General features: G+C 61.1%; 104 protein-coding genes, 1 tRNA gene and 2 pseudogenes (1 of these 107 cut by a window edge). 34 read left to right on the top strand and 73 right to left on the bottom strand.

The window, feature by feature from the left end; all coding sequences use genetic code 11:
* The first annotated feature begins 64 nt into the window (after positions 1-64).
* A complete protein-coding gene (locus J4E08_RS11860) occupies positions 65-508 on the top strand; it encodes a cupin domain-containing protein (RefSeq protein ID WP_349538722.1) in 444 nt (147 codons plus the stop codon).
* A gap of 76 nt (positions 509-584) precedes the next feature.
* Here J4E08_RS11860 and pgi read toward each other — a convergent pair whose 3' ends face one another.
* From pgi to zwf, 3 genes are read right to left on the bottom strand one after another with little or no spacing between them, the layout of a single operon-like run.
* Positions 585-2,162 (bottom strand): glucose-6-phosphate isomerase, encoded by a 1,578-nt coding sequence (gene pgi / locus J4E08_RS11855; protein WP_349538675.1) that lies wholly within the window; start codon positions 2,160-2,162, stop codon positions 585-587.
* A 32-nt stretch (positions 2,163-2,194) separates the two neighbouring features.
* Positions 2,195-2,872, bottom strand: coding sequence for a 6-phosphogluconolactonase (gene pgl / locus J4E08_RS11850; RefSeq protein ID WP_183967420.1), 678 nt, complete (start codon positions 2,870-2,872; stop codon positions 2,195-2,197).
* Positions 2,873-2,881: 9 nt separating this feature from the next.
* On the bottom strand, positions 2,882-4,336 hold the full coding sequence (zwf, locus tag J4E08_RS11845) for a glucose-6-phosphate dehydrogenase (RefSeq protein WP_349538674.1): 1,455 nt from the start codon (positions 4,334-4,336) through the stop codon (positions 2,882-2,884).
* A 210-nt stretch (positions 4,337-4,546) separates the two neighbouring features.
* Between zwf and J4E08_RS11840 the strand changes: the two genes are divergently transcribed.
* The 4 genes from J4E08_RS11840 (at position 4,547) to J4E08_RS11825 (ending at position 8,587) form a co-directional block, all read left to right on the top strand.
* The gene (locus J4E08_RS11840; RefSeq protein ID WP_349538673.1) at positions 4,547-5,488 is read left to right on the top strand and encodes a radical SAM protein; all 942 of its coding nucleotides are present in this window, start codon (positions 4,547-4,549) and stop codon (positions 5,486-5,488) included.
* Between the two features lie 137 nt (positions 5,489-5,625).
* A complete protein-coding gene (locus tag J4E08_RS11835; protein ID WP_349538672.1) occupies positions 5,626-6,570 on the top strand; it encodes a nucleoside hydrolase in 945 nt (314 codons plus the stop codon).
* Between the two features lie 13 nt (positions 6,571-6,583).
* A complete protein-coding gene (locus tag J4E08_RS11830; protein ID WP_349538670.1) occupies positions 6,584-7,030 on the top strand; it encodes a GNAT family N-acetyltransferase in 447 nt (148 codons plus the stop codon).
* 138 nt (positions 7,031-7,168) lie between these two features.
* Positions 7,169-8,587: a protein adenylyltransferase SelO gene (locus tag J4E08_RS11825; RefSeq protein ID WP_349538669.1), complete on the top strand. Its 1,419-nt coding sequence runs from the start codon at positions 7,169-7,171 to the stop codon at positions 8,585-8,587.
* Between the two features lie 13 nt (positions 8,588-8,600).
* Here the strand turns inward: J4E08_RS11825 and J4E08_RS11820 are convergent, their stop codons facing one another.
* Positions 8,601-9,482 carry a DMT family transporter gene (locus J4E08_RS11820; protein ID WP_349538668.1) on the bottom strand — a complete coding sequence of 294 codons (882 nt, stop codon included), beginning with the start codon at positions 9,480-9,482 and terminating at the stop codon, positions 8,601-8,603.
* A gap of 122 nt (positions 9,483-9,604) precedes the next feature.
* Here J4E08_RS11820 and J4E08_RS11815 point away from each other — a divergent pair, with 122 nt between their 5' ends.
* Positions 9,605-10,018 (top strand): Fur family transcriptional regulator, encoded by a 414-nt coding sequence (locus J4E08_RS11815; protein ID WP_349538667.1) that lies wholly within the window; start codon positions 9,605-9,607, stop codon positions 10,016-10,018.
* A gap of 58 nt (positions 10,019-10,076) precedes the next feature.
* Here J4E08_RS11815 and J4E08_RS11810 read toward each other — a convergent pair whose 3' ends face one another.
* The 6 genes from J4E08_RS11810 to J4E08_RS11785 form a co-directional block, all read right to left on the bottom strand.
* A complete protein-coding gene (locus J4E08_RS11810; RefSeq protein WP_349538666.1) occupies positions 10,077-10,802 on the bottom strand; it encodes an alanyl-tRNA editing protein in 726 nt (241 codons plus the stop codon).
* Positions 10,799-13,276, bottom strand: a complete 2,478-nt coding sequence (locus tag J4E08_RS11805) for a DUF3772 domain-containing protein (RefSeq protein WP_349538665.1) — start codon at positions 13,274-13,276, stop codon at positions 10,799-10,801. The genes J4E08_RS11810 and J4E08_RS11805 overlap by 4 nt, the downstream gene beginning before the upstream one ends.
* Complete coding sequence (locus tag J4E08_RS11800) at positions 13,273-14,301, bottom strand: cysteine synthase A (RefSeq protein ID WP_349538664.1); 1,029 nt, start codon at positions 14,299-14,301, stop codon at positions 13,273-13,275. The genes J4E08_RS11805 and J4E08_RS11800 overlap by 4 nt, the downstream gene beginning before the upstream one ends.
* A 195-nt stretch (positions 14,302-14,496) precedes the next feature.
* On the bottom strand, positions 14,497-15,612 hold the full coding sequence (locus tag J4E08_RS11795; protein WP_349538663.1) for an NUDIX domain-containing protein: 1,116 nt from the start codon (positions 15,610-15,612) through the stop codon (positions 14,497-14,499).
* Between the two features lie 2 nt (positions 15,613-15,614).
* Positions 15,615-16,055, bottom strand: coding sequence for a TrgA family protein (locus J4E08_RS11790; protein ID WP_349538662.1), 441 nt, complete (start codon positions 16,053-16,055; stop codon positions 15,615-15,617).
* A gap of 3 nt (positions 16,056-16,058) precedes the next feature.
* A complete protein-coding gene (locus J4E08_RS11785) occupies positions 16,059-17,267 on the bottom strand; it encodes an SAM-dependent methyltransferase (protein WP_183967399.1) in 1,209 nt (402 codons plus the stop codon).
* A gap of 179 nt (positions 17,268-17,446) precedes the next feature.
* On the opposite strand from J4E08_RS11785, the gene J4E08_RS11780 reads away from it, so the two are divergent.
* Positions 17,447-17,866 carry a hypothetical protein gene (locus tag J4E08_RS11780; protein WP_183967398.1) on the top strand — a complete coding sequence of 140 codons (420 nt, stop codon included), beginning with the start codon at positions 17,447-17,449 and terminating at the stop codon, positions 17,864-17,866.
* A gap of 88 nt (positions 17,867-17,954) precedes the next feature.
* On the opposite strand, the gene J4E08_RS11775 is transcribed toward J4E08_RS11780, so the two are convergent.
* From J4E08_RS11775 to iscR, 16 genes are all read right to left on the bottom strand, one after another.
* The gene (locus J4E08_RS11775; protein WP_349538661.1) at positions 17,955-19,373 is read right to left on the bottom strand and encodes a cryptochrome/photolyase family protein; all 1,419 of its coding nucleotides are present in this window, start codon (positions 19,371-19,373) and stop codon (positions 17,955-17,957) included.
* 55 nt (positions 19,374-19,428) lie between these two features.
* Positions 19,429-19,824, bottom strand: coding sequence for a hypothetical protein (locus J4E08_RS11770; RefSeq protein WP_349538660.1), 396 nt, complete (start codon positions 19,822-19,824; stop codon positions 19,429-19,431).
* A gap of 696 nt (positions 19,825-20,520) precedes the next feature.
* Positions 20,521-20,597: transfer RNA gene (locus tag J4E08_RS11765), tRNA-Arg, on the bottom strand.
* A gap of 64 nt (positions 20,598-20,661) precedes the next feature.
* Positions 20,662-21,675, bottom strand: a complete 1,014-nt coding sequence (locus J4E08_RS11760) for a methyltransferase (protein ID WP_349538659.1) — start codon at positions 21,673-21,675, stop codon at positions 20,662-20,664.
* A 107-nt stretch (positions 21,676-21,782) separates the two neighbouring features.
* Positions 21,783-23,003, bottom strand: a complete 1,221-nt coding sequence (locus J4E08_RS11755; protein ID WP_349538658.1) for a cysteine desulfurase — start codon at positions 23,001-23,003, stop codon at positions 21,783-21,785.
* Complete coding sequence (locus J4E08_RS11750; protein WP_349538657.1) at positions 22,996-23,586, bottom strand: YIP1 family protein; 591 nt, start codon at positions 23,584-23,586, stop codon at positions 22,996-22,998. Before J4E08_RS11750 ends, J4E08_RS11755 begins: the two co-directional genes overlap by 8 nt.
* Complete coding sequence (locus J4E08_RS11745) at positions 23,583-24,089, bottom strand: YIP1 family protein (protein ID WP_349538656.1); 507 nt, start codon at positions 24,087-24,089, stop codon at positions 23,583-23,585. The genes J4E08_RS11750 and J4E08_RS11745 overlap by 4 nt, the downstream gene beginning before the upstream one ends.
* A gap of 30 nt (positions 24,090-24,119) precedes the next feature.
* On the bottom strand, positions 24,120-25,397 hold the full coding sequence (locus J4E08_RS11740; protein ID WP_349538655.1) for a SufB/SufD family protein: 1,278 nt from the start codon (positions 25,395-25,397) through the stop codon (positions 24,120-24,122).
* Positions 25,398-26,153: a Fe-S cluster assembly ATPase SufC gene (gene sufC, locus J4E08_RS11735; RefSeq protein WP_183967384.1), complete on the bottom strand. Its 756-nt coding sequence runs from the start codon at positions 26,151-26,153 to the stop codon at positions 25,398-25,400.
* A gap of 32 nt (positions 26,154-26,185) precedes the next feature.
* Entirely contained in the window at positions 26,186-26,788 is a 603-nt protein-coding gene (locus J4E08_RS11730) for a hypothetical protein (protein ID WP_349538654.1), read from the bottom strand.
* A 34-nt stretch (positions 26,789-26,822) separates the two neighbouring features.
* Positions 26,823-27,044, bottom strand: coding sequence for a hypothetical protein (locus J4E08_RS11725; protein ID WP_349538653.1), 222 nt, complete (start codon positions 27,042-27,044; stop codon positions 26,823-26,825).
* Positions 27,045-27,184: 140 nt separating this feature from the next.
* Entirely contained in the window at positions 27,185-27,496 is a 312-nt protein-coding gene (locus tag J4E08_RS11720; RefSeq protein ID WP_349538652.1) for a heavy metal-binding domain-containing protein, read from the bottom strand.
* A complete protein-coding gene (locus J4E08_RS11715) occupies positions 27,493-28,290 on the bottom strand; it encodes an FkbM family methyltransferase (RefSeq protein WP_349538651.1) in 798 nt (265 codons plus the stop codon). The genes J4E08_RS11720 and J4E08_RS11715 overlap by 4 nt, the downstream gene beginning before the upstream one ends.
* Positions 28,291-28,351: 61 nt before the next feature.
* Positions 28,352-29,884, bottom strand: a complete 1,533-nt coding sequence (gene sufB, locus J4E08_RS11710; RefSeq protein WP_183967375.1) for a Fe-S cluster assembly protein SufB — start codon at positions 29,882-29,884, stop codon at positions 28,352-28,354.
* Positions 29,885-29,898: 14 nt separating this feature from the next.
* Complete coding sequence (locus J4E08_RS11705) at positions 29,899-31,077, bottom strand: cysteine desulfurase family protein (RefSeq protein WP_349538650.1); 1,179 nt, start codon at positions 31,075-31,077, stop codon at positions 29,899-29,901.
* A gap of 107 nt (positions 31,078-31,184) precedes the next feature.
* On the bottom strand, positions 31,185-31,649 hold the full coding sequence (gene iscR, locus J4E08_RS11700; protein WP_183967371.1) for a Fe-S cluster assembly transcriptional regulator IscR: 465 nt from the start codon (positions 31,647-31,649) through the stop codon (positions 31,185-31,187).
* Positions 31,650-31,893: 244 nt separating this feature from the next.
* Here iscR and J4E08_RS11695 point away from each other — a divergent pair, with 244 nt between their 5' ends.
* The 3 genes from J4E08_RS11695 to J4E08_RS11685 all read left to right on the top strand — a co-directional run bounded on the left by J4E08_RS11695 (position 31,894) and on the right by J4E08_RS11685 (position 34,076).
* Positions 31,894-32,547, top strand: a complete 654-nt coding sequence (locus J4E08_RS11695) for an alpha/beta hydrolase (protein WP_183967369.1) — start codon at positions 31,894-31,896, stop codon at positions 32,545-32,547.
* 63 nt (positions 32,548-32,610) lie between these two features.
* Positions 32,611-32,892 (top strand): hypothetical protein, encoded by a 282-nt coding sequence (locus J4E08_RS11690; protein ID WP_183967367.1) that lies wholly within the window; start codon positions 32,611-32,613, stop codon positions 32,890-32,892.
* 8 nt (positions 32,893-32,900) lie between these two features.
* Positions 32,901-34,076, top strand: a complete 1,176-nt coding sequence (locus J4E08_RS11685) for an HD domain-containing protein (RefSeq protein ID WP_349538649.1) — start codon at positions 32,901-32,903, stop codon at positions 34,074-34,076.
* Between the two features lie 8 nt (positions 34,077-34,084).
* Here the strand turns inward: J4E08_RS11685 and lpdA are convergent, their stop codons facing one another.
* The 5 genes from lpdA to J4E08_RS11660 form a co-directional block, all read right to left on the bottom strand.
* On the bottom strand, positions 34,085-35,461 hold the full coding sequence (gene lpdA, locus J4E08_RS11680; protein WP_349538648.1) for a dihydrolipoyl dehydrogenase: 1,377 nt from the start codon (positions 35,459-35,461) through the stop codon (positions 34,085-34,087).
* Positions 35,462-35,575: 114 nt separating this feature from the next.
* The gene (locus J4E08_RS11675) at positions 35,576-36,163 is read right to left on the bottom strand and encodes a DUF924 family protein (RefSeq protein WP_349538647.1); all 588 of its coding nucleotides are present in this window, start codon (positions 36,161-36,163) and stop codon (positions 35,576-35,578) included.
* 115 nt (positions 36,164-36,278) lie between these two features.
* Entirely contained in the window at positions 36,279-37,523 is a 1,245-nt protein-coding gene (locus tag J4E08_RS11670) for an MFS transporter (protein ID WP_349538646.1), read from the bottom strand.
* 139 nt (positions 37,524-37,662) lie between these two features.
* Positions 37,663-38,709 carry a tRNA preQ1(34) S-adenosylmethionine ribosyltransferase-isomerase QueA gene (gene queA / locus J4E08_RS11665; RefSeq protein ID WP_349538645.1) on the bottom strand — a complete coding sequence of 349 codons (1,047 nt, stop codon included), beginning with the start codon at positions 38,707-38,709 and terminating at the stop codon, positions 37,663-37,665.
* 36 nt (positions 38,710-38,745) lie between these two features.
* The gene (locus tag J4E08_RS11660; protein ID WP_349538644.1) at positions 38,746-42,024 is read right to left on the bottom strand and encodes a YhdP family protein; all 3,279 of its coding nucleotides are present in this window, start codon (positions 42,022-42,024) and stop codon (positions 38,746-38,748) included.
* Between the two features lie 85 nt (positions 42,025-42,109).
* Here J4E08_RS11660 and J4E08_RS11655 point away from each other — a divergent pair, with 85 nt between their 5' ends.
* The 4 genes from J4E08_RS11655 (at position 42,110) to J4E08_RS11640 (ending at position 45,443) form a co-directional block, all read left to right on the top strand.
* On the top strand, positions 42,110-42,571 hold the full coding sequence (locus J4E08_RS11655) for a peroxiredoxin (RefSeq protein WP_349538643.1): 462 nt from the start codon (positions 42,110-42,112) through the stop codon (positions 42,569-42,571).
* Between the two features lie 68 nt (positions 42,572-42,639).
* Positions 42,640-43,464 (top strand): ferritin-like domain-containing protein, encoded by an 825-nt coding sequence (locus J4E08_RS11650; RefSeq protein WP_349538642.1) that lies wholly within the window; start codon positions 42,640-42,642, stop codon positions 43,462-43,464.
* Positions 43,465-43,633: 169 nt separating this feature from the next.
* The gene (locus J4E08_RS11645) at positions 43,634-44,944 is read left to right on the top strand and encodes a DUF5930 domain-containing protein (protein WP_183967351.1); all 1,311 of its coding nucleotides are present in this window, start codon (positions 43,634-43,636) and stop codon (positions 44,942-44,944) included.
* Complete coding sequence (locus J4E08_RS11640; protein ID WP_183967349.1) at positions 44,934-45,443, top strand: bactofilin family protein; 510 nt, start codon at positions 44,934-44,936, stop codon at positions 45,441-45,443. Before J4E08_RS11645 ends, J4E08_RS11640 begins: the two co-directional genes overlap by 11 nt.
* A 293-nt stretch (positions 45,444-45,736) precedes the next feature.
* Here J4E08_RS11640 and J4E08_RS11635 read toward each other — a convergent pair whose 3' ends face one another.
* The 6 genes from J4E08_RS11635 to J4E08_RS11610 all read right to left on the bottom strand — a co-directional run bounded on the left by J4E08_RS11635 (position 45,737) and on the right by J4E08_RS11610 (position 52,960).
* Complete coding sequence (locus J4E08_RS11635) at positions 45,737-46,144, bottom strand: response regulator (RefSeq protein WP_349538641.1); 408 nt, start codon at positions 46,142-46,144, stop codon at positions 45,737-45,739.
* Between the two features lie 121 nt (positions 46,145-46,265).
* Positions 46,266-48,536, bottom strand: a complete 2,271-nt coding sequence (locus J4E08_RS11630) for a response regulator (RefSeq protein ID WP_349538640.1) — start codon at positions 48,534-48,536, stop codon at positions 46,266-46,268.
* 203 nt (positions 48,537-48,739) lie between these two features.
* The gene (locus J4E08_RS11625; protein ID WP_349538639.1) at positions 48,740-49,717 is read right to left on the bottom strand and encodes a sugar-binding transcriptional regulator; all 978 of its coding nucleotides are present in this window, start codon (positions 49,715-49,717) and stop codon (positions 48,740-48,742) included.
* A 3-nt stretch (positions 49,718-49,720) separates the two neighbouring features.
* Positions 49,721-50,386 carry a class II aldolase/adducin family protein gene (locus J4E08_RS11620; RefSeq protein ID WP_183967341.1) on the bottom strand — a complete coding sequence of 222 codons (666 nt, stop codon included), beginning with the start codon at positions 50,384-50,386 and terminating at the stop codon, positions 49,721-49,723.
* On the bottom strand, positions 50,379-51,446 hold the full coding sequence (locus J4E08_RS11615) for a zinc-binding dehydrogenase (RefSeq protein ID WP_349538638.1): 1,068 nt from the start codon (positions 51,444-51,446) through the stop codon (positions 50,379-50,381). Before J4E08_RS11615 ends, J4E08_RS11620 begins: the two co-directional genes overlap by 8 nt.
* Positions 51,443-52,960: an FGGY-family carbohydrate kinase gene (locus J4E08_RS11610; protein ID WP_349538637.1), complete on the bottom strand. Its 1,518-nt coding sequence runs from the start codon at positions 52,958-52,960 to the stop codon at positions 51,443-51,445. The genes J4E08_RS11615 and J4E08_RS11610 overlap by 4 nt, the downstream gene beginning before the upstream one ends.
* A 115-nt stretch (positions 52,961-53,075) precedes the next feature.
* Between J4E08_RS11610 and J4E08_RS11605 the strand changes: the two genes are divergently transcribed.
* From J4E08_RS11605 to J4E08_RS11590, 4 genes are all read left to right on the top strand, one after another.
* Positions 53,076-54,044 (top strand): sugar ABC transporter substrate-binding protein, encoded by a 969-nt coding sequence (locus tag J4E08_RS11605; RefSeq protein ID WP_183967335.1) that lies wholly within the window; start codon positions 53,076-53,078, stop codon positions 54,042-54,044.
* A 109-nt stretch (positions 54,045-54,153) separates the two neighbouring features.
* Positions 54,154-55,674 (top strand): sugar ABC transporter ATP-binding protein, encoded by a 1,521-nt coding sequence (locus tag J4E08_RS11600; RefSeq protein ID WP_349538636.1) that lies wholly within the window; start codon positions 54,154-54,156, stop codon positions 55,672-55,674.
* Positions 55,664-56,641: an ABC transporter permease gene (locus J4E08_RS11595; RefSeq protein WP_183967331.1), complete on the top strand. Its 978-nt coding sequence runs from the start codon at positions 55,664-55,666 to the stop codon at positions 56,639-56,641. The genes J4E08_RS11600 and J4E08_RS11595 overlap by 11 nt, the downstream gene beginning before the upstream one ends.
* Positions 56,641-57,627 carry an ABC transporter permease gene (locus J4E08_RS11590; protein ID WP_349538635.1) on the top strand — a complete coding sequence of 329 codons (987 nt, stop codon included), beginning with the start codon at positions 56,641-56,643 and terminating at the stop codon, positions 57,625-57,627. The genes J4E08_RS11595 and J4E08_RS11590 overlap by 1 nt, the downstream gene beginning before the upstream one ends.
* A gap of 14 nt (positions 57,628-57,641) precedes the next feature.
* Here J4E08_RS11590 and J4E08_RS11585 read toward each other — a convergent pair whose 3' ends face one another.
* Complete coding sequence (locus J4E08_RS11585) at positions 57,642-59,903, bottom strand: molybdopterin-dependent oxidoreductase (protein ID WP_349538634.1); 2,262 nt, start codon at positions 59,901-59,903, stop codon at positions 57,642-57,644.
* A complete protein-coding gene (locus J4E08_RS11580) occupies positions 59,900-60,967 on the bottom strand; it encodes a zinc-binding dehydrogenase (RefSeq protein ID WP_349538633.1) in 1,068 nt (355 codons plus the stop codon). The genes J4E08_RS11585 and J4E08_RS11580 overlap by 4 nt, the downstream gene beginning before the upstream one ends.
* A 94-nt stretch (positions 60,968-61,061) precedes the next feature.
* Here J4E08_RS11580 and J4E08_RS11575 point away from each other — a divergent pair, with 94 nt between their 5' ends.
* From J4E08_RS11575 to J4E08_RS24525, 3 genes and pseudogenes are all read left to right on the top strand, one after another.
* Entirely contained in the window at positions 61,062-61,985 is a 924-nt protein-coding gene (locus J4E08_RS11575; RefSeq protein ID WP_349538632.1) for a transketolase, read from the top strand.
* 13 nt (positions 61,986-61,998) lie between these two features.
* Complete coding sequence (locus J4E08_RS11570; protein WP_349538631.1) at positions 61,999-63,003, top strand: transketolase family protein; 1,005 nt, start codon at positions 61,999-62,001, stop codon at positions 63,001-63,003.
* Positions 63,004-63,118: 115 nt separating this feature from the next.
* Positions 63,119-63,494 (top strand): annotated as a pseudogene (locus J4E08_RS24525) (transposase); the annotation flags it as partial.
* 929 nt (positions 63,495-64,423) lie between these two features.
* On the opposite strand, the gene J4E08_RS11565 reads toward J4E08_RS24525, so the two are convergent.
* From J4E08_RS11565 to J4E08_RS11540, 6 genes are all read right to left on the bottom strand, one after another.
* Positions 64,424-65,260 carry an HpcH/HpaI aldolase/citrate lyase family protein gene (locus J4E08_RS11565; protein WP_349538629.1) on the bottom strand — a complete coding sequence of 279 codons (837 nt, stop codon included), beginning with the start codon at positions 65,258-65,260 and terminating at the stop codon, positions 64,424-64,426.
* Positions 65,257-66,507: a CaiB/BaiF CoA transferase family protein gene (locus tag J4E08_RS11560; RefSeq protein WP_349538628.1), complete on the bottom strand. Its 1,251-nt coding sequence runs from the start codon at positions 66,505-66,507 to the stop codon at positions 65,257-65,259. The genes J4E08_RS11565 and J4E08_RS11560 overlap by 4 nt, the downstream gene beginning before the upstream one ends.
* Before the next feature lie 85 nt (positions 66,508-66,592).
* Positions 66,593-68,107, bottom strand: a complete 1,515-nt coding sequence (locus J4E08_RS11555; protein ID WP_349538627.1) for a tripartite tricarboxylate transporter permease — start codon at positions 68,105-68,107, stop codon at positions 66,593-66,595.
* A 15-nt stretch (positions 68,108-68,122) separates the two neighbouring features.
* Positions 68,123-68,566, bottom strand: coding sequence for a tripartite tricarboxylate transporter TctB family protein (locus J4E08_RS11550; RefSeq protein WP_349538626.1), 444 nt, complete (start codon positions 68,564-68,566; stop codon positions 68,123-68,125).
* Positions 68,567-68,650: 84 nt separating this feature from the next.
* A complete protein-coding gene (locus J4E08_RS11545; RefSeq protein ID WP_349538625.1) occupies positions 68,651-69,619 on the bottom strand; it encodes a Bug family tripartite tricarboxylate transporter substrate binding protein in 969 nt (322 codons plus the stop codon).
* Between the two features lie 38 nt (positions 69,620-69,657).
* Positions 69,658-70,410, bottom strand: a complete 753-nt coding sequence (locus tag J4E08_RS11540) for an IclR family transcriptional regulator (protein ID WP_349538624.1) — start codon at positions 70,408-70,410, stop codon at positions 69,658-69,660.
* A 281-nt stretch (positions 70,411-70,691) separates the two neighbouring features.
* Between J4E08_RS11540 and J4E08_RS11535 the strand changes: the two are divergent.
* Positions 70,692-70,891 (top strand): annotated as a pseudogene (locus tag J4E08_RS11535) (transposase); the annotation flags it as partial.
* Positions 70,892-71,233: 342 nt separating this feature from the next.
* Here J4E08_RS11535 and J4E08_RS11530 read toward each other — a convergent pair.
* From J4E08_RS11530 to J4E08_RS11515, 4 genes are all read right to left on the bottom strand, one after another.
* Positions 71,234-71,752 (bottom strand): DUF421 domain-containing protein, encoded by a 519-nt coding sequence (locus tag J4E08_RS11530; RefSeq protein WP_349538721.1) that lies wholly within the window; start codon positions 71,750-71,752, stop codon positions 71,234-71,236.
* Positions 71,752-72,408, bottom strand: coding sequence for a DUF998 domain-containing protein (locus tag J4E08_RS11525; RefSeq protein WP_349538622.1), 657 nt, complete (start codon positions 72,406-72,408; stop codon positions 71,752-71,754). Before J4E08_RS11525 ends, J4E08_RS11530 begins: the two co-directional genes overlap by 1 nt.
* 315 nt (positions 72,409-72,723) lie before the next feature.
* Positions 72,724-73,152, bottom strand: coding sequence for a PACE efflux transporter (locus tag J4E08_RS11520; protein ID WP_349538621.1), 429 nt, complete (start codon positions 73,150-73,152; stop codon positions 72,724-72,726).
* A 104-nt stretch (positions 73,153-73,256) separates the two neighbouring features.
* Positions 73,257-74,375 carry an HPP family protein gene (locus J4E08_RS11515; RefSeq protein ID WP_349538620.1) on the bottom strand — a complete coding sequence of 373 codons (1,119 nt, stop codon included), beginning with the start codon at positions 74,373-74,375 and terminating at the stop codon, positions 73,257-73,259.
* Positions 74,376-74,935: 560 nt separating this feature from the next.
* Between J4E08_RS11515 and J4E08_RS11510 the strand changes: the two genes are divergently transcribed.
* Both J4E08_RS11510 and J4E08_RS11505 read left to right on the top strand, forming a co-directional pair.
* Positions 74,936-75,136, top strand: coding sequence for a hypothetical protein (locus J4E08_RS11510; RefSeq protein WP_349538619.1), 201 nt, complete (start codon positions 74,936-74,938; stop codon positions 75,134-75,136).
* A gap of 66 nt (positions 75,137-75,202) precedes the next feature.
* Positions 75,203-76,861 (top strand): GMC family oxidoreductase, encoded by a 1,659-nt coding sequence (locus J4E08_RS11505; protein ID WP_349538618.1) that lies wholly within the window; start codon positions 75,203-75,205, stop codon positions 76,859-76,861.
* Between the two features lie 405 nt (positions 76,862-77,266).
* Here J4E08_RS11505 and J4E08_RS11500 read toward each other — a convergent pair whose 3' ends face one another.
* The 6 genes from J4E08_RS11500 to J4E08_RS11475 all read right to left on the bottom strand — a co-directional run bounded on the left by J4E08_RS11500 (position 77,267) and on the right by J4E08_RS11475 (position 83,276).
* Positions 77,267-78,685 carry an aldehyde dehydrogenase family protein gene (locus J4E08_RS11500; RefSeq protein WP_349538617.1) on the bottom strand — a complete coding sequence of 473 codons (1,419 nt, stop codon included), beginning with the start codon at positions 78,683-78,685 and terminating at the stop codon, positions 77,267-77,269.
* Between the two features lie 103 nt (positions 78,686-78,788).
* A complete protein-coding gene (locus J4E08_RS11495; protein WP_349538616.1) occupies positions 78,789-79,733 on the bottom strand; it encodes a helix-turn-helix domain-containing protein in 945 nt (314 codons plus the stop codon).
* Positions 79,734-80,796: 1,063 nt separating this feature from the next.
* The gene (locus J4E08_RS11490; RefSeq protein ID WP_349538615.1) at positions 80,797-81,183 is read right to left on the bottom strand and encodes a hypothetical protein; all 387 of its coding nucleotides are present in this window, start codon (positions 81,181-81,183) and stop codon (positions 80,797-80,799) included.
* A 297-nt stretch (positions 81,184-81,480) separates the two neighbouring features.
* A complete protein-coding gene (locus J4E08_RS11485; protein WP_349538614.1) occupies positions 81,481-82,329 on the bottom strand; it encodes an aldo/keto reductase in 849 nt (282 codons plus the stop codon).
* A gap of 63 nt (positions 82,330-82,392) precedes the next feature.
* The gene (locus J4E08_RS11480) at positions 82,393-82,575 is read right to left on the bottom strand and encodes a hypothetical protein (RefSeq protein ID WP_349538613.1); all 183 of its coding nucleotides are present in this window, start codon (positions 82,573-82,575) and stop codon (positions 82,393-82,395) included.
* A gap of 74 nt (positions 82,576-82,649) precedes the next feature.
* Positions 82,650-83,276 carry an SOUL family heme-binding protein gene (locus tag J4E08_RS11475; RefSeq protein WP_349538612.1) on the bottom strand — a complete coding sequence of 209 codons (627 nt, stop codon included), beginning with the start codon at positions 83,274-83,276 and terminating at the stop codon, positions 82,650-82,652.
* Between the two features lie 169 nt (positions 83,277-83,445).
* On the opposite strand from J4E08_RS11475, the gene J4E08_RS24520 reads away from it, so the two are divergent.
* The gene (locus J4E08_RS24520) at positions 83,446-83,751 is read left to right on the top strand and encodes a transposase (RefSeq protein WP_502949266.1); all 306 of its coding nucleotides are present in this window, start codon (positions 83,446-83,448) and stop codon (positions 83,749-83,751) included.
* 209 nt (positions 83,752-83,960) lie between these two features.
* On the opposite strand, the gene J4E08_RS11465 is transcribed toward J4E08_RS24520, so the two are convergent.
* The 4 genes from J4E08_RS11465 to J4E08_RS11450 form a co-directional block, all read right to left on the bottom strand.
* Entirely contained in the window at positions 83,961-84,545 is a 585-nt protein-coding gene (locus J4E08_RS11465; RefSeq protein ID WP_349538611.1) for an HNH endonuclease, read from the bottom strand.
* Positions 84,546-84,727: 182 nt separating this feature from the next.
* On the bottom strand, positions 84,728-85,426 hold the full coding sequence (locus tag J4E08_RS11460; RefSeq protein ID WP_349538610.1) for a hypothetical protein: 699 nt from the start codon (positions 85,424-85,426) through the stop codon (positions 84,728-84,730).
* A gap of 121 nt (positions 85,427-85,547) precedes the next feature.
* On the bottom strand, positions 85,548-86,213 hold the full coding sequence (locus J4E08_RS11455; RefSeq protein ID WP_349538609.1) for an alpha/beta hydrolase: 666 nt from the start codon (positions 86,211-86,213) through the stop codon (positions 85,548-85,550).
* 86 nt (positions 86,214-86,299) lie between these two features.
* Positions 86,300-86,932: a DNA-3-methyladenine glycosylase family protein gene (locus J4E08_RS11450; protein WP_349538608.1), complete on the bottom strand. Its 633-nt coding sequence runs from the start codon at positions 86,930-86,932 to the stop codon at positions 86,300-86,302.
* 414 nt (positions 86,933-87,346) lie between these two features.
* Between J4E08_RS11450 and J4E08_RS11445 the strand changes: the two genes are divergently transcribed.
* Positions 87,347-88,570, top strand: a complete 1,224-nt coding sequence (locus J4E08_RS11445; RefSeq protein ID WP_349538607.1) for an MFS transporter — start codon at positions 87,347-87,349, stop codon at positions 88,568-88,570.
* A 32-nt stretch (positions 88,571-88,602) separates the two neighbouring features.
* On the opposite strand, the gene J4E08_RS11440 is transcribed toward J4E08_RS11445, so the two are convergent.
* From J4E08_RS11440 to cysS, 3 genes are all read right to left on the bottom strand, one after another.
* Positions 88,603-89,382 carry a squalene/phytoene synthase family protein gene (locus J4E08_RS11440; RefSeq protein ID WP_349538606.1) on the bottom strand — a complete coding sequence of 260 codons (780 nt, stop codon included), beginning with the start codon at positions 89,380-89,382 and terminating at the stop codon, positions 88,603-88,605.
* Positions 89,379-90,995 (bottom strand): citramalate synthase, encoded by a 1,617-nt coding sequence (gene cimA / locus J4E08_RS11435; RefSeq protein ID WP_349538605.1) that lies wholly within the window; start codon positions 90,993-90,995, stop codon positions 89,379-89,381. Before cimA ends, J4E08_RS11440 begins: the two co-directional genes overlap by 4 nt.
* A gap of 111 nt (positions 90,996-91,106) precedes the next feature.
* Positions 91,107-92,534, bottom strand: coding sequence for a cysteine--tRNA ligase (gene cysS, locus J4E08_RS11430; protein ID WP_349538604.1), 1,428 nt, complete (start codon positions 92,532-92,534; stop codon positions 91,107-91,109).
* Between the two features lie 187 nt (positions 92,535-92,721).
* Here cysS and J4E08_RS11425 point away from each other — a divergent pair, with 187 nt between their 5' ends.
* Positions 92,722-93,417, top strand: coding sequence for an alpha/beta fold hydrolase (locus tag J4E08_RS11425; protein WP_349538603.1), 696 nt, complete (start codon positions 92,722-92,724; stop codon positions 93,415-93,417).
* Positions 93,418-93,476: 59 nt separating this feature from the next.
* Here J4E08_RS11425 and mltG read toward each other — a convergent pair whose 3' ends face one another.
* From mltG to J4E08_RS11385, 8 genes are all read right to left on the bottom strand, one after another.
* Positions 93,477-94,634, bottom strand: coding sequence for an endolytic transglycosylase MltG (mltG, locus tag J4E08_RS11420; RefSeq protein WP_349538602.1), 1,158 nt, complete (start codon positions 94,632-94,634; stop codon positions 93,477-93,479).
* A 99-nt stretch (positions 94,635-94,733) separates the two neighbouring features.
* Positions 94,734-95,996: a beta-ketoacyl-ACP synthase II gene (fabF, locus tag J4E08_RS11415; RefSeq protein ID WP_183967273.1), complete on the bottom strand. Its 1,263-nt coding sequence runs from the start codon at positions 95,994-95,996 to the stop codon at positions 94,734-94,736.
* 194 nt (positions 95,997-96,190) lie between these two features.
* Positions 96,191-97,006 (bottom strand): glycosyl transferase, encoded by an 816-nt coding sequence (locus tag J4E08_RS11410; RefSeq protein WP_349538601.1) that lies wholly within the window; start codon positions 97,004-97,006, stop codon positions 96,191-96,193.
* A gap of 83 nt (positions 97,007-97,089) precedes the next feature.
* Positions 97,090-97,788 carry an SDR family oxidoreductase gene (locus J4E08_RS11405; protein WP_349538600.1) on the bottom strand — a complete coding sequence of 233 codons (699 nt, stop codon included), beginning with the start codon at positions 97,786-97,788 and terminating at the stop codon, positions 97,090-97,092.
* On the bottom strand, positions 97,788-98,948 hold the full coding sequence (locus J4E08_RS11400) for a M20 aminoacylase family protein (RefSeq protein ID WP_349538599.1): 1,161 nt from the start codon (positions 98,946-98,948) through the stop codon (positions 97,788-97,790). Before J4E08_RS11400 ends, J4E08_RS11405 begins: the two co-directional genes overlap by 1 nt.
* A 128-nt stretch (positions 98,949-99,076) precedes the next feature.
* Positions 99,077-100,417 carry an NAD(P)/FAD-dependent oxidoreductase gene (locus J4E08_RS11395; protein WP_349538598.1) on the bottom strand — a complete coding sequence of 447 codons (1,341 nt, stop codon included), beginning with the start codon at positions 100,415-100,417 and terminating at the stop codon, positions 99,077-99,079.
* Positions 100,414-101,574, bottom strand: a complete 1,161-nt coding sequence (gene argE, locus J4E08_RS11390) for an acetylornithine deacetylase (protein WP_349538597.1) — start codon at positions 101,572-101,574, stop codon at positions 100,414-100,416. Before argE ends, J4E08_RS11395 begins: the two co-directional genes overlap by 4 nt.
* 123 nt (positions 101,575-101,697) lie before the next feature.
* Positions 101,698-103,533, bottom strand: a complete 1,836-nt coding sequence (locus tag J4E08_RS11385; protein WP_349538596.1) for an ABC transporter ATP-binding protein — start codon at positions 103,531-103,533, stop codon at positions 101,698-101,700.
* Between the two features lie 373 nt (positions 103,534-103,906).
* Here J4E08_RS11385 and J4E08_RS11380 point away from each other — a divergent pair, with 373 nt between their 5' ends.
* The 4 genes from J4E08_RS11380 to J4E08_RS11365 all read left to right on the top strand — a co-directional run bounded on the left by J4E08_RS11380 (position 103,907) and on the right by J4E08_RS11365 (position 109,075).
* Entirely contained in the window at positions 103,907-105,607 is a 1,701-nt protein-coding gene (locus tag J4E08_RS11380) for a peptide ABC transporter substrate-binding protein (RefSeq protein WP_349538595.1), read from the top strand.
* A gap of 105 nt (positions 105,608-105,712) precedes the next feature.
* A complete protein-coding gene (locus J4E08_RS11375) occupies positions 105,713-106,738 on the top strand; it encodes an ABC transporter permease (protein ID WP_349538594.1) in 1,026 nt (341 codons plus the stop codon).
* Positions 106,731-107,732, top strand: a complete 1,002-nt coding sequence (locus J4E08_RS11370) for an ABC transporter permease (RefSeq protein ID WP_349538593.1) — start codon at positions 106,731-106,733, stop codon at positions 107,730-107,732. The genes J4E08_RS11375 and J4E08_RS11370 overlap by 8 nt, the downstream gene beginning before the upstream one ends.
* Before the next feature lie 293 nt (positions 107,733-108,025).
* Positions 108,026-109,075 (top strand): YeeE/YedE family protein, encoded by a 1,050-nt coding sequence (locus J4E08_RS11365; protein ID WP_349538592.1) that lies wholly within the window; start codon positions 108,026-108,028, stop codon positions 109,073-109,075.
* A gap of 66 nt (positions 109,076-109,141) precedes the next feature.
* Here J4E08_RS11365 and J4E08_RS11360 read toward each other — a convergent pair whose 3' ends face one another.
* Both J4E08_RS11360 and J4E08_RS11355 read right to left on the bottom strand, forming a co-directional pair.
* Positions 109,142-110,446: a DUF3422 family protein gene (locus J4E08_RS11360; protein ID WP_349538591.1), complete on the bottom strand. Its 1,305-nt coding sequence runs from the start codon at positions 110,444-110,446 to the stop codon at positions 109,142-109,144.
* A 165-nt stretch (positions 110,447-110,611) separates the two neighbouring features.
* Positions 110,612-111,013 carry a DUF6314 family protein gene (locus tag J4E08_RS11355; protein WP_349538590.1) on the bottom strand — a complete coding sequence of 134 codons (402 nt, stop codon included), beginning with the start codon at positions 111,011-111,013 and terminating at the stop codon, positions 110,612-110,614.
* 111 nt (positions 111,014-111,124) lie between these two features.
* Between J4E08_RS11355 and purB the strand changes: the two genes are divergently transcribed.
* Complete coding sequence (gene purB, locus J4E08_RS11350; protein WP_349538589.1) at positions 111,125-112,432, top strand: adenylosuccinate lyase; 1,308 nt, start codon at positions 111,125-111,127, stop codon at positions 112,430-112,432.
* Positions 112,433-112,519: 87 nt separating this feature from the next.
* On the opposite strand, the gene J4E08_RS11345 is transcribed toward purB, so the two are convergent.
* On the bottom strand, positions 112,520-113,116 hold the full coding sequence (locus tag J4E08_RS11345) for a response regulator (RefSeq protein ID WP_349538588.1): 597 nt from the start codon (positions 113,114-113,116) through the stop codon (positions 112,520-112,522).
* A gap of 177 nt (positions 113,117-113,293) precedes the next feature.
* Here J4E08_RS11345 and J4E08_RS11340 point away from each other — a divergent pair, with 177 nt between their 5' ends.
* Both J4E08_RS11340 and J4E08_RS11335 read left to right on the top strand, forming a co-directional pair.
* A complete protein-coding gene (locus tag J4E08_RS11340; RefSeq protein WP_502949265.1) occupies positions 113,294-114,364 on the top strand; it encodes a flagellar motor switch protein FliG in 1,071 nt (356 codons plus the stop codon).
* 84 nt (positions 114,365-114,448) lie between these two features.
* Positions 114,449-115,343, top strand: partial view of a lysophospholipid acyltransferase family protein gene (locus J4E08_RS11335; RefSeq protein ID WP_349538587.1) — the 5' portion only. The gene runs 23 nt beyond the window's last position; the window shows 895 of its 918 coding nt (coding positions 1-895); the start codon lies at positions 114,449-114,451; the stop codon falls past the right edge of the window.

The raw sequence follows: 115,343 nt of genomic DNA, 5'->3' as shown, positions 1-115,343 counted from the left end.
TCGATGGCCAGCAGGCTGTGCTTTTGCGGTTAACCAATCTTCACAGGAGCGCACGTTGCCCCTCATGACCCCCGCGCTCGGGACCGTTTCCCCCGACGACATCATCAATTGCCTTGGCCTTTCACCCCACCCTGAAGGCGGACACTACCGCCAAACCTGGGTGGCCGACGCACAAGACGCCGCGCGCCCCACAGGCACCGCCATCTATTTTCTGCTAAAGCCCGGCGAACGCAGCCATTGGCACCGCGTAGACGCCACCGAAATCTGGCACTGGTACGCAGGTTCGCCACTGGAGTTGTCCCAAGCACCCACCGACGCAGGTCCATGCCGGCGTGATCTGCTTGGCCCGGACATCACTGCCGGACAACAGCCGCAGCTTCTCGTGCCAGAACATCATTGGCAAGCCGCGCACGCTCTGGACGGGTGGGCGCTGGTGGGCTGCACCGTCAGCCCGGGTTTCCGCTTCGAAGGGTTCGACCTCGCCGCACCCGGTTTCGACATCCCATAACGGCAAAAGACCCAAGGCCACGCGGCCCGGGTCTTTTGTCATCTCGTCATCCAGCGCCTAGGCGGTGCGCGAAATATCAGGCCCGGGCGCGCACGTAGTTCAGCAACTGCGTCGTCGATCCGTCCTTGCCGGCGATCGGGGACTCCCCACTCACCAACGGGCCAAGCGCGGTTGCCAGCTCCTTGCCCAGTTCAACACCCCATTGATCGTAAGAGTTGATGTTCAGGATCACCCCCTCGACGAACACGCGGTGCTCGTATAGCGCCACGATCTTGCCCAGCGTTTCAGGGTCCAGCTTATCGTAAATCAATGTCGTCGAAGGACGATTGCCCGGGAACACCCGGTGGCGCGCTTGGCGCTCAAGCTCATCGCCTTCGAATTTGTCTGCAACCTTGGCACGTGCCTCTTCCAGTGAACGACCGCGCATCAGCGCTTCGGACTGGGCGAGACAATTGGCCACCAGCAATTCGTGATGATGGCGCAGATCCGGCTCATGGCCCGTCGCGGCCACCAGGAATTCACAGGGAACGACTCGCGTGCCCTGATGGATAAGCTGATAGAAGGCGTGCTGACCATTTGTTCCGGGTTCACCCCAGACGATGGGGCCGCTGTCGTAGGACAGGTCCGCTCCGTCCATGCTGACGCCCTTGCCGTTGCTCTCCATTTCCAGCTGTTGCAGGTAGGCGGGCAGCCGCATCAGGCGGTTGTCATAGGGCAGCACTGCACGGGTCGCGTGCCCCTGCCCCTGATTGTGGAAAATGCCGACCAACGCCAGCATCACCGGCAGGTTTTCCAGCGGCGCGGCCGAGCGGAAGTGCTGATCCATCGCCTGCGCCCCGCGCAGGAATGCGCGGAAATTGTCCGGACCGACGGCGATCATCACCGACAGGCCAATCGGCCCCCAGACGGAGTAGCGCCCGCCGACCCAATCCTCGAACCCGAATACGCGATCTTCGGGGATGCCGAATTGCGCCGCGCCCGCCTTGTTGGAGGACAAAGCGATGAACTTGCCTTCGTCAGACACGCCCTTCTCCGCCAACCAAGCCTTTGCAGTGCGCGCGTTGGTAATCGTTTCAATGGTGGTAAAGGTTTTGGAGGCAACAATAAAAGCCGTTCGCTTAGGGTCGCAGCCCTTCAGCGTGTCCGCAATGTCGGCGCCATCCACGTTCGACACGAAATGGCAGCGTGGGCCGTCGTGATACGGAGCCATCGCCAAAGCCGCCATAACCGGACCAAGATCGGACCCGCCGATACCGATGTTCACCACATCCGTCACATCAGAGGCGCGCAACTCTTCGGCCAGCTTTTCCATGCGCGCCAAGGTGGTGAGCACCTCCGGCATGACATCATGGCCATCGACCATGACCGGCCCGCCGTCCAGATTGCGCAGCGCCGTATGCAGCACCGCACGTCCCTCCGTCTCGTTGATTTTGGCGCCTGAAAACATGGCGTCACGCCGTTCGGCAACGCTCCCCGTCTCGACCAGCTCCAGAAGGGTTGCGCGGGCGTCCGCATCGATTAGCGTCTTGGAATAATCAAACAGCATTCCCAGCGCGTCGACACTGAACTCCGACGCTCGCCCCGCATCCGCGAATAGATCCTCGATCCGATGCCCCGCAACGCGCTGCGCCTGTGCTTTTACCTTGTCGAACATGCCCGTCCCCGTCTGTGTATGAAAGTCATGGCTCACGCCGCCCAATGCACCTTGGAATCGGAGATTACCGCGTTGATCGGTGCCTCCATCGGCGGCTTGCCACGTGCATTTTCCAGCGCCGCGCGCTTCTCGTCGCCAAAAATCAGAACATGTTTCGCCATGGCACCGTCCAACACCGGCGCGCTCAGCGTGATGCGCGGTTCCGGCGCCCCCGGCGCGCGCATCGCCAGCAATGTCGGGGCGTCAGGGGCCAGCGCCTCTTGCAGCTTGTCCGCCCCCGGAAAGATCGATGCCGTGTGCATATCCGCGCCCATCCCCAGCAGCACTACCGCCAGCGGCAGCACGTCTTCGATCGGGCGGCCCAGTTCGGCCAAACCTTCTTCGGGCGTGTCGTAGGGGGCGTAAAGCGGCAGGAAACGCGCCTTTGCTGCGCGCTCAACCAACAACCGGGTCTTTACCAGCGTGGTGTTCGACCGTGGACTGTCTTCCGGCACCCAACGTTCGTCTCCCAACAGAACATCCACTCGCGACCAATCCAGGTCGGCCGCACAAAGGTCATCAAAAATCGGGCCGGGAGAGGTCCCACCGGGCACCACCAGCGCAGCACGATCTTCGTGTTGAAGCGCGGAGCGCAAATCGCCCGCCAAACGCTGTGCCAGTTCGATGGACAGCATTTCTCGATCAGCATATTCAATGAATTCGTAGGTCATACGTTGTCCTTACGCCTTGATGTCGCGCCACTTGCGACCGTCACGATGCATCAACATCAACGCATCATCCGGGCCGCTGGATCCGGCATCATATTCCTTCGGCACTTCTCCGCGACGTTGCCAGCCTTCGATGATTGGATCGGTCCAGGTCCAGGCCGCCTCTACCTCGTCGCCGCGCATGAACAGCGTCTGGTTGCCTCGGATCACATCCATGATCAATCGCTCGTACGCATCGGGGATATCCTCTGCGTCCGGCCCCAGAGCATCCGCAAATGACATATCCAACGCAACGTCCTTCAGACGCATGCCGCCGGGCCCCGGCTCCTTGATCGTCACGCCAAGGGTCATGCCTTCATTCGGCTGCAACCGGATCACCAGCACATTGGCATGACGTCCCGCTTCGGGACCAAAGATCGAATGCGGGGCGTCCTTGAACACCACCGCAATTTCGGAGGCCTGCGACTTCAGCGCCTTGCCGGTGCGCAAATAGAACGGCGTGCCCGCCCATCGCCAGTTGGAAATGCTGATCTTCATCGCAACAAAGCTCTCGGTGGTCGACCGTGGGTCTTCCACATGCGACCTGTACCCCGGCTGCTTTTCATCCGCTATGTATTGGCCGCGCACGATATGGTGATAGTCGACCGGATCCAATGCCCTGATAACTTTCAGCTTTTCATCGCGCACAGAATCCGGCTCAAAGCGCGCGGGCGGCTCCATTGCGATCAGGCAAAGCAGCTGCATCAAGTGGTTCTGCACCATGTCCCGCATCGCACCGGATTTATCGTAATAGGCGCCGCGCCCGGACACATCGACCGTTTCTGCCACGGTGATCTGGATGTGATCGACGAATTGCGCGTTCCACAGCGGCTCGAACAGCATGTTGCCAAAGCGCACGGCCATCAGGTTCTGAACGGTTTCCTTACCTAGATAATGGTCGATGCGATAAATCTGGGTTTCATCGAAATGCTCCGCCAGCGTGCTGTTCAGCGCACGCGCCGAGGCGAGATCCTTGCCGAACGGTTTTTCCACCACAACCCGGCTGTCGTCATCCGCCAGACCGAAGCCGCGCAGCCGCTCCGCCAAGGCACCAAAGAGCGACGGCGCCACGGAAAAGTAGAACGCCCGCACCATGCCATCGCGCAGCCGCGCCTTCAGGGTTTCCCAGCCGCCCTCGCCCATGGCATCGACGTGCTCGTAGCCCACATGCGCCAGAAAGCCCTCCAGCGCTTCATCAGAGCAATCCCGACCGCCGCCGAATTTGCGAACCGCCTCGCGCACCAGATCGCGAAAGCCGTCGTCGTCCATTTCGGACCGGGCTGCGCCAATGATTCGCGCCTCCTCCGGCATCTGCCCGGCACAATAGCGCCGGAACAGGCCCGGCAGGATCTTGCGCCGCGCCAGATCGCCGGTGGCGCCGAAGATCACCAGATCAAAAGGGTCTACAGGAATGACGCGTGACACCATGACGGTTGGTCCTCTTTCTTGTCCGAGCCACGCGACCCACCCGCACGCAGATCATGTTAGCGGTAACGCAGCCTGTTGCGGCTCGTTTAATCTATGTTTGCGGGGAAGTCTAACAGCGATGTCACGCTTCACAATGGCGTGGGGAAATTTCTTGGGGCTGGCCCCCTGGTCCCGTGTGCCCTAGCTAGAAACGGCAGCAGGGAGACAGGCATGAAAGATACCGCCAACGCCGGAAAGTTTCAGGACCCGAAGGTCACCGCCGACGGTCAGGCTCGCGCTCATGTGGCGCTGAGCGACCCGCAGACCCTTTGGTTCAATACCGGAACGCTGTGTAATATCACCTGTGCCAACTGTTATATCGAAAGCTCCCCCGAAAACGACCGGTTGGTCTACATCACCAGGTCCGAGGTCGAAGACTACCTCGACCAACTGGAGGATCGAAAGTGGGGCGTGCGCGAAATCGCCTTCACCGGCGGCGAGCCTTTCATGAACCCGCAAATGATCGAGATCGCCCGCGCCAGCCTCTCGCGTGGGTACGAGGTGTTGATCCTCACCAATGCCATGCGCCCCATGATGCGGAAGCGCGTGCTGGACGGTCTGACCGCTCTGCAGGCGGACTTCGGCGACAAGCTGACATTGCGTATTTCGCTCGATCACCATGACCCGGCCTGCCACGATGCGGAGCGCGGGGCCGGTGCGTACGAAAAGACGCTTCATGGCATGCGCTGGCTGCGCGACGCGGGCGTCCGCATGGCCGTGGCGGGGCGCAGCCTTTGGCACGAAACCGACCTCGACGCCCGAGAAGGCTACGCCGCCTTGTTCAAGGCCGAAGGCTTCGACATCGACGCCCAGGATCCCGGCATCTGTGTGCTGTTTCCCGAAATGGACGAAACCGTCGAAGTCCCGGAAATCACCACCGCTTGTTGGGGCATTCTCGACAAACAGCCGACATCGGTCATGTGTTCCTCCTCCCGAATGGTGGTCAAGCGTCGTGGCGCAGAGAATCCCGCAGTGCTGGCCTGTACCCTCCTGCCCTACGATGCGCAGTTCGAGCTGGGCGAAACCCTGGCCGACGCCGAAGGTGCGGTCCCGCTCAACCATCCGCATTGCGCGAAATTCTGCGTTCTCGGCGGCGCCAGCTGCTCCGCGTGACATCGGGCACCGCTACACGTCCGTTTAACGCCTGAAAGCGCAGACGTTGGAGACCGGCGACGACCCGCCCGATCTCCAACACCGGCTTGCGCAGGCCCTCTCCCCGTGGCACCACCTCGCCAACAGGAGACACGACCATGACACAGCCCCGCAAGATCATCATCGACACCGACCCGGGGCAAGACGACGCCGTCGCCATATTGCTGGCCCTTGCCTCCCCCGAAGACCTCGACGTGATCGGCATCACCACCGTCGCCGGCAACGTGCCGCTCGATCTGACCACGCGCAACGCCCGCATCATTTGTGAGTTGGCAGGCAAGCCGCAGACCCGCATCTTTGCCGGCTGCGACCGTCCCCTCGCCCACGAGCTTGTGACGGCCGAACACGTGCACGGCAAAACCGGTCTGGATGGCCCCGTGCTGCCCGATCCCACCATGCCGGTCGAGGATCAGCACGCCGTCGATTTCCTGATCGAAACCCTGCGAAATGAGCCCGAAGGCAGCGTCAGGCTTTGCCCGCTTGGTCCGCTGACCAACATCGCCACAGCCCTTCAAAAGGCACCCGATATCGCGCCCCGGATCGCGGAAATCGTTCTGATGGGCGGGGCCTACTTCGAGGTTGGCAACATCACCCCGACCGCCGAATTCAATATCTTCGTTGACCCCCATGCCGCCGAGATCGTCTTCAAATGTGGTGCGCCGATCACAGTCTTGCCGCTGGACGTCACGCATAAAGCGCTGGTGACAAAGCAGCGAAACGACGCTTTTCGTGCGCTGAATTCCCCCGTCGGCACCGCTGTGGCGCTGATGACCGATTTCTTTGAACGGTTCGACATTGCGAAATACGGCTCCGAAGGGGCGCCGCTGCACGACCCTTGCGTCATTGGCTATCTGCTTGCGCCGCATATGTTCTCTGGCCGTCATATCAATGTCGAGATCGAGACGCAGTCGCCGCTGACCATGGGCATGACCGTCGCTGACTGGTGGGGCGTCACGGATCGTCCGCCCAACGCCAATTTCATCGGTGATCTGGAAGCTGACCAATTCTTCGACCTGCTCACCGACCGTCTGAGACGTCTCTGAGAAAGCACATCGGATGAAATCGCTCCATCTCGCCACCCAGGACGACCTGTCCAAGCTGCTGCCGCTCATCGCCGGGTTTCACGCAGAAATGGGGTATGACACCACCGCCGAACATCAGGAGGGCGCCATCGCCCCTCTGCTGGACGGCTCTCCGCATGGGGCGATCTGGCTGATCGGACTGCGACGTGCGCCGGTGGGGTACATCGCGATCACATTCGGCTGGTCCGTTGAATATGGCGGGCTGGATGCCATCGTGGATGAGCTGTACATCCGTTCCGCCGTGCGCGGGCGGGGCATGGGCCATGATGCCATCGATGGCATTGCCAAAGCCCTCAAGGACGCGGGCGTGCGCGCGCTCCATCTCGAAGTGGACCGCGACGACGAGCGCGCCAAAGAGTTCTACGCCCGCGCCCGGTTCAAGCCGCGTGACCGCTACATCTTTATGTCTCGGGTGCTCTGAGCGGTTACAAAGCGCGCTTCGATCCACGACTCGTCGAGCAGTCCCTGCGAAATGCACCACGACCGGCACAGTGCGCCTTATGCGAAAACCGTAATTGCCCCTCTGTCACGCACACGCACCACGCCCTATATTCAGCCTATGACCTTGCACATTCCCTTCGACAACAGCTTCGCCCGCCTTGAGGGCCCGTTGTTCGCCCGCCTGAACCCCTCCCCCGCAGAGGCCCCGACACTGATCGCGTTCAATCACGCGCTGGCTAGTGACCTCGGCATCACAGGCTCGGAGGATGACGCCACGCTGGCGCGCCTCTTCTCCGGACATACGCTGCCCAAAGGGGCGGAGCCCATCGCGCAGGTCTACGCCGGCCACCAGTTCGGTGGTTTCTCGCCCCAACTCGGTGACGGGCGCGCCCACCTGCTGGGAGAGGTCGCAACTCCGCAAGGCCGCTTTGACATCCAGCTCAAAGGCTCCGGTCCGACCCCCTTCTCCCGGCGGGGCGATGGCCGCGCCTGGCTCGGTCCTGTCATCCGCGAATACCTCGTGTCCGAGGCGATGCACGCCCTCGGCATCCCCACCTCCCGCGCGTTGGCGGCCGTTCGCACCGGCGAAGAGATCATCCGCGACCGCCCGCTCCCGGGCGCCGTGCTGACCCGCGTGGCCTCCAGCCATATCCGCGTCGGCAGCTTTCAGTATTTCGCGGCACGTGACGACATAGACAGCCTGCGCACCTTGTTCGACCACACCCGTGCGCGCCATGCGCCTGACGCCGAAACCCCCGCTGACCTGCTGCGCGCGACCATTGCGAAGCAGGCCAAACTGGTGACACAATGGATGTCGGTGGGCTTTATCCACGGGGTGATGAACACCGACAACTGCACCCTGTCCGGGGAAACCATCGACTATGGGCCTTGCGCTTTCATGGATGCCTATGACCCGCGCCGGGTGTATTCCTCCATCGACCGTCAGGGGCGGTATGCCTATGCCGCGCAGGCCGACATCATTGTCTGGAACATGGCGCAGCTGGCCTCCGCCCTGATCCCGCTGATGCCCGATGAGGCCGCCGCCATCGAAACCTTTCAGGCCATGATCGAAGACATGCCAGAGCTGCTGCGCCGCGAATGGCTGACCCGCTTTTCGGCGAAGATCGGCATCGCGGCACCGCGTGAAACAGACGCGGCGCTGATTGGTCGTCTGCTGGAGATGATGCACAAAGGCGGTTCGGACTTCACCAATACCTTTGCCGCGCTCACCGACGGCACCGCCCTTGACCAGATCGCCGACCGCGATGCCTACGACCTTTGGCATGCCGACTGGCGGACCCGGCTGGCAGAAGAAGACGCCCCTGAGGCCACGATGGCCGCGGCCAACCCACGCGTCATTCCGCGCAACCACCAGATCGAGGCCGCGATTCAATCTGCAACCGGCGGTGACGACGCCCCATTCCATCGCTTGCACGCGGCATTGGCGCACCCTTACGAGACCAGCGCCGACAACGAATGGCTCAAACGCGCCCCTGCCCCCGACGAAGAAGTCGCCGCCACCTTTTGCGGCACCTGATCTCGACAGGCGGTCAGCGTCGGCGCTTGTTGATAAGCACGATGCCGACCGCCACCAAAAGCAGCGCCAGACCGAATTGCACTCCGACCGGCTCGCCGAAGACCAGCCAGCCAAACAGCACCGCCAGCACCGGCGTCAGAAAGCTGAAGGACGCGATGTCCGACGCCGGATAGATGGTCATCAGCCACAGCCAGAACGTGAAGCCAATGCTGGCCGTCAGAACGCCGTAGCCCATCGCCGACCATTCCAGCAGCCCCGGATCACGCCACAGCGGCCCCATCAAGGGCGCAAGCGCAAGGAGCAACACCGCCGACACCCCAAGCTGCCAGATCAATTGACCGGAAGCAGGCAATTCCGACACGCGCGTCAGCCGCACCGTCAAAGCGATGCCCGCCCAGCACCAACTGCCGAACAGCGCCAGAAGATCCCCGCGCAGGTCCCCCTCTGCGCGGCTGTGCGGATCCGCCAAGGCCCAGCCCACGCCCAGCATAGCCAACCCAAGACCGGCGGCACGCCGGCGTGACAACTGCTCTCCCGGCAAGGCAAAATGCGCCACAAGCGCCAGCCAGATCGGCATGGAATAAAACGTGATGGACGCACGCGACACAGACGTCATATCCATCGCGGTGAACACAAAGATAAACTCGAACGTAAACAACAGGCCCAGCAGCAACCCCGGCCAAAGCGTCGCCCGAAGCGCCCCCATCCGCCCACGGCCAAAGGCGATCCACAGCCCCAGAACGACAAGCGCCAACAGCGACCGTACCCCCGCGCCGAACACCGGGCCAAAGCCGCCGTTCATCAATTTGATAACCACTTGGTTGAAGGCCAGCACAACGGCAAAGCCAACCAAACCGACGACCCCATTGAGGTCCAGAGAATCCTTGCGTTTCATAAGCCCAAGGACACGCTGGAGAGTGCCGCGTCAATCACTTCACCCGCGCACCGCTGCCCCTTGGCCTCAGCGGCCTCATTGCCTACAAGTGAGGCCACGACGACACGATGCGGCCCCAGATCATGACCGATACAATCACTGAACGCTGCGCTGCCAAGGGCCTGCGCATGACGGAGCAGCGGCGCATCATCGCCGAGGTGCTCGAAAGCGCGTCCGATCATCCCGATGTGGAGGAGCTTCACGCCCGTGCCGCCGCCCGTGATTCCCGGATCTCCATCGCCACGGTTTACCGGACGGTAAAACTGCTCGAAGAAAGCGGAATTCTCGAAAAGGTGGACTTTGGGGACGGTCGCGCCCGCTACGAAGATGCAGAACGTGAACATCACGATCATCTCATCGACTTGGCAACCGGCGAAGTCATTGAATTCGTCGACCCCGACATCGAGGCCTTGCAGGAGCGCATCGCCCAGAAGCTCGGCTATCGCCTGACCGGGCACCGCATGGAATTATACGGCGTCCCGCTGAAAAAGCGCTGAACTGCGACGCCCCCGCCGGGCCGAAGGCGTGAGCAATCACCCCGCGCCCTGACAGCGTTTAGCTCAACGAGATATTCACGCGCCGGTTCTGCTTGCCCTTGTTCTCGATCTTGCCAAGGGTCAGTGTCCCGATCTCGCCGGTGCGCGCCACATGCGTCCCGCCACAGGGCTGAAGATCAATCTGCTCTGTTCCGTTGCCAATCCGTACCAGGCGCACCTTGCCCATACCGCGCGGCGGCTTGACGGACATGGTTTTAACCAGCTCCGGACGCGCATCCAGTTCTTCTTCGGCGATCCAGCCTTCGCTGACCTCCAGATCACGATCGACCAGCGCGTTCAGCGCATCTTCGATACCCTCCCGGTCCGTGGGCGGCTCCGGCATGAGGAAATCCAACCGACCGCCCTGCGCCGCGATCTGCCCCCCAGTCACCGGCAATGCAATGATCACGCTCAGCAAATGCAGCGCGGTGTGAACCCGCATGTGTCGATGCCGACGATCCCAGTCGAGCACCTGCAACACATGCGCCCCGACAGGGGGCAAGCCCATGGGCTCAGACGGCACAAGAACCGACGCCAGCCGATCCTCTGCCTTGACGGCAGTGGCGACGGGCATGCTCTTGCCGTCCCACTCGATCCAGCCGCTGTCACCGGGCTGGCCGCCCCCCTTTGGGTAAAACAGCGGCGGGTCAACGATCACACCGCCCTCAGGCGTATGGGCGGTGACACGTCCCGGTGCTTCCCGCAGGTAAGCATCCTCATGGTAAAGAAAACGCCCATTTGTCATTTGTCTATTCCTCCATCGCCGCTCGCCTCGCCATCACCGCGCCCCTCAGGCAGATCGAGCCCGCCACCGGGAACGCGCTTGGGCTTGTCCTCGGCGTCTGGCAATGGCGTGTCCTTGGTCGGCTTATCCGCCTTCGCCTCGGGCAAAGGTTTTGCGGGCTTCGGCGACAGCGCATCCGGATTGCGCAGCCAGACATCGCGTTGCGAGAAGGGAATCTCGATGCCTTCCTTCTTGAAGGTCTCGGTGATCTGGTGGCGGATCTCTGTCCTGACGTCCAGACCCATGGTGACATCGTACAGCACCGCCCGGATCTGGAAATCGAGCGAATCCGCCCCAAATCCGATGAAATCGACACCCGGTTCCGGGTTCATCAACACGTCCTCGTGGCGCCGGACAATGGTCAACAGCAGATGCTGCACCTTCCGCGTGTCGCAGCCATAGGCGACACCAACCGGGATCACGATCCGCCCCAACATATTGCCGCGAGTGTAGTTCGAGACAGTGCCGGAAATCAGGTCGGCGTTTGGCACGATCATGTCGAACATATCAAAGGTCTCGATCCGCGTGGACCGCACCGAGATATCCTTGACGATGCCATGGGTGCCGTTGACTTCGATCCAGTCCCCTTCGGAAATCGGGCGCTCCACCAACAAGATGATGCCGGAGACAAAGTTCGACACGATGGTTTGCAGGCCGAAACCAATACCAACGGACAGCGCACCAGCGACAATGGCCAGCGACGACAGGTCGAGCCCGCCAGAGGTGATGGCGATGATCGCTGCAAGGAAGATCCCCACATAGCCAATGCCGGATGTGATTGCCGTCTGGCCGCCCTTGTCGATCTTCGTCTTGGGCAGAACCGAGGATTTCAGCGCCCCCTGCAACAGTCGCGTCAGCATGTAGCCTATGACGAAAACAATGATGACGACCAGAAAGTCGGTGGGGGAAACCCGCGTGTCACCAAAGACGAACCCCTCGCGGAACCGCGTCCAGACCTCGGACAGATCTGCCGTGCGGGCGCCCCAGATCAGCGCCAGGAACGGCAGCGCCGCCGCGCTGAGGATGAAGGCCGCAAGAACCGGGATCAATCCGTCGCCTTCTGTGCCAAAACGGTCTGAAATCAGGTCGTTCAAATCAAAGATGAAACGCTGCAACACCATGACAAAGGCCGCAAGGCCCAAGGTCGCGACAAACGGATAGATCGATGTCTCGCCGAACCGCTGATACCCCACCGATGCCATCAACACGCCGACAACCGCGACGACCATGCCCGCGCGGCCCAGCAAACGCATAAGACGGGCGCGAAAGACACTGCGGTCCTCGCCTTCCGGAACCTCGCCGTTGCTTTCCTTGCTGATGACACGACACAGCCGGAACAGCGCCAAGGCGGACAAGACCAGCAACGGGAACTCAACCACAGCGGTTGTTGCAGAGCTATAATCGTCGAGGTTTCCCTGCGCTTCCACGACCGCGCGCACGACGTACAGCCACGCAAGCGCATTCGCCAGCCGCCGCCCTTCCCACCGGGCGCGATCATTCAGCTGAACCGTGCTGCGGTCACCGATTTCATGGAAGGTCTGATTTGCCAGCCATCGCGTGCCAAGCAGCAATGCCGCCCAGATCGGAAGCTGGTTGAGCAAAAACTCCCAGCGTGTGCCGCTGAAACCGGTGGCCGAAATGGCTTCGATCAGCGCGTAAATGCCCGCGTAGGGGAGAAGGATTTCACCCAGAGAAACGAGAAAACGGAACACCCCTGTGCCGCGACGTGTGTTGCCACGCAGACGATCGACCCCCATGGTCGCCCATGTCTTGCCGCGCACGATCAACATGCCGCCAATCGCCAGAAGCAGCAGGATCAATGGCAGATTGCGCCGTGCCTCCATCTGGTAGGAGGGCGAGGTGACATTCGCCTTGACCTCCCCCCATGTCGCAATGGCAGAGCCCACCAAACCCGTGACGGCAGCGGGCCAATTGACCGGGTTCAGCGGACTTGGGCCCAGCTCCAGCAGTTCGCTTGCCTGACGATCCCGGATGATCGTGTCGATCTCGCGGATGATGCCGTCGGCACGTGTGTACGCCTCTTCGGCTCGTAGACCGGGGGCACGCAAATCCGCCAGCTGCGCATTCAATGTGCTGCGCCGCGAAGCAATATCCTCCGGCTCCTCTTCGCCCTCGGCCGGGGCCGCGCCCAAGGCATCGATCTGCGCCCGCACGGTCGAAATACGTGCCTCGTTGGTGGCTTGAGCATCGAGGAATTGCGACCGCCAGTTCACCATGCGCTCGCGAATGCGCTCCAGCTCGGTGACCGATGCGGTCCCCAGATCCAGCTTCACCTCATCGGCGCGCGCCCTCAGTTCCCATTCGCTGTAGCTGGGTTGCGTGACATCCTGCGCCAACGCGGGGGCAACCCCCCCGCCCACGACAAACGACGCCGCAAGCAGCAGCGCGCTCAGCAGCCGAGCCAAACGTGTCATGCGTCCTCGAATACGCCAGGGATGGAGGCCGGTGCGCGCGTCAGCCAAGGCGGCGTTGGCAAGCCCTTTTCCCTCAGGAAATCAGGGTTGAACAGCTTGGACTGGTAGCGCGTGCCATAGTCACAAAGAATGGTGACGATGGTGTGCCCCGGTCCCATTTCCTTGGCCATCCGGATCGCACCGGCCACGTTCACGCCCGAAGATCCGCCAAGGCACAAGCCCTCATCCTGCAACATGTCGTAGACCACCGGCAGTGCCTCCGCGTCGGACACACGCCAGCAATAATCCGGTGTGAACCCTTCGAGGTTGGCCGTGATGCGTCCCTGCCCGATGCCTTCGGTGATGGAGTTGCCGGGGTTTTCCTCGCCGGTGTAGATCTTGTACAGACCTGCGCCTTCCGGATCGGCCAGACCAATCTTCACGCCCTTGGGCTGCAACGCCATGCCAACACCCGCCAGCGTCCCGCCGGACCCGACCGCGCAGACAAAGCCGTTGACCTTGCCGCCGGTCTGCTCCCAGATTTCAGGGCCGGTGGTTTCGATATGCGCCAGACGGTTCGCCACATTGTCGAACTGGTTTGCCCAGATCACCCCCTCGGGTGTGGTTTGCGCCAGCTCCTCGGCCAGACGACCGGAATAGCGCACATAGTTATTGGGGTTGCTGTACGGCGCGGCCGGAACAAGCACCAACTCCGCCCCGGCAAGACGCAGCATGTCCTTCTTTTCCTGGCTCTGCGTCTCGGGCATGACAATCACCGTCTTGAAGCCCATGGACGCGCCAACCAGTGCCAGACCGATACCGGTGTTCCCGGCGGTTCCCTCAACAATGGTGCCGCCGGGCTTCAGCTGGCCCTTTTCGATGGCGTCCTTGATGATGTACAGCGCGGCCCGATCCTTGACCGACTGGCCCGGATTCATGAACTCTGCCTTGCCGACGATCTCGCAGCCTGTCTCTTCGGATGCGTTCTTCAGCTTGATCAGCGGGGTGTTCCCAACGGCCTGGGCGAGGTCGGCTGCAATGCGCATGTGCTGCGATCCTTTATCAACGTGTTGCTGACAGGTGTAGGGCTGCGCCCTTGGGAACTCAAGAGCCGCGCCATGCCCCAGACGCGGCTGGGCACGTTCTTGCGTTTTGGCTTTGGCCCGCCTCAGGGACGCCGGTTCTGCGTCAGTCAATGCCGCGCCAACAGGCGTCCCGCATCACATTCCCCAAAACCAATACTATTTCTTTCGCAGCTCTGCGCGCCGCGCCCCCAGCGCAAAGATCATCATCTGCAAGGGCAGAGCGTTGATCTCCCCGGTCTCGATCAGATGCAACGCCGCATCGAAGCTCAAGACATGGTTGCGGATGTCCTCATGCTCCGCGTCGAGGCCGGCCATGGACTGCGCCTCCCGCTCGGACAGGTCACACAAGCCGATGAACGTGTGGTAAAATTCGGTGCTGTATCCGGGCGAGGCATATCCGGCAGAGATCGGCAAAAGCGCCTCCAGGTCCAGCCCGGCCTCTTCCACCGTTTCGCGCCGGGCCGCCTCCTCCGGGCTTTCGCCCGCGTCGGTCATGCCCGCCACCGGCTCCAGTACCCAAGGCGCAGGATCGCCGCGATGGATTGGGCCAAAGCGCAACTGTTCCGTCAGCAGCAGCTTGTCGGTCTGGGGATCATAGGGCAGCACCAGCGCCACGTCGTAGGCCACGAAACACTCACGCCGCAATTCGTCGCCCCAAGAGCCGTCAAACCGACGATATCGCAGACGGAACGGCTGCAGGCGAAAGAACCCGTCATAGCCGTCGAGCGTCTCCAGCACCTCCACATCGTCTTTCATCGACATTGTGGTGCGCAGCTCGCGCGGCGGTTCCTTGCGGGCGATCACCTGGGACCAGGCACGGTTGCGAAAGAACGGCAACAGGGTGGCCGCGCTCTCCCCACCGGGTTTGCCAAAGCGCGCCATGACCTCGCCTGCGGCGATCCGGCTGACCTCCCCCCAGGATACTTGCCATGCGTCCAGCGACCAGAGCGCCGCCTCCGTCGCCTGCCCCTCAGGAAAATAGGCATGGGTCTCAACCGGGCCTGTTTCAGTCTGAACCGTCACCGGACGGGCGTCAAAGTCAAACCCGGACGTGTAGAAATCCAGCCGCGCATGATCGTTCGCCGTCAGCCCTTGAAGTAAAACACCCCGGGCCGTCCCCGGACCGACGCGCATGGCCGGCCACGGCTGCCCGTTGACTTCAATCACCTCGTGACCGGCCAGAGATGCATGACTGACAGGCACGTCCCGGCCAAGAACAATGGCGCGCAGCGCCGCATCGCGCAAAGTGCCGAAACAAAACAGGCTTTTCAAAACTATCTCCAGCGCTTCGCCGCGATTTCCGTAAGAATACCGCTCAAGATGCCCCCCACCAGAAGCGTGACAACGACCTGCCCGTCAAAGATCTTGACCCCGAATTCCAACGCCAATTCAGCGATCGCCACCACCGCTTCGAACGGGTCATCGTAAAATCTGCGAAACGCACGGTTGATCATCTCGTCCGTGGCATAGACGAAAAGAGCAACCAAAGTCATCGACACAACGGCTGTGGCCCCATTGGAAATACCGGCGGAAAAGCCGCGCCCGGCCCGCGAACCCAGAATCACCCAGCCGCAAAGAAGCCCAATGGCCGTGTTCCAGTAATTGAAGTTCCCGAAGGCCTGCCCCTCGGGAAACAGGGGTTTCACCGCCTCAGACGCAAACCATGCCACCACAGCCAGACAAATCGCTGCGACAAGTTTTGCGGCTGTGGGCATGGATCAAACGGGCCTTTGCATCGTGATCTGGGTCACGTCACAATTACCGCTGTGAAATGTCGCCGCGCAAGAGGAGAGATAGAAATTCCACATCCTGCGAAAGCGATCATCGAATCCCATCTGCGCAATTTCGTCCCAGCGCTCGTTGAAACTTTCGTTCCAGCGGCGCAAAGTCTGACTGTAGCTTTCGCCGAATTCGAGTGACCGCACCACCTGCAACCCGGCCTTCTCAACTTCGAGGCGCAGCACCTCGGGGCTGGGCAACATGCCACCCGGAAAGATGTATTTCTGAATGAAATCAACGCCGCGCCGGTAGATTTCGTAGCGCTTGTGCTGCACCGTGATGATCTGCAAAGTCGCGTTGGCGCCGGGCTTCAGGCGGTCCCGCACCGTGTCAAAATAGACCGGCCAGTATTTCTCGCCCACCGCCTCGAACATCTCGATGCTTGCGATACCATCGTATTGACCGCGCTCGTCACGATAATCCTGCAACTTTAATTCAACCATATCGGACAGCCCGGCGCGCTGCATCCGCTGCTGCGCGTAGACCAGTTGTTCCTTGGAAATCGTCAGGCCGGTGACACGCAAACCGCGCTCTTTGGCGGCGTATTCCGCAAACCCGCCCCAGCCGCAGCCGATTTCCAAGACGTGGTCGCCGGGTTTCGCGCCCATTTGATCCACCATGGAGGCATATTTGGCGATTTGCGCCTTTTCGGTGCTTTCCTGCCCGGTCTCGAACAGGGCGGAACTGTAGGTCATGGTTTCATCCAGCCACAGGCTGTAGAAATCATTCCCAAGATCGTAGTGGTGCGAGATATTGCGCCGCGCCTGACGCTTGGAATTCCGCTGCATCCAGAAGCGGAACTTTTCCCACATCTGCAACAGCTTCTGCCCGGGAAAGCCATCGAACAGGCTATCCTCATTGGCATGCACCAAGTCCAGAAAGGCCATCAGATCCGGCGTCGTCCACCCCTGATCCATGTAGGCCTCGCAAAACCCAAGCTCCCCCTCGCGGATCAGCCGGGCAAAAATATCGTCGCTGTGCAGATGTACCTCTGCCACCGGACCCGGCGCGGCCCCGTCGGCACGAAACATGCGGCCATCCGGCAACACGATGTCAAGACGGCCGCGCTCCATGTTCTGGGCCATCTGAAAGACCTGCGCGAAATACCGCGGCAAGTTGGTCTGGTCTTGAAGTGAGGTCAGGTGCATGTGCAGCTTTCGATTTTCATTTATTTCAACGAAGTTTATGTTGGTCTGGAAAACCGGCAAGCCTTCGGGCTTGGGAATTCCGGCAAGTTTGTGTTTTATTAAGAATTATACGCCTGGCCCGCGCGAGCGGATCAATATCTTAACGAGGCTCGGGCGATGCCGTACAGGAGTAGACAGTCGTGAAACGACAGATTTTTAGCATATGCCTCGCGGCTGCGACCGTGGCGGGCTGCGGACAAGTTAATAAAGCGGTGGCACCTCTGACCCAGCCGCAGAATCGGACTGTTTCCAGCGGTGGCCCGATCACCCTGTCCGGCACGCCGACCCTCTCCGCGCCGGCCCCCATTGAGCAAGCCGCGCCGAAGACGCAGAACTGGCGCCGCGATCTGCCGCGCAATATCGCCTATTTCAATATGGGTGACGATGCGATCGCAATTTATGACGGGTCGGACCGTACGACGTCGACCGGGCAATTGCTTCCGGGCGAAGGGGGCTTCATCCAGACCTGCGACGACGACAAACCTGTGTGCATGATGAATTTCGGCAACGGACGCAGCGGTTGGGTGGCCATGAACGCAATGGCCGGCGTCTCCCGCTAAGGTGTTTCCCCCCGGCACTGCCGGGGCGACCCGCGCGGCCTGCGGCCGCGATTTTGAGCGTATGAAAAGCAAAGGCGCCGCCAGCGCGTCAGAAGTCGCGGTTCTGGTAGGCGTCGAGCGCTTTTTGGCGGCCATCTTTCACATCGACAATCGGCTCCGGATAGCTGTCCTCCGGCGAAAGAGGCCAGCTTTCGGGGATCGCGTCGAAATAGCTCAGCGCGGTGTCGGTCGGCGCCTCATGTTCTTCGGCGATCCACCGATCAATGTATGCGCGTTTCGGATCAAATTTCTGGGCTTGGGTGACGGGGTTGAAGACGCGGAAATAGGGCGTCGCATCCGGGCCTGATCCCGCAGACCATTGCCAGCCCAAGGCGTTGGAGGCCGGGTCCCAATCAATCAGGCAGTGCTCGAACCATTTTTGACCGATACTCCAGTGGCACATCAAATGCTTGGTGAGATAGCTGGCCACGATCATGCGCACGCGATTGTGCATCCGCCCGGTTACGTAGAGTTCCCGCATCCCGGCATCGACGAAAGGAATACCGGTGCGGCCTTGTTTCCAAGCCTTTACCTCCTTGAGGCGCTCGTCCTCGTTCCATGGGAAGGCATCCCATTCAGGCCGCCAGTTTTCCGTCAGCAGACGCGGCGTGTGCCACATCAGATGATAGGCAAACTCGCGCCACACCAGTTCCTTGAGAAAGGTCCCTGCTCCGTCCTTGCCCGCGTCGCGCGCCCGCAATCCCGCGTGCCAGCACTGTGCGGGGCTGATCTCGCCCAGTGACAAGTTTTCTGACATGGCCGAGGTGCCGTCAACGGCCACGCGATCCCGCGCCTCATTGTAGTCCGCCACCTTGTCGCGCATGAATTCCCCCAAACGGGTCTGCGCGGCCTGCTCACCCAATTGCACGTAAGGTCGGACAACCTCTGCCCCGCGCCGCATTGCGGCCCCCAGGTGCCAGTCGTCCAGATGATCGCTTTGCGGCCAATTGTCCGGCGCAGGGATCGAAGACGGGCGGCTGAGCGGTTCCGGCACCTCGCGGGTTTCGACCGATTTCCAAAACGGCGTGTAAACCTTGTAAAAGCCGCCTTGTTTCGTCTCGACCGTCCAGGGTTCAAACATCACATGGCCGGTGTGGCTTTCGGCCTCGACATGTTTCGCCTTCAGCGCCTCCTTGACGCGGGTATCGCGGTCCACGCTGTCGGGATCATAGGCACGCATCCAATACACCGCGCCCGCGCCCGTCTGCTCGACCAGTTCCTCGAGCACCTCCCTCGCCGGACCGGACCGCAGGATCAAGCGGCTCCCGGCCTCCTTCAAGGCCTCCCCGTAGCACTCCAGCCCCAGCCCCAGCCGCCATTTCGGCGCCGCTCCCAGATCGTCCACAAGACCGTCACGAATTAAGACGGGGATCACCGGCCCGCCACGCGACACCGCCGCCGTAAGCGCCGCATGATCGGACAGTCGCAAATCGCGGCGCACCCAAAGAATTGTGGGGGAAGTGGTCATGTGGCCTCCTGTCATGTCGCTGGGGAACCTAGCGCGCCCCTCCGCAAGACAAGGGTTAGAGTGCGCCGGCCAGCCACATTCCGAGCAAAACGAGCACCTGCAGCAGGATCACAACGGACAGGATCATTGCGCCCCAGCGCCAGCCGCCAGCCTGGTAGGATTTTGGGGCCACGCGCAAAACGGCTTGCGTGACAACAGCCGTCCAGACGGCCTGCAAGACGAAAAACGCCAGCCGTGTCGCCCAGCCAACAGAAGGAAAGAACGCGGGCAAGAAGGCAACAAGCACCAGCCACAGCGGCATGAGGATCAACTGCATCCCAAGGAAACCGCCCCAGAAGGTCTCTCCCAGCGACAGCTCGCCGCGCGCCAGCTTTGCAATCCAAGGCCCGCGGAACATGGCGGCGCGTTCACGTTCGATCTCTTGCAATCTGGGTTGAGTTGGATCGGCCATCTGCCTTGCCTCCTGTCATCGGGCTTTGCAGACTATGTGACACGGCACGACGTGACCCACAAGCGCGCCCCACAACCAGCCATAAAGATCCTGTTGTTCAATAATTTAGTCGCCACGTTCTCATGACGGTGACGTCGCCTTGCCGGTATAACAGTCGCTTCAGCCTGCGGATCGTCCAGCCGCCCTACACCCGATCAATGGCGACCGTCGCAAACTTGGAGAAAAGGTGGCGCATTTAATCGACTGGCAGCATCGGCCCTGCGCATGAAAGGTCAACCCCTCCCTATCGTGCTCGACAGCCGCGCTTCGCCCGCTTTCTGGGCGGCTCACTGGTCGGCCTTAAGCGCGTCACTTACTGGACAGCCGACCCGGTCACGCCTGTAAAAAGCTCTCGCAAACCCGCTCTCCGCTGTCGAACGCTCCATCCATACAAGCGTTTCCACCCGGACATTCACCTTTCACCGGCTAGGCCCATTTGTGAACAGGGCCACGAGAAAAGAAATCAATCTGGCTGTCAAATCACCGCAAAAGAAGTCGGCTCAGGCGAAACTCTTCGCCGGCTGAGGCAAACACCAAACCCTTGAATCAAATTCAAATGAACCGCTTCAGATGTAATCGTTGGCACCTTGTCGCGCACACTATCGCTTGCATTTGCGCAGACGTTAGCCGGTTTCTGGCACAAATTTAGTTTGCGAATGGTGCACCCGATAGGATTCGAACCTATGGCCTCTGCCTTCGGAGGGCAGCGCTCTATCCAGCTGAGCTACGGGTGCCTGTGGACGCATCTACCCCGCCCGAAGCGCGGCTGCAAGTGCGTTTCTTCTCCCACGACGCGCATCAAACAGGTTTGCAGCCCACTGCAAGCATCGTCATCTCCGGGATCATTTCTCCGATCTCGACGGCCTCGAACCCGGCTTTTGCCAAGGCCCCCGTCAGCCAGCCCGTATCCAGCGAACGCGCCTTTGGCGTGAAGGCCGTATGCTGCAATTGCCAAAGCGCCGCAAGTTTCGGCCCGCTGCGGTCGGCCTCCACCACGAAGTCATGAATCAGCAACCGCCCGCCGGGCGCGAGCGTGTCATAAGCTCGTCTCAACAGACCCGCGTGGACATCGCCCGGCACACCGGAAAACAGGTAGGACATAAGGATAACGTCCTGATTGCCGGGCCAGTCGGCCTCCAACGCATTGCCCTCGATATAGGCGATCCGGTCCGACAGGCCCGCATCTGCCACATGTTTCCGCCCCAGCACCGCCACATTGGGGAAATCCACGATGGTGGCGCTGAGGCTCGGGTTGGCGCCACAAAGCGTGATCGCAAAGGCCCCCGTGCCGCCGCCCACATCCAGCATCTTGCGCGCCCCGGACAGGTCGATCTTACGGATCAACTGCCGCGCCGGGCCGAGCGATCCGGCGTGCTGCGATTCCGAATAGAGCTTCGCCTGCTCCGGGTCGGAAAACCAGTCGGCGTAAGAGGCCGTCGCGCCTTCTGGCAGCGTGTCCATCAGGGCGCGGTCGATCTGATCCAGCAGCCCGTACATCTGCCGCCCCACCTGCAAACGCAGATAATCGCCGAAATCATACTTCGCGCCCTTGACCAGAAACGCCTCCGCTGCAGGGGCATTGGCGTAGGTCTCCCCCTCTCGCGTCACCAGGCCAAGACCCACCAAAGCGGTCAGCAACGTCTCTGCCCGGTCCGTATCGACGGGTGTGCGGCTGGCAAGTTCGGCCGCCGTGGCCGGACCTTCCGACAGTTCGGTGAAAACCCCAACTTCGAGCGCCGCGAAAAGCGCCTTCGACCCCATGAAGCCGAAAGCGATCTCCGAGACCTGATCGGCCGTTTCCAAAACTGTCATGTGATCCCCCAAGGTGTGTCTCGATGCCACTTGAGTAGCGCACTCACGCCCACATGGCTAGAAACGACACCTTGGGGTCGCAAAAAGAACAGGCAGATGCCTGCGGATTAACCGAAAAGATCGTGCGCCAGCTCCAGCGCGTCGACCAACGCGTCCACCTCCTCGGTCGTGTTGTAGAGGCCAAAGGACGCGCGGCAGGTGGCTGATACGCCCAGATGATCCATCAGCGGCCCGGCGCAGTGATGCCCCGCACGCACCGCCACGCCCTTTTTGTCAAGGATGGTCGAGATGTCATGCGCATGCGCCGCCCCTTCCATCGTGAACGAAAAGATCGCCGCCTTGTCTGCGGTTGTGCCTTGGGTCGTGATCCAGTTCAGCCCGCCCAGCTTGCTCACCGTGTAATCGCGCAGCATGGCCTCGTGGGCAGAGATGTTCTCCATCCCCAGATCCATCATGTACTCCAGCGCGACGCCAAGGCCGATCTGCTGCACGATACCGGGCGTGCCGGCCTCGAACTTCATCGGCGGATCGTTGTAGGTGATCTCGTCCTTGTGAACCTCGCGGATCATGTCGCCCCCACCAAGGAAAGGACGCATCTCCTTCATCCGGTCGGACTTGATCCAGATCGCGCCGGAGGCCGACGGACCATAAAGCTTGTGGCCCGTGATCGCATAGAAATCGCAGCCGATCTCCTCCACGTTCACCGGCATGTGCACGGAGGCCTGAGAGCCGTCCACCAGAACCGGCACGCCCTTGGCGCGCGCGCCCTCACAGATCGCTTTGACGTCGACGACGGTGCCCAGAACATTCGACACCTGGGTGACGGCCACGAGCTTTGTCTTGGGGCCAATGGCGTCAATCACCTTTTGCGGGTCAAGCGCGCCGGTGGAATCCACATCGACCCACTTGATCACAACGCCCTGACGTTCCCGCAGAAAGTGCCACGGCACGATGTTGGCATGGTGCTCCATGACGGACAGGACGATCTCGTCGCCCGCCTCCATCCGCGGCATCGCCCAGCCATAGGCCACGAGGTTGATCCCCATGGTCGTGCCGGTGGTGTACACGATCTCGTCTTCCGACGTCGCCCCAAGGAAGCGCGCGATGGTGCCGCGCACGCCTTCGTATTTGTCGGTCGCAAGGTTCGACAAATAGTGCAGGCCCCTGTGAACGTTAGCGTATTCCTCGGCATAGCCGCGGGTCACGGCGTCAATCACCACCTGCGGTTTCTGCGCCGACGCGCCATTGTCCAGGTAGACCAGCGGCTTGCCGTTCACCTCACGCGACAGGATCGGGAAGTCCTTCCGGACTTCGTTCACGTCATACATTGCCCATCATCCCTTCCGGTGTCATCCCGGCCATTGTCAGCGCCACGGACAACACGATGCCAAGCGCAAACAGCGCCAGCACGAAGACAAAGAATGACTTGAGCATGTTGCCCAGGCCATGTGCTTCGTCGATAAAATTCAACAAGATCCAAAAGCCGATCGCGATGGCAATGACCCCCACGATGCCGGCAAGCGGCGGGATCGCCAGCATGAGCACGGTGGACGCCAGCTGCACAAGAATGTTCAGCGCCTGCACCCAGACCAGCAACAGGCCCACGTCAGTCAAACGCCCTGCCCCGCCCATCATGCGCCCGACCAGCGTGATCGACACGATCATCCCGGCTAGTGACACACATTCGACCACCGCGTATCCGATGGGCTGCGCCAGAAAGACAGGAAGCGCGCCCACAGGTGGCGCCACCACCAACCCCAGCCCGTAGACAAAGGCATTCATCGCCACCACCAGCGCAAAGGCCGTCCAGACCGCCTCGCGGCTGATATTGGCGGACAGCAGCAGACGCGCCACATCACGCGGGCTACCGATGCTTTCAACCGCCAGTTTCAGAAAGCCCTGAGCCGTCATACCGTTTCCTCGATCCGTTGCCGCCGTGCGACGCGCACTCCGGTGGCCACGAACCACATAACAGCAAGCAACCACAAGACCCCAACCACCGTCAGTTCTATCCCCTGCCCGACGAAGCCCGCCGTCAGCCCCGCCAACAACGCAATGGGCGCAGCCGACAGAAGGCCCCAGAACAGCGCGATCCGCATCTCGTAGCCAGAGACGCGCTGCCTCAGCACGCGCAGGATCACCTGCCCCAGCGCCGCAAGGGCATACAGGATCAGCGGCCAAAAGATCATGGTCGCCAACAAGGCCCCACCCAGCGCCGGTTGCAGCGCCTGCTGGTAGGCGCCGGGGTCGCCGGCCCAGCGGTCAGGATCAGACAGCGATACGCGCCGCGACACCGACGGCAACTGCGCCACAAACATGAAGGCGCAGGCCGCCATCAGATAGGCCAGCGCGCGCGGTTCGCTTTCGTCAAGAGACAGCTTCCGGCGGACCACCTCCGCCGGACGCCGATACATGGCCGCGATGTCAGAAGAGACCGCCAAAGCTCAGGTGCGCCGCCGTGCCAACCAAGCGGTGACACGCTCGTTCAGCTCGTCTTGCAGGCTCTCGTCTTCGATTTCCTGCACTGCTTCGGCGATGAAGGCCACGGTCATCATGTCCTCTGCCAGACCGCGCGGCACGCCACGCGCCCGCAGATAGAACAGGCTGTCCTCGTCAATCGCACCGGATGTGGAGCCGTGCGAACATGCCACGTCATCGGCATAGATTTCCAGCTCAGGCTTGGCGAGGAACTGGCTGTCTTCGTCCAGCAGCAGGCTTTGCGAGATCTGGTAGCCGTCGGTCTTCTGCGCGTCCGGTTTCACAAGTATCTTACCTTGGAACACACCGACCGCACCGTTGCGCAAGACTTTCTTGAACACCTGACGGCTTTCGCAATTCACCGCGTCATGGGTGACGAACACGGTGTCATCGTGATGGAACGACCCATCCCCCAGACACGCGCCCGCGATGTGCGCCTTGGCATCGTCGCCCGTGAACTCGACAATGGCCTCGTTGCGCGTCAACACACCGTTAACCGTCAGGGTAAAGGTCTTGAACGTGCTTTCCGTGCCGAGCCGCGCAAAGATATGCGTCACGGCGCGACGGTCGTGGTCGCGACCCTGCGCGCGCACGTGATGCAGCGTGCCAGTGTCCGCGATGTCCGCCTCGATCACCTTGTTAAAGCGCGCCGCTGCCGGTCCGTTCTCCAGAATTGTCAGCTGACAATCGCTTTCGACCTTGACCACATGGTGCAGGATCGCATCGCTTTGCGCGCCCTTGTGCACGTAGTTGATGTGGATCGGCTTGGGCGCTTTGCCCGTGACGTGGATCAGCAGACCATCGGTGGCAAAGGCCGTGTTGAGCGCCGCGAGGGGGCGATTCACCGGCGTCTGACCACGGGTTTCCAACACGCCGTAGACGTCCTTGGCCCAGTGAATGTCCGGCGCGTCGGCGAGACGTTCGATGGTCACACCTTCCATCGCCAGATCGTCAGAGGCCTCTGCATCAAACACACCATCGACGAACACCACCTGAAGCCGGTCACGCTCGCCAAAGATCGGGGCCTCTTGGGCCTCGATCGCAGGCGCGTCCTGAACCTCGGCAGAGACCAGCGTATCGGGCCGCGTGTATTTCCAGTATTCGTCGCGCGCATTGGGCAGGCCCATGGCCTGAACGCGAGACAGCGCGTCCTTGCGCGCGGGGTCCGCCCAGCCGCCGGTCGGCAGCGTGAGCGCGCTCAACCGCGCGTCGGTTGCATCCTGTTTTACCTTGGGAAGGGACATTTACGCCTCCTCTGCCATCAGGTCGGCATACCCGTTGTGCTCAACTTCAAGCGCCAGCTCCGGCCCGCCCGTCTTGATGATACGGCCATTGGCCATGATGTGAACCACGTCCGGTTTGATGTGGTCCAGCAAGCGCTGGTAGTGTGTGATGACGAGGAAGGACCGGCCTTCGTTGCGCAGCGCATTCACGCCCTCGGACACCAGCTTCATCGCGTCCACATCCAGACCGGAGTCGGTCTCGTCGAGGATGCACATCTTCGGCTCAAGCATGGCCATCTGCAGGATTTCGTTGCGCTTTTTCTCACCACCGGAGAAGCCGACGTTCACGGGGCGCTTCAGCATCTCGGCATCGATCTGCAGGCTCTTGGCCTTCTCGCGGATCACTTTCAGGAACTCGGCTGCGGACATCTCGTCCTCACCGCGCGCCTTGCGCTGTGCGTTTACCGCGGTGCGCAGGAAGGTCATGTTGCCCACGCCGGGAATCTCGACCGGGTACTGGAACGCAAGGAACAGGCCGGCCGCGGCGCGATCTTCGACTTCCATGTCAAGGATGTCCTCGCCCATCAGCGTGGCGGAGCCATCCGTGACCTCGTAGCCATCACGGCCCGACAGAACGTAGGACAGGGTCGATTTGCCTGACCCGTTGGGCCCCATGATCGCATGAACCTTGCCCGCTTCGACGGTCAGATCCACACCTTTGAGGATCTGCTTGTCCTCTTCTTGCAGCTTCACGTGCAGGTTTTTAATTTCCAACATATCTTGTTCGTCCTCTTTTTGTCGTTTGCCGGTCAGGGGTTCTGCATCAACCTGATGATCCACATCAGGCGATCCGGCGGGATGGGTTGCGGGGTGACATGCCAATGCGCCATGCGCCCGGTGATTTCGGGAGGGCCGAGGATGTCCTCGACCTTGTGATACTGATTGCGTTGGACATAATCATCGAAGAGCAGCTCGACAGGGGCCTTCGACATAAAAGCGCAGGCCAGCGCGCAGCCCTGGCGGAACCGTCCGTCCACCAGCACCACATCGGGCTGGCGAAAGTGGGACATGCCCCAAACGTCCAGCGGATATTGTGCAAAGCGACGCCATTCGGTGTGATCGACCGGATGGCCCCACTGCTTTGTTTCGCCAATGTCGGACCAGATGACATCCAGATCGGTGCCTTGGGCGGGCGGGTTTGCGGCGAACCAGTCGCGCATCATCTGTGCCCAGTCGCGGACGGATTCCACGCTGAAGACACATTTGCCCGGCATCCCGGCGGCCATCACGGTGGACCCGCCGGAGCCATATTCGAGGATGACCTCCGCCCGCGCATAGGCGCTGCGCACCAGCGCGGCCTCTGCGTCAGGCAAGGTCAGTTCAGGTTGTTGGAGAGTTTTCGTCGTTGTCATGCGGCCCTCCCCATGGGGAGGCGCCGCAGCACCGTCAGCTGAAGACGCCCGCGCCCAGCACGACCGTCGTTGTCACCAGCACTCCGACGCCGATGATGCCCGGCAGCCAAAGCCGCAGGCCGCGTGGTTGTGGCGCCTGTTCGTAGATCTCGGACGACAGGATGGCCGCGCGCAAGGATTTCTCCTGCGTGCGCATCGCGTTCCAGTCGGAGCTTTGCGGATATGTAGAGTCTTCTTGAGCCAATGATCCATGCATGTCGGCACCCTTTCGGAAACGCCCCCCCACGCAAGGTTTGTTTAAGCCGAAACAGTGGCAACATTGTGGCAGTCGCCCAAGTTTTTCCGAAAGATGACAAGATCACGTCCCGTTTCAGCCCAAACCCCCTAACCAAAAGATCAGCCCAAGACCACGGCTGTGCCGGAGGCCGAAACCATCAGCATGTTGTTGATCACCTCGTAATCAAGGTCTACGCCCACCACCGCGTTGGCGCCTGCGTCCCGTGCCCGCTGCTCAAGCTCGTTCAGCGCGGTCTCGCGCGCCTCGCCCAGCGATGCCTCGTAGGCCCCGGAGCGGCCGCCGATGATATCCGTGATGCCGGCGAAGAGATCGCGGAACACATTCGCGCCCAGGATCGCCTCCCCCGTGACGATGCCTTTGTATTCGGCGATCACGTGGCCTTCGACGTTTGGTGTTGTGGTCACAATCATGAGCGGGCTCCCGCAGCTTCAACAAGGAAGTTCATATTCGCCCTATAACGGCGCTGTTCGTAGCGGGTGACGTAACCATGCAGGTCGCACCAGCTTTTGAATGCCGCAATGTTCGCATCATCGACTTCGACAAAAAGCAAAGGACGGCAGCGATCGATCGTCTGCGCGAGGCCGGCCAATACGTCCATTTCCATGCCTTCCACATCGATCTTGATAAGGTCGAACGTTTCATCCGCGAAGAGAGCATCGCCGGCGTGGACTTCGAGTGTCCCGTCTTTGCCCCGTTGCATTCTGGTCCCACCGAGATTGCGGGTGCGCGTGCGCATGAACAAACCACCCTCGGATTGCGCGCCAAGGCCGACGCCCAGGGCCTCCATCCCGATCACGTCAGTCAGCTGGTTGAAGACAACATTTGCCACCAGCGGCGCGAGCGCCAAAGGGTTGGGTTCGATCACCACGATCCTTTGCGCGCCGCACTGCGTGGCAAAGAACAGCGAATGGTTCCCAACATTGGCCCCGACATCCAAGACACGCGGCGCATCGGGAAGGAGCTTTGCCACTTCGGACAGATCTTCGTGTTCGTAAAACAGACCTTTTCGGTGGGACTTTTGAATAGGATCCGCGTGGTAATTCGTGAAAAACGACAAATCGCGATCACCGATCCGCGTGCGGGTCGCTTGCATTGGGGGGAATGTCATTGCCGCACCCGACGTCAAAGCCTCCAGAGCTTCGGTCACGTCAAAGTAGTCGCTGGCCGCGCCACCGGGTTTCGGCAATTCCAAAGGTCCCCCCATAGTGATCGTCCTTCTGCTTGCTGTGTGGCAGGTCGGGCGTGTCCCCGACCTGCCAGAGGCGTCAGCCCACGGACCCTTCGAGCGAAATCGCCACAAGCTGTTGCGCTTCCATGGCGAATTCCATCGGCAGCGCTTGCAGCACTTCGCGGCAGAACCCGTTGACCACAAGCGCGACGGCCTCTTCCTCATCCATGCCGCGCTGGCGGCAGTAGAACAGCTGGTCGTCATCCACCTTGGAGGTGGTGGCCTCGTGTTCCACCCGGCTCGAGTTGTTCTTTACCTCGATGTACGGCACCGTGTGCGCCCCGCATTTGTCGCCGATCAGCAGCGAGTCACATTGGGTATAGTTGCGCGAGTCCTTGGCCTTTGGGTGCATCGACACCAGACCGCGATAGGTGTTCTGTGCCACGCCTGCGGAGATGCCCTTGGACACGATGCGCGAGCGGGTGTTCTTGCCCAGGTGAACCATCTTCGTGCCGGTGTCGGCCTGCTGGTGGTTGTTCGCGATGGCGATGGAGTAGAACTCGCCCTGGCTTTCCTCGCCGCGCAGAATACAGGAGGGATACTTCCACGTCACCGCAGAACCTGTTTCCACTTGGGTCCACATGACCTTGGCCCGGTCGCCGCGGCAATCCGCGCGCTTGGTCACAAAGTTGTAGATGCCACCCTTGCCGTTCTCGTCACCGGGATACCAGTTCTGAACGGTGGAATATTTCACCTCGGCGTCTTCTTCGACGATGATCTCGACGACGGCGGCGTGCAGCTGCGAGGTGTCGCGCTGCGGCGCGGTGCACCCTTCGAGGTAGGACACATAGCTGCCCTTGTCCGCGATGATCAGCGTCCGCTCGAACTGGCCGGTGTTTTCGGCGTTGATGCGGAAGTAGGTGGACAGCTCCATCGGGCAGCGCACACCCGGCGGCACGTAGACGAATGAGCCATCAGAGAACACCGCAGAGTTCAGCGTCGCGTAGAAGTTGTCCGACACGGGAACGACCGAGCCGAGGTATTTCTTCACAAGCTCGGGATGCTCGCGGATCGCCTCTGAGATCGAGCAGAAGATCACGCCAGCTGCGCGCAGCTCCTTCTGGAAGGTTGTCCCGACGGAGACGGAGTCGAACACCGCATCAACCGCAACGCGACGCTCGCCTTCCTTGGCCTCGGCCGGCGCAGCGTCTGCCCCTTCGACGCCTGCGAGAACCATTTGCTCCTTCAGCGGAATACCAAGTTTCTTGTAGGTTTCCAGCAGCTTGGGGTCGACGTCGTCAAGCGACTTCGGCTTCTCTGCCATGCTCTTGGGGCGGGCATAGTAATACTGGTTCTGAAAGTCGATTTTCGGATAATCGACCATGGCCCATGTGGGCTCTTCCTTCTGGAGCCAACGCTCGTAGGCTTGCAGACGCCATTCGGTCATCCACTCCGGCTCTTCATTCTTCTCAGAGATCAGACGCACGATGTCAGGGGTCAGCCCCTTCGGTGCGTATTCCATCTCGATATCGGTGTTCCAGCCGTATTTATAGGTGGAGACATCCTTGACGGCATCGACCGTTTGCTGGTCGACCCCTTCCTTGACGTTGACGTCTTCGGTCATGGACATGCGCGTTTCCTCTCTCATGCGGCTCGTTCGCGGAACCGCTGGTATTTCTTTCGCCACGCTTCGACAAAGCGCGACACATCGTCTTCAGTCGTGTCCAGCCCCAGGCTGACCCGGATGGCTGAACTGGCGATGTCATCGCCGTATCCCATGGCGCGCAACACGCGGCTGGCCCGGACCTTACCTGAAGAACAGGCCGATCCGGCGCTGACGGCAAAACCCGAAAGGTCCATTTGCATGACCTGGGTTTCGCCCTTCCATCCCCGCGTGGCAAAGCACGAGGTGTTCGGCAACCGCCGCGCGCCCTTCCCGACAAAAATAGTCTCTTTCGCCGTATCTGCAATCTCGTTTTCTAGAATGTTTCTAAGTTTCTCGGTCTGCGCCCAGCGATCTTCCGCGATATCAAGGGCGGCAGCCTCTGCCGCGGCGCCGAATCCGGCGATGCCAATGGTGTTTTCGGTGCCCGAGCGTCGGCCCATTTCCTGCCCGCCCCCCTTCAGCATCGCCTCAGGGTCGTCGGCGGTGAAATTGATCAGAGCGCCGACGCCCTTTGGTCCACCAAGCTTGTGCGCCGAGAGGATCATATAGGACGGCGTCTCTGCCTCATAAATGATCGGCACTTTGCCAGCCATTTGCGTCACATCGCACAGCACCGAATATGGCAAAGATCCGGCCGGCGAGGCGTTCACCCGACCGCTCGGCACCACGGTACCGTTCTTTGCCATGATGCCGGTTTCACTGTTTGCACCCGAAATCGCCAGCAAGGCAACACGGCCGTGATCGGCTGACCATTCCGTCGGGCCGCCTTGCATGATCCAGTTCTTGATTTCGCCAAATGCGGCCTCATCGAACTGACCATCACGGTCATGGATGGCGGGAAGCGGCGTATCGCTCCACACATGCACCGCGTCATGTTCTGTTTCCAAGGCCCCGAACCGTCCGCCATGTCGCGCCTTTTGCGCCACGGCCAAGGCCGCAGCCTCCGTCGCAGAGCCTGTAAAAATGACCTGATTGACCTTGCAGCCCACCAGCGCCGCGAGCTGCGCGCGCGCGCGCTCGACGAGTGACTTCGCTTCGCGTCCTTCGGCATGCACCGACGACGGGTTGCCCACCACATCCATAGCCGCAACCATGGCCGCGCGTGCCTCAGCCCTCAGCGGCGTGGTTGCATTGTGATCGAAGTAAACCCGTTTCAATTCTCTATTCTCCGGAACGCGCCGCGCTCCTGTTTTCTGCTTTCACAAGGTCTCAACAATCCCGCGGGCACCGCGCATCCGAAGCCCCTTCGTCAAGACGCCACGCCTTACCCGTCTTCCTGGACGACATCAAACAACGCGGGGACGGCGGGACAGGGCACAAGCCCGGCATCGACCACGTCCGACAGACGGGTCTGATGCAGGAACACGTAGACATGCGCCGACAGCGATTGCCACAGGCGGTTGGACATCGACTGGGCCTTGGACCCGCTGAGTCCGCCGGACGCCCCTGCGCCCTTGTGCATGGCGTCGACGGTTTCATCTACCGCGCCGAGCACCTCGACCACGCGAATCTCTGACGTTGGGCGCGCCAGACGGTAGCCGCCGCCCGGACCGCGCACCGACTCCACCAACCCGGCGCGCCGCAGTTTGACGAACAGTTGCTCCAGGTAGGGCAATGACAAATCCTGCCGCTTCGACACGTCGCCAAGCGTCACGAGCGTGTCGGCAGGCTGCAAAGCGATATCGACCAGCGCCACCATCGCGTAGCGGCCCTTCGTGCTTAGTTTCATTCCGTCTCCCCCTGCGCCCTCACGCGCCCGTAGCATCGCTGACACGCAAACCGCTCGAAACATGACACAGACGTGCGGGCCAATTGACCTCGCCCGCGCAAAGGCATATCTGCACCAAAGCCCGTTCCGGCCGCATGGCCCTCTTTGGAACGCTTCTAAAGTAGCCGAGTGAACTCGTCAAGATTTCCCGGTCCCGATCGCACCGCCCCTTGAGGCGCACCAATTTCAGGAGCCGCGCGCACCCATGCCCGAGGTCATTTTTCCAGGACCCGAAGGTCGTCTCGAAGGCCGTTACCACCCGCAAAAAGACCGCGATGCACCAATCGCCATCGTTTTGCACCCGCACCCTCAGTTCGGCGGGACGATGAACAACAAGGTGGTCTACAACCTGCATTACGCCTTTTATAACATGGGCTTTACGGTCCTGCGGTTCAATTTCCGCGGCGTCGGCCGGTCGCAGGGCGAATACGACCAAGGCGTCGGTGAGCTGTCTGACGCGGCTTCCGCGCTCGATTATCTGCAGTCGATGAACCAGAACTCAAAGCACTGCTGGGTCGCGGGCTTCTCGTTCGGAGCTTGGATCGGCATGCAGCTGTTGATGCGCCGCCCGGAGATCACCGGCTTTGTCTCTGTGTCGCCCCCGGCGAACATGTATGACTTTTCCTTCCTGGCGCCCTGCCCGGCCTCCGGTCTGGTGATCAACGGCGCCGCCGATCGCGTGGCCCCGCCTGTGGATACCCGCGCCTTGGTGAACAAGCTGCATGAACAAAAGGGCATCACCGTCACCCACGAAGAAGTCGAAGGCTCGGGCCACTTCTTTGAAGAGCCGCACATGGAACACATGATCGATTCCGTCAGCGGGTATGTGAAGCGCCGTTTGACCGAAAACTCCCGCTAAAAGCGCGGGCAGACCAGCATTGTGCTGACGCCATCCCGGCGTCAGCCGTGACCGGAGACCGCCATGTCTGTAGTCGATGAGCTTGCCGACAAGCTTGCCCAGGATGTCATCAAGGCCATGGATGCGCTGGGTGATGAAAACCTGCCCGATCAGGTCGCAGCGGTTCTGGGCGCATCTTCCCCCTCCTCCGAAGAGATCTTTCGCGCCGCGGTGCGTATCCGGCTGGCGGAGCGTCGCGCCCGCAGCTTTCTGACCGACCATGTGCAACGTGCGCTGGAGGCCAAGAAAAAGGGTGAGGCCATCCCCACCGCGATTGCCCCGGGCGTCGACAACGAACACCTGTGAGATCTGGTATGACTGAGCCCACTGACTTGCGTCGGCTTGACCGGCAAATGGCCTTCCTTGACGAGGCTGACGCGCTCAAGGGTGTGGAACGTCATAACGTGCTGCTCGATCTGTCGCGGCCCGAAAACGTGGCGGAACACAGCTGGCATGTGGCGCTGTGGGCGCTGATCCTTGCGCCGGATATGCCCGAGGGCTGCGATCTGGGCCGTGCCGTCGAGATGCTTTTGATCCATGACATTGTGGAAATCGACGCGGGCGACCACTCCGTCGCCGTGGCGCATGACCCGCATGAGATCGCCCGCAAGGAAAACGCCGCTGCGGTGCGCCTGTTCGGGCTATTGCCGCCGGACCAGCGCGCACATCTGCACGCGCTTTGGCAGGAGTTCGAGGAGAACGCCACCCCCACAGCTGTGTTTGCCAAGCGCGTCGATCACATGCAGCCGATCTTGCAGGTCTTTTGCGCGCCCCAATGGCACCCTGACCACCCCGAAATCGCCGGACATACGCTGACCGAAGGCCGCGCGCGGCGCATGGCCCAAGATTGGCCCGCTCTGGACGCGCATACACGCGCGCTCATGGCCGGTGAGGCGCCAGCCGCTGGGCCGCTGAACAACCGCCTCGCCTTTCTGGCGGAGGCTGACCGGCTCAAGCGGGTCAACCGCGCCACGCTGGTGCTGAAAGGCGCGCGGCGTGAAAACAGTGCAGAACATTCCTGGCATGTGGCGCTGTATGCCCTGATCCTGTCCGAACATGCGCCGCAGCCCGTCGATGCCGCCAAGGTCATCACAATGCTTCTGCTGCACGATCTTGTGGAAATCGACGCGGGCGACGTTCCGGTCTTTGGCGCGGTTGATACCGCGGCCATCGAGGCGGCCGAAATTGCAGCCGCCGACCGTCTTTTCGGCCTGCTCGGAGAGGAAGGGCAACCGTTGCGCGCGCTTTGGTCCGAGTTCGAGGCGAATGAGAGCCCCGAGGCGCGCTTTGCCAAATCGCTCGACCGCTTCAACCCGCCAAACCAGAACCTGGCCTCTGGCGGCGGGTCCTGGGTCGAATACAACGTGACGCGCGATACGTTCGACAGGGCCGTTGGCTCAAAGATCGTAGCAGGCGCCCCCGCGCTGTGGGACTGGATCGCCCCGAAGGTCCACGACATGATCGACAGCCTGCAAGGTGCCAAGGCCTAGGTCGGGGTTCAGAAATGAATGGCTCGGTCCCATGCGTCCAGAACGGATTCGTGCATCATCTCTGACAGGGTCGGATGCGGGAAGATGGTCTGCATCAGGTCCTCCTCCGTTGTCTCAAGCTGGCGACCGATAACGTAGCCCTGGATCAGCTCGGTGACGTCGGCCCCCACCATATGCGCGCCGAGCAGCGCGCCGGTCCCGGAGTCAAACACGGTTTTCACCATGCCCTCCGGCTCCCCCAAGGCGATGGCCTTGCCGTTGCCGATAAAGGGAAAGCGACCGACCTTCACGTCGATGCCTTTTTCACGTGCCTGCGCCTCCGTCAGGCCGACAGAGGCCACCTGCGGCTGGCAATAGGTGCATCCGGCGATGGTGTCCGGGTCCAAGGCGTGCGGGGTTCCACCCGCGATCAGCTCCGCCACCATGACGCCCTCGTGGCTGGCTTTATGCGCCAACCAAGGGGCGCCGGCCACGTCGCCAATTGCGTAAATGCCCTCCGCCCCCGTGCGGCACATGGCGTCGGTCACCACATGGCTGCGCTCGACGCATATACCCATGGTGTCGAGACCCAGATCTTCTACATTTCCGACAATGCCGACTGCGGAGATCACGGCATCCGCCTCAAGGTTTGACGTTTCTCCGGCGACCTCGACCTTGGCCACGACGCCGGGACCGCTGCGGTCCAGACCGGCAACTTTGGCCCCGTCGAGGATGGTCATGCCTTGCTTTTCAAATTGCTTCTTGGCGAAGGCGCTGATCTCTGCATCCTCCACCGGAAGGATGCGATCCATGACTTCGACCACCGTCACGTCGGCCCCCAACGCGTTGTAAAACGATGCAAATTCGATACCGATCGCCCCGGAGCCGATCACCAGAAGCCGCTTTGGCATCCGAGGCGGGGACATCGCATGTTTGTAGGTCCAGACCTTGTCGCCATCGGCCTCAAGGCCCGGCAGTTCCCGGGCGCGTGCGCCTGTGGCCAGCACGATGGCCTTGGACTCCAGCACTTTGTCATCAATGCGCACGCGCCCCGGCCCATCCAGCCGCGCCGTGCCCATGATCACGTCCGCCTTGTGTTTTTTCAACAAATGGCCAACGCCAGAGTTCAGTTGTCTTGCGATCCCCCGTGAACGTTTGACCACCTTGTCGAGGTCGAAATTCAGACCCTCCGCGCTTAGCCCGAACTCGGCCGCGCGGTGCATCAGGTGGAAAACTTCGGCAGAGCGCAGCAACGCCTTCGTCGGGATGCAGCCCCAGTTCAGACAAATGCCGCCAAGGTGTTCACGTTCCACAACGGCCACCTTCAACCCAAGCTGCGCGCCACGGATCGCGCAAACATAGCCGCCAGGGCCAGCCCCGATCACCACCATATCATAGGTTTGCATTGCGGCCCTCCCTGCCGGTGTCCCGGCCCAAGGCTAGCCCGCATCTTTGCCAATCCCAACCGCTTTTCGTTGGTTCGGAGCCCATCGGGGCGGGTTGACCCCGCCCCTGAGCGGTCAGGCAGCTTCCCGCTCTGCCTGCATCTCGCGCAGCGTCTGGGCGTAGCCGCCCTGCGCCATGTAGTCGGCCTCCGCCTGGGTGGTCTTCCGCGACAAAGCCTCGTTGCGATAGGGGAAGCGTCCGAACATGCGGATAACTTCGCGGTGGACCCGGGCGTGCAGCAAGTTGCTGTCCCCACCCTCTGGCATCCGCTCTTTCATCAAGCGCACACAGCGGTCCTGATCGCACAGGTTTTCAGAGTGCATCAATGGCAGGTAAAAGAACTGCCGCGACGGTTCGTCGATTTTCTGATCCCAGCCACGGTGAATGGACTGCTTGGCGGCGGCCAATGCAATCTGGTCCGAAGCAAAGGATTTGCCGTCGCCCCGGAACATGTTGCGCGGGAACTGGTCCGCAAGGATGATGTAGGCCAAAACGCCGGAGGGATATGTCAGCCAAAGGCCGAACCGCCCCTGCATCAGCCCTTCCCAGGTTTTGCCAAAGCGGTCCCGGATTGTGGCATCCAGCGTTTCGTCCTGTTTGTACCAGCCTTCGGGTCCGACGTCGTCCAACCAAAACGCAAGAATTTCTTCCGGCCCCACCATGTCATCCTCCTGAGCGGTCCTGTCGTCAGTCGCACCACGTTACGCACAGCGTCTCTGCCCTGCCTAATCACAATTCCTGTCACATTCTAACAAAAACGCAAGAGTGCCGGCGTAATTATTCGTCCTCTTCAGCCTGATCTATGAAATATTCTTGCGCGAACTCCATGGCCATTGGCGAACTTTGCGGTGCCAGCGGCGCATAGGCCCCGGTCTGGTCCACATCAGGCGCCGGACGCTGTGTCATCCGATACGCGGCGTAGGCAGACACCATTGTCAGAAGACCCGCAATCAGCGCGAAGAAGGCCGCCGGTCCCGCCCACTGCATGACGTAACCGATAATCAGCGGGCCGGTGATGGCGCCGACACCGTTGATGAACAACAGACCGGCGGAGGCAGCGGCCATATCCTCAACCTCCATAAAGTCATTAGTGTAGGCAATCAGCAATGAATACAGAGGGTTGGACGCGCCACCAATGACGAGCGCGGCGAACGAGATCATCCAGAAGTTGCTGACAATGACGCCCATGACCGCGGCGGCCGCGCCCCCAGCCGCCACCACCAGCACAAGCCCGCGGCGGTCGACCCGGTCGGAAATCCAGCCCAGCGGATACTGCATGATGAGCGCGCCCACATAGAAGGCCGCGATAAAGATGGATGTCTGCACGAGGGTCATGCCGGCCTCGGTCGCGTAGACCGCTGCCATGCCGAATTGTGCGGCAAACACGCCGCCCAGCAAGAATATGCCCACCATCCCCAGCGGAGAGATCGCGTAAAGCTGTTTGAGCGTCATACGCTTGGTGGATTCAAAAGCCGGCGTTGGTGAAATCGACAGCAGAATTGGCGCAAACGATATGGAAACCAGCACGGATGGGATGATGAAGAGCAGGAAGCCAGACACGTCAGGCACCAAAAGCAAGCCCTGCGCGATGATGATCCCGGCCATTTGCACGATCATGTAGGCAGACAACGTCTGCCCGCGCGTCTCGTTGCTGGCGGTGTTGTTCAGCCAGCTTTCGGCGGTCACGTAGACGCCACAAAAGCAAAAGCCGAGCACCAGACGCCCCAACACCCAGGCGGCAGGATGCTGCAACGCCGGAAACAAGATCAGCACGGCGGAAATGAACGATCCGAGCGCAGCAAAGACCCGGACGTGTCCCACGCGCCGGATCAACTCTGGCGCCATTTTCGATGCAAAGAGGAAGCCGGCGAAGTAGGCCGACATCACAATGGACATGGTCCCCGAGGAGAAGCCCGCCTCGGCCCCGCGCACACCCAGCAGGGAGCCCTGCAAACCGTTGCCAACCATCAAGAGCAACATCCCAAGCAGGAGCGCCCATGAATTTTCCAAAACGCCTAACATCGCGTCAATTCCTTTTATCTAGCCTGCCGGAGTGCGGCGGCTGTCGGTTGGCCCTATGCGACCCATGTCACGATTCGATGTCAATGTGCGACCAATCGCGGCGAAAAACGCCGCCCGCCGGACATCGTGAGGGACGATTTCAGGGGATCAGCAAGGATGCATCGCCATACGAGAAAAATCGGTAATCATTGGTTACCGCATGGTCATAAATCTCGCGGACACGGTCCTGCCCGACCAAGGCCGAGACCAGCATGAGCAGGGTCGACTTCGGCAGGTGAAAGTTGGTCATCAACGCGTCAGACACATGAAATGTGAAGCCGGGATAGATGAAGATGTCGGTGACGCCCTCGAAAGGCGCAATCGTTCCCTGCCGGGCCGCGCTTTCGATCAGGCGCAGCGCGGTGGTCCCGACGGGGATCACGCGCCCGCCTGCGGCCTTGGTGGCGGCGATCTCGGAGGCGGCCTGTGGCGTGACCTCGCCCCATTCGCCGTGCATCTTGTGGGTGGTCACGTCCTCGACCTTCACCGGCAGGAAGGTGCCCGCGCCCACATGCAGCGTGACATGGGTGAAGGTCACGCCCATGGCTGAAAGCTCGGCCAGCAGCGCGTCATCGAAATGCAAGGACGCGGTTGGCGCGGCCACAGCGCCGCGATTGCGTGCCCAGACGGTCTGGTAGTCGTCGTGATCCTGCGCATCGGCAGGCCGTTTGGCCGCAATATAAGGCGGCAGCGGCATCGCCCCGGCGTTGTTCAGCGCGGCATCAAAATCCTCGCCCACAAGGTTGAAGCGCAACAGCCCCTGCCCGTCTTCGCGCCCTTCGACCGTCGCGGACAAGCTGTCGGAAAAGCGGATCACCTCGCCGTCGCGGACCTTTTTCAACGGCTTGAGCAGCGCGGCCCACAGCCCATCGGCGCGCGGCTCCAGCAGGGTCACGTCGATCTGGGCCGAGGTTTCGCCCTGCTCTGACATGCGGCGACGTGTGCCGAACAGTCGTGCGGGGATAACCTTGGTGTCGTTCAGAACGAGCCGGTCACCGGGCCGCAGCCATTGCGCAAGGTCAGACACGCGCGCATCGGTCAGCCCGTCGCGTTGCGCCACCAGCAAACGCGCCGAGGTCCGTGGCCGCGCCGGACGGGTTGCGATCAGCCGTTCCGGCAAATCAAAGTCAAAATCGCTCAACTTCATCGGCTAGCCTTTTGAAATTTGAGAAAAAAGAAAGCATTACAGCTCTGGTGGCGGGCGGCGGAAGATGTCGCGGAACATGCCCGGGGTCAAGGCGGAAAGCGGGTTCACCGAAACGCTCGGGGCGGCCACCGTGCCGCCAAGGGTGAAGTTGAAACCAATCAGCCCTTCGCCCTTGCGCGAGAACAGCCGCCCAACCGCATTCACCACGTAAATCGGAGAGAGCACGCCCTGCATGTCCATCTCGCCCGAGGTCAGATTGTAGTATCCGTCCAGCGAAATACCCATGGACGGGCCGACCGCGCTGCTTTGTGTCAGGATCACCTGGCCGGGGGTCAGGCGAAAGCGCGCCTCCACATCGGAAAAGAAGATCCCCGGGCCGTTGAGTTGGTCCAGAATCCCCACCACGGAAATCGCATCCAGAAGCGAGGCGATGGTCGGCGCCTTTTGCAGCCGGGCGCCCGCGACCTTGAGCAGGCCATCGAAGCTGCCCGTCTGACCGCGCACCGGGGCCAGATCGAGACTGAAGGTGCCGTCCTGCACGGTTTTGAGAAGGCCTGCGGCCTTCAGGATGTCGCCCGCGTCCTCGCCCCGGATGCGGAAGGCGCTGCCCCCGTTCTGGGGCACGACCTCGCCCCCCACGGGTGCTTCGCCGCCGAGTTGTGCGCTGAAGTTGCCTGACAGTCCGCCCGTGGTGTCGAAGTTGCCGCGGAACGCGCGCAGCTCGATGGTGTTGGTGACGCGCAGGCTGTCGAGCGCCAGCGTGATCGGCGCGCCGCCGCCTGTGGTGCCGCCACCGCCCGCGCCGCCGGAGCCAATGGGCGCGTCGCGCAGATCGACCTTGCCGGAGGTGATCTCCACCGCAGGGGCGGCGTTCCGGCCCCGCGCACGCAGACGCCCCGCCACATCCAGCCACTTGCCGACACGCAGGCGGGTCAGCTCCAGCCGATCAAAGGCCCCAGCCGCGTTCAGAACCACGCGGCCAACGGCGTCGAGCCCGCCGCCTGTCAGCGTCATCTCGTCGATTTCCACCGGTGTCCCGAGGCGGCCCGCCACGCGGAACTTGCCGCGCGTGCCGGAGGACATGGACCAGCCGATCTGGGGGATAGCCAATGCCAGACCGGCCAAATCGCTTTCCACCACGAAACGCGGCGCGCCGCCCGGCGGCAAGGTCAGCGTCAGATCGCCGGTGCCCTTGCCGCGCAACATCCCATCGGGCAAGCGAATGCCAAGGGTCGCAAGGCTGTCGGGTGTGATCGTGACCTTTGCCGTCACAGTGGACCCACCGCCGCCGAATGTCTGTCGCCACTGCCCGTCAGCCGGGATGCCATCAAAGCTAACCCCACCCGCCACGGCCAAAGCGTCGTTGTTCAACGTCACATCGAGCGCCTCGCCGCGCAGGCGTCGCCCGGGCACGATGCTGTCACTTTCGAGGTCAGAGAGCTGACCGGTCAAGGCGAGGTCTATATCCGCGAACGTCAGCCCCTTGCGCAGGGGGATGGACACACGGCCCCGCACCGTTGCCCGCCCGGTGGCCAGTTGCGGTGTGCGACCCGCCTTGCTGAGAACGCGCCATTTGTCGTTGTCCACATAGGTCAGCACAGCCTCTAGCGGGCCTTCGGCCATCAGCTCCAACTGGCCGGTGGCGGGGCGCTGTTTCAGATCCGGGATCACGAAGACAGAGCCGTCCAGCGCGACCTCCCCCGCATCGCCCATGTCGATGTGACCACGATCCAGACGCAAGCCCAGACGCCCGTCGTAGATGGTCAGGCGACCCGCCCCGCCACTGACCTCGGGCAGACCCGGCGCATAGGTCACGCGTCCGTCGATGAAACTCAGGTCGAGGAAGGTCTCTGGCTTGGGCATGCCGGGTTCGAGCCGAAGCGCAAAGGTTGCATCGCGGACCTCGCCATCAAGCAGGTTCTCCATCACCCATTTCCGGGGCCTGGGGTTCAGCTTGGCAGGCCAGAAATCGCGCACCTGTTGTGGGGTCGTGCGGGCCACTTGAGTGTCGACGGACGCCGCCCAGCCCTCGGGTGCGGCCTCGATCCAGCCGGTTGCGGTGACCGGAAATTGCGGGTCGGTGATGCGCAACGATCCAAGGTCGACGCGAAACGGCTTTAGCCCGAGGCGAAAGGCGACGTCGGCACCTGACAACGCGATGGGTCGCTCCATCATGGGTCCTTTGGCCACGGCGATGTCACCAAAGGTGAACTGCCCGGTCATGCCACTGAGCCACCCCTGTTCAAGCCCTTCGAGCTGAGTGACACCGGAGGCTTCGACCTGAAGCAGATTTGACCTGACGCGGATCTCATCAAAGCGGAGCAGCCCCGCGCGCGGATCGTAAACAAAGGCGGTACGCGCCTCGTCGAATTTCAGCGGCGTGGTTTCCTGACGCGGTTGCAAAACCCCCGCGCCAATTTCCAGCGTCGCCCGCATTTCACCCAATGCACCATCACTGCCAAGCGAGGAGCGCAGGCTGCCGGAGATCGGGGCGTCCAGGGCGTCGAGCCATGCGAGCGCCGGGCTTTGGGTGGCGATGTCGTTGGAGGCCAGACCGTCCAGAGTCATGCCGAAGTCGACTGCCGTTTCGCCAATATTGCTGGAGGCGGCGAGTTCCACGGTCGCCACACCTGCCCCGCCGGACAGCAGCGCCACATCGCCCGCGATGCGCAGCGCCTGACGTTCGCGCGTCACCCGCAAGCGGCCACCGTCAGCGGTCCAGCCCCGACCGGCGCGCAGATCCTCGTAACGTAAGGTCAGCGCATCCGCCTGAAACAGATCGAGCTGCGCCAGCCTTGGGTCCTCGGCCATCCGGTCAATCTGCGCGATGATCTGGCCAATATCGGGCACCTGGGTTCCAGCCGCGAAGGCATCGCCGAGGGCAAGACCGATGCGCCCTGTCTCATCCCGTTGCAACGTCACGAAGGCTCCGGAAATACGCGCTTCACGCAATTGCCATTGCCGATCCAGAAGCGACACCGGTGCAATCGCCGCCTCGACGTCGTTGACCTCAGCGACCAGCACGCCCAGATCATTGCGCAGCGCGACATCCCACAAGATGACGCGCGCCAGACCGTCGGATTCGACCCGAAGGCTCATCCGGCCAAAGTCGATGTCGATGCCAGGTGTGCTTTGCGCGATGCGCTTTTCGATCTTCTCGCGCAGCCATGGCGGCGCGGCGACCTCGCGTCCGATCATGTACCAGCCGCCGGCGACCAGAATACCCGTCATAGCCAACAGCACGCCAAGGCCCCAGAGCAAAGCCCTGCGCCCACGCCGCTTTTGCGGTTTTTCTGTCAGAGTGTCATCGCTCACTGGAAGCCCGTGCCTGTCGCGTTATTGTCCGTTATGCATCGGCTGTGCCGTCCATCATAGATCACTTCAAGCAAGGTTTACACGCATGAGCGAACAGACGCCTTTCGAGGCCCCCGCATTCACCCTGCCCGCCACCAACGGCGAGGTCTCCTCCGACGCGCTGAAGGGGGCTGCTTACGTGCTGTTCTTTTATCCACGCGATGACACTTCCGGCTGCACGAAGGAAAACGAAGCCTTCACCGCGCTGCTGCCGGAGTTCGAGGCACTGGGTGTGAAGGTGTTCGGCATTTCCAAGGATTCTATCGCCAGCCATGAAAAATTCATGAAGAAAAAGGATCTGACCGTGCCGCTGATCTCTGACGAAGACGGCGACCTGTCGGAGCGGCTGGGTGTCTTCAAGGAAAAGAAGATGTACGGCAAAACCTTCATGGGCATCGAGCGGTCGACGTTCCTGATCGACGGCGCGGGTCAGGTGGTGCGGGAATGGCGCAAGGTCAAAGTGCCCGGCCACACCGAAGAGGTGCTGGAGGCCGCGCGGGCCATGTGAGCCGTCATGGGGGGGCGTTATCAACATGGGCGTTGCGTTGCGCGCCGCGCCCGTGGCACATCGCGCGCATGATGACGCTTTCCCAAATGGCGGTGGATGTTCTGACCACCGCAGACGGTCGCGAGAAAACCGCGAAGTCCCGAGATTATGCCGCGCAATGGTTCGCCGCCCGCGAGGCCGGCACGCCCCTCCCCGTGGGAGAGGCCACGCCGCCGCTGCGCCCGTCGCGGCCGGAGAAACCCGAACTGCTCAACCCGCGCGACGTACCAAAGCGCAAACCGGGCAGCCCGCAGGGGCGGCTGGCGCTGATTCACGCGGTGGCGCATATCGAGCTGAACGCCGTTGACCTGCATTGGGACATCATCCCGCGCTTTGCCCATGTGAAGATGCCGCTTGGGTATTACGACGATTGGGTCAAAGCCGCCGATGAAGAGAGCAAGCACTTCAACCTGATGTGCGACTGCCTCGAAGAGATGGACAGCTATTACGGGGCCCTGCCCGCCCATGCCGGAATGTGGCGTGCCGCCGAGGACACGGTGGATGACTTCATGGGGCGGCTCGCCGTGGTGCCCATGGTCCTGGAGGCGCGCGGGCTGGACGTCACGCCGGGCATGATCGCCCTGTTCGAGAAGGCCAAGGCGACCTCTGTAGTCGAGGCGCTGAACACCATCTACGCCGAGGAGGTCGGCCATGTCGCATATGGGTCGAAATGGTTTCACTTCCTGTGCGGACGCCATGATGAAGACCCCAAAGAGGCCTTTCACAGATTGGTGCGACGGTATTTCAAAGGCGCGCTGAAACCACCGTTCAACGATGAAAAACGCGCCGAAGCAGGTCTGCCACCCGACTTCTACTGGCCACTGTCTGAAGATACCCCTAACCGAACCCGTTGATTCCGCTGAGAATCGGCGAATTTTCGCCCATTTGGCGTCAACTCGCCGGTGTCTCGGTCCACTTGGCCCAAAAAAGTTGCGCCAACTGCCCTCGGTGGATAAGCCCTGTCCTTGAGGCTGGGTTGGGGGACCTTTCGCCTTTAATGGGGACAATAAAGGGACGGTCAGAGTGCGTACTCGTCTGGCAATCAAGACACATGCAATTCTAGAGCGATTCTTTCCGGAACGCCGACTTTTTCTCCGATCCGACACTGATACGCGATTTATCCGGCTGAAGTCGGGCACGCAGGCGGTGGCCTTTACCGGGGCTGTTCTGGTGGTGTCCTGGACCACCATTGCAACGGCCATCCTGCTGATGGATTCCATCGGCGCGGGCAACTTCCGCGAACAGGCAAAGCGAGAGCAGATCACCTATCAGCAGCGTCTCAACGCGCTGTCCGGTGAACGCGACAGCCGCGCCGCAGAAGCGCTGGCGGCGCAAAACCGCTTCAACGCGGCGCTCAAGCAGATTTCCTCCATGCAGACGGAGCTTCTGAATTCGGAAACCCGTCGCCGCGAGCTGGAAACCGGGATCGACGTGATCCAGGCGACGCTGCGCGAGACGATGAAGGACCGCGAGAACTTTTCCGACCAACTCACCAACCTGCAGGATCAGATCGAAGGTGGAGACGTCGAAGTGGCCGGTGGCGCACAGGACGACAGCACCATGGACATCCTGTCCGATGCCCTCGCCCGCACAGCCGCCGAACGCGACCAGGTGGTTGCCGATGCACAGGCTTCCTTGATCCGCGCCGCAGAAATGCAGGCCGAGATCGAGCAGATGCAGGACAAGAATGACACGATTTTCCGTCAGCTCGAAGATGCCATGACCGTCTCGGTCAAGCCGCTCGACAAGATGTTCGAAAAAGCCGGCATGGACCCGGACACCATCCTGAACCAAGTGCGCAAAGGTTACTCCGGTCAGGGTGGCCCGATGGCGCCGCTGTCCTTCTCCACCCGTGGGGATGAGCCCTCCGCCGATACATTGCGCGCCAACCGCATCCTGAACCAGATGGACCGGCTGAACCTGTATCGCATTGCCGCACAAAAGGCGCCTTTCGCCTCCCCGCTGAAAGATCCGTTCCGCTTCACCTCCGGGTTTGGTCGCCGCTGGGGCCGCCTGCACGCGGGTACCGATTTCGCCGCGCCGCATGGCACGCCGATCTACGCCACCGCGGATGGTGTCGTCGTGCACGCGGGCTGGTCGTCGGGCTATGGCCGTCTGGTCAAAATCCAGCACGAGTTCGGCATCGAAACCCGCTATGCACACCAATCGAAAATTCGCGTCAAGGTCGGCCAAAGGGTCTCGCGCGGGCAACGCATCGGTGATATGGGGAACACTGGACGGTCGACCGGGACCCATCTTCATTATGAGGTCCGCGTCGGCGGTAATCCTGTCAATCCGATGACTTATATCAAGGCTGCGAACGATGTTTTCTAAGAGCAAAATCAACGAACCCGGTCCCGGCAACGATACTGCGGCCAAGCCGTCGGTGTCCGAATCGCCCAAATCGTCCGCAGGCGAGTACAAGGCGTCCTCCGCGCCAAAGGCGAAACCGCCGGCATCCGTGCTGTCCGCTGACCTGCACATCACTGGCAACATCAAGACAACCGGCGACGTTCAAGTCGAAGGCACCGTCGAGGGCGACATCCGTGCGCACCTGCTGACCATCGGCGAAAGCGCCACCATCAAGGGCGAAGTCATCGCCGACGATGTGGTGGTAAACGGTCGTATCGTCGGTCGTGTTCGTGGCCTGAAAGTTCGCCTGACCGCCACCGCGCGCGTAGAAGGGGACATCATCCACAAGACGATCGCGATCGAGTCCGGCGCCCATTTCGAAGGATCCGTGCAACGTCAGGACGATCCGCTCAACGGCGGCAAGACCCGCGCAGCGCCCGGCGGCGCGGCGGCTGCACAACCTGCGACACAGCAGAGCTAAGTTTTACCTTATCGCGTGAATCAAGCCGCTCCTTTTGGGGCGGCTTTTGTGTTGGTGCCACAGGTTTTCGGATCAGGTCAGAGCGTGACGCGCCGACCGCATGGGAAACCTATCGCCTTCTCTGATCCGGCTGAAGTCGCAGGTCACACGTGTTGTCAGATCCATCGCAAGGTGGGCATGACCGGGACAACCAGCAGTACGAACGCACTGCTTTGAGGGTCATTTCGATTGATTTGGCCACATCGACGTCGTACGGATAGGATCTTATCAGCACGGCCCGGTGGGGCAGAAACTCAAGACGTCAACTTACTCAAGGCGGCGCGCTCAAATTCCAGAATCTCGCGCAAATGGGCGACCGAGATTGGTTTGAGCAGGAAGCGCCCGACGGCGAGGTCACGCGCATCGGCAATGAGGCGTGCCGCGAGCGCGTTTGCTTCGGCACCGCCCGTAATGAAACGGATGCGCCGGGCCGAAGTTTTTTCGGGCAATGCTTGTGCAACAGCTATGCCGTCGAGGTGTGGCATATTCAAATCGCAGATTATCAGAACAGGATCTTCCTCGCCCTCGAGTGACCTGAGAAGTTCCAGTCCATCGCAACACACAGTGGGGATCCATCCTTCTTTTCGCGCAACTTCCGCGCAAAAGTTCGCAAATTCCCGATTGTCATCTGCGATGAAGATTTTAAATGCTCCCTCCGACATGTGGCGGGGTTGCTCCTCTGTCTACTAGAACCGAATACGAATTGCGGCGCATCACGCCGTAGAAGTCGTTTACAATAGTTTCCGAGGTCTTGCGCAGTGTAACGGATATTCGCGTTGGATATCAGTCTGTCTCTTCCTTCTTCGTATCTGTTTTCCTGCTACTTTGCAGAACTGTGTTGATGGTACTGATCAGGCTGGATCGTGCAACAGGCTTCATCAGGCGACCATCTTCTGGATAGACACCATTGCCATGCACTGCGGCCTCCGACGCATAACCAGACATGAAAACAACCGGCAAATCCGGCCTCCGTTCGCGGAGTTTCTTGGCAAGATGCGTGCCTTGAAGGCTGCCTGGCATCACGATGTCGGTGAGCAGAAGATCATATTCTTCGGTGTCGCCCCATAGCGAGAGAGCCTCGTCACCGGACCGTGCGGTCATCACCTCGAAACCGGCCTTTGTCAGGGTTTCCTCAATGGTGGCGAGGACGTCCGCCTCGTCTTCGACCGCGAGGATGCGCGCGCCTGTGCCCTGATCCGTAGCGATTGCCTTCTCCTCGGGCAGCGACTCAGGTGGCGCAATGCTTTTTCCGGTTTTGAAATAGAGCTTGAAGGTCGCGCCAATTCCCAGCTCGGAATACACTAGGATGGTGCCCTTGGATTGGCGCATGAACCCCATCACCATGGAGAGACCGACGCCAGACCCCTGCCCTGGCGCTTTGGTGGTGAAGAACGGCTCGAAGACGCGTTTCATGTTCTCAGGACTAATGCCGTTTCCGGTGTCGCTGACGGCGATCATCGCATAGCGGCCCGGTTCGATTTCCTCGCCACGGCTGTCAATGTAGTCATCGTCGATGCGGACGTTTGCCGTCTCGATGGTGATACGGCCGCCCTTCGGCATTGCGTCGCGCGCATTCAGGATCAAGTTCAGGATCGCGTTCTGCGCCAGATCGCGGTCCACGTCGACTGGCCAGAGGCCCGCCGACAAAGCGGTTTCAATGGATATCGTCGCAGGCAGGATACGCTCAACCATCGCATTGCTTTTGCGCAGCAGGTCGTTGAGGTTCGTAGGCTCAACATGAAGATTGGATTTGCGCGCGAAGCCAAGAATATTGCGGGTCAGGCTTGCCCCCCTGTTGGTGGCATCCAGAGCAATTTTTGCGTGTCGATGCACATCGTCCTTGTTGTCCGCTTCGACAAGCAGTTCGAGGTTGCCGAGGATGATTGCGAGGAGATTGTTGAAGTCATGCGCCACACCACCGGCAAGCTGTCCGATCGCTTCCATTTTTTGAGCCTGACGCAGTCGATCCTCCAGTTCGACGATCTGGGTCACATCTTGGATTGTCCCGCTGAAGCCCGTGATTTCACCGCGCTTGTTCAGCATGGGTTCACCGATGTCATTTACGATAATTGTCTGTCCGTCAGGACGTATCATGCGATGAAGACATGAGAAATGACCGTTGCCCTCGATGGCCTTGCGCATCGCCATGCGCAGTTTGCCGCGATCCTCGGGATGTACGAGATCCCAGGCAAACTCCCTGGATTCGCCGAACTTCTCCGCATCAACGCCGAGCATGCGACGGGTGGATTCCGACCATATCACCCGGTCCTTCAGGTTGCTTTCCCATCGTCCAAGCCGCGCCAGATTCTCGGCCTTTCGAAGGGTTTCGGCACGTTGTTCGATTTCCTCGGCATGCGCCTGGGACTTGCGTTTGAGGACAATTTGAAAAAACAGCAGTGCTGCCAGGAGAACGATAAGAGAAGCGATGGCCACTATAAATATCGCTGAAAACAATAGTTGCCTTCGGACAAAATCGCTTTCTACCTTCGTCTGGAAACTCTCAATTGCGGCACTTGCAGAAACGTCCGACACGCGAACGATTTCGTCTATGTCCTGGCTGCTCAGGCCCTCCGCCCACAGAACCGGGATGCGGTCGAGCGTGCTGCCATATTCGCGCACAGTATCCGACACGGCGTTCAGATCATGAGAAATGCCAAGGTCGCTCGCGAGGCGACTTATCTCTTCGATGGTCTCGAGAACCTCTGCGAGATCGGTCTTAGCACGATCCTGAAAGATCGGTTCATCCGGGCGCAGGACGAAATTCTTGAAATTGTGTATAAACCCGTCGTAACCGATGGTCTGTTCCAGCCGAAGGAAAAGGCGCGAGACCTCTATATTGGTTCGGGTGATTTCAATGTACCTTTTGCCGGACGTAATGCCCAGCATCACGAGCAGACACAGCCCGAATCCAACAGCAACGGCGGCGAACGACACTCGGTGCTTGTCAGTCGGCGACGGCATTATGCTCTGGCTCCCTGCAAGGCACTTACGAGCATGAACTGTAAGCATCGCTTCAGCAAAAGATACCGGTTTTGCGGTATTTTCATCAAACAACCGTATCTACCGGTATGCCCAGCCCCACAAAGCTATGCCGGTCAGGGCGACTGCGCGAACATCTGAGAGCGCAGCAAATTGGATAGCTGTGATGAAAGGGACTGTGGCTGTGTGGCCGCGCCGGGTTTGCCATGGCGTGCTGCGACGCAGCCTATTGAGGTGCCCCGAAGCAGGGTCCAGAGGCGCGATGCCCTGACCACGTCCTAGCCGTTGATCAGGGCTTCGGCGAGCTCTCGGTCGGCCACAAGATGGGTGACGAGCCCGCCATGGATTGCGGCGCGGGTCGCATCCAACCGATCGTTGCCGCAGACGACGAGCAGTTTCTTGGGGGCTGCCTTGATATCATTGATCGAAGCCGCGATGATCCGATCGTAGGGGGCTGTGCGAATTTCTTGTCCGTTTCCATCGATGTAGCGGCAGCAAATGATCCCTGCGGCACCTTGATGCCTGGCGGCTTCCAGCTCTGCGATTGAGGCGATGTCGGCGGCGGCCATGTGGGTGTCGCGGCCCAGGTGACCGACGGCGGCAATGGTCATGTCGAGGCTCGACAGCCGCGCCAGCTGGGTTTGAATCGTGACTTCGGACTTCAGAGCGCTGGCCAGTTCCGCGCTGGATACGATGCCGGGGGCGTGGAGCGTATGGCACTGGGCCCCCAGCTTGTTGGCCACTTCGATGGCGCAGATCTCGGATGCCGGGACGCGCGCGGATTCCTGCGAGCCGATAAGCTGGCACACCTGCGTCCCGGGCACGGAGTTTCGCGGCATGGCATTGGCGACCGCTGCAATGGTCTCGCCCCAGGCGACGCCGATCCGGTCGCCGGGTTCGACGATGTCGAGAATGGCCATCGAGGCGACACGCGCCACCTGTGCCAGCTTATCGCTGCGGCGGGTCGAGCCGTCCTCGATCCCGTCTACGGCAATGTAGACGTCCTGCAGACTGTATTTCTCACACAGGTCGCGCGACAGGCTGGAGGCTGCCAAATGCTGCCCGTCGACACGGATCTCGACGATGCCCCGCTCCCGGCAATCGCGCAGCATATTGACGATTGTGACCCGCGACAGCTTATATCGCTTGGCAATCTCGCTTTGTGTCAGGCCCTCGCCGTAGTACAGCAAGGCGATGTTGGACAGGAGCGCATCCTTGTCGCTTTTGACGGTGGGGAGTTTCGAGGGCTTATTCATCCATCAATCTTTAACGATTTTGCTGCCGGATTGCCCATAGTTTTTGCGGAACCAGTCATAGCAGCGTTCGATTTCCTGGCGTGGCAATTCCTCGACCGGGCCGCGGGTCATGGCCAGATGCGTCGTCATGGCAGCCTCTTCGAGATACATCGCGTTTGACGTGGCCTCTTTTGCGTCGCGCCCCATGGTGAAGACGCCATGCGCCTTGACGAGCACCGCCCAGCCCCCTTCCGCGGCCTCTATGATGGCCTCTCCGGTGTCCACTTCGCCCGGCGTCGCGTACCGCGAGCAGGGCACGTCGCGGCCCAGCATGTGGGTGATCGGCGTCATCACTGCAGGAATGCGTTCGCCCCGCGCGGCAAAGCTGCTGGCATAGGGCGAATGGGTGTGCGCGACGCCGAAAACATCCGCGCGGTTGCGATAGATGTACAGGTGGATGCCGGTATCGACGGAGGGTTTGGCCGTCCCCTCGACCACGTTCCCGTCGAGGTCGACAACGACCATCGTGTCGGGCGTGAGCTTGGCGAATTTCACGCCGGAGGGCTTGATAACGACCAGACCTGTTTCAGGGTCCCTGCCGGAAACATTGCCGCCAGACCCGACCACCAACCCATTGGCAGGCAGTTCGTGGTTTTGTTCGCAGACGAGTTCCTTCAGCGCCTCAAGCATGAGCCTGATCCTTTTTGCTATCGGGGATTCCGTGGGGATAGACGACGATCTTCAGGGATTTTTCGGCTTCGACCAGCATCTTGAACGCCTCTGCGCTGTCGTTGATGTCAAAGCGGTGCGAAATAGCCTCCTCGGCCTTGATCCGGCCAGCTTCCAGCAAGCGGATGTAGCTGTAGGTGTCCGTATGATCCGAGCTGTAGCGAGAGGTGATGGTGATCTGGTCGAAATAGGCCTTGTGGCCGCTTTGCACCCAGTCCGTGTCGGGCGGCATCGGCGCGCCCAGATGCAGGCATCCGCCGACTTCGGTCAGGGCAAGCGCCTGATCCCATGCAGAGGGGAACGGCGCGATAACGATCACCGTATCGGCCAGACGCCCATTGTTGAGCGCGCGCATCGCTTCGACGGCATCCTCGGTCTTGGGATTGATCGTGTGGGTCGCGCCAAAGAACTTTGCCTTCTCCAGCCGCCAGTCCGAGAAATCCAGCGCCACCACCTTGCCAGCCCCGAACAGCGGCGCGAGATGCACGAAGCCCTGCCCCATGAAGCCCGCGCCGACCACGGCCACGGTATCACCCGGCTGGATCATGCAGCGTTTGAGCCCGGACAGCACGCAGGCCCAGGGTTCAATGGTGACGGCGGCCTCATCCGAGATGCTGTCGGGCAGCTTGTGCGTGTCCATCGCAAGGTGCTGGGCTGTGACGCGGAAATACTCGCAAACGCCGCCGGGATCGAGCTTCATGGTCTTGTAGAACGGGTCGCGGGTAAAGTGGCCGCGGCGGGACAGATGGCTGTCCACTCGACCGACGTGATGGTTCACGAACACCCGGTCGCCGATCTTGTAGTCGGTCACGCCGGCGCCCACCTCGACCACCTCGCCCGAGGGTTCGTGGCCCAAGACCTTTGGCTCCGTCTTGTACCACGCCATCGTCTCGCCCCCGCACAGCCCGCAGGCGCGGGTCTTGAGCAGCAGCTCGCCGGGGCCGATTTCAGGGACCGGTCGCTCTTCGATGCGAATGTCGTCGATGGCGTATTGGATCGCCGCTTTCATCATGTTGCTCATGGCAAAGGGTCCTTGACTGAATTGAGGTCTTTTTGCAGCCGCCGCATCGCGGAAGAGATCATCTCGTAGCGTCGGTAGACTGCGCTGTAGGCGGCGTGTTTTTCGGGATCGGCCACATAGGTGGTCGTGTCCTCGTCGCGCCGCACGAGGGACATGGCATCGCCCGCGCCAGCGGCGGCTGCACCAAGGCAGGCCGCCCCCCACAGGCCTTGGTCCGATTGCAGGCTGACCACCACGTCCTGACCGATGATGTCCGCAATGATCTGACACCAGACCGTGTTGCGCGACCCGCCGCCCGTCAACTGGACAGGCTCTGTCGGCAATCCGGAGTGGCTTTCAAAGCAGTGGCGCAGGCTCATAGCGGTGCCTTCCATGACCGCGCGTCCCAGGTCGGCTTTTGTCGTGTCGGAGCGCATCCCGTGGAAGGCCGCCGTCATGTCGGCAGCGACGAAGGGCGCGCGTTCGCCGTTCAGATACGGCAGGAAGGTCACCCCGTTCGCACCGACCGGAACGCTTTGCACCAAGGCATTCAGCTTTGCCGCGACTTCCGAGGGTGTGTCGCCACCTAGGCTTTTGGGATGCAACTGGGCGAACCAGTCGAACGCCGCCGCGCCGGTTGAGGGGGCAAAAATGCGGATGATCGCGTCGCTGGTGGCGTGCAGCGCTGACGCGCCCACGGGGACCGGAACGCGGTCCGCCACATCGGTCAGGATGTTGACCACCGCCGTCGTGCCCATGATCAGCATGGTCTGGCCAGCCTGATCGAGGCCCATGCCGACAATCATCGCCGCCAGATCGAGCGTGCCCACCGAGACGGGCAATCCTTCGGGAAGCCCGGTGGCGCGGGCGGTTTCTGCAGTCAGGCCGCCCAGCCGGTCCGAGGCGCGACGGGGGGATGCCAACCGGGTCTTCAGCCCCTCGCAGTCGACTGACGCAAATTGTTCGTCACTGTAGCGACGCGCATCAAGGTCGATGAAAGGGATCGACCCATTTGACATGTCCGTCGCCACCGCCCCTGTCAGGCGATAGCCGATCCAGTCGGCGCAGGTGAAAACGGTGGCGACCCGAGAGGCCACATCAGCGTGCTGCGCCTCCAGCCAGCGCCACAGCATTGCGGATGTGCCGGGCCAAAGCGACGTGCCTGACCCTCTGCCGATGGCGTCGGTCCGATCGGTATCGACAAGCCCTTCCAAGTCGGCCGCCGCGCGCGTGTCATTCCACAGCATCGCGTTGCCCACCGGCCGCCCGTCTGCGTCCATCGCCCACAGACCATCACCCTGACCGCAAACTCCGACCGACTGGATCGTCGCACCGTCGCAGCTTTGCGCGACCTCCGCCAGGCACGACACTGCGCCTTGCCAGACCTGCTCCATATCCTGTTCCGCCTGACCGGGACCGGCCCGCAGGACCTTGTTGCTCCGCTCCGCCCGCGCCACGCAGGTGCCGTCCGGTCGATAGGCCGCTGCCTTGATCGCTGTCGTCCCGACGTCCAGGCCAATTCTAATTTCGTTCACGTGCCGTCCTCCCGATTTATACAAATGAATTGATTGTTGACATTTGTAAAGAAGGTTGTTCTGGTTCTGACAACAGGTACGAGGAGGTACCTTTTGCCAACCGGGAGGAATAATCATGAAGAAACTGTTAGCCGCCACCAGTGCGATCGCGGTGTTGAGCGTGTCCACCGCCTGGGCGCAAGACCAGCTAAGCCTTGAGGGCAAAACCATCGGCGTCGCTGTCGTAGGAACACAGCATTTCTGGGACCGCGAAGCCTTTAACGGCGCAACCAGCAAGGTGGAAGACCTTGGCGGAACCGTAGTGGCTGTCGATGGTGGCCGTGACAACCAGGTCCACGCCGATAACCACGACGTGCTGATGAACCGTGGCGTTGACGCCGTGATCTCGATCCTCGGTGATGGCTCTGTCGACCCGAAGTTCGAAGCGCTGCAAGCCGCCGACATTCCGGTGTTTTCCGTCGATCACCCCAGCCCGTATGTGGTGAACAACACCACGTCGGACAACTACTACATGGGCACCACCATCGGTCGCTACATGGCCGACGCCATGGGCGGCGAAGGCAAGGTTGCCGTGTTCAACGCGTTTGAAAACTCCCTTCGGATCTGCGGCATTCGGACCGGCCTGTGGAAATACGTTTTGCAGGACTATCCCGAGATCGAAATCATCCAGCCCGAGCTGGCCGAAGAGTTTGCCAATGCGCCCGAGGATGCGCGCCGCCAAACGCTCGACCTGCTCAGCCAGTATCCCGAGGGCGAGCTTGACGCCATCCACGTGGGTTGCTGGGATCAGCCAGCCATCGGCGTCGTGCAGGCGCTTGAGGAAACCGGTCGTACCGACATAATCGTGACCGCGCTCGACGGTGGTCCCGACACGATGGAAATCATGGCCGAAGAGGGCAGCCCCTTCGTGGCCAACGTGGCCCAGCAGCCGCGCCTGATCGGCCAGACCGCCGCAGAAAACGTGGCGCGCTACTTTGCCGGTGAGACCCTTCTGCCGCAGACTTACGTGGACGTGGTGCCGGTCAACGGGCCGGAAGAAGCCAAGGCCGCCTACAAAGAACTGGGCTACGGCGAGATCAAGTAACCTTTTATATTGTTGGCAATGCGGCAGCCGGTGAAACGGCTGTCGCGACCGTTAGACATATGCGGATCTTCCCGCATGTGCACAGCTCTTCTTCACCCGACGAGGCGACATGACCGAAGCAGCCTTTCAGCTGAGCGGAATCGTTCAGACATTTCCCGGTGTCCGCGCGCTCGACGGAGCCGACCTGACGATCTGCCCCGGCGAAGTCCACGGCCTCGTCGGTGAGAACGGTGCCGGAAAATCTACGATCATCAAGGTCTTGGCCGGTGTTTACCAGCCTGACGAAGGCCGGATCGAGGTGGGCGGCTCCTCTGTTTCCCCTGCCACGCCAGAAAAAATCCGCGATGCCGGAATCCGTTTTATCCATCAGGAACTGCATCTTGTGCCACATTTCACCGTCGCGGAGTCGGTGTTTATGGGGCAGGAAATTTCCGGCCCGTTTGGACTGTCCAAGAGCAAGATGCGCAGCCGCGCGGAGGATTTCATGCGCGATGAGCTCGGCACGGAATTGCCGGGAAATCGCCTGATCCGCGACCTGGGCCCGGCGGAGCGCAAACTGGTACAGGTCGCACGCGCGCTGGTCGATGGGGCCGCGAAGGTCGTCGTCTTCGACGAACCTACAGCCCCGCTCGCCAGCGAGGATGTGCGCACGATCATGACGGCCATCGCACGGCTGAAATCGCGCGGCATCGCCATTTTGTATGTGTCGCATTACCTCAACGAAATCATCGACATCTGCGATCGCGTCACTGTCTTTCGGCAGGGCAAGAACGTTGCTGTCTTCGACGAGGTCACCAAGGATACCGGGTCAGAGCTTGTTTCTGCCATGATCGGGCGCGCGCTCGACAACTTCTTTCCCACCACCGACCGCCAGCCGGGCGAGGTTAGCCTGCGACTGGCCGATTACGACGATGGGAAGACCTTCTCTGATGTGAACCTCGACGTCCGGCGGGGTGAGATCTTTGGCATCGCGGGTCTCATCGGATCGGGCCGCGAAGAGCTGATAGATGCGCTTTACGGGCTGCGCAAATCGCAAGGCACACTGACGCTGGACGGCGCGACGCTGGACACAAAGAACGCGGCGAAGGCGGTGGCAAACGGCATGGTCCTTGTCCCGCGCGACCGACGCCACGACGGGTTGGTCCTGCCGATGACGGTGACCGAGAACGCGACGCTGGCCACGCTCGACGAGAACGCAAGCTTTGGCTTGATCGACCGTACAAAAGCGCGGTCTGCGACCGAGCGGCTGATCAAGGACCTGGACATCCGGCCCGCCAATGCGCTGGCGGTCACCCGCTTCCTGTCGGGCGGCAACCAGCAGAAGGTCGTTCTGGCCCGCTGGCTGGCCAAGAGCGCCAGGATCTTTATTTTTGACGAACCCACGGTCGGCGTCGACGTGGGTGCGAAGGCAGAGATCTACCAACTGATTGAAAACCTCGCCTCTCAGGGCGCGATCATCGTGATGTCATCCTCCGATCCGGTGGAACTTGTCGGCACCTGTGATCGCGTGGCCGTGATGATGCGCGGCGAAGTCCGCACGATCATCGACAAGCCGGAGCTCAACGTGGACCATCTCGTGGCGGTCACAACCGGCGCCACCACCGTTTCGGAGACCGGATATGCAAGCTAGCGCGCGACACCAGAGACACCGGCTGGCGACAATCGTCGGGCTGTTGCCACTGATCATCTTCCTGGCCTTGTTGCTCTACGTGGGTCTCAACGCGCCGAACTTCTTGACCGTGGTAAACCTGAAACTGGTGCTGACGCAAAGCCTGACGGTTGTCTTGTCCGTCATTGGACTGTCTGCCGTGGTCATGGCGGGCGGTGACGATGTGGTCTCCGGCGGGATTGACCTGTCGATCCCGGCCACGGCCGTGCTTTGTGCCGGGATCGTCGCGGTGATGACCAGCGCGGGGCAGCCGGTCATCCTGGCTGCCGGAGCGGCGCTGGTCGCGTCGATGCTCGTCGGCGTCGTGAACGCGGTGCTGATCACGCGGCTGCGCATGGCGCCGCTTCTGGCCACGCTGGCCATGTTCGTGGCCGTGGTGGGCATCACCAATGTCATCACAGAGCGCAAGCGGCTCAACCTGAACGCAGACTCCATCGCCGCGTTGCGCGGCGACATCGTACCCGGCATTCCGCTTGGCATCCTGCTCGTCGCAATCCTCAGCCTGCTTGCCTGGTTTTTTCTGCACCGCTCGAAGTGGGGATTGAACCTTCAGGCGGCCGGCGGAAGCCGTGACGCGGCCGAGATCTCGGGCATCCGCGTCGACCGGCTGGTTGCGCAATCCTACCTTCTGGCGGCGTTCATGGGGTTCGTGACCGGGTTCTTCATGCTTGCAAGGGCCAACGGCTACTCCCCCGGCGCGCAAGACAACCTGATGCTTGAAATGGTGCTGGCGACCTTCCTCGGGGCCGCGTTCTCGCCACGCCGGATCGTCACCGTCTGGGGCGCCATTCTGGGGGCCGTGTTGGTCGCGGCGATCTCCATCGGGCTCAAGACCATCGGGGTGAATGTCTTTTGGACCGACCTCATCAAAGGCGCACTGATCGTGATCGTCGTGGCGCTGTCGGCAATTTCACAACGGGTGCAGTGATGGATACTTTTGCAAATAAAAACTGGCTCTCGCCGCGCAAGATCCTGATGCGCTTCGGCTTCTTGATCGTCTTTGCAGCCTTCTTTCTGTTCTTCGCCGCCTGGAACCCGGTTTTCGTTCAGGGCCAGAACCTGCTGAACATCGTCGAGGGCTCTGCCATCCTGATCATCATTGCGCTTGGGATGACGCTGATCGTGGCAACCGGCGGCATCGACCTGTCGGTGGGCATCGCGCTGGACTTCGGGGCGGCCTTTGCCGTGGTGGCAATGAAGTCCTACGGCATGGGGTGGTTCCCGGCAGCCTGCGTGGGGCTGCTAGGCGGGTCCCTGGTGGGGCTGCTGAACGCCGCGCTCGTGGTCGGGCTGCGGATCAGTCCTTTTCTGGCGACGCTGGGCACGTTCTTCATCGGGTCATCTGTTCAGCGTATTTTCACCAATGGCGGCGGGCCGATTTCCTATCGCCAGATGCCTGACGGTTTTCGCAACATCGCGCAGGGCAACCTGTTCGGAATACCGACCGAAGTCATCATCGCCGCCGTTCTGGTGGTGATCTATTATCTCGTACTGGAACGGTCGGTCTGGGGACGGCGGGTTCATGCCATGGGGATGCAGCGGTCCGCCGCAATCGTCGCTGGCATTCGTGTGAATCGTATCCTGATCGCGTGCTTCGTCTTTGCCTCGATCACCTGCGCGGTGGGCGGGCTGATCGCAGCGGCCAACATCCGCATGTTCACGCCGCTGTCCGGCTTTGCCTACCTGCTGGACGCCATCGCCGCCGTGTTCATCGGGGCGGCCCTGCATCCGCGCGGGCGACCGAACGTGCTGGGCACGCTCGCGGGCGTTCTGTTCCTGGGTATGGTCACGAACGGCCTGAACCTGATGGGGCTGAACTTCAACACCAAGGATGCGCTTTCAGGAATAATTCTTGTGTCGGCGCTGGCCCTCGCCGTGGCGCAGCGCAACATGCGCAGCGCCGACGGCGACTGAGCACCCTGCCCTCGTCAGGATGCTTTGACAGGTGGCGTGTCGATGGTCAGGTCCGGCACCCCGCCGGTCCACTTCTCTGCCCGGACGAGGCAGGAATGAGCGGTATTGCCCTGCGACAGCTCTGAACAGCCAACGTCGCGGGTCAGGGCGTTCGGGTTGCCATGCACCTCCAGCCGCGCGCCGTTGACGATCTGGGGATCGAACCAGGCCCCGGTGGGCAAGAACACGCAGTCGCGCCGCAGCCCATCGTTCAACCGCACCCCTGCGAGGCATGCGCCCCGCTCGTTGTAAAGCCGCACCATGTCCCCGGCGACAAGGCCAAGAGCCGCCGCCGTATCGGGGTGAAAGCTGGCCGCCTCGCGCCCCTTGATCTTGTCGGCCAGCGCCTCGGACCCCCGGTCGTTTTGAGAATGCAGCCGGGTGTCCGGTTGGCCAGAGACCAAATGAAGCTCATCCGGCTGCGCCCGTGTCAGACATTCGGTCGGCTCCATCCAGGTGGGATGACCGGGGCAGCTCGGCAGGCCCAGCGCGCCGATCCATTCGTTGGCAAGCGTGATGCGCCCGCTTTCCGTGGCCAGCGCATGGGCCTCGGGGTCTGCCACGAAATCGCCCAGCGCGATCCGCGTCTCTGCCGCGTCGGGGATGTCGAACCGCCCCTCTGCGCGAAAGCTGTTCAGGTCGGGCAACGCGAACCCATGCATCTTTGCAACCTCCTGCGAGCTCTCCCAAAGCCAGTCGAACCAGCCCTCGGTGTCACGCCCTTCGGTAAAGGCATCGCCAAACCCCATCTGTCGGGAGAGGCGGGCAAAGATCTCGTGATCGTCCAGCGCGTCGCCGACGGGGGCGTGGTACCGCGACATCCACAGCAGCGTCGGATCACGCCGGTTCATCAGGATGTCTTCGCGTTCGAGCGGTGCGGTGGCGGGCAGGACAATATCCGCCCGACGCGCCGTGGCCGTCCAGCTGTGGTCGTTCACGATGACCGTTTCGGGGCGCGTCCAGGCCTCGTCCAGCCGGTTGAGGTCCTGATGGTGGTGGAATGGATTGCCGCCGGTCCACCAGATCAGCTTGATGTCGGGATAGGTCCGGGTCTCGCCGTCGTATTTGTAGGCACCGCCGGGGTTCAGCAGCATGTCAGCGATACGGGCCACGGGGATATAATCGTCGACCGGGTTGCGTCCCTGCGGCATCGACGGCCAGGGGATCAATCGTGTCGCGCGCCCCACCGGCGTGGTCGAACCATAGCCAAAGGCGTACCCGGTGCCCGGCTGGCCGATCTGACCGATGATCGACGCCAGCGCCAGTCCGGCCCATAGCGGCTGCTCGCCGTATTCAGCGCGTTGCAGGCCCCAGGCCACGGCGATCATGCTTTTGGACGCCGCCAGATCGCGGGCCAGGTCACGGATCACCTGCGCATCGAGGTCGCAGATGGACGCGGCCCACTCGGCAGTCTTGGGCGTGCCGTCCGCAGCGCCGGTCAGGTAATCGCGGAACGTCTCCCAGCCGCTGGTGTAGCGGGCAAGAAATGCCTCATCCGCCAGACCGGCGGCATGGATTTCATAGGCCAGAGCCAACAGGCAGGCGGTGTCCGTGCCCGGACGGATGGACAGCCATTCCGTTGCACCGTCGCCACGGGCGGGCGACAGCTCGATGATCCGGGTACCCTTGGCGCGCATCTGCTCCAGCCATGGGCCGACTTCGTGCGTTGTGGTCCCCGACGAGGTGATCTGCGCCGTGCGCCGCGAAATGCCGCCGACCGCAAGCAGCAGCTCGCAATGCTCCGCGACCAGCGGCATCGCCGTCATCTGATCCTGAAAAGCCTTGTTGCTGAGACCGAGGATATGCGGAAACAGCACTTCGGCGGCGGCATGGGAATAAGTGTCGCGCGACGACACGCAGCCGCCCGCAAGGTTCAGGAACCGCCGCATCTGGCTTTGCGCGTGGTGGAACCGGCCCGCACTGGACCATCCGTAAGATCCACCGAAGACGGCGCCGTTGCCATGCGCCTCAACCGTGTCGCCCAACGCCCCGGCGGCGAGCGAGATCGCGCGTTCCCAGGACACCTCGACATAGCTGTCGCCACAACGGTTCCGGCCCTTGTCGCCGTCCAGCCAGCCCTGCCGGATGGCGGGGCGCAGGATACGGCTTTGCCGGTCCTGCGAAGCACTGGCCCAGCCGCGTCCAATGCGCGACGGGTCGGGGTCGCTCGCCAGCGGCATCAACGGGCCGCCGGGTTCGAACTGGTAGCTGCCCCAATGGGAAGATGTGTATTTCACGAAGCCTCCGTGCCGTTCGGCTCAAAAATGACCTTGATCTGCACTTCGTCCGGGTCCGGGGTGCGGACGATGGCAGTTTCAAACTCTTCCAGAGGATAGGAATGCGTCACGCAAGCGTCACCGTCAATCAGGCCCCGCCCCATCAGATCAAGCGCGGTGGCATATGTAAACGGCGCAAGGTGGCCGCCGCGCAGATCCAGTTCCTTGAACTCGCCAAGGATGTTGAGGTCGAATGGCACCGGATCCTTATAGACGCCAAAGACCACCATGCGCCCGGCCTTGCGGATCAAATCCAGCCCTTGCAGAAAGGCCGACCCCTGCCCCGAGGCCTCCAGGAATACGTCAGCGCCGCGGCCGTCCGTCAGGTCGTTCAGCGCGGCGCGCAAATCGGGGTCCTCGGGATGAAATGCAAGATCGGCGCCCAGCTTCAGAGCCAAGTCACGCTTGGGCTTGCCCGGATTGATCAGGATCAGCTTGCGCGGTGTCTTTAGCCGGGCGGCCTGGATCATGCCCATTCCGATAGGCCCTGCCCCGGCGATGACGACCACGTCTTCGAACCCGATCTCCGCGCGCTGAACCCCGTGGATCGCGTTCGCCAACGGCTCTGTATAGCAGGCCGCGCGGTTCGACACGCTGTCCGGCACTTTGTGGATCATCGCGTCCGCAGGATAGATCATGTACTCTGCCCAGCCTCCGTTCAGCGTCGCGCCCAGGACATCCATACTGTCCGACAGGTGGTAGAGACCTCGTTGGCGAAAAAAGTCATTCCCGTAAGTGATGTTCAGCTCGGCAATGGCACGATCGCCCACGGACAGCCGATGCCGCGCGCCTGCGTCCTCGCCAAGCGCCACAACCGTCCCGGTGAACTCATGCCCAGGCGTGAACGGAAACCTCAGGTCCCACGGCCCGGTTGCGTTCCACATGGCCCTGTCAGCGGCACAGACCCCGCTGGCGTCGACCCGGACCAGCACTTCACCCGGCCCCGGTTCTGGTACGTTCAGCCCGGTTTCAAACCGATGCTGTCCGCCGAAACCATGGCACCGAATAGCGTTCATTCGTCTCATGTCGCACCTTTCCAAGACCGGGACTTTGCAATCATCTCTTGTTTTTTACATTTGCATCTTTTAATGACATTTGTAAAGATCAGAGGAGATCCCCGTGAGGAATGAAAAGACGACGGAAGATATTTCGCTTGGCATTCGCCGCCGCGTGTTTGAACACTCGATGCGCAACAACGGCGGATATCTCAGCCAGGCGTGTTCGGCGGGCGAACAGCTTGCCTGGCTTTACAACGAAGCGCTGAACCTTGGTCAGCCAACGCTGCCAATGATTCCCAAACCGTTCGAAGGCGTGCCCTCTCCGAACAATCCCGACTATCACACGGGCGCTGGCTACAACGGCCCGGCGGGGCCTGAATACGATCGACTCTTCATCGCCCCCGCGCACTACGCGCTGGTCGCCTATGCCACGCTGATCGAGGTCGGACGTATGGCCCCCGAGGGCCTTGAGATGTTCAACCAGGATGGCTCCTCCGTCGAGATGATCGGCGCGGAGCACAGCCCCGGCATGGAAGTCCACAACGGCACTTTGGGCATCGGCCTGTCGACGGCAGCGGGTCTTGCCTTTGGGCGCAAGCGTCGCGGAGACACCGGCAAGACCTGGGTCTTCATGTCCGACGGGGAGGTCCAGGAGGGCCAGACCTGGGAGGCGGTGCAGGCCTGCGCCTTCCACAATATCGAGGTCAAGGCGATCATGGACGTGAACGACCAGCAGTGCGACGGTGCGATGGACAGCGTGATGGAGGTCGGCGACCTGCGCACCAAGTTCACCAACTTCGGCGCCCATTGCGTCGAGGTTGACGGTCACGACCTGAATGCCATCCGACAGGCGTCGCAGGAAAACCACGAGGGCAAGCCCCTGATCATCCTGGCGCGCACCAACCCCTTCCACGCGATGTCGATCCTCGAGGAACGCTTCCCGCGGCTTCATTACGTGCGGTTCAAGTCCGAAGACGAGCGCGCGCGCATGAACCAATCCATCGCAAAAGATCTGGGCGTCGACCCGATCGATTACGCCCACTAAGGAGACCCGACACATGGTAGAAATGGTTTCACGCCCCTACGCGTCGGCCTTCGAGAAATTCGCAGCCGGCAATCCCGACATCCTGTGCCTTTCGGCGGACCTGACCTCGTCCTGCGAGATCGACGGCTTCCGCGATCGCCATCCCGATCAGTTCCTGTCAATGGGCATGGCGGAACAGAACATGATGAGCTTCGCCGGCGGACTGGGTCTGGCGGGCTATCGCCCCTTCATCCACACTTTTGGTGTGTTCATGTACCGGCGTCCCTACGATCAGCTGATGGCCTCGATTGCCTATCCGCGCCGCAAGGTGCGCATGATGGGCTTCCTTCCCGGCGTCACGACGCCCGGCGGCATGACGCACCAGTCGATCGAGGATATTTCGGTCATGCGGTCTATCCCGAACATGACGATTCTGGAAACCGGCGACGCGACCGAAGTGGAATCGATCTGCGAAGCCGCCGACAGCATCGACGGGCCGGTTTGGTGCCGGGTGCTGCGCGGATCCGTGCCACGCCTGTTCGATACACCGATCAAGGTTGGCGAGATGCGCGAACTGAGCACGGGTGACGACATCCTCGTCGTTACCAGTGGCATCTGCACCGAGGAAGCCATGCGCGCCCGCGCCGCCCTGAAGAAAGCGGGCCTGTCGATCCGCCACCTGCACCTGCATACGATCAAGCCATTCGATTCCAAAGCGCTTCTGGATCAGATCGGCAGCGTGAAGCACGGCGTGATCACGCTGGAGAACCACGTCACCGAAGGCGGTGTCGGCAGCCTCGTTGCCGAGACGATGGCGGATGCCGGCGTCGGCAAGCGCCTGATCCGGCTTGGCTTGCGGGACACCTACGCCCATGGCGGGTCACGGCCCTACCTGATGCGCTATTACGGTCTGGATGCACTGGCGCTGGTCCGAGGAGTCGAAGACTTGATGGGGCAGGAATTCAGCATCACCGAAAGTGACCTCGACGCCGCCCGCGTCGACGAGGTTCACTCGCTGGTAAAAGCCGAAGCGCTCTAGCATCCACCCGGTTGGCAGAACGCTACAGCTATCACCACCGATCCACAGAAATGGTGGTGATAGCCGGTCATATTCCATCGAAACAGCGGGCCGGGTTAGCGCCCGTGTCGCTGCTACTGGGTTTGTGGATGATCTTTTGCGGATGACGGGGCTGAACTGTGCCGTGCCTGACTTAGCACCATCTGCCGACGGCAGAGGACCCTTGCGGTCACCATCTCGTGTCGCGGCTCGAAAGGCCCGCTGCATCTGCCTGTCGACGGCATCAGGATCAAGGCTGACGATAAAGGAAAATGGACCGCCCGAAAGCATAGCTACCGCAAACGGGTAGACAGTGTCACTCGGACCAATGGCGCGACATGGCTCACCTGGCGCAAGGCCCACATGGGACGCGAGGCGCAAACACTGGAAAGAGAGCCGTCGAGATAACTGCAAGCTATACCGGGGATGCATCGACGTTGCCTCATTTGCTCAACCGGAGCCCGCGCGATCAGTAGGTTGGCAGCGTGACTGACGATGGTGCGTATGGCACGCGTCTAATCCCAGCCAAGCAAGCCAATCAGTGCCTGTGCCGTCGCCAGTGACGACGCACTCCGCGCATCAAGATCTCTGGCTCGGGCACGCCGGTGGAGCTGGAGCGCATATCGCCGCCGGAGCCGCGGCCAGACAAAACCTCTCGAAACATTTCTCATGGAAACGGGCGGCCGCTCAGTGGATGCACTGCGCGAAACTACTCTGCCGAACCCTGATTGCACAGGATTTCAACCGCCACGTCGCGGGCGGTCATGTGCGCATCACGATCCTGAACCGCTTCAATGCGGATGACAGCCCTGTCACAAAAGACGTTGGATAAATCCGCTTGGGGTAAGGGAAAACAGTCCGTCAGCTGATGTGCAGAACTTAGTTTCGTGTGTTCGAGAAGCCCTCATAGGGGTATCGGCTTATTCTGAAGCCACTTCTGCTTTCGTGCCGGCTGTCACACACATCTTGCTTTGTCTAAGGTTTGTGGCTGCTGTCAGCGTGAACTGCAAGGGCGACACATCAAAAGGAGAAAAGCGCGGGCCAATCTGCGGGCTATGATTGGTCTGATGTCTGCACCAGAAAGCGCCGGTTTTTTTCGCAGTAAGGGGCTTTGATCCTGACCGGATCGCAGCCAAGCAATTTGCTGTCGGGTGCCCGGTTGAAGAGAGCAAGAGCACCAATGTTCTTGGCCAGATCAAGCCGCCCCCTGATCGCCCGAGCATGTTTCGGCTTGAGCGATGGCTTGCCGCCAACGATTGGCCATTGTTCCAAGCCGGATGACGCGCGCAAACGCCATGTAGGCGGCCCGCAGCGCGAAATAGTCATCAAGCGTTACACTGGACCAGAGGACACAGGCGCGCCACTGGCGGTGGCAAACCACCATCCTAGGGGCCGAATGCTTTTATGAGGCCTCGCCAACCTTGGCCAAAACTGCCTTCGCACGGTTCAGCACCGGAAGGTCGATGAATTCGCCGTCCAGCAGGAATGCTCCGGTGCCGGCGGCCGCGGCATCCTTGGCGGCGGCGACTATTTGGCGGGCGCGCGCAACCGCGGCTTCAGAGGGAGAGAACGCCTCGTTCAGTACCGGGACCACTTTAGGGTGGATACAGCTTGATCCATCAAAACCGAAGCGCGCAGCTTCTTTCGCGGCGGCCACCAGACCGTCGCTATCGTCGAAGTCAGCAATCGAGCGCAGCATGCCGAGCGAAAGCTTGCCTTCCGCCTTTGCGGCATAATGGACCATCAGCTTAGGTAGCTTCAAAACCTCCGGAACCGGTTCCGCCCCGGTCGAGGTGGCGAAATCCTCCGCCCCGAGGGAAACAGCCAAGACACGTGGATGCCCCGCCACCTGCCGCGCCTCAAGCAGACCGACGGCGTCCTCGATGATCGCCAGAATGTCGATGGTTTCGTCGTCTGCATCGCCCAGCTCCGCCAGAAGCGCATTTACGGCAGAAGCTGAGTCCGCCTTGGGCAACACGAGTCCCTGAGCACCCGCGGCAACGGCCGCGCGGGCATCATCCCCCATCCTCGGGCCGACATTTACCCGGACGTAGGCTTTCGCGCCGTTCTGCGCGACATGTGGCACAGCGACAGCAAGTGCCGCGCGCGCCGCGTCCTTCGATCCTTCCTCAACGGAATCCTCCAGATCAAGGATAACCGCATCGGCGCCGCGCTCATGCGCTTTGGCGACGAACCGTTCGGCACTGGCAGGAACGTAGAGCAGCGACCTCAATCTCATTGCGTCACCTCCTCGTCAGGGACTGCGATGAGGCCAGCGGCGACCATATCATCAATCTCTTCCGCTTCGTACCCCGCTTCGGCGAGGATCGAGCGACCGTGTTCACCAAGCGCAGGCGCCGGACACCGCAGCGTGCCCGGTGTCGCTGACATGCGCGGCAGAGGGCTGTGCATCGGAACGCTATCCAGTTCGGCGTCCGGCACTTCGACGAAAATTTCCCGGTCAATAAAATGCCGGTCCTCGGCGATATCGGCGATGGAGTACAGCGATGCCGCCGTTATGCCGTCACGCTCAAAGATCTCGAGCAGTTCGTCGCGGGTGTGTTTTGCCATCCAGCCGCCAACGATCTCGTCTACTTCTTCGCGGCGCTTGATGCGCTCCTCATTTGTCGAGAAACGCGGATCGGTGTTCATGTCCGGGCGACCGATGGTGTTGAACATTCGTGCCGCAGCATTCTGGACCGACGCCGAGACCGCGATATAGTGACCATCCTTGCTGTGATACACATTTCGCGGGCTCGACGTGTTGGATCCGTTTCCGACCCGCGGTTTCGGCGCGCCGGTCAGCCGGTAGTCGAGCGGTTCAGGCCCAAGGACGGATACCATGGCCTCAAGCAATGAAAGGTCAACGACCTGCCCGCGGCCTGTCTGTTCCCGCGATCGCAACGCCATCATGATGGCGTTGGACCCGTAAAGCCCGGCAATCATGTCGGCAAGTGCCAGCGGTGGCAGCAGGGGGTCTCCGCCCTCCTCGCCGTTGCGGTGCGCGAAGCCAGACATGCCCTCGACCAGAGTGCCGAAACCGGGACGCGGCGAATAGGGACCAGTTTGTCCAAAGCCCGAAACGCGAAGCAGAATGAGCTGCGGGAACCGCTTCGCTAAAGCATCGGGACCCAAGCCCATCTTTTCCATCGTGCCGGGGCGGAAGCTTTCGATCATCACGTCGGCCTGCGCCATCAGCCGTTCGAGCACCTCGAGCCCGCCGTCAGCGCGGAAGTCAAGCGCGATCGAGCGTTTGTTGCGCCCATAGGTTTTCCAGAAGGTGCTCTGCCCTTGCTGCTTCCAAGCGCGCAGCGGGTCGCCCACGGGTTGCGGCTCAACCTTGACAACATCGGCCCCAAAGTCGGCCAGCTGAAGGGAGCACATATTGCCAGCGACGAGTCGGGACAGGTCCAGAACGCGAACCCCGGTCATGGGACCTGTCGCATCGGCGTCGAAGTCCCGGGTGTGCCAGTTATGTTCGCTCATTGTTTAGCTTTCCGTCTATTGAATATTGGATGGGCCCCTCCCCCGCACTTGTGCGAGGGAAACTTGGACGGTGCAGTCCGCCGTATCATTCTCCGTCAGCTCCGGCTCGAAGGGCGCGACGCTTGGCGCGCACTTGTCCAAAGATGGAGAGCGCAATGATCAGCGCCATCAGGATCAGGATCGTCAGTGAGATGGGCCTATCGACGAAGATGCGCGCGCTGCCCTGCCCCAACATCACGGACTGCCGGAAATAGTTCTCGGCCAGAGGTGCCAAGACAACTGCCAAGATGAATGGGCCGGTCGGGTAGTCGTTCTTCTTCATCAGGTAGCCCAGCAGGCCAAAGATCAGCATGATCCAGATATTGAATGGGCTGTAGGCAAGCGAGAACGCCCCTACGACACAAAGCGCGATGACCACATTCGCCAGATTGCCCTGTACCGCGCGCAGCAGGTTGACGAAAACCGGGATGAGCAGCACGTTCGACGCCAACAGGAACGCGTTCGCCAGCACAAGGCCCGCGATCATTGCCCAGACGATATCTCCCGACGTTGTCATCAGGAGAGGCCCGGGCCGCAGACCGAACATGATCAGGGCCCCCAACATGATCGCCGTGCCGCCCGATCCCGGGATGCCCAGCGTGATCAGCGGGATCAGCGATCCGGGCACAGCCGCGTTATTGGTTGCCTCCGGACCGGCGAGGCCCGCAATGTTGCCGGTGCCGAATGTTTCCGGCTTCTTCGACAGCCGCTTTTCCATCGCGTAGTCGAGAAAGGTCGCTACCGTGGCACCAGCGCCGGGAACGATCCCGATCAAGGTCCCAAGGATTGATCCGCGCAGGGTCGGCGCCGCAGCCTCGCTCAACTCGGCCTTGCCGGGGATGAATTCCTTCATCCGAAAGCCGGGCTTGCCCAAGTTCAGCTTCACTCGTTTCTCAAGATTGTAGAACACCTCGCCTAAACCGTAGAGGCCGATAATAATCGCGACGAAGTCGATCCCTTCGATCAACTCCGGCACGAAGGCGAACCGGATCTGACCCGAGACATAGTCGCTTCCGAATGTGCTGACCAGCACGCCTAGACAGGTCACGAAGAAAGCCTTGGCGATCTGGTCTCCCGCCAGCAGCATCACGGTTGCAAGACCTGTTGCCATCAGCAGAAAGTACTCCGGAGGACCAAGGTAGATCGCATAGGAGGCGATGACCGGGGCGGCAAAAATCAGCACCAGCAATCCGAAGAGGCCGCCAATGAATGAGGAAAAGGCAGAGATGCCGAGCGCCATCGCCCCTCTGCCCTGTTGCATCATCGGATAGCCTTCCAGCGCCGTGATGATCGCTGGTGCGTCGCCCGGCGCGTTGATCAGGATCGAGGTGATGCGCCCGCCGTACATCGTGCCCATGTAGACGCCGGTCAACAGACACAGGCCGGACGCCTCGGGCATGCCGAACGTCAGCGGCAGCATCAGCGCGATGCCAGCAGAAGGGCCTAATCCGGGCAGTGCGCCGACCACCGTACCGATCAGACCGGCAGCAAAGATAACCGCGATGTTGAATGGCGTCAGGATGTCTCCGAACCCCATCATGAGATTGTTTAAAGCGTCCATTTCGGGGGCCTCCGATCAGATGACGGGGATGTTCAGCCACAGGCTGAAGATCCCGTAGATCGCCACAAGTGTGACGGCATTGAAGACGAGCGCCCGCGCCAGACCGTGGCCGAGAAACGCAAGCGAGATGATGACCATCACCACGTACAAGGGGGCCAGAATGGAGCCAAAGCCCATGAGCGCGGCCGCGCCGAATAGAAGTACCGCAGCAGACAATGCAGGAATAACGGCTTTGAACCGCTCCGCGAGGCTCTCGGGCAGGAACGGCCCGCCCGATTTCAACCGCGCCTTGACCACAAGGTAGGCCGCCAGAAGAAGTGTGAGTATCGCGAAGTTGGTTGGAACGAAGCCCGGGCCGAAACCTTGTCTTGAGAAGTACTGGAAGTCGGTACTCTGCAAACCCAAGACCACCGCAAAGACGGCCGTTGCGGCAATAAGAAATAGTTCTGAAGTCCGCATGGCAGCCTCCGACTGAAAAATGAGGGAAGGTAGTGGGTGGGGAAAGCGGGCTGCCTGCGTGATGCAGCCCGCAGCCAGTTTCTTTTAGTTTCCGATCATTCCAAGATCGGTCAACGTCTCGCGGTAAACGGCCTCGGTCTCGCCGAGGTAGTCGGCGAACGCCTGTCCTGTCACCACCAGCGGCACCACGGCGTTCGGCTCGATATACTCTTTTTGCCAGGCTTCAGTCTCGAAGAGTTCCGTGACCATCGCGATCAACGCGTCGCGGTCTTCGTCCGAGATGTCCGGTGCGGCGGTCAAGCCTCGGAAGAGCGAGATCGTGATGTCCACGCCTTGTTCGGCGAACGTCGGCACATCGGGAAGATTATCGATCCGTTCTTCGGTGCTGATCGCGAGTGCCTTGAACGTGTCGTTCGAAAGATAGTCACCCACCGGACCAGGATTGGCGATTGCGAAATCGATCTGGTTGGACAGTAGCGCGGTCACCACCTCACCGTCCCCCTGGAATGGAATGAAGTTCAGCTCCATTCCGGTCTTCTCAGCCAGCTGCATCGTCACGATGTGCTCGATGCTGCCAGCAGCCGTGCCGCCCACGTTCAGCATACGGTCCTCGGCCTTCAAATCATCGAGTGTCTCGTAACCCTTGGAGGTGTTTACCACCAGAAGCTCCGGATCGATGCCGATACGCGCGATCGGCGTAAAGCTCGAATAGTCGAGGCCGATATTCGACGTCAACGGAGTCGCGATGTGCGATGATGTGATCGACATCAGGTAATAGGGATTGCCTTCGCGGGCATTCAGATAGCCCATGGCCACAGCCGAGCTGCCGCCTTCCTTGTTCACCACGTTGATCGGTACGTCGGTGATGTCTTCTTGAGACATCAGGCGCGCCATGGTGCGCAGCATCGTGTCATGGCCGCCGCCTGGCCCATAGCCTGCCACAAATTCCAATGGGCGATCAGGAAACGCTTGCGCCAATGCGGACGTTCCCAGCAGGGACAGACCAACGGCGGCAATGCCGGCGGCTCTGGCCACGGTTCTAAAGGTCATCATCTCAATCTCCTCCTTACTGAGTTTCTTTTGCGCGCCCTTCAGGCACGGGGGTCTTCACCACGCCATCCGAGAGCGGCGGAGGCTTCCGCCGCGCCTGCTCGTACGATGGCAATGATATCATCAAGGTTTTCGGCCAGCCGGGCGGCTGGACCCGCGATGTTCAGGGCACCGACGACATCGCCACTGGCATCCCGCAATGGGGCAGCCACACCGGCGGCACCTTCGACGATGCCACGGCGGGTGACCGAGTAGCCGACCGAGCGCGCCTCTTCGACACGCGCTATCAGGGCCGCGGCATCGCCAAGCCCCTCGGCCTCGGCCTTGGCCGCTTCGTCGGCCAAGGCCGCATCACTCAAACCGGTCATGATCGCGATGCCACTGCTTACCTGTATGGCGCGGCGTGGTATCTCGATATTGCGGTCGTAGCGGATTTCCCTCTCGGGCAGGATCTTGCAGAGGTAGCGGACGTAGGCGCCATCAACGACTGCGATGAACCCACTTTCCTTGGACGCCATCACTGCCGCGTGGACTGCAGGTTCACAGCGCCGCACCAACGTGCCATGCGCCCCACCACCTGCGGACACCTCGCCCGGGAGACGAACGAGGCGATAGGCGCTGTCACCATCTCGTTCGACGTAATTCATGTCGACCAACATCCTGAGCAGGTTGAGCACGCTCGATTTCGGCGCCTTGAGTGCGGCACTGGCCTCCGCCAGCGAGATTGACCGGGTCTGGCTCGAAAACCATTCCAGCAGCATCAACACCCGTTCAGATCCTCGTCCCGAGCTCATCGGCCCCTCCCAAGTACCGTTCACTATATTGAACGCGTTCAACATGTAGAATTTTGTAGCCCAGCCTTTTTAGTCAGTCAAGGGACCTCACCAATCGAGGTGAAGTCGGTCATCCCGATCAGGAGGGGAAAGGGTGGGATGCATCAGCTGCGCCACGTTTCGGAAACCTTAGCGCAGTGGAGGAAGCGGACGCCGGTTGACGATCCGAAGACTGGTCCGAATGGGCCATGCTCGCCGCTCCGACTGTAATTGTGTCAGGGGGCTGGTGGAGGCTGATGAACATCGTCGCCGATACGAAGCGCATGAGGGCACGGATTTTCACGCCTTGTGTCTCTGGCTCATTTGGGGATCGGCACTGCCCCACCAGCCCCACATCCACATGATCGCGTCCGAAGGTGGCCTGTCACAGGACGGCACACGGTGGGCCGCCTGCAAACCAAGGTTTTTCCTGGATATGCGAGTGATGATGCGATTGTACCGATGCCAATACCGTGGACTTCCGCTGGACGGTTGACCGTATAAAGCCCGGGGATCGCCAAAAGGCGACGCAACTGCCCACGCCCGGGTTCATTCGTCGGTTCCTGTTTCCTCCGCGGCGACCGCCCTTCTGAGGTTTATCAACGCGGGCCATTATCGCGGGATGGCCACCGAAACGCCAAAGCCTGCATCGAAAGCCTTCACCGTAGCAGTCAATCGCGTCATCGGGCGACATCGTCTGGCAGAAGGACAGACGTGCGAGGCGACTGTGTCCGTTTGGTCAAAAAGCGATTGCCGGCTTTCGGCGTGACGGAGAAACAAGACGTTGCGGTTCTGCCAGTGAATGCTAAGCGCCCGTCTCGACGCCCTCCAGAAGAACACTCTCAAGGGTCTCTCCGTGGAGCACGGAAATGTCGCCCGTGACCTCGAGCACGACGGCACGAACGTCGCCAAGCTGCAGCACATTTGCGGCGCGAAGCTTGGCGATGATGTCACCGCGCGATGTTCGGGTGCGTCTGAGTGCGCTTTCCAGAAATTCACCGTCGCGCATCAATAGGGTGGGTGTGTTGTCAATGAGGGCTTCAAAATCGTCATGGTTGGCGCGATTTCGAGACAAGGTGTATTGGATACCGAGCAGAGCCGTGATGGCGATCATGGCTTGAAGCATCGTACTCCAACTGGTGGCTTGCACACATCCCGCCAGAAGCGAACCAATGGCGATGGTGGTCACGAAATCGAACGACGTCATTTTCGAGAAGGCTCGCAGACCGATCACGCGGACGCAAATCACCACCCATGACAGGCCGATAAAGGCCAGAAGAGTGCCACGCAAAAGGGCGTCGAGTGCCGTAATATCCGTGAACATCAATTCACGTCCCGCAGCTTGGATCGCTGGTAAAACAAATGTGCAAGCGACAGGATCAGGACGCAAGACAACGCGCCCAAATATCGCTCGTATAGGCCGTCGATGTCCGTGGGCAGAAAAAAGAACACAGGAGCCGAGACAACCCAGACAATGCCGGTGCCGTTCAGGATCGTCCGGTAGCGTGGACTGGCCCGAGCTGCGCCGCGCGCCAGCGCGAAACAGGCAACGGTCATCGCGATCCCGACGCCATAGACCAGGTAGACGTGAATTACCCAGCCTTCACTGTCGTTGTCGCCGTACTCGTTACGGGCCCCGATGAGAAACACCAACAACCCCAAGACAACGAGCGCGATGATGCCCACACTCCAGTCCCACGTGCCGAGATGGACATGGGCGGCCGATACGGCCAGGCCGATCAATGCGGCGGAAAAGGTGTAAAGCCCGATATCGACGATGAACTCGTATCGTCCCGCCCCGAGGTCGCTTATGGTATCAGCGATCCAATCATGATCGGGAACCACGAAATCCGCGACCAAAATGGAGCCTGCGAGCGCTACACAGCCAAAGACGGCAAGAAGACTGAGGCCAAGCAGAAGGAACGGTTGCTCCGCAACTTTGGCGGACAACTGATGATCAGTTTCGGCGGTCGGAGACATTCGGGTTCCCATCTGAGCTTGTTATACTCATCACATAGCCCAAGGCCCGACGTTTGAAACGGTCCGCATCGCGAACGGAGATTTGAGCGGCATACGTCGAACTTGGTCCGAGCGCGAAAATGCTGTTCAGACCGTCGATCAGGGCGGCCCCCTATTATCGCGCGTTTATTGCTATGCGTGCGCGGCGACAGATCGGGTGCGCATGACGTACGTGGATCGCCGCACATCGCGCCCCGTTCGGAACCGACCTGTGTACCCGTCGACGACCAGAGGCCAACGCAAGGAGCGCCCCTTCTTCGTCTACCGTGTCCCTTGTCACGCCTCGCAGTCGGGCTGACGCGGCGGGAACAGGGTATCGTATCCCCAAGTGAAGACGAAGGCATAGATCATGTAGAATGCCGCAAACGAAAGCTCCATCGCCACCACGGTCGCCAGAGAAAGGCTCAACCACCAGGCGAAAACCGGAAGCAAAAGAAGGAGCAACGTCACCTCAAACAACACCGCATGAACGACCCGGAGAGGAACAGTCTTTCGGGTGTCGCCTCGGCGCCAATGGAGAAGGTGATCGAAGCCCAGATTGAAGAGATAGTTCCATACGGTCGCTGCCGTGGCCCCGAGCACGACAAGAACGCCCATGTCACCCATTGAATGATCAAAAATCCAGGCAAAGAGGGGCGTGACAATCATGATACCGAGGAGCTCAAAGCTCACGGCCTGACGGATACGGTCTGCGGTGTTGCGCATAAAAAAAGGCTCCGAATGTTATTCGGGCCGTCCCGCGTGTTGACCATGTGGCCGGGCGGGGTCGTCCTCGCCTGCCTCCAGTATAAGATTGGCGCACCGGCTATTCAAGCAGACGCCGGCACTGCCGGTCGATCCCCGGCCCCATGCAGTAGCAATCCAATGATGTCGGAGCGGGTGAGGATGCCGAGGAGACGGCCATCTTGTGTGACCGGAACGACCTCGCTCCCCTGCACCGCCAGCCGATTGAGCAGCGCCCCGACGGGCAGATCGTGAGACACTGCTCGACCAGCCGGACGCATCACCTCCGACACGGTGCGACCGGACGAGCGCAGGCGCACCCCCGAATGACGCCCCTTCAGCTCCACGGCGCTGATGATATCCCCTTGGAGGACGAGCCCCTGCAATGTCATGTCGGGGTCCACGACGGGGAGGCACTTGATCGGATGGCGACCGAAGAGCCGTGCTGCCTCCGCAAGCGGCGTGTCGGGCCGCACCGTTATAAGGTCGGTGGTCATGACGTCGGCGCAGGTGGTACCGTCGAACCGGTGCTGCGCGGCTTCGGCTTCGGCAGCTGCCAGCAGACGACCCAGATCTGCGATGCCGACATTTGCCGACTGGTTGAACCGATCAAGCAATGCGCCGAGCTGTTCGGTCGACAACCCGAGCCGCGTCTCAGTCTCAGGCTCGCTTGCAGCCTCCGTTTCGGGCTGTCGAAACGGATACACCCGTCCGGTGGCCCTGTTGTAGGCTATGGCTGTGAGAACAAGCACGGCAGTAAGCAGCCCGACCGGCATCACCGCAAACAGCGGCCCCGTGTTCAGTGCCGCGGCCGGATCGAGCGCGGTCAGCAGTGCAACCGCGCCTCCCGGCGGATGCAAAGCCCGAACGAACATCATCGCGGTGATCGCTGCGCCGACCGCAACGCCGGCCGACCACGGGGCAGGAACAATCTGGATGACCACAAGCGCGACAAGCGCCGATATTCCATTTCCGACGATCGCTGACCACGGCTGGGCAAGAGGCGCGTTCGGAACGCAGAAGACCAGCACTGCCGTCGCCCCGAGAGGGGCCACAAGATATAGCGACGACGCTCCCAGGCTGGCTGCGAGGCTTACCAAGACGGCGCACAAGGTGATCCCGATCAGCGCGCCGATACCAGCCCGCAGTTGCTCGCGGCCATGAAACGCCGGGAGAGCCGGATAGAGATGTTGCCACGCCCGCATTTTAGCGCCCCTCCCAAAAGCGCCCGAAAACCAACCGGGCATTCGGGGGTATGCCTCAACCGATGGGAGGAAGTGAACGTTCGTTCTTTGAGAAAAGGAAATGTTCCCGGAGTCGCCCAACAGCCAAGGTCAGCATTTCGTGAAGGTGACGAAATGAATCAAATCCGACTGCTTGATCGCGGGGGGGGCGTCCGGCCGGGAGGTTAGCACGCGAATGCGTAGACAGATGACCCGCGATGGCCTGTCCTGCGTCCCCCGAGGAGGGCGCGCCCGACGGGAGAGAACGCCTAGTAACGGAGCGGCTAGATCACGGCACTTCGGGCGATGGCTCACCACCTGCAAATGGTCAGCATCGCCATTGGGCGGTATTGGCCTGATAGAACACACATGCAGATTGCTGAGTGTATTGCGGAAGGACGGCCGTGCAACCCGACCCGAGAAGGTCGCCCTGCCGACTGGCGCGATACGCGAATGATGCTGGCGCAGGATGCGAAGACGCCGTCGCGACGCACGACTACCGTTTTCCAAGACCTTCTCATGATGCACAGCGGGAGCACGACATGCGCGACAAGTCCCTGACCTTCGAAGGTGACGAAACAGTCACCGCCGATGTCATTCCCGCGCAAAATCTCCGGCAGCGGCCCCTTTCGGGCGCTGGAACGCGACGCGCCCTTTCATGGGCACAAGACGTCGACGCTGGGCGGTGCATCAACGAAGGCGGAATGATGGAAAACATCCGTATCCAACCGGTATTTTCCTGACGTCATTCACGGAAAGGGGCGTGCGAGGAGGTGCGCCCGACCGCTTTAAATCAACGGGAGGACCCCATGATGAAAGACCCTAAGACGCAAAATTTAAACCGCCGCAGCTTTCTGGGGCGTACGGCTGTCGCTTCCGGCGTTCTCAGCCTGGGCGGCGGACTGTGGGGGGCATCGGTGAACCCGGCTGACGCTCAGGAGACGGACCATGACTACGTCATCATCGGCGCAGGCAGCGCCGGCTGCGTGCTGGCCAACCGACTGACCGAGGACGGCGCGCGGGTGCTGTTGCTGGAAGCTGGCGGACCGGATGCGGATGCAATGATTTCGACCCCGATGCGCCTGATCGAGCTTTGGGGGACCGATTTTGACTGGGATTACCAGACCGTGCCCCAGGAAAACGCCGGAAATCGTCAGCTCTACTGGCCGCGGGGCAAGACGCTGGGCGGCTCGTCGTCGTTGAACGGCATGATCTACGTGCGCGGCAATGCTTCGGACTACGATGCCTGGGCCAGCGATTTCGGCTGTGAAGGTTGGGATTACGCATCCGTCCTGCCGTATTTCCGCAAGTCCGAGGATTTTTCGCGCGGGGAAGATGAGTACCACGGTGTCGGCGGCCCGCTGCATGTCACCGCCGATTTCGAGCCGCACCCCATCACGCGCGCCATCGTCGACGCGGCTGTCGAAGCCGGGCACCCGCTGAACGAGGACACCAACGGGGCACAGCAGGACGGCGTGGCATACGTCGATCTGAACACCAAGGACGGGCAGCGCGCCTCTACCGCGGCGGCTTTCCTGCGCCCGGCGCTGGAGCGCGAGAACCTGACGCTGATCACCAACGCCCGCGTACTGGATGTGACGCTGGACGGCAACCGGGCCACCGGCGTGCGCTACTTGCAAGACGGTGAGGAGCGGCAGGTCTCGGCCACGCGCGAGGTCATCGTCTGTGGCGGTGCGATCGAGAGCCCGCGCATCCTGATGATGTCCGGCATCGGTCCACGTGCGCATCTCGAAGAAGTCGGCATCGAGGTCCGTCACGACCTGCCTGGCGTCGGTCAGAACCTCAATGACCACACGCTTTGCCCGGTGATCTACGAAGGCGCGCAGGAGATCCCGGCGCCGTCGGACATGGCGATCACCGTGCTGCATGCGCATCTGTTCATGCGCTCGGACCCGTCCCTGCCCGGGCCGGACATGCAGCCCCTCTTCTTCCATGTGCCCTACTACACGCCCGAGATGGAGCAGCCGACCGGCAATGCCTTCACCCTGAATGCATCAGGGGTGCAGCCGGCCTCGACGGGCGAGATCCGGCTGACGGGTCCGTCGATTGACGATCCGCTGCATATCGACCCCAAGGTGTTGTCGGACAGCCATGACGTCGACATACTCGTGAAGAACATGCGCCAGATGCGCGAGATCGCGCAGCAACCGGCGCTGGCCGAATGGAAAGGACGTGAAATCTACCCGGGCGAACATGTGCAAAGCGACGAGGATCTCGCCGCCTATGCCCGCACTGCGGTGCTGTCCTATCACCACCAAAACGGCACCTGCGCCATGGGCACCGGCGAAACTGCGGTAGTCGACCCCGAGCTGCGCGTACGCGGGCTCCAGGGCCTGCGCGTGGTCGATGCGTCGATCTTCCCAAGCGTTATGGCCGGCAATACGAATGCTCCGGTGATCATGGTCGCCGAAAAGGCAGCGGACATGATCAAGGATGCGCATCGCTGATACCTTTCCGCATCGCGCTATCTGGCCCGCCCTTGCCTTCCAGGGGCGGGCCTTTTCATGCGTCTCTCGAAGCAATCCGTCTAAGTCTCCCGGCACGTGGCTGAAAGAGCGTACTATTTCAGAGTTGGCGCAGCCTGCATATTACGATGAGAAATTTCACGGCGGGCAGAACAATCGGCTTGATCAGTGAATAATGCGGCTCATCACCGACCAGTCGCTGGCGCGAAGGATTTCGGTTATCTTCTGGTATTCCTGACCGGAGAACCCGTCCAGCGGACGTTCGAACGCGGCTCCGTCAAGGAAGGCAAGGGACGCATCCCCCGACGAGAGATGATCGCAACGTTTTACCTACCGGTGAAAGCGCCCGCCGAGGCGGGCGCCATTGGTTGATGTGTACTGTGCGGATCAGGAAAAGATGACTTGAATGTCGGTATATTCCTTCAGGCCTTCCTCGCCAAATTCGACGCCGAACCCGGACTTCTTGACGCCACCAAAAGGCGCATTGGGCTGAATCCCGCCATGGCCGTTGATCCAGACCGTCCCGCATTCCATCCGCTGCGCCACGGCCTTGGCCGCGTCCTTGTCGGATGACCACACAGAACCGCCGAGACCTACGTCCAGCGCGTTGGCCTGCGCCAGGGCGTCTTCGACGTCGGTGTAGCGGATCACGGGCAGCGCGGGGCCGAACTGCTCCTCATATACAAGCGCGTCGTCTGCGCCGAGGCCCGCGATGATGGTCGGAGGGTAGAACAACCCTTCGCCGGGCTCGCCGCCCAACAACACCTGTCCTGTCTCTTTGGCAGCAGCCACCAGTCGCGCGACCTTGTCGAACTGCGCCTTGTTCTGAACCGGGCCGAGAACACTGTCTTCAAGCGTGCCCTCGCCGACCTTGATGTTGCTGGCATAGGCAACCAGCGCCTCGCAGACGGCATCATGAATGTCATCGTGAACGTATAGACGCTTCATCGCGGCGCATGTCTGGCCATTGTTGATGAAGGCGCCCCAGAAAAGGCCCTCGGCAATGGCCTGCGGGTCGGCGTCGGGCAGAACGATGCCGGCGTCGTTGCCGCCCATCTCCAGCGTCAGGCGCTTCATGGTCTCAGCGCCCGATTGCATGACCTTCTGGCCGGTGCCGCAGGACCCGGTGAAAACGATCTTGGCGATATCTTCGTGAGAGGACATCGCAGCGCCCATGTTAAAGGCCCCGTCTGCCGCGCTGACCGAGTTGACCAGACCAGCAGGCAGGACCTCGTTCATCAGTTCCACCAGCCGCAGCGATGCCAGTGGCGTCATCGGAGACGGTTTGCTGACCACGGTGTTACCGCTGCGCAATGCGGGCAGGATGTGCCAGACGGCGATCATCACCGGGAAATTCCACGGCGTGATCGACCCCACGACGCCCAGCGGCTTGCGGTACATCTCGACTTTGCCTTCGTTCGTGTCCTGAAGAACCTTCATCGGCAAGGACAACGCGGCTGTATACCGCGCCCAGGCGACGGCTCCGCCAATTTCCCAACGCGACCCCAGACCGCCCAGGGGTTTGCCCTGTTCAAGGGTGATCAGCTGGGCAAGCTCTTCGGCGTGGGTCTCGATATGATCGGCAACAGCGTTGCAAGCCGCGGCGCGATCTTCGTCCGACGTGGCCGCCCAAGCGGGGAATGCTGCCTTGGCCGCAGAGACGGCGCGGTCCAGCTCGTCCTGGCCCGCATCTGGCGCATAGCCTGCGACATTACCAGTGCCCGGATTTTGAACCTCGAAGCGGCTGATCGTCTCAACCCGCTCTCCGTTTGCGATCAGTCCAATGGTCTCGATCGTGTCCTTCATGATGTCCTCCGTCATCGCATTCCGGCAAAAGGCCGAAACTTATCCTCGACACGAAGGCTATGGTGGCAAAGAAAGCTGATCTTGGGCGAAGACGACAGACCTGTTAGCCGATCACGCCAGCATTGCCGGACACGGCAGCAACAGCGCCCGGCGTTGTTCCGTAACGCTGCCGGAAGGCACGGTAGAAATGCGACAGATCGTTGAACCCGCACCGGTAGGCACAGTCAGCGACTGCACCATCCCTGCAGCGCCCGCCGGACAGTTCCGAATGGGCCCGCGCCAGCCTTAGGTGCAACAGACGTTGGCCGGGGGTTTCACCCAGAGGCTCGAAATAGCGCTGCAGACTGCGCAGGGAAACGCGCAATTCCGACGCCAGCTTGCTTGGGCCGAAGTCAGGATCGCGAAAATGTCGTGCCATCAAGTGCAACGCCTGTTCGACGATTTGCCCGCGCGCGTCAGGCAATTGGGTGTGACGCTGGTGAAGATAGGCACCCAGAAGCCCGTAGAACGCTTCGCTCAGGTGCGTCCCTGCGCCGGGCGGGCACTGCGTCATTTTGCACAGCACGGCCCTGAGCGCGACCCAAAGGGGATCGGTGCGATCAACTGCAACGCCGCCTTCGCAGATGCTGCCAAATCGCCCGATCATCTCGTCTCGGGGCAGGTGCACAGAGATCTGATGCGACAGTTTTCCGTCATAGATAAATTGGGAAGGTCGGGTTGCATCCACGAGAAACATGTCGCCCGGCCGCAGCAAGGTTGCGGCCCCGTTCTGATGCACGACGCATTCGCCGACATCCTGCACCAGCATGTACAGGTATTCCGCTGGATCGCGACGGATGCAAGTGCGCGTCCGGTTTACATGCTGCGCATCGAGCGACACGAGCGCCGCGTCGAAACCACCCATTTTTTGGCTCCGGGCCAATCCATGCGATGGGCCCTCGCGGTGAGCAGGCTCTATCTCGAAAGAGCCGCAAATCTCATTTATGTCCTGGCGCAGAACTTCAATGGGAATTTCATCGGTCGTGATATGGCTGAGTTCCTGCGTCATTTGTCCTCCCCGGTTCCGCCCGATCTAGCGACTGAAAGCATCGGACGGCCTCCCAACGTGGGAAACCATAGCCATAGATTTCGACCAAGTCGATGTCCTCGGCAATCATTGCTGTGCCCTCGTAAAGGATTGATTTTCGACGGTCATCGTGACAACCGGATCCAGTGCAAGCCACTGGTGTGAAGACATGCGCGACGGGTTCTATGCTATGCAGTCGGACAAATTTAGCGTCACAGAACCGGACGGGTGAGGCCCGCGGTTGCCAGCAGTGCCGTCGCCTGCCCTGCCCCGCTTTAAGCACCTTGCGCCTGCCCGCACTCAACGTTTTGGGCATGTCCAGATCCGCCGCCCCGACCTGATCTCGCCTTGGCTTCACCGGAAACTGCATAACCAACTGTTCCACGTCTTGTGACAGCGACAAACTTCGCGGTCTCAGCTGGAGGGAGCAAGTATCCAAGCTCCTTCCCTTGGCAAGGACGCCACACGGGCGCCGATTGAAGGCTTCCACTGCCTGAGAACTTTGCCAGCGCCAGGCAGTTGGACGCTTTGCGCAAGCCGGCTGCCGTTCGTGCCTACGGACTGCGCCCATCAAGGACGCGTCCCAGCCGTTTTTCCGTTCGCCGCAGCGCAGCGGGCCAAGACGCTCGACTGGATAGGCGACGCTGGCGAAATGACGCGCACCAGAGGTCGCAGGCCGTTGCCAGGAAAAGAGAAGCGATCTTTGCCGCGTCACAAAAGATGATCCATTCATGTTCACGCCGGTACCGAGCCGCATGCTCACGGCTTTTGATACCGCATAAAGGACGAAATACGGCCAAGTGAAAGGTCACACGCAAAGCCGAGACGCTGCCGCCTTCGCAGATTGGTCCGTGCTCCCGGTTCGTCAGAGCAGCACCAGTCAAATTGATTGCGATGCAGAGCTCATTGCCAGGGGGCCTGCGGTCATCCGGTCAGACAAAAGAGCGGACATCATGATTGAGCGGGAAAGCTCAACACGTCGCGAAATTCGGCTTGCGCGAGGCTGTGACGGATGATCCGCACCGGTGAAGCGTGCTCTGGAACTTTATAAGCTGCGGAAGACATCGGGCCAACCGACAGCACCTGGTGGAGGCTCAGCAATTCGCCAAACTTCGGTTCCGTCAAATCCTTTGTCGTCACTGCGATATTTAAGGGTGAAGTCCGTATCAACGCCGGGGTCATCGGTGTCGATGGAAATACCAATGCGACGCGTCGGTATCGACCAACCTCCATCGACAACGAGAAGCAAAACATTGGACAAATGTCTGCTCCAACTCTTGAACGACGTTTCTGCTCCTTTTGAGTTTTTGGACTGTTCCCAGCTTCGGCCGGTGAAACCCAAATGGAATGCAAAGCGATGCCTGCATATCATTGTGCTCGTGACGACATGTAGAAAAAAGCTCTCGATCTTCTGGCCAGCACATTGCGCCATGGCTGACTAATCTCTTGTGGGCTTTTGGACCGAGTTTTCCCAAGCGGCCTTTTTGAAAATTTGTTTCCCTTGCGGATGAAATTTCAGGACGATCTGAAACTCAACCCCCAGAGCGAGTGCTTTCGCGCGCCAAAAACGTTACGCTTCAGGCACCGCGAAGATCGCGTCCGCCTCAAGTGAAAGATGTTCCGTTCAAATGAGGGTCTGGCAAGACGGCGATCAACAAAGGATTCGCCTCGGACGCAGCTAAAATGCGCAGTCCACGTCATCCTTGGTGTGCTAGGCAAGCCGCCCCGATCAGCGAACCTCCAGCGCCACAGGCTGCGGCGGACGCGGGGCCAGTTCATCGATCCGATCGAGCGTTGACGGGGAAAGTTGCACTTGGACAGCAGCGGCCAGATCGTCGAGATGCTCGATCCTGCTAGACTTGGGGATGGGCACCGCCAGACCGCGTGTCATATGCCAGGCAAGGATAAGCTGCGCCACCGTGAGGTTTTCGTCACGGGCGAGATCGGCAATGCCGGGGATCGCCTTGGTGGGGCCGATTTCCAGCGGGGAAGAGGCCACGGCCGTAATGTCGTGCTCTGCCATAAATGGGAAAAGATCCAGTTCCACACCGCGATGGGGCAAATTGTGCATCACCTGATTGAGGCTGACGAGGTCGCCCTGCCCCGCATCAATGATCTGCCGCAGCCCTTCAGTGTCGAAATTGCTGATCCCGAAGGCGCCGATCTTGCCTTGATCCAGCAGGATGCGCGCGCCCTCCAACGTTTCCTCGAACGGCACCGATCCGGGCCAGTGCAGCAAATAAAGATCAATGTAATCGGTTTGCAATCGCTTCAGCGACTGTTCGCAGGCGGTGACCATGCCGTTTTTCTCTGCGTTCCACGGATACACCTTGGAGGTCAGGAACAGCCCGTCCCGGTCCCGCTCAGAAAAAGCTTGGCCCAAGATGCGTTCGGCGCCGCCATCGCCATACATCTCGGCGGTGTCGAAATGCGCGAAGCCGAGGTCGCGGGCGTGGCGCAGGGCGGCAATTTCGCTCTCGGCGGACTCTGGTCTCTCACCCATGTGCCAGGTTCCGATGCCGATCTTGGGCATGTTCACCTTATCAGTGTTCCTCAATAACACGGTGTCGATATCCATGGCGGTCCCTTTCAGATATGTTTGGGTGTCAACGCGTGGCGCCTCGTCTCAGTTCGGTCATTTTCACATCTCACGCTTCGTTGCGGCACCGTTGATCGGCAGGTATGCGACACGATGCGCCAGCGAGTTGGTCTTGCCCGACCGGGCCCCTGCGATCACCAGAGGCGGCGGAAAGGTGTCATCACCGACGCCAAATTCAACGGCGACGGAGTGGTTGCCGTTCAGCGTGTCGAGATATCCTGCCACTGCCCCGATAAAATTTGCGGATCTATTCCACAGGTTAATCGGAAGAAGATAGGAACAGCAATGTTTCGGCGGCGCTATTTCGCGTCGATCGGGATCAGAACCTCGTTGCGGCGCAACGGCGGCAGCGTCCACGGCGGATTGTAGCCCGCGACGTCCGCCGAGCCCTGAGCGGTCAGGTTTTTGCGCGCCATCCAGTCGCGCAGACGGGTTTCCTCAGCTGTAGCGTTCCGAGCCATAAACCCGGAATATTGCACGACCGCCACCCGGCGCGGCCCTATGGTGTCGAGGGTGACGGCGGAATCAGTCGGTGCGGGGGCGGCCTCCAGTGTCATGTTATCGGGCAGCACAAAAAGCATCTCGCGCGCACCCTCGCCGCTCTGCAGGACCGGCGCGGTCATGGCGATTTTCGATCCGTCCGAGTTGTCAGTGTTCAGAACGGGGGCGGTCATCGCTATGTCCCTGCCTCCGGTGTTGGCACCCGAGATGTAGTTGAACAGACGGCTGAACGCCGCGCGCGAGCCGTCGGCCATCGCGGTTTTAGCAACGACCAGTTCGCCGTAATCCCGCACCTCGAACGGCGGCTCGGACAGGATCACGGTGTAGTCAGGTTCCGGTGCCGCCGCACTGCCAAAAACTGAACAGGCCGTGACGGACAGCGAACTGGCGATGCCAGTGATCGCTCGGGTCGCGCGTGAAAACATCCTTGTGTCCTCCTCATCCAATGGTTCGCATTTCACCAGCCTCAGCCAGATATATGTCCTGCTCGAGTTGAACGAACCATAGCCCTGTCTACAAAAGGATTCACAGTCTCGATTAGGCATGAGGCAAGCTAGTATCTAGGATAAAGACCGTGTTTGCCGAGACCTTGCGTTGGAGGGAGAACGGACGTTCTTTCAGCGGTTCATCCTGGCAATCCGCGCCCCGAACGAGCGCAGACCTACCAATCACCGCCTTGTTCCTGATGTTATTTTCTGGTTTCCGTGGACGGGTGCCCCGTGGCGCTCCCTACCCGGGAAGTTCCGCAAAAGGTCAAACGTTTACTTGCAGTTCCGGCGTAGGACACGGGCGCGGATCTGGTCATGGCTGAAAACCTGGCCGAAGCGAGCGTCCCTTTTGCAAATCAGGGGGATGGCGCGGACCGAATTCCCCGCTCCATGGACAAGCGCAACGTGCTGATCCAGATAGCGATGCGGAAATCTCGCAAGCTACGCGTGAGCGCACTCTATCGCCTTCGAAAATCTGGTCGAGCGCTGCTGCAACAAGGTCAAGAACGCCCTTCGTATCGCCCCACGCTCGGAAGTCGCCGCGATATTCCCCGGCCTCATCGGCATCACGTCCATCCGCCTATAGGCGCGCCATGTGTCAACGTCCGCCAGAGCGAATAGCTACGCGTCCAGTTCGGCATCCCAATACAGAAAGTCCATCCAGCTTTCGTGCAAGTGGTTTGGAGGAAAACGGCGGCCCATATTCAGCAGCTCCCCTGCTGTGGGCTGGCGGGGAACCTTTCGCAGGCTCAGGCCGGATTGGCGCAGGCTGCGCGACCCCTTGCGCAGGTTGCACGGCGCACAAGCCGCCACGACGTTTTCCCAACTGGTGATGCCGCCACGCGCGCGTGGGATCACGTGGTCAAAGGTCAGCTCTGTCTTGGTGCCACAGTATTGGCAGAGGAATTCGTCCCTCAAAAATAAATTAAAGCGCGTGAAGGCCACGCGCTTTTGAGGTTTTACGAAATCTTTGAGGACCACGACACTGGGTATTCGGATCTCCATACTTGGGCTCCGGACCACTTCGTCGTACTCTGCGACGATGTCGACGCGGTCGAGAAACTTGGCCTTCACCGCCTCCTGCCACGTCCATAGACTGAGGGGGTAATAAGAAAGCGGCCGGTAGTCCGCATTCAACACCAGAGCGGGGTGATGTCTTAGCGCCCCCGGCTCCCGCACAAAATTGGTTCTGAAATTGCCATCCATGACTGGACTCGTCCCTTGCTCCGACTGCTTATCATTCAAGCACCAGAGCGAGACGGCCCGCCCCAGCTATATCAGTCACTATATCTCGCATTTGGCTTCCGGCAAGCCCCACAAGATGAAGTGGCTGTACAGATGTGTAGAGCGCCTATGTAATGCGCATGTGACAGGATGTGCCCTGCGGTTCACTCGCTGGTGGCCTCTGGTGATACCGGTTCTGGTGTGACCGCGGACTCTGGCTCTGTGTCGATTGCTTCGGGTGAGGCGGCATCCTCTTCGGGCGCAACATAGGCCACCGGGCCAAGGCTGTCGTTAATGCCCCAGCCGCGCACCTTCATCACGCCATCCGCGACGTAGAGGCTTTTGATCGGATAAACGGTTTCGCCTTCGGGGCTGCCCAGCACCATAACCGGACCGGAATTGGTGTTGCGCGTCCAGACCAGAGGATCGTTGGAGGCGATGTCCTCTACGATGGAACGCACGGCGTCTGGTTCCGTGACACGATCCACTTTGAAATAGCACAGCCCCTCATAACTGCCCGCCGCGCCAAAAGTGATCGCCCCCACGATCAACGTCACCGGTGCTGTGATCACCGCAATGGCAGTTGCGCCAAGGCCGCTCGCGCCGGCCGCTGCGCTGGAGGCCGCGCCAGAGCCTGCTACAGATGAAACCAGCGAAATACTCTTCTCTGGGTGCATCAACGCATAATGACCGATGGTCTTTGCCCCGCTCTTGGCGACGGTCCCGACTCCTCCGACCACCGGAGCGGCCTTGTCCTTGGCAGATGCGGCCAGACGGGAGGGTTTGTAGTCACAGGCCCCGGCCTGTGCGGTCCCCGCCGCAAGCAGCCCCGTCATCAAAGCGGCCGAAAGAATATGTCGCATGCTTTGCCTCCATTGCCCGGCTCTGCGGCCAGTGGTTCGAGCACAGGTTGAGGGGCTGCGGGACTGCTGACAAGCGCACGTCTGCGTGAAGGCCGCGCTTGCGCGACCTTCCGCCAAAAAATCAAAAGCCGCATTTGTCCCGGATGAAGGCCAGCGCCACCGACAGACCATCAGGAGCGATGCCATGCGCGGTGCCCTTCATCACGTGACCAAAGACCTCCTTGAAGCCCGCCGCTTGCAGCCCTTCCGCGGCCTCCGGCAAGGACTGCACCGGCACCACGTCATCCTGATCGCCATGCAGCAGCAGGACCGGCGGTTTGCTTTGTACGTCATCGGCCAGCAATTCCGGGTTCAACAAACGGCCTGAGAAACCGACAATTCCTGCCAGCTCGTCCTCTCGGCGCGGGCCCACGTACAGCGACATCATCGTCCCTTGACTGAACCCGAACAGGCAGACCTGTTCAGGCAAAAGATCCTCGTCCACCATCAGCGCATCAAGAAAAGCGTTCAGATCGTCGATGGCCCGTGACATGCCGGCCATGCTCTCTTCCTCGGAAGAACCATCGATCCAGGGAATCGGAAACCACTGAAAGCCCATCGGCGCGCCAGCGCAGTTTTCAGGGGCATCGGGCGCCAAAAACAACGTGTCTGGCAGGTGTTCCCCGAGCGGATCGGCCAGCCCCAAAAGGTCTGCCCCATTCGCACCATAGCCATGCAAAAATACCACGCAGGAGCGCGTCTCCCCCGAAACCGGTTCCTTGCGCTGCGTGTTCAATACCCGTGTCATCTCGGTCTCCTTGCAGGTTTTGCGCCTCTCCGGCGCTTTGCATCAGCGATACCGTTCTGCGCGCCGCTCTGCGAGGGCAAATCCCGTCAGGCCAGCCCTTCGCGCTTTTTCGCCACGTGATAATAGGCAAACAGCAAACGTGCCGCCACTGATCTCCATGGCGACCAATCCTGCGCCATCTGGCGTAAGGCGCGTTCGTTAGGCCGGCTGTCGAGCTGGAACAACATGCGCGCGGCTTCCTGCAACGCCAGATCACCCGGAGCGAAAACATCCGCGCGGCCAAGGCTGAACATGGCATAGATTTCTGCCGTCCAGACGCCAATTCCCTTAACGGCGACCAATGTCTTTACCACCTCATCGTCGTTCATGTGACGCAAGGCATCAAAATCGATCCCGGCCCCGGCCAGCGCCAAAGCATAGGACGCTTTCTGCCGCGACAGACCCAGCGCGCGCAGATCGTCCTCGCCAACGGCGGCAACGGCCTCTGGTGACACCATGCCCGCCGCGTCCAACCGCGCCCAGATCGCACGGGCAGAGGCCACGCTGACCTGTTGGCTGACAATCGCGCTCAGAAGATGCGCGAACCCATCTGGCCTGCGCCGCAAGGGCAGCGGCCCGGTTTCCTCCAACGCTCTAGCAAAACGCGGTTCACGCGCCGCGAGCCAGGCCGCCCCTTCCGCCACGCAAGCATCGCTTTCAATGATCCGTCCAACTATCATGTGCTCTCATCACCCTGCGCGGGCCCTGCCGTCAAGCCACCCCAATCGCTGCCTTCACGCCTTATGCACCATCCGCAGTGAGCAATTTGATCGCTGCCAGATCGAAGTTGAACCTGAGACCGACTTTTGGGCCAGCCCTCCCCTGAAGCCGCTTAAAGGTGCGCCAGCTTTCGATGGGTCTGTTTCCGAAAATGATGCCCTCACGTGTCTTTCAGAGAAAGGCGGCATGGGGCGGCCTAGTGGCGGGGAATTCTGGCATCCGCATACTCGCGGAAAAGCAGCCCGGAAATGCGCAGTCAAAAGCCTCTCAGCAAACATTCGGACTTGCCAATCACACTCTGACACCTTGTCGGATTGTACCCGAAACACATTCGCCCCTTGTGATATCCCCTGCCCGCTCCTACCACTTTGGCCATGACTGACCAGACCGTCCAAATCGACTCCCGCGCGCGCCGAAACGTGTTTGTCCTTGTGCTGGCACAGGCCATCCTTGGTGCGCAGATGCCTATGATTTTCACGATCGGGGGGCTCGCTGGTCAAAGTCTCGCACCCAATCCCTGTTTTGCGACCATACCGATTTCGCTGATCGTTCTGGGGTCGATGCTGGCCGCAACGCCTGTCTCTGCGATGATGCAGAAATATGGACGTCGTACAGGCTTTGCGCTTGGTGCAGCCGCGGGAGCATTGGGCGGGGCCATCGGCGCCTACGGCCTGTTCACGGCCTCCTTTCCGATTTTCATGTTGGGGTCTTTGGTCACGGGCGTCTACATGTCCGCGCAAGGGTTCTACCGCTTCGCCGCCGCCGATACGGCCTCTGACGCGTTCCGGCCCAAGGCGATTTCCTACGTCATGGCGGGCGGTCTGGCCGCGGCGATCATCGGTCCGCAGTTGGTAAAATTTACCGCAGACGCCTATGTCATCCCCTTCCTCGGGACATACGCCGCAGTCATCGCCATTAACTTGGTCGGCGCGCTTCTGTTCCTGTTCCTCGACATTCCAAAACCTCCTGTCCCTGCCGAAGATGCTCCCGTGGGGCGTTCCCGGATGGAATTGCTTAAAACACCGCGCATCGCCGTGGCCGTGATCGTCGCCGCCGTTTCTTATGCACTGATGAACCTGGTCATGACCTCAACCCCGCTTGCTGTTGTCGGCTGTGGGTATCAGACGAACGACGCCGCAAATGTTGTGACAGCACATGTGTTGGCGATGTTTGCGCCAAGCTTTTTCACCGGCCACCTGATCGCCCGCTTCGGCGTCGAACGCATCATGGGGCTGGGGCTGCTCATCTTGGCAAGCGCAGGCGCCGTCGGTTTGTCTGGCGTTGACCTCAACCAATTTTTCGTGACGCTGGTGCTGCTGGGACTAGGCTGGAATTTCGGTTTCATCGGGGCCACCTCCATGCTTGCAGGGGCACATGAACCGCATGAACGTGGCAGGATGCAGGGCCTTAACGACCTGATTGTCTTTGGTGGGGTGACGTTTGCATCGCTGGCCTCTGGCGGGCTGATGAACTGCTCGGGCGGCTCACCTGTGCAAGGCTGGACGATGGTCAACCTCGCCATGGCGCCCTTCCTGGTGCTTGCGGGCGGAGCGCTGATCTGGCTCTGGCTCCGACCCAAGGACGACGCGACGGCCTGATCGGGCCGAGCGTTTGCCGTTCAGAAATTCGATCAGAAGCCGCCCAAGAAACCTGTTTTGAGCCGCATCAATCGGACAGTCGCTTCCGAGGGCATCAAGGCTCCGGCCTTCACGCGGGCCGGGTCGGCCTTTGCCCGGCGCAGCACGGTTTCAGCCAAAGCTCCGGGCAAAAACGCCACGCGGGCCGATTTGGGCACCGCGGCGCGGGCCTGACGTGCGACGCGGATTTCCTGCAGCCCACGCTCCGCCAAACGCTGCACCGCCTCGGGCCGCCCATCCGGCAATGGCAGCTTGGCCTTGGCCTCCAGCTCCGGGACGGCTTTCAGGTATTGCATCAGGCCAACCGCGGTTCCCAAACTGTGCGCTGCGCGCCCGTCCCGGTCGCCCAGGCATCTTGCGGCCACCTGCATCAGCCCGCCACCGGTGGACTGCAAGTAACGCCATAGCGCGTCCTCGTCATCGAAGGGAGCTTTTTCTATGTCCAGCCGCCGCGCCTCGATCAACCTGTCGAGCACGACGCACCCTTCGGCATCCAGAACCTGCGCCAGCGGCACGACAACCTCGTGCCGTCGCACCGCTCCGCCGGTGGCGATCTCGTCCAGCGCATCGCGCCACCACTGCAAGCGCATTTCGGCGATCATCGGCTCCGCAGTGACCCATGGCGCGCGGGCAACTTCGGCGTTGAAAGCATAGAGCGGAAACAGCACGGCGCGCGCCGCCACCGGCGCCGCCATGGCAGAGGCGAACCGTTCAGGATCGGTCCGCTCCACCTGCGCCGCGCAATTCCAGAGATCAGAGCCCTGCTCGATCATGTTGCCCCCGCGCGGACCAGCTTCCATCGCACCGCATCCAGCAGCGCCTCAAACGAAGCGTCAACTATGTTGGCGGACACGCCCACGGTCGCCCATCGTCGCCCCGTGGAATCCTCACTGTCGATGATCACCCGCGTGACCGCCTCAGTCCCGCCTTGCGTGATGCGGACCTTGAAATCCACCAATCGCATATCGTCGATGATATCCTGAAAGCGGCCCAGATCCTTGGCCAAGGCTTTCGACAGCGCGTTTACAGGTCCACGGTCATTGCCCTCCTCATCCATGGACTCAGAGACAGACAGCTTCTTTTCACCGTCGATCTTGATCACCACCACCGCCTCGGAGAGGCTGACCATGCGGTCGTACTTGTTCTTTCGCCGTTCGACGGAGACGCGATAGCGCTTAACCTCGAAATACTCCGGCAGCACGCCCAATTCCTCCCGCGCCAACAACTCGAAGGATGCCTGAGCCGTGTCGTAGGAGTAGCCTTCGGATTCGCGTGTCTTGACCCGTTCAAGGATCCGGGACAATGCCGGATCGCCCGGTTCCACCTCGATCCCGGCCTCTACCAGACGACGGCGCAGGTTCGACTGGCCAGCCTGATTGGACATGGGGATCACGCGCCGATTGCCGACAACGCCGGGATCGATGTGTTCATATGTCGAAGGGTCTTTAAGGATCGCGCTGGCGTGCAAACCAGCCTTATGGGCAAAGGCCGAAGCGCCAACGTAAGCCACCTGTTTGAACGGCACCCGGTTCAATACGTCATCCAACATGCGCGAGACGCGCGTCAGACCCTCCAGCGCGTCCATGGAGACGCCCGTATCGAAACGGCTGGCGTAGGGTTCCTTCAACAGCAACGTCGGAATAATGGCCGTCAGATTGGCATTGCCGCAGCGCTCGCCCAAGCCGTTCAACGTGCCCTGGATCTGTCGCGCGCCCGCGTCCACGGCGGCGAGACTGCCCGCCACAGCCATTTCCGTGTCATTGTGCGTATGAATGCCCAAATGGTCACCCGGCACCCCTTTTTCGATGACTTCGGCCACGATCTGACCGATTTCATGCGGCAACGTCCCACCGTTGGTATCACAAAGCACGATCCATCGCGCGCCAGCCTCCAGCGCAGCCTTGCAACATGCGACGGCATAATCTGGATTGGCCTTGTACCCGTCAAAGAAATGCTCAGCATCGAAAAGCGCTTCCCGACCGGAGGCGACCAGATGCGCGACTGACGCGTGAATATTCTTCACGTTTTCGTCCAGTGTGATCCCCAGTGCCTTGGTCACATGAAAATCATGACTCTTGCCGACAAGGCAGACCGCCGGCGTCCCTGCGTTCATCACGGCGGCAAGAACATCGTCATTCTCCGCCGAACGACCCGCGCGTTTGGTCATGCCAAAGGCCGTCATGGTTGCACGCGTGGTACCCACCTCATGAAAGAAGGCGGAATCCGTCGGGTTCGCACCGGGCCAACCGCCTTCGATATAGTCAACACCGAGCACATCAAGCGCCTCGGCGATGCGCAGTTTTTCTGCCGTGGAAAATTGCACACCCTGCGTTTGCTGCCCATCGCGCAGCGTGGTGTCATACAGATAAAGCTTCTCACGCCCCATCATAATCCTCCTTGAAACCAGCCGCGCACCGCACCTGCTTCTTTGCGTTCCAAATAGCTCCGGGGGTGTGAGGGCTGACCCCACATGCGACGGCACCCGCTTCGAGACACATCAGATCTGCTCCAACTTCGCCGCGTCAAAGCCCGGACCGGGCACCAGTTCCACCCCGGCCTTGGACATACGCACCTCGACGCCCGCCGCGATCAGCGCTTGTTTCATCGCATCGACGCCGGAGAAGTCCTTAGTTTTCATCGCTTCTTCGCGCGCGGTCACCATGCGGGCGGTATAGGAAGAAAGGTCGATGATCGGTCCATCCATCCAGCCGCCAAAATCTTCTTCCAGTAGACCAAGCAATCGCGCACTCGCGAGAAACTCGGCTTCAACCACTTCTGCGCTTTGTGTGAGCGGTGCGGTCTGGTCATGTTGGTGGTATTGCACATGTTTCAATGTCTTGGCCATTTGCCTGAGATTGGTGATCGCCCAAGACGTATTGAGGTCATCGGCCACGGCTGCCGTGACCAAATCTTTGTCCGGCTGGGATGGCGCGACACCCGTCAACAGGCCCCGCCACTCGCGCAACGTCTTCTCCGCGTCCCGCGCCTTCTCCGCAGTCCAGTCCATTGGCTTACGGTAATGCATCGACAGCATGACAAAGCGGATCACCTCTCCCGGAACGCCCTGCTCCAGCAAATCGCGAACGGTAAAGAAGTTGCCCAGCGACTTGGACATCTTCTTTCCTTCGACCTGCAACATCTCGTTGTGCAGCCACACCTGAGCCATCTGGTCGGTGCCATTGGCGCAGCAGCTTTGCGCGATCTCGTTTTCGTGGTGTGGGAACAGCAGGTCATTGCCGCCGCCGTGGATGTCAAAGACATCTCCCAGCAGCGCCTTGGACATCGCCGAGCATTCGATATGCCACCCGGGCCGCCCACGGCCCCAAGGCGACTCCCAACCCGGCACATCAGGATCAGACGGTTTCCATAGTACGAAATCCATCGGATTGCGCTTATAGGGCGCCACCTCGACCCGCGCGCCCGCAATCATGTCATCCACGGAGCGACCAGACAGACGCCCATAGCCGCCCTTCCACGAGTCCACTGCAAACAGCACGTGGCCTTCGGCGGCGTAAGCGTGGTCCCTTGCGATAAGCTCTTCGATCATGGCGACCATCTCACCGATATAAGCCGTGGCGCGCGGCATGTGATCCGGCTCCAGCACGCCCACAGCGCCCATATCGTCGAGATACCATTGCGTTGTTTCCGCGGTGATTTCTCCGATCGAGCGACCAGCCTCTGCAGCCCGCGCGTTGATCTTGTCGTCAACGTCGGTGAAGTTGCGCACGTAGGTCACATGGTCTGCGCCATAGTGATGCCGCAGCAGCCGCGCCAGCACGTCAAAGACGATAGCAGGCCGCGCATTGCCCAGATGCGCGCGGTCATAGACCGTCGGCCCACAAACGTACATGCGCACATTTTGCGGATCGAGCGGGGCAAAGACCTCCTTGCTGCGGGTCTTTGAATTGGTCAGTCTGATGTCCATGCGAAAGTCCTCGGGCGATGGGCTCGCGGCGGGCTTAGCAACTTCATCTCTGAGAGGGAATAGGAGACCGGCCCACCGACAATGTCAGCGAGTAATGCAGCAGAAAATGATGGCTACGGTGGTCATGGCGAAGCACTTAGCACGGACGCTGTGCAAAGCCCAGCCCTATCAAACAGGAGCACGCTAAATGACACCGATCTATCTGCACGGCCTGCCCGGAAGCGCCGCGGACCAAGCCCTTCCCGGATGGAAGATCGAGACATTGGTTCGAGACGCCCGAAGTTTTGCGCAATTGGCGTTGCGCCTGCCCGATGGTCCGCTGCATTTGGTCGGGTTTTCGCTTGGTGCGCCTTGCGCTCTTAGGCTTGCGGCATTGGTGCCAAAGAAGATCGCACGGCTGACGCTGATCTCTGCCGCAGCGCCTTTGGAGCTCGGAGATTTTCTTCCACACATGGCGGGGGCGTCGGTTCTCCGCATGGCGCGCAGTCACGCTCAGCTGTCGGCGCTGACAACGGCGCAAAGCACGCTCGCCCGCGTTTCGCCTGCCTTGTTCATGAAATTGCTCACACGGGATGCTGATCCAGCCGATCGCGCGCTGTTCTCAGATGCTTCGACCCGAGGCGTCGTGACACAGGCAATCACCGAGGGGCTCACCACCCACCGCTCGATCTATCTGAGAGAGCTGGCCGCTTATGTACAGCCGTGGGCCGGGCACCTGCCTTATATCCGTTGTCGGGTCGATCTGCACCATGGGACCGAAGACCGCTGGGCGCCCTGTGCCATGTCCGAAGCATTGGCAGAACATCTTTCGCACGCCACGCTACATCGGCACGACGGCCTTGGTCACTACAGCACCCTAGCCGCCTGCGAAGATCTTTTGTGAGGTCCGGGTCGGCGGGCGGGCGATCTGGCTTTGCCAGGAGTCCCGTTCCGCCGATCTCATCAATTATCCCGGTTTGCCTCTAACGCGCGGTAGGCCGCCACGTTCCGATTGTGCTCGTCCAACGTCTCCGCAAACAGGTGCCCGTCCGAAGGGTCCAGCGTTGCCGCGACAAAGTAGACGAAGTCCGTATCTTCAGGATCCAGCGCCGCCTGAATGGATGCCCGGCCCGGATTGGCAATGGGGGTCGGCGGCAAACCAGCGATGACATAGGTGTTCCACGGTGTTTCCGCGCGCAATTCAGACTGCCGCAGGCCACGGCCCAGCACGCCTTTGCCCTCGGTCACGCCATAGATCACCGTCGGGTCGGTTTGCAGCCGCATGCCCTTTTCCAAACGATTGGTAAAGACCGAGGCCACAACGCCGCGCTCCTCGGCGTTGCCGGTTTCCTTTTCAATGATGGAGGCAAGGATCAGCGCGTCTTCCGGTGTTTCCAGCGGCAAACCCTCTGCACGGTTGGACCAAGCCTCTGCCAGTATGACCTCCTGCGCGTTTTGCATCCGCTCAATCACGTTGGCGCGGGTGTCGCCCGGCCCGATCTCGTAGCTGTCTGGGGCGAGACTGCCCTCTTGGGGCACCTCGACAGTCCCCTCGAGGATGTCGATCTGCCCCAACTCCTGCACAACCTGCCAGCTCGTTACACCTTCGGCCAGTGCCACACGGTAGCGGGTGTCACCCGCGTCCCGAACGTCGGTGTATTCAGCGGGGGCCGTTTCCTCGGAGGGGTTGAACTGCGCCATTGTCTCATACCGTCCGGTCTCGGGGTCGATCTGACGCACCTGAACCGTCGCCTGCGCGATACCGATGCGATACACAACCTCGGTGCCGCAGGTGGACGCACCGCCGCGGGTGATCACGTCGGTGATCTCCACCATCGAGGCCTTCTCCGGTATCAGATATGACCCGGCTTTCAGCTCTTGAGACTTCTCCGTGTAGTCCGCGCCAACGCGGAACATCATGGCGCTTTTGATCGCGCCCTGATCGGCAAGATTTTCAGATACGCGGCTGAAGTTGGAGCCACGCGGCACCTCCAGACAGATCGGCGCGTCCAAAGGCCCTTGCGCCGCGTATTCGCCGCGCGCCCACAAGAGAATTCCACCAAAAAGAAAAAGCGCGACGACCAGAAGGGTCAACGCGTTGGAGGCGATACTGCGCCACATGATCCAATGCCCTTTTCACTGCGGCCCCGGATCTGCGCCCGATGCCCTCTGCCGAAGCCTCCCGGCGGCACATGTATCGCGCCGCCGGACCTGTCGATGTCAGTCGACCTTGCCGAAGATCACACTGGCATTTGTGCCACCGAAACCAAAGCTGTTCGACAGCGCATAGGCAATCTCCCGCTCTCGCTTCGCGTTGGGGGCCAGATCAATCGGGGTCGCGACAGCCTGATTGTCAAGGTTGATGGTCGGGGGCGCCACCTGATCGCGGATCGCAAGGATGGAAAAGATCGCCTCGATCGCACCCGCGGCGCCCAGCAGGTGGCCCGTCATGGATTTGGTCGACGACATGGTGACCTTGGACGCCGCATCGCCCAGCATGCGCTCGACCGCGCCCAGTTCGATGGTGTCGGCCATGGTCGAGGTGCCGTGCGCGTTGATGTAATCCAGCTGCGACGGCTGCAACCCTGCGTCACGCAACGCGGCCTTCATCGACCGCTCGCCACCTTCGCCGCTCTCGGACGGGGCGGTGATGTGGTAGGCGTCGCCGGTCAGACCGTAGCCGCAGACTTCGGCGTAGATCTTTGCGCCGCGCGCCTTGGCATGTTCGTATTCTTCCAGCACCACCACGCCCGCGCCTTCGCCCATGACGAAACCGTCACGGTCCGCGTCGTAGGGACGCGATGCCGCCTTGGGATCATCCTTGCGTTTGGTGGACAGCGCCTTGCACGCGTTGAAACCCGCAATGCCGATCTCGCAGATCGCGCCCTCGGCGCCGCCAGCCAGCATCACATCCGCATCGCCGTATTTGATCAGCCGCGCCGCATCGCCAATGGCATGCGCCCCGGTGGAACAAGCGGTGACGACCGCGTGGTTTGGGCCTTTGAACCCGTGGCGGATCGAGACATTGCCCGAAATCAGGTTGATCAGCGCACCGGGAATGAAGAACGGCGACACACGGCGCGGACCCTTTTCCTTGATCAGCACAGCCGTGTCGGCGATGGAGGCCAGACCACCGATGCCGGACCCGATCAGCACGCCTGTGCGCTCAAGGTCTTCATCCTCGGTCGGGGCCCAGCCGGAATCCTTCACCGCCTGTTCAGCGGCAGCGATGCCGAACTGGATGAAGGTGTCGACCTTGCGGGCTTCCTTCTTGTCCATCCAGTCATCGATGTTGAACGTGCCATCGGTGCCATCGCCAAACGGCACCTCGCAGGCGTAATCCGTCGCCAGATGGCTGGCATCCCAGCGCGAGATCGTGCCCGCTCCGGACTGGCCGTCCAGCAGACGGCTCCATGTTTCCTCGACTCCGCAGGCCAGCGGCGTGACCAATCCCAGTCCGGTAACGACAACGCGACGTGTCATGACGCTGCTCTCCTCTAACTATCGCGCGGGTCTCTTAGCGTGGTTAGCCCCGCCGGGGCAAGCAGATGACACGCTGCACCTGCATTGTGAGCCGGGGAGCTGCAGCCTCGGCCGTGCCACGCCTTCCCCCGGAGGCTCTGTCTCAGCAAAGACGCCAGAGCGTGGTCGGCTTTGGCGTTCAGCAGCCTGGAGTGTCAGGCCCAATCATCGCCCAGATCGGCGCGCGAGCGGTCGATCCAGTGGTCCTGAAGCCAGCCGCAGGGTTTGGAGTGGCGGATCAGCGACCCGTTCCACCCTTCGACCGCATCGGGCATCTTGGGACGCCCGTGAAAGCAGACCACCCGCGCATCCGCTGGCAAATGCGGCGGGCGCAGCCAGTTGCCAGGGAACGGGTTGCAATCGTATTTGAATGACACCACCCACTGCTCCGGGATATAGGTGAAACAGTCGTTTTCCATCGCCTTGTGCGAGGTGTACCGCTGTTCCGAGCCGCGCGCGTTCTCAACCACCTTGTAGGTATCGGCGGCGAGGTCATCATAGAGGAATCCGTGCTGCGAGGGGTCGAAGCGGAAGACGGAACCGTGGCCCGTCGGGCGGCCTTTGCGTTTTTCCACCCAGTCGTGACGCATTGCAATCGCGCCCGGCGCAAGGTCGTGGATGTCGTCGAGGTTGCCAGTGATCACCACATCCAGATCAAATCCCAGCACGGGCCCTTTCAGATCGGGCACCAGATCGCGGCGAAAGAGCGAGGTCTTGCGCATGGCCCCCTGGCGATTGGCGACCTTCAGCGCGGCGGCCATGGGCTCGGCATAGGGTTCGACTGGCAGATCCAGAACTTCGATCTCGGGGTGCAGGCCCTCGTCGTGTTCGGTCATGCAGAAGAACCGGATGGGCCGTGACATGTTGCGGCGCACACCGGAATAGAGGCGGTTCACATACTCGGGGCCAAACAGAGTGCCCCATTTGATGCACATGATATTGACGGCTTGAGAGGTCTGGATCTGAGTCATGGGCGCTCTCTAACGCTCCGCGCCCGGTATCGCCAGTGTCAAAGCTGTTTTCGGTCTATCCCTGTCCATAGCGATGCGCGTCCCTATTCGGCATAGATCATCTTGCGCGTCATACCGCCATCCACCGTCAGCACCTGCCCTGTGGTGAAACCCGCCTGCGCCAGATAAAGCACCGCCTCCGCCACGTCCTCGACCCGGCCCGCGCGGCCCACGGGATGCTGCGCGTGATCTTCTTCCGTGAGCTCTTGGACGCCGCCTGTCACGATCCAACCCGGCGCGATGGCATTTACACGCACCTCCGGCCCCAGTGAGACAGACAGCGCCTGCGTCAGCCCCTCGATCCCGCCCTTGGAGGCGCAATAGGCTTCTGTGTGGGGCTCGGCCATGTGCGCGCGGGTGGACGACATATTGACCACCGCCCCTTTCGCCCGTCTGAGGTGTGGAACCGCGGAGCGCACCATCAGAAACGCCCCGGTCAGGTTCACGCTGATCCAGCGGTTCCAACTGTCGAGCGACAGATCCTGCACCGGACCGCTTTCAGGCCCCGCCACCCCAGCATTGTTCACCAGCAGATCCAGCCCCGGAGACAAGGTTCGGGCGCATTCCTCGAACACCGCCGCAACGGAGGCCTCGTCAGAGACGTCACATTTGATCTGCGTGCCGGCGCAATTGTCCTCGAACGACAGATCCAGTGCCAGAACCTCCCAACCCTCGGCCACAAGCCGGTCGCAAATGCCGCGCCCAATCCCGCGCGCGGCCCCTGTCACCATCGCGATGGGCATCAGTTCAACGGCATCCGACGCTCGACAATCTCTGCCCACCATGAGCAGCCGGCCGGGATGGCATCATCGTTGAAATTGTACTCCGGGTGATGCACCGGGGCGGTGTCGCCATTGCCCACGAGGATGTACGCGCCGGGACGTTCTTCGAGCATGAAGGCAAAGTCCTCTCCCCCCATGACCAAGGGTGCATCAGCGCATTCGCCCGCCACCGCGCGCGCCACATCGGCGGCAAATTCAGTCTGTTCGTCGTGGTTCACCATGACCGGGTAATTGCGCTTGTAATGGACATCGACAGTTGCCCCCATGGCCGCTGCAACGCCATTCGCGATCTCCACTATGCGCTGTTCCGCCATGTCACGGTTTTCCGGCGACAAGGTCCGCACGGTGCCCATCATATGCACCGATGAAGGGATCACGTTGAAGGAGTGTGAAGAGGTCTCGAATGAGCAGATCGACACGACAATCTGGCTGACCGGATCGGCATTTCGGCTGGCGATGGTTTGCAAAGCCGTCAGGATCTGAGCCGCGCAGACGGTGGGATCAACCGTTTCATGTGGCTTGGCAGCATGGCCGCCCTTTCCCGTCACGGTGATCTCAAGGTGATCAGCCGCCGCAAAAAACGCACCAGGACGAATGGCGAAGGATCCCAAGGGCTGGCCGGGCCAGTTGTGCATGCCGTAGACCTCTTGCACGCCAAACCGTTCCATCAGGCCGTCGTCGCACATTTCCTTGCCACCGCCGCCGCCCTCTTCGGCGGGCTGGAAGATCACGACAACAGTGCCGTCGAAGTTGCGCGTCTCGGCCAGATACCGCGCCGCCCCGAGCAACATGGCCGTGTGGCCATCGTGGCCGCAGGCGTGCATCGCACCGGCGGTTTTTGACGCATAGTCGACGCCGGTCGCCTCGGTAATCGGCAGCGCGTCCATGTCCGCACGCAATCCGATAACCTTGTTGCTGGAGCCATTGCCCTTGATCACGCCCACCACGCCGGTGCGGCCAATGCCGGTCACAACCTCGTCACAGCCGAAGGCGCTGAGCTTTTCCGCCACAAGCGCGCTTGTGCGATGTGTCTCGAAGAGAATTTCGGGGTTCTCGTGAATGTCCCGGCGCCACCGCGTGATCTCGTCCTGCATCTCGGCAAAGCGATTCTTGACAGGCATGTTTGTCTCCTATGGATGTGTCGTCTGGGCCGCACCGCCCGTTTCGTCAAAGCGTAGACGGATGGATACGGAGTGCAAGCATTCACCGCCGGGTTTTGGATCAAACGGAAAAGGCAGCGGGGCGGCGGTCAGATATTCGGCCCGGGAACCATGGGGGAGCCATCGCTGAACCGGCTGAGGCGAAAACGGTCGAGGTCGGCGTCCGGGTCGCGGCCCATCGCAATGTCCGCAGTGATGCGGCCAAAGCCCGGCCCGATACCAAAACCATGACCGCACATGCCTGTGCAGACAACCAGACCAGGCAGCGCGTCGACCTGATCGACCACCGGCACCACATCCGGCAAGACGTCGATCATTCCGCCCCAGATGCGCGCCGAGCGCAGCGGGCCAAGCTGCGGATAGAGCATTTCAAAACGTTCCAGAGTGGCGGCAGCCATTTTCATATTCGGACCGGGATCGAGGATGCGACAGCGTTCAAACGGGCTCTGTTCACTCGCGGTCCAGTGGCGCGGGGTGCGGAACGCGTCCGGCATATTTTCGGTCTGAGGGCCGCGCGGCCAGACGTCGAAGGACGCCTCCAGCGCAAGTTTCAGATAGGTGGGCAGATGGCGCAGCGTGTCCGGCCCAGTGTACAGTTCGGCAAAGCCTGCGGGTGCCAGCGTGTAACCGCCATCGGCGCGTCGGCGAAAAGCAATGTCAGCATCCACCCCCGCGGGAACGCCCAGATCGGCGACCGGGGTCGTCGCCAGCGCAGTAGAGCGCACCGAGAGCTGCGGGATCGACACGCCGTGGCGGCGCAGGAACAGCGAGGACCAGGCACCGCCCGCCAGCACCACGCGCTCGCACCGCACGCGGCCGGCCTCGGTCACGACGCCCGCCACGTGACCAGCGCGCATGTCCAGCCCGCGCACCGCGCATTTCTCGCGGATCATAACCCCTTCGGACGCCGCAAGTCGGGCCAGTTCCGGCACAGCCACCCACGGTTCACCCTTCATATCCGTTGGCGTGTGCAGCGCCCCCTGCCATCCTGCGTGGGGGTATTGCATCAGTCGAGCGGCCGCCTTGCGCTCCAGCAGTTCGGAGGACACGCCGCGCGGCTTGGCCTCTTGCAGCCATTCCTCGTAAGCGGCCATATCGGCGTCAGTCTCGGCGAGGTATGTCACGCCGACCGTTTCGACACCCAGACGCCCATGACACTGAGCATCCAGATCACGCCATTGATCCTGTGCCCGCAGCGCAATCGGGATTTCCGCCATGTCGCGGCCCTGCACCCTGATCCAGCCCCAGTTGCGCGAGGATTGCTCTGCCGCCACGCGACCCTTTTCAAGCAGCAGGACGGACGCCCCACCGCGGGCAGCGTACAGGGCTGTACACACGCCGATGACGCCGCCCCCGATGACCACCAAGTCAACCGCGTGCGGCAAATCGGCGGCGTGCTCGCCTCCGGCAAGTATCAAAGGGAACCTCATGACACCTCCGCGACAAGACGCGTCATGAAGGTCTGTCCTTCTGCGAATTGTGTCAGCGATAGGTACTCGTTGGGTTGATGCGCCACCTCGATGGACCCCGGGCCGCAGACCGCGACCTTGTAGCCGGCGGTCTGGAAGTGGCTGGCTTCAGTTGCGTAGCTGACGAAATTGTCCGAGTTGTCGCCGGTCAGCCGGCGGGCCAGCACCTCTGCCCCGTTGTCGGCTTCGGGAGCGAACGGTGGCAGTCTGAACCGTTCCGTCACCTCGATCCACGCCTCTTCACGTACTGCTTTCATCTTACCTGTTAGATCATTGATTTCCCACCGAAGAGCCGCATCATATTGTTGCAGGGTTTCCCCCGGCACAATGCGGAATCCGAGGCCGAACTCGCAGTCCTTGGCGGTGATATTATGCGCCGTGCCACCGCTGATCGGCCCGACGTGGACGTTGGTATAAGGTGGGTTGAACTGCTCCGCGATGCCCTCAGGCATCCTTGCAGCGGCGGCATCGTTCATGGCGTTGGCCCATTCGATCAACTTTGCGCCCCACATGATGGCGGACACGCCTGTGTGCAGCAGAGAGCTATGCACCTCGAAGCCGTGCACATGCACCCAATACGACAGGCCACCCTTGTGACCGGTGACCACTTTCATCATCGTCGGTTCGCCCACGATCACGTCAGAGGCGCGCGGCAGGTCGGTCATGGCCGTGATCAGGTCGACAACGCCGGTGCAGCCGATTTCCTCGTCATAGGACAGCGCCAATTGCAGCGGACGACGTACACCCGCGTACTGCGCCTCCACCAATGCCCAGATGGCCAGCGCGTCAAAGCCTTTCATATCGCAGGTCCCACGCCCGTAAAGCCGCCCGTCGCGTTCGGTCAGGGTAAAAGGGTCCGTGTCCCATGTTTGTCCGTCTACCGGCACCACGTCCGTGTGACCCGACAGCACCACGCCGCCGTCGACCTCTGGCCCCACATGGGCAAAGAGGGCCTTCCACTCCGGTGCACCGGGCTTTTCAACCACATGCGCCGTAATCCCGTGTTCGGCCAGATAGCCCGCCACCCAGTCGATCAGCATTCCATTCGGGTCGCGGCTAACCGTAGGAAAGCTGACCAGCTTTTCCAGTATCGCGCGCGGGCTAAGCCGTTCCGTCATAGTCGTCTCTCTTTTCGTTTTTCAGGCCTGCAGCGCGCCAAAATACTGCTGCATCATGCAGATTCCACAAGCGTTATCAGAGCCGTATCAGGATATCTTCAACCACCGCAAGCAAGACGATCGTCAGTAGCCGCTGTCCGTTTCCAATACGAAGTGGCCGGGACTCACCTCATTATAGACGGAGGGAGCAGGCTCGTATCCCACGGGATGGATAGGTGAAGGGATCGGTTTGAAGTGCAGGTCCTTTTCGGACTTACGCTTCTTTGGATCGGCGATGGGAACCGCCTTCATCAGGGCTTGTGTGTAAGGGTGGCGTGGATCCTCGAACACTGCGCGGCGCGGGCCGATCTCAACAATGCGCCCCAGATACATGACCCCCACGTGGTGCGAGACACGCTCCACCACCGCCATGTCGTGCGAGATAAACACGTAGCCCAAACCCAGATCCGCCTGAAGTTCCATCATCAGGTTCACGACCTGCGCCTGCACCGACACGTCCAAAGCAGACACAGCCTCATCCGCCACAATCAGCTTGGGGTTCAGCGCCAGAGCGCGGGCGATGGCGATCCGCTGGCGCTGACCGCCCGACAATTCGTGCGGATAGCGCTGCATGAAACTGCGCGGCAATTCCACCCGATCGAACAGCATCGCAACGCGATCCTGACGCTCTGATCGGGAGCCAACGCCGTAGTTCGTCAAAGGCTCCGCCACCTGATCAGCCAGTTGAATCTGCGGATTGAGCGAGGCAAAGGGATCCTGAAAGATCATCTGCATCTCACGTCGAGCATTGCGCAGCCCCGATTGTGAAAGCGCCATGACATCCGTGCCATCAAGATCAATCTTGCCGGACAATGGCTCCACCAAGCGCAGCAGCGACCGTCCGGCAGTGGATTTGCCGCAGCCGGATTCGCCCACCAAAGACAGGGTTTGCCCCTTGTTGACAGAGAACGACAGATCCTCCACCGCGTGTACATTGGCGACGGTGCGGCGCATCAGCCCGCCCTTTACAGCGAAGCGCGTCGTCAAGTTCTCGACCTTGAGCAAAACCTCCGTGCTGCCGGGAATAGGCGCAGGAATTCGGCCCTCCTGCCCCACCAGTTTCATGGGTGACGGCAAATCGGTGCCGGTCATCTCGCCCAATTTTGGCACAGCAGCCAGCAACGCTTTGGTGTAGGGATGTTGCGGGCGTTCAAAGATCTCTTCGACGGTGCCTTCCTCGACCTTGTTGCCGCGGAACATGACCACGACGCGGTCGGCCATCTGTGCAACAACGGCCATGTCGTGGGTGATGAACATCACGGCGGTGCCGGTTTCTCGCTTCAGACGATCAATAAGGGCAAGGATTTCGGCCTGAATGGTTACGTCCAAAGCGGTGGTCGGCTCATCCGCAATCAGCAGACGCGGCTTGCAGGCCAGCGCCATGGCGATCACCACGCGCTGCCGCATACCGCCGGACAGCTCGTGCGGGTATTGATCCAACCGCCGCTCGGGTTCGGGGATGCGCACCTGTTGCAACAGCGACAGCGCCTCGGCGCGGGCCTCGGCCTTCGACAGGCCGCGATGCACGCGCAGCCCTTCGGTCAGTTGCCTGCCAACGGTGAACACCGGGTTGAGCGCGGTCATCGGCTCCTGGAAGATCATGCCGATCTCGTTGCCGCGAATGTCACGCATGTTGCGCTGGCTTTGATCGGCAAGGTCCAGCGGCCCGCGATCCCGGCTGTCGAACAAAAGCTTGCCACCCGCAATGGTGCCGCCGCCATATTCGATCAAGCGCATCAAGGCGAGGGAGGAAACAGACTTCCCCGATCCAGATTCTCCGACAACGCAAACCGTCTCTCCGGCGCCAATCTCAAATGAGACGTCCTTCACGCCGGCAACTGTGCCCGCTTTGGTTTGGAATTCGACACGCAGGTTCTCGATGCGGGCAACGGGTTGCGCGGTGGAAGTGTCGTCAAGCATCAGAAGGCTCCCTGTCGTCTGCTTAAAGGCTAGGCGCCCGGGCAGCCGGGTGTAAAGAGGCGTTCTAATCGCGGACGCGCGGACCTGCACGGCTTGGATATACCTTTACCCCTTGAGTCCGCCCACATTTCAGGGCTGCGACGGGTCGCAAGATCAGCGTCATGCTTCTGACCACAAGGTCAAAAACATTCACGTCTCTCCCTCCGAATGCTTGCATTTTGAGCGCCCGCGGGCTTCGATGAGTGATGTATGGGGATGTCTATCGCGACAGACAGCATTTTGCGGGTTGCCAGATCAACGATGTCCGTTTCAGCGTTCCCTTACAAACAACGCGGGCTGGATCAACACGGCCCCGATCAACATGGAGAGATGCATGACCCTCAAGTCCCTGATGCTGGGTGCGGTGGCCAGCGCCGCGCTTGCGCCCGCTGCTTTCGCAGAACGCGGTGCCGACGGCGAAGTCAAGATTATATACTGGCAGGCCCCTTCAATCCTGAATCCGTTCCTGTCGGGCGGCACCAAAGATACGGAATCCTCTTCGTTGATCGTGGAACCCTTGGCGCGCTTCAACGAAGCTGGCGATCTGGTGCCGTGGCTCGTCGATGAAATTCCCACCGTCGAAAACGGTGGCATCACCGAGGATCTCACCCAGATCACATGGAAGATCACGCCCGGTCTGAAATGGTCCGATGGCAGCGATTTCACCTCCGAAGACGTGAAATTCACCTACGAATATTGCACCCACCCCGAGGGCGGCTGCGCTCAGCTGACCAAGTTCGAGCCAGTGGCCTCGGTCGAGACACCCGACGATCTGACCGTTGTCGTGACGTTCAACGAGCCGACGCCCTATCCGTTCACGGCATTTGTCGGCGGCGAAAGCCCGATCCTGCAAAAAGCGCAGTTTGAACAGTGTCTTGGCGCGGCGGCCTCCACCTGCACGGAGCAGAACTTCAACCCGATCGGCACCGGCCCTTTCGTCGTGGACGAGTTCAAGCCCAACGACGTGATCACGCTTTCCGCCAACCCGAATTACCGCGATCCGGCAAAACCCGCGTTTGCCAAGGTGACCTTCAAGGGCGGCGGCGATGCAGAGGGCGCGGGCCGAGCAGTGATGCAGACCGGCGAGTACGACTATGCATGGAACCTACAGCTTGCTCCCGATGTGATCGCTGAGATGGAAGCCGGTGGTCAAGGCAAACCCGTGGCAGGCTTTGGCCCGCTTATGGAACGCATCATGATCAACAACACCAATCCCGATCCGGCGCTTGGCCCGGACGAGCGATCAGTGATTCGTCCGCATCCCTTCCTGAGCGATCCGGCGGTCTACAAAGCGATGTCAATGGCCATCGACCGCCCGCTTCTGGTCGAAGTGGGCTACGGCCAAGCGGGTAAAGTGACCTGTTCCTGGGTGCCCGCGCCTGAGGCCTTTGCCTATCAGAACGAAGACTGCGGAACGCAGGACATCGAAGGCGCGAAGGCCATGCTCGATGACGCCGGCATCGTCGACACCGATGGCGATGGCGTGCGTGAAAAGGACGGCGTGCCGCTGAGCATCCTCTACCAGACCTCCACCAACGCCGTGCGTCAGGATTTCCAGGCGCTGATCAAGGATTGGTGGGAGCAGATCGGCATGGAAGTCGAACTGCGCAACGTCGACGGCTCTGTCTTCTTTGGCGGTGACGCAGGCAGCCCCGACACCTTCCAGAAGTTCTATGCCGACGTCGAGATGTACGCCAACACGTTCAATGGCACTGACCCTCAAGCCTACCTGGGCCACGGTCTGTGCGACACGGCTCCGCGCCCTGATACTCAGTGGCAGGGAGAGAACATCTCGCGCTTCTGCGATGAGGAATACGACGCGCTTCACACGGAGCTGACCAAGACCGCCGACCTAGCAAAGCGTCAAGAGATTGGCCGCAAGCTGAGCCAGATCGCCTACGAGCGCGGCGGGTTGATCCCGCTGGTCCACCGTGGTCGCCTCTCGGCACATTCCAACACCCTCGGGGGCGTGATCCTGAACGTCTGGGATTCCGAGCTGTGGAACGTTGCGGACTGGTATCGCATCAAGGAGTGACCGGGCAGGTCGGGGTTGATCCCGACCTAACCCACTCTCGGCGGTGGCGGATTGAGATCCGCCATCTTCCCCAATGAAACGACCACAACAGGGCAGACGCGCGCTATGCTCACCTACGCCACGCGACGGACGATCCTTGCGATCCCGACGCTGCTCTTCATCAGCTTCGTCATCTTCATGTTGCTGCAACTCGCCCCCGGCGATCCCATGGCGCAGGTTCCCCTGACCGTGCCGCCTGACGTCAAACAAAAGATGCGCGAGGCTCTGGGTCTCGGCGCGCCGCCCTTGGTGCAATACTGGAAATGGCTGGTGCAGGTCTTTTGGATCGAGCCGCAGGTCCTTATCGACTGGATCTTTGGCACCTCACTGGCAGAGGGCAAGCTGCGCGTGATCTCATGGCAGACGCGGTCCCCGGTGATGGACATCATCCTTCAGCGCATCCCGCAGACGCTTTGGGTCGTCGGCGTCGCCTATGTCGTGGCGATCCTCATCGCGCTGCCCATCGGCGTGTATTCCGCCTACCGGCAGTATTCGGTCTTTGATCAGGCCGGGACCTTCGTCACCATGATTGGCTTTTCAATCCCGCCGTTTTTCACCGGGCCTTTGCTGATCGTGATCTTCTCCGTGATTTCGCTGGAGACATGGTGGCTGCCGGTGCTGCCCTCGATTTATGACACCACGCACGTGGTGAAAGACTGGCAATCGTTCGGGTTTCAGGTCAAGCAAATGACAATGCCCGTGATGGTTCTGGCCTTTCAGATCACCGCACAGCTGTCGCGCTACATGCGCGCCTCCATGCTGGACAATCTGGGGCAGGACTACGTCCGCACCGCCCGCGCCAAGGGCCTGTCAGAGGCCGTGGTCGTCAATGTCCACGTGCTGCGCAACTCGATGATCCCAGTCATCACAGTGATCGCGCTGGGAATTCCCGCGATTTTTGGCGGTGCGATTATCACTGAAACCGTGTTCAAGGTGAATGGCATCGGGCAGCTTCTTCTGACCGCCCTGTTCGCCAATGACCTGCCGATGGTCATGACGCTGACCTTTATCTTTGCCGTGCTGATCGTGGTTTTCAACCTGATCGCAGATATACTGTACGGCCTGCTCGACCCGAGGATCCGCTATGACTGACAGCCCTCAGGACGACCTCATCCTGGCCGCTTCCTCGCCTCAGGCCATTGGCGCGCTGACCGACGATGGGCCGATCGCGCCGCCCACCTCGCGCGGGCGCGACATCTGGAGCCAGTTTCGCAAGCACAAGGGGGCCATGCTGGGCCTTGGCTTTCTGTCCTTCATCACGCTGGCCGTGCTTGTCGGTCCCTACATTTATACAGTGGATCCGCAAAAGCTCGACATTCGTGCAAAGGATTTTCGCCCGATCTACACCGCGCTCTGGGACAGCTCGGCCAAGGTTGGCTGGAACAAGCCACTGGGCTCTGACCAGTTGGGCCGGGACAACCTTGCGCAGATGTTGGCGGGAGGGCGCGCCTCCATGGCCGTGGGCTGGGCGGCCATGCTCCTGTCGGTGTTGATTGGCACCGCAGTGGGTGTTCTGGCAGGCTTCTTCAAGCAGCTGGACGGTGTGCTGATGCGCCTGACGGACCTGTTTTTGGCGCTGCCGATCCTGCCACTGTTGTTGCTGGCGGTGACACTGTTCCGCCAGCCCCTGCGCGCCGGGTTCGGGCCTGAGGGGGGGATGTTCATCCTGATCGTGTCCATCGTGGCGATCACCTCGTGGATGCCGACGGCGCGCATCGTGCGCGGAGACGTTCTGGCCATCAAGGAGCGCGAGTTCGTGCTCGCGGCCCGGTCCATCGGCTCGACACCCGGCAAGCTGATCCGGAGGCATATCCTGCCAAACGTGCTCTCCCCCATCCTCGTGTCGGCCGCGCTGGGTCTGGCTACAGCGATCATCACTGAATCGGCGCTGAGCTTCCTTGGCGTGGGCTTCCCGTCAGACTTTCCCACTTGGGGCAAAATGCTGGCCGACGCAGTGCAACGGATGGAGCGTTTCCCCGAGCGGGTCATGCTGCCAGGCATCGCCATTTCGTTGACGGTGCTGTCGGTGAACTATCTCGGTGATGGCTTGCGGGATGCGCTCGATCCGCGCATTCGCGGACGCTGATCCCAAAGCCCGCCGCCGCGACCGCCATGTGCGGCGGCGGGCACTCGTTGCACTGGATACGCAACGCACCCGCGTTCCAGACAGCCGTGTCAAAAAAGAACAAGCGACCCGCGCTGACCGATTTCGCTGAAACGTCGCGCCTTTTCCCCTCCGCACAGTACGGGAGCGTCTCGCTGCGACCGCTGGCTATGGAACAATGTCCCATGCAGGCCTGCTGTTCAGGCGGCGCCAGACATTGATTACGGAGGCCAATTGCGCCAATTAGCAAAATCGGTCCAACCGGAGGCACCCTCATGTACGAATCCCTCGGCTTTGAAAACCTCACCGCCCCTCAGGCGGCGGTCTATTTCGCTGCGCTCGTTGGCCTGGCCTTCGGCATTCTTGCGGAACGTACGAAGTTCTGTTTTCGCCGCGCGCTTGTGGGCGAGGACCGCCGGGCCGCCTCTGGCGTCTGGTTCGCCGCCCTCGCCGCCGCATTGATCGGCACACAGGCGGCCGTGGCCTTGGGCTATATCAGTTTCGCAGATCACCGTTTCCTTGCGCCAGATCTGCCGTGGGTCGCTGTTCTGGTCGGTGGCCTGCTGTTCGGCGCTGGCATGGTCTTGACCCGTGGCTGTGCCTCTCGCCTGACGGTGTTGACCGCGACCGGCAACCTGCGTGGTTTGACGGTGCTGGTTGTCTTCGCCATCACCGCCCACGCGCTGCTCAAAGGCGTCGCTGCGCCGATCCGCACCACGCTCGGCTCCTTCACCGTTCCGCTGGGGGACAGCACATCCCTCGCCGCCCTGCCGGGTGGCGCGCCAGTCTGGACCGCCCTGCTGGCGATCGCGTCGCTGCTGATCGTGGCCCGCTCCGGCGCGCGCCCCGTGACCCTCATCGGTGCAGCGCTGCTGGGCCTGCTGGTGCCCATCGCGTGGGTCGGCACAGGTTTCATCCTCTTTGATGACTTTGATCCGGTCGCAATGGAGAGCCTCGCCTTCACCTCCACATGGTCGGACACGCTGTTCTGGTTCATTGCCGCAACGTCGATCCCGGCGGGGTTCGGAACAGGCATGATCGGTGGCGTACTGGTGGGCGGCTTCCTGTCCGCTGCTCTGGGCCGCCGTCTGGCGTGGCAGAGTTTTTCTTCCCCACGCGAAACAGGGCGCTATCTGACCGGCGCCGTGTTGATGGGAGCTGGCGGCGTGCTGGCGGGCGGATGCACCGTGGGTGCGGGTCTGTCGGGTGTCCCGACCCTTGGTCTGTCGGCCCTGCTGGCCATCGCCGCCATCGCAGCTGGCGCTGTGGTCACACATGCGGCACTGAACCGCGCCCCATCGGGTGCGTTACAGCCGGCCGAGTAAGCGAACCGCATTCACAAGGATAAAAGACGGGGGCCAACGGCCCCCGTCTTTATATTCAATAGCCGTTCAAAGATCCGGCCCACCATCTTTGCCATGATGCTTGATGCGCTGGATCACCAGCCAGACCGCGAAGACCACCGGCAGAGCAATGATCGCGGTCAATGTTCCCTTTGACACCCCGAACAGGTCGGTCAGCGGGTACAGAACATAGCCCACCAAAGACACGGCGTAATAGCTGATCGCCACCACGGAAAGACCCTCCACCGTGTGTTGCAATCGCAACTGCAGCTCTGCGCGGCGGTCCATGCTCTTGAGCAACTGCTGGTTCTGGGCAGACCGCCCAACCTCCACCCTGGTGCGCAGCAAATCCGCAGCGCGGGTGGCGCGTTCGGTCATGCTTTCCAAACGACGGGCAGAGGATTTCACCGTCCGCATTGCGGGATCATAGCGCCGCATCATGAACTCCGAAAACGTTTGCCGGCCTTGGAAACGTTCCTCCCGCAGCACCGCAATGCGCTGCATGACAATGGCTTCATAGGCCTCCGTCGCACCAAGGCGAAAGGACACCTTTGCCGATATATTCTCCAGCTCCGCCGACGCCGAGAGCAACGCTTTCAAAGTCGCCTCTTCGTGGCCCTCACTCTCGCCCTCGGTCATGACCTGCATCAGGCGTGTGAGCTGCATGTCGATTTCGCCCATGCGCGGACCAATTTCGCGCATCCGGGTAAAGCCGAGCATCGACATCGCCTTGTAGGTCTCGATCTCGCACAGCCGTTGCACAATGCGCCCGATACGGCGCGAGCCGACGTCGGATTTGGCGAAGACCGCAAAGCGTTGATGCCCGTTTGTATCGATCCGGAAATCTCCGGCAATCACCGCCTCGTTGTCGATCACATCGGACACGGCGATGCTTTCGGGAACCATCCAGTCCTCAAGCCGCTTGCGGATTTCCTCATCCTCGATGCGTCGTTCGACCCGGATCATCGCAGATGTCACGCGCACGCCAGGGGCGCGCACCAGCCATTCCTCTGGAAAAACTTCAAAATCCGCCGGATCGTAGGGCCGCTCCCCCAGGCCCGGCAGAAAGATCGTGTACGTCACGAATTCGGTATGCTGTTCCCACTTCAGAGTGTTCTGTCCGATGCGCGCACTAAAGTGCGTCGCGCCGGGCTGCGGGTGAGCTGCGTCGTAGCGATCGAGCAACTCCTTCAGATGCTGCAGATCGAGTTCCCGATCCCGTGTAGCCGCATCTTTGGGCTGCTTAACGGCCAGATAGACCGCCCGGCAGGGGGACGTCAGAGAGGGGAACGGCCGCGCATGCAGCTCATTGGCCAGCTTGTAGCGCAGCTGGTGATCCTGGATCGGCGACATCGTTGGCCAGCCTCCCGTGGTCAGTGACACAGCTCTTCAATGCCGCAATGCCGCAGCAAGGTAAAGTCGTTTAAACATAGTTTTCAAAGCCTTAGCGGAATGCAACGGTATACTTGCGACCGGCAAACGGCACCCCCCGTCGCAAAAGCCTGTCAAAACATAATGTTACCCTGCGTCTGGGGTGTAGCAACTGATCATTGTATAATCCTTGCGCGGCCCACGCACCCGCCATTCAGCCCGCCACCGCGGCCAATCGGCGAACTCATAAGTCACATCATATTGGTCAGGATCACACCAATGGCTCGCACGTCCGCCACTTTGCGGCACCGTGTGAAAGAAGCGACCGTCTTCGAAATAGACCTCCAGCCCGTCCGTCCAGCGATAGCGCCGCTCGGCGTTGAACCGCGCCGTTCCCATCTCCAGAACACCGGTTTCGACATAGTCGGCGCCGCTTTCGCCAAGCGTCCAAACAGCCGTCCCAGCGAACCTGGCCTGCGTGCCATCGCTGTGCGCGATCTCGCGGGCAATCTGCCAGCGCCCCAGAAAATCCGTCAAGTTTCGTGTCATCTGCCTCGCCTAGCATTGCGCCAAATGACGCGCCAGCCCGCCCAGCCCTTGAGGACAGCGGCTCAGCCCCGTAAACGGCCCGCAACCGTACACGCGCAGGAGGCCCCGCCGATGATTCCCCGTTACTCTCGCCCCGACATGGTCGCCATCTGGTCGCCCGAGACCAAGTTCAAGATCTGGTACGAGATCGAGGCCCACGCCTGCGACGCCATGGCAAAGCTGGGTGTGATCCCGCAGGAAAACGCTGACGCCGTGTGGAAGGCCAAGGACGTGGACTTCGACGTCGCCCGCATCGACGAGATCGAAGCCGTGACAAAGCATGACGTCATCGCCTTCCTCACCCACCTCGCGGAACATGTCGGCTCGGACGAGGCGCGTTTCGTCCATCAGGGCATGACCTCTTCGGATGTCCTGGACACCTGCTTCAATGTGCAGCTGGTGCGCGCCGCGGACATCCTGATCGCCGATATCGAAGGGCTGCTTGCCGCCCTGAAAAAGCGAGCCTACGAGCACAAGGATACCATCCGTATCGGGCGCTCGCACGGCATCCACGCCGAGCCGACCACGATGGGGCTCACCTTTGCACGGTTCTATGCTGAAATGGACCGCAACCTGTCCCGGATGCGCGATGCGCGCGCTGAAGTCGCCACAGGCGCCATTTCCGGCGCGGTCGGCACGTTCGCCAACATCGACCCGGCGGTCGAAGAGCATGTCTGCGATCAGCTTGGTCTCGTGCCGGAACCGATTTCCACGCAGGTTATTCCGCGCGACCGTCACGCGGCGTTCTTTGCCACGATGGGTGTCATTGCGTCGTCAATCGAGAACATCGCCATTGAAATCCGCCACATGCAGCGCACCGAGGTTCTGGAAGCGGCAGAGTTCTTTTCCATGGGGCAAAAGGGCTCTTCGGCAATGCCGCACAAGAAGAACCCGGTGCTTACCGAAAACCTGACCGGCCTCGCGCGTCTTGTGCGCATGGCGGTCATCCCGGCGATGGAGAACGTGGCGCTGTGGCACGAGCGCGACATTTCGCACTCCTCTGTTGAGCGCAACATTGGTCCCGACACCACCATCACGCTGGATTTCGCGCTCGCGCGCATGACATCGGTGATCGAAAACCTGCTGGTCTACCCGCAGAACATGTTCGACAACATGAACAAGTTCCCCGGTCTGGTCATGTCGCAGCGCGTGCTGCTGGCGCTGACGCAGGCCGGTGTGTCGCGTGAAGATTCCTATCGTCTGGTGCAGCGCAACGCGATGAAAGTGTGGGATCATCGCACGGACTTCCGCGAAGAGCTGCTGGCCGATGAAGAGGTCCGCGCGGCCCTCTCCGAAGAAGAGATCAACGAGAAGTTTGACCTTGGCTACCACACCAAACACGTCGACACGATTTTTGCCCGCGTGTTCCACGAGAACTGATCTCGGGTTAATGCCTTGAATTGACGCCGCCCTTCTATGAAGGGCGGCGTTTTTCGTCCGCGCTACGGGGTGCTCTTCCGGCCGTCACTAAGTGCGGCGCTCCACAACTTCAGAGAAGGCCAGCAGCATCTCCTCCAGACTATCAAGGTCGCTCATTGCGGCACTGGGGATACTACGGCGTGACGTGCTGCGTGCGCGGCGCAATGTGCGAAGCATCCGCGACACAGCGCCGGACAGATTTTCCTGCGCGGCTGCGTTCACCTCTGCAACCCAAGTGGGCGGTTGTTCGCGATCAGCCGCCTTACCCTCTGCCAGGAAGCCATCGATCAAGGACCACAGGGCTTGCGGCGTCAGGTCATCCTTTGACATGGCCAGTACATCCGGGTCCAGCAATCGCGGGTCGGCATTCGTCACCACACAGACCAGCGTATCGGACAGCCGCTCATCCTCCTTTAGATCACGGGCGAAACTTGCGCCCTGCCCGTCCGGAAGGCGGTGGTCGAGCAGGATCATATCCGGCGCACGACGTGTCAGAAAGGCCCGCGCGCCCGCAAGGCAATCCACCTCAAACAGCTCAAGGTCGGGGCGATCGCGCCCGAGGCAGCGCCGCAACATACACCTGTCAAAGGAATTGTCGTCCACGACCAGGCAAGTGCCTGGCCCTTGCCGCTCCAACCAAGCCATGCCAGCCTTATCCCCGATATTTACGCACCCACCATCTTTAAACTGGGCGGCAAGCGTGAAGACGACCCTAACGCCTGGCGTCGCAAATACCTCGCATTCTAGGCAAATTTAGGTGGCCTCCCCCCTGTCTTCTTTAAGAGCCGGGCAACCTTGTCCGTCTACCAAGGGCAGCATCAGATGTCCGGAGACCACTTCATGTCGAACATGGCTCTCGCCGCCCTTCCCGGTCCATTCACGGCCGGAAAACTCCCGCTTTCGCGCAAGGCGAAGGCCGCCATCATCGTACAGTTCCTCCTGAACGAGGACTCCGATGTTCCGCTCGCCGCTCTGCCCGACGAGTTGCAGGAGGAGCTTACCCTTCTGCTGGGCAATATGCGCTACATCGACCGAGAAACGCTCAATCAGGTGATAAATGAGTTTGCCGATGAGCTGGAATCAGTTGGGCTTTCTTTCCCCGGTGATATGGCTGGCGCCTTGACGGCGCTGGATGGGCGCATCAATCCAAGAACGGCATCGCGGCTGCGCAAGGAAGCCGGGGTTCGCCAGACAGGCGATCCGTGGGACCGTATCAACGCCCTGCCGCCGGAGCGGCTGGAGCAGCTTGTGTTGTCCGAAAGCACAGAGGTTGCTGCCGTCATGATGTCCAAAATCGACGTGGGCAAGGCTGCCTTGGTCCTGGGCAAGCTGCCCGGCGACAAGGCGCGGCGGATCTCTTACGCTGTGTCCATGACCACAGGTGTCACACCCGATGCAGTGGATCGCATCGGCTTGAGCCTTGCGGCGCAGATCGACCAGGAGCCTGAAAAGGCTTTCGTCAAACGGCCCGATGAACGGCTTGGCGCGATTCTCAACTATTCCAACGCTGCGATACGCGACGAATTGCTTCAACAACTTGAACAAGAAGATGAGGAGTTCGCCTCCGCCGTGCGAAAAGCGATCTTTACCTTCGCAAACATCCCCGAGCGCCTAAATGCGATCGATGTTCCAAAGATATCACGCGACGTGCCGCCGGATGTCCTGGCCACGGCAATCGCCGCAGCGGAAACCCCTGAGGATCAGGCGACAGCCGACTTCCTGCTCGGCAACATGTCCAAGCGCCTGGCCGAGAGCATCCGCGAAGAAGCCTCGGGGAAAGGTACGGTCAAACCCAAAGTCGGCGAAAAAGCGATGAACGCTGTCGTCTCAGCCATTCGCGAACTCGTGGGCGTGGGTGAAATCGAACTGCTCGACCCCGACTCAGATGAGTAAACCGCGCGGGGGCGCTCCTGTGCCCCTTGCCGCCCCTTTTCTGCGCGCGTAGAACCGGCCCGACCACACAAGCGGACCAACGCCTTGGCAGATCAATCATCTTCCCCTTCCAACAAGGAGCGTTTTGCCAATGCGGCGCTTAACGCATACATCGGTGCAACCGGCCTGCTGCCCGTCCGCCAAAGGCTTTCTCTGACGGGATGGTTGGTGCGCCATGTGGCGGCGCACGCATTGGGCTGGTATGATCGAGTCGATGAGAACCTCAACTTCGTTTGGCCTGAGCTGACCGAGGAACGCAAAAAGGCCATCGCCAGCAAATCAATCGACAATCTCGCCCGCGCCTTGATCGAAAATTACGATCCGGAGGAGATGCTGCAGCGCGGAGCGGACTATCCGCTCAGCGGCCCCGGTGTGCCCATTCTAAAAGAGGCGCGTGAAAACCGACGCCCCGTCTTGTTGATCACCGGTCATTACGGCAGCCCGATTTGCGCACGCGCCGCGTTGGTTGCGCGCGGCTACACGGTTGCCGGCCTGCTGCGTCCCATGTCCAACGCGCCGATGAACGCGCGTTACATCCGCAACTATCGAGACGTTGGTGAGCCCGTCTTTGAGCAGGGGCGACGCGGAACGATGGGGCTTATCAAACATGTACGCGAAGGTGGGATGGCTGCCATGGCCTTCGATGTGTTTGAATCCTCGGGCGCGATGATCGACTTTCTGGGCCAACCGGCACCGACGGCGACCTCGCCCGCAGACATTGCACTCAAAACCGGAGCGCTGCTAATCCCTTATTTCGGCATTCGGCGCGAGGACCGCTATGGCTTTGACGCAGTGATAGAGGACCCCGTGCCACATACCGATCCCGTCACAATGATGACAGAGGTCACAAAGCGGCTAGAGGCGCGTATCGAAGCGGACCCCGGCCAATGGATGTGGACGCATCGACGCTGGAAGCCAAAGCGCATGGCAAAGCGTCGCG

Source organism: Sagittula sp. NFXS13 (assembly GCF_040148795.1).
In the GTDB taxonomy this organism is placed as follows: Bacteria; Pseudomonadota; Alphaproteobacteria; order Rhodobacterales; family Rhodobacteraceae; genus Sagittula; species Sagittula marina.
Note: the sequence above shows the minus strand (reverse complement) of the source record. Positions and strands in the feature narration are given on the sequence as shown.

Coding starts and splice junctions, on each gene's coding strand:
- J4E08_RS11860 (WP_349538722.1), top strand. CDS start 65: ATGACCCCCGCGCTCGGGACCGTTTCCCCCGACGACATCATCAATTGC.
- pgi (WP_349538675.1), bottom strand. CDS start 2,162: ATGTTCGACAAGGTAAAAGCACAGGCGCAGCGCGTTGCGGGGCATCGG.
- pgl (WP_183967420.1), bottom strand. CDS start 2,872: ATGACCTACGAATTCATTGAATATGCTGATCGAGAAATGCTGTCCATC.
- zwf (WP_349538674.1), bottom strand. CDS start 4,336: ATGGTGTCACGCGTCATTCCTGTAGACCCTTTTGATCTGGTGATCTTC.
- J4E08_RS11840 (WP_349538673.1), top strand. CDS start 4,547: ATGAAAGATACCGCCAACGCCGGAAAGTTTCAGGACCCGAAGGTCACC.
- J4E08_RS11835 (WP_349538672.1), top strand. CDS start 5,626: ATGACACAGCCCCGCAAGATCATCATCGACACCGACCCGGGGCAAGAC.
- J4E08_RS11830 (WP_349538670.1), top strand. CDS start 6,584: ATGAAATCGCTCCATCTCGCCACCCAGGACGACCTGTCCAAGCTGCTG.
- J4E08_RS11825 (WP_349538669.1), top strand. CDS start 7,169: ATGACCTTGCACATTCCCTTCGACAACAGCTTCGCCCGCCTTGAGGGC.
- J4E08_RS11820 (WP_349538668.1), bottom strand. CDS start 9,482: ATGAAACGCAAGGATTCTCTGGACCTCAATGGGGTCGTCGGTTTGGTT.
- J4E08_RS11815 (WP_349538667.1), top strand. CDS start 9,605: ATGACCGATACAATCACTGAACGCTGCGCTGCCAAGGGCCTGCGCATG.
- J4E08_RS11810 (WP_349538666.1), bottom strand. CDS start 10,802: ATGACAAATGGGCGTTTTCTTTACCATGAGGATGCTTACCTGCGGGAA.
- J4E08_RS11805 (WP_349538665.1), bottom strand. CDS start 13,276: ATGACACGTTTGGCTCGGCTGCTGAGCGCGCTGCTGCTTGCGGCGTCG.
- J4E08_RS11800 (WP_349538664.1), bottom strand. CDS start 14,301: ATGCGCATTGCAGCCGACCTCGCCCAGGCCGTTGGGAACACCCCGCTG.
- J4E08_RS11790 (WP_349538662.1), bottom strand. CDS start 16,055: ATGCCCACAGCCGCAAAACTTGTCGCAGCGATTTGTCTGGCTGTGGTG.
- J4E08_RS11785 (WP_183967399.1), bottom strand. CDS start 17,267: ATGCACCTGACCTCACTTCAAGACCAGACCAACTTGCCGCGGTATTTC.
- J4E08_RS11775 (WP_349538661.1), bottom strand. CDS start 19,373: ATGACCACTTCCCCCACAATTCTTTGGGTGCGCCGCGATTTGCGACTG.
- J4E08_RS11770 (WP_349538660.1), bottom strand. CDS start 19,824: ATGGCCGATCCAACTCAACCCAGATTGCAAGAGATCGAACGTGAACGC.
- J4E08_RS11760 (WP_349538659.1), bottom strand. CDS start 21,675: ATGACAGTTTTGGAAACGGCCGATCAGGTCTCGGAGATCGCTTTCGGC.
- J4E08_RS11755 (WP_349538658.1), bottom strand. CDS start 23,003: ATGTATGACGTGAACGAAGTCCGGAAGGACTTCCCGATCCTGTCGCGT.
- J4E08_RS11750 (WP_349538657.1), bottom strand. CDS start 23,586: ATGACGGCTCAGGGCTTTCTGAAACTGGCGGTTGAAAGCATCGGTAGC.
- J4E08_RS11745 (WP_349538656.1), bottom strand. CDS start 24,089: ATGTATCGGCGTCCGGCGGAGGTGGTCCGCCGGAAGCTGTCTCTTGAC.
- J4E08_RS11740 (WP_349538655.1), bottom strand. CDS start 25,397: ATGTCCCTTCCCAAGGTAAAACAGGATGCAACCGACGCGCGGTTGAGC.
- sufC (WP_183967384.1), bottom strand. CDS start 26,153: ATGTTGGAAATTAAAAACCTGCACGTGAAGCTGCAAGAAGAGGACAAG.
- J4E08_RS11730 (WP_349538654.1), bottom strand. CDS start 26,788: ATGACAACGACGAAAACTCTCCAACAACCTGAACTGACCTTGCCTGAC.
- J4E08_RS11725 (WP_349538653.1), bottom strand. CDS start 27,044: ATGCATGGATCATTGGCTCAAGAAGACTCTACATATCCGCAAAGCTCC.
- J4E08_RS11720 (WP_349538652.1), bottom strand. CDS start 27,496: ATGATTGTGACCACAACACCAAACGTCGAAGGCCACGTGATCGCCGAA.
- J4E08_RS11715 (WP_349538651.1), bottom strand. CDS start 28,290: ATGGGGGGACCTTTGGAATTGCCGAAACCCGGTGGCGCGGCCAGCGAC.
- sufB (WP_183967375.1), bottom strand. CDS start 29,884: ATGTCCATGACCGAAGACGTCAACGTCAAGGAAGGGGTCGACCAGCAA.
- iscR (WP_183967371.1), bottom strand. CDS start 31,649: ATGAAACTAAGCACGAAGGGCCGCTACGCGATGGTGGCGCTGGTCGAT.
- J4E08_RS11695 (WP_183967369.1), top strand. CDS start 31,894: ATGCCCGAGGTCATTTTTCCAGGACCCGAAGGTCGTCTCGAAGGCCGT.
- J4E08_RS11690 (WP_183967367.1), top strand. CDS start 32,611: ATGTCTGTAGTCGATGAGCTTGCCGACAAGCTTGCCCAGGATGTCATC.
- J4E08_RS11685 (WP_349538649.1), top strand. CDS start 32,901: ATGACTGAGCCCACTGACTTGCGTCGGCTTGACCGGCAAATGGCCTTC.
- lpdA (WP_349538648.1), bottom strand. CDS start 35,461: ATGCAAACCTATGATATGGTGGTGATCGGGGCTGGCCCTGGCGGCTAT.
- J4E08_RS11675 (WP_349538647.1), bottom strand. CDS start 36,163: ATGGTGGGGCCGGAAGAAATTCTTGCGTTTTGGTTGGACGACGTCGGA.
- J4E08_RS11670 (WP_349538646.1), bottom strand. CDS start 37,523: ATGTTAGGCGTTTTGGAAAATTCATGGGCGCTCCTGCTTGGGATGTTG.
- queA (WP_349538645.1), bottom strand. CDS start 38,709: ATGAAGTTGAGCGATTTTGACTTTGATTTGCCGGAACGGCTGATCGCA.
- J4E08_RS11655 (WP_349538643.1), top strand. CDS start 42,110: ATGAGCGAACAGACGCCTTTCGAGGCCCCCGCATTCACCCTGCCCGCC.
- J4E08_RS11650 (WP_349538642.1), top strand. CDS start 42,640: ATGATGACGCTTTCCCAAATGGCGGTGGATGTTCTGACCACCGCAGAC.
- J4E08_RS11640 (WP_183967349.1), top strand. CDS start 44,934: ATGTTTTCTAAGAGCAAAATCAACGAACCCGGTCCCGGCAACGATACT.
- J4E08_RS11635 (WP_349538641.1), bottom strand. CDS start 46,144: ATGTCGGAGGGAGCATTTAAAATCTTCATCGCAGATGACAATCGGGAA.
- J4E08_RS11625 (WP_349538639.1), bottom strand. CDS start 49,717: ATGAATAAGCCCTCGAAACTCCCCACCGTCAAAAGCGACAAGGATGCG.
- J4E08_RS11620 (WP_183967341.1), bottom strand. CDS start 50,386: ATGCTTGAGGCGCTGAAGGAACTCGTCTGCGAACAAAACCACGAACTG.
- J4E08_RS11615 (WP_349538638.1), bottom strand. CDS start 51,446: ATGAGCAACATGATGAAAGCGGCGATCCAATACGCCATCGACGACATT.
- J4E08_RS11605 (WP_183967335.1), top strand. CDS start 53,076: ATGAAGAAACTGTTAGCCGCCACCAGTGCGATCGCGGTGTTGAGCGTG.
- J4E08_RS11600 (WP_349538636.1), top strand. CDS start 54,154: ATGACCGAAGCAGCCTTTCAGCTGAGCGGAATCGTTCAGACATTTCCC.
- J4E08_RS11595 (WP_183967331.1), top strand. CDS start 55,664: ATGCAAGCTAGCGCGCGACACCAGAGACACCGGCTGGCGACAATCGTC.
- J4E08_RS11590 (WP_349538635.1), top strand. CDS start 56,641: ATGGATACTTTTGCAAATAAAAACTGGCTCTCGCCGCGCAAGATCCTG.
- J4E08_RS11580 (WP_349538633.1), bottom strand. CDS start 60,967: ATGAGACGAATGAACGCTATTCGGTGCCATGGTTTCGGCGGACAGCAT.
- J4E08_RS11570 (WP_349538631.1), top strand. CDS start 61,999: ATGGTAGAAATGGTTTCACGCCCCTACGCGTCGGCCTTCGAGAAATTC.
- J4E08_RS11565 (WP_349538629.1), bottom strand. CDS start 65,260: ATGAGATTGAGGTCGCTGCTCTACGTTCCTGCCAGTGCCGAACGGTTC.
- J4E08_RS11560 (WP_349538628.1), bottom strand. CDS start 66,507: ATGAGCGAACATAACTGGCACACCCGGGACTTCGACGCCGATGCGACA.
- J4E08_RS11555 (WP_349538627.1), bottom strand. CDS start 68,107: ATGGACGCTTTAAACAATCTCATGATGGGGTTCGGAGACATCCTGACG.
- J4E08_RS11550 (WP_349538626.1), bottom strand. CDS start 68,566: ATGCGGACTTCAGAACTATTTCTTATTGCCGCAACGGCCGTCTTTGCG.
- J4E08_RS11545 (WP_349538625.1), bottom strand. CDS start 69,619: ATGATGACCTTTAGAACCGTGGCCAGAGCCGCCGGCATTGCCGCCGTT.
- J4E08_RS11540 (WP_349538624.1), bottom strand. CDS start 70,410: ATGAGCTCGGGACGAGGATCTGAACGGGTGTTGATGCTGCTGGAATGG.
- J4E08_RS11530 (WP_349538721.1), bottom strand. CDS start 71,752: ATGTTCACGGATATTACGGCACTCGACGCCCTTTTGCGTGGCACTCTT.
- J4E08_RS11525 (WP_349538622.1), bottom strand. CDS start 72,408: ATGTCTCCGACCGCCGAAACTGATCATCAGTTGTCCGCCAAAGTTGCG.
- J4E08_RS11520 (WP_349538621.1), bottom strand. CDS start 73,152: ATGCGCAACACCGCAGACCGTATCCGTCAGGCCGTGAGCTTTGAGCTC.
- J4E08_RS11515 (WP_349538620.1), bottom strand. CDS start 74,375: ATGCGGGCGTGGCAACATCTCTATCCGGCTCTCCCGGCGTTTCATGGC.
- J4E08_RS11510 (WP_349538619.1), top strand. CDS start 74,936: ATGCGCGACAAGTCCCTGACCTTCGAAGGTGACGAAACAGTCACCGCC.
- J4E08_RS11505 (WP_349538618.1), top strand. CDS start 75,203: ATGATGAAAGACCCTAAGACGCAAAATTTAAACCGCCGCAGCTTTCTG.
- J4E08_RS11500 (WP_349538617.1), bottom strand. CDS start 78,685: ATGAAGGACACGATCGAGACCATTGGACTGATCGCAAACGGAGAGCGG.
- J4E08_RS11495 (WP_349538616.1), bottom strand. CDS start 79,733: ATGACGCAGGAACTCAGCCATATCACGACCGATGAAATTCCCATTGAA.
- J4E08_RS11490 (WP_349538615.1), bottom strand. CDS start 81,183: ATGGCGCAATGTGCTGGCCAGAAGATCGAGAGCTTTTTTCTACATGTC.
- J4E08_RS11485 (WP_349538614.1), bottom strand. CDS start 82,329: ATGGATATCGACACCGTGTTATTGAGGAACACTGATAAGGTGAACATG.
- J4E08_RS11475 (WP_349538612.1), bottom strand. CDS start 83,276: ATGTTTTCACGCGCGACCCGAGCGATCACTGGCATCGCCAGTTCGCTG.
- J4E08_RS11465 (WP_349538611.1), bottom strand. CDS start 84,545: ATGGATGGCAATTTCAGAACCAATTTTGTGCGGGAGCCGGGGGCGCTA.
- J4E08_RS11460 (WP_349538610.1), bottom strand. CDS start 85,426: ATGCGACATATTCTTTCGGCCGCTTTGATGACGGGGCTGCTTGCGGCG.
- J4E08_RS11455 (WP_349538609.1), bottom strand. CDS start 86,213: ATGACACGGGTATTGAACACGCAGCGCAAGGAACCGGTTTCGGGGGAG.
- J4E08_RS11450 (WP_349538608.1), bottom strand. CDS start 86,932: ATGATAGTTGGACGGATCATTGAAAGCGATGCTTGCGTGGCGGAAGGG.
- J4E08_RS11445 (WP_349538607.1), top strand. CDS start 87,347: ATGACTGACCAGACCGTCCAAATCGACTCCCGCGCGCGCCGAAACGTG.
- J4E08_RS11440 (WP_349538606.1), bottom strand. CDS start 89,382: ATGATCGAGCAGGGCTCTGATCTCTGGAATTGCGCGGCGCAGGTGGAG.
- cimA (WP_349538605.1), bottom strand. CDS start 90,995: ATGGGGCGTGAGAAGCTTTATCTGTATGACACCACGCTGCGCGATGGG.
- cysS (WP_349538604.1), bottom strand. CDS start 92,534: ATGGACATCAGACTGACCAATTCAAAGACCCGCAGCAAGGAGGTCTTT.
- J4E08_RS11425 (WP_349538603.1), top strand. CDS start 92,722: ATGACACCGATCTATCTGCACGGCCTGCCCGGAAGCGCCGCGGACCAA.
- mltG (WP_349538602.1), bottom strand. CDS start 94,634: ATGTGGCGCAGTATCGCCTCCAACGCGTTGACCCTTCTGGTCGTCGCG.
- fabF (WP_183967273.1), bottom strand. CDS start 95,996: ATGACACGTCGCGTTGTCGTTACCGGACTGGGATTGGTCACGCCGCTG.
- J4E08_RS11410 (WP_349538601.1), bottom strand. CDS start 97,006: ATGACTCAGATCCAGACCTCTCAAGCCGTCAATATCATGTGCATCAAA.
- J4E08_RS11405 (WP_349538600.1), bottom strand. CDS start 97,788: ATGCCCATCGCGATGGTGACAGGGGCCGCGCGCGGGATTGGGCGCGGC.
- J4E08_RS11400 (WP_349538599.1), bottom strand. CDS start 98,948: ATGCCTGTCAAGAATCGCTTTGCCGAGATGCAGGACGAGATCACGCGG.
- J4E08_RS11395 (WP_349538598.1), bottom strand. CDS start 100,417: ATGAGGTTCCCTTTGATACTTGCCGGAGGCGAGCACGCCGCCGATTTG.
- argE (WP_349538597.1), bottom strand. CDS start 101,574: ATGACGGAACGGCTTAGCCCGCGCGCGATACTGGAAAAGCTGGTCAGC.
- J4E08_RS11385 (WP_349538596.1), bottom strand. CDS start 103,533: ATGCTTGACGACACTTCCACCGCGCAACCCGTTGCCCGCATCGAGAAC.
- J4E08_RS11380 (WP_349538595.1), top strand. CDS start 103,907: ATGACCCTCAAGTCCCTGATGCTGGGTGCGGTGGCCAGCGCCGCGCTT.
- J4E08_RS11375 (WP_349538594.1), top strand. CDS start 105,713: ATGCTCACCTACGCCACGCGACGGACGATCCTTGCGATCCCGACGCTG.
- J4E08_RS11370 (WP_349538593.1), top strand. CDS start 106,731: ATGACTGACAGCCCTCAGGACGACCTCATCCTGGCCGCTTCCTCGCCT.
- J4E08_RS11365 (WP_349538592.1), top strand. CDS start 108,026: ATGTACGAATCCCTCGGCTTTGAAAACCTCACCGCCCCTCAGGCGGCG.
- J4E08_RS11360 (WP_349538591.1), bottom strand. CDS start 110,446: ATGTCGCCGATCCAGGATCACCAGCTGCGCTACAAGCTGGCCAATGAG.
- J4E08_RS11355 (WP_349538590.1), bottom strand. CDS start 111,013: ATGACACGAAACTTGACGGATTTTCTGGGGCGCTGGCAGATTGCCCGC.
- purB (WP_349538589.1), top strand. CDS start 111,125: ATGATTCCCCGTTACTCTCGCCCCGACATGGTCGCCATCTGGTCGCCC.
- J4E08_RS11345 (WP_349538588.1), bottom strand. CDS start 113,116: ATGGCTTGGTTGGAGCGGCAAGGGCCAGGCACTTGCCTGGTCGTGGAC.
- J4E08_RS11340 (WP_502949265.1), top strand. CDS start 113,294: ATGTCCGGAGACCACTTCATGTCGAACATGGCTCTCGCCGCCCTTCCC.